This is a genomic window from Maribacter orientalis, assembly GCF_900109345.1.
GTDB classification, from domain to species: domain Bacteria; phylum Bacteroidota; class Bacteroidia; order Flavobacteriales; family Flavobacteriaceae; genus Maribacter; species Maribacter orientalis.
In genome coordinates, this window is record NZ_FNZN01000007.1 from 66,601 (window position 1) to 179,815 (window position 113,215).

At 33.8% G+C, this 113,215-nt stretch carries 110 protein-coding genes and 2 tRNA genes (1 of these 112 cut by a window edge); 64 read left to right on the forward strand and 48 right to left on the reverse strand.

Annotated features, from left to right (window positions below):
- The 18 genes from BMY56_RS14340 to BMY56_RS14425 form a co-directional block, all read right to left on the reverse strand.
- Window positions 1-392 carry the 5' portion of a DinB family protein gene (locus BMY56_RS14340; protein ID WP_091625677.1) on the reverse strand. The gene continues 127 nt to the left of window position 1, outside the view, so the window shows 392 of its 519 coding nt (coding positions 1-392); the start codon lies at window positions 390-392; its stop codon lies off the left edge, out of view.
- Window positions 385-1,113 carry a 1-(5-phosphoribosyl)-5-[(5-phosphoribosylamino)methylideneamino]imidazole-4-carboxamide isomerase gene (hisA, locus tag BMY56_RS14345; protein ID WP_091625680.1) on the reverse strand — a complete coding sequence of 243 codons (729 nt, stop codon included), beginning with the start codon at window positions 1,111-1,113 and terminating at the stop codon, window positions 385-387. The genes BMY56_RS14340 and hisA overlap by 8 nt, the downstream gene beginning before the upstream one ends.
- A 5-nt stretch (window positions 1,114-1,118) precedes the next feature.
- Entirely contained in the window at window positions 1,119-1,541 is a 423-nt protein-coding gene (locus tag BMY56_RS14350) for a GNAT family N-acetyltransferase (RefSeq protein WP_091625683.1), read from the reverse strand.
- Window positions 1,541-2,122, reverse strand: coding sequence for an imidazole glycerol phosphate synthase subunit HisH (gene hisH, locus BMY56_RS14355; RefSeq protein ID WP_091625686.1), 582 nt, complete (start codon window positions 2,120-2,122; stop codon window positions 1,541-1,543). The genes BMY56_RS14350 and hisH overlap by 1 nt, the downstream gene beginning before the upstream one ends.
- Window positions 2,123-2,142: 20 nt before the next feature.
- Window positions 2,143-3,285, reverse strand: coding sequence for a bifunctional histidinol-phosphatase/imidazoleglycerol-phosphate dehydratase HisB (gene hisB, locus BMY56_RS14360; protein WP_091625688.1), 1,143 nt, complete (start codon window positions 3,283-3,285; stop codon window positions 2,143-2,145).
- A 1-nt stretch (window position 3,286) separates the two neighbouring features.
- Entirely contained in the window at window positions 3,287-4,333 is a 1,047-nt protein-coding gene (hisC, locus tag BMY56_RS14365) for a histidinol-phosphate transaminase (protein ID WP_091625972.1), read from the reverse strand.
- A 43-nt stretch (window positions 4,334-4,376) separates the two neighbouring features.
- Window positions 4,377-5,663 carry a histidinol dehydrogenase gene (gene hisD, locus BMY56_RS14370; protein WP_091625691.1) on the reverse strand — a complete coding sequence of 429 codons (1,287 nt, stop codon included), beginning with the start codon at window positions 5,661-5,663 and terminating at the stop codon, window positions 4,377-4,379.
- A gap of 18 nt (window positions 5,664-5,681) precedes the next feature.
- Window positions 5,682-6,539 (reverse strand): ATP phosphoribosyltransferase, encoded by an 858-nt coding sequence (gene hisG, locus BMY56_RS14375; protein ID WP_091625694.1) that lies wholly within the window; start codon window positions 6,537-6,539, stop codon window positions 5,682-5,684.
- Between the two features lie 233 nt (window positions 6,540-6,772).
- Window positions 6,773-7,585, reverse strand: a complete 813-nt coding sequence (locus BMY56_RS14380; RefSeq protein ID WP_091625696.1) for a prohibitin family protein — start codon at window positions 7,583-7,585, stop codon at window positions 6,773-6,775.
- A gap of 10 nt (window positions 7,586-7,595) precedes the next feature.
- Entirely contained in the window at window positions 7,596-9,623 is a 2,028-nt protein-coding gene (locus BMY56_RS14385; RefSeq protein ID WP_091625699.1) for a hypothetical protein, read from the reverse strand.
- A gap of 68 nt (window positions 9,624-9,691) precedes the next feature.
- The gene (fabG, locus tag BMY56_RS14390; RefSeq protein ID WP_091625702.1) at window positions 9,692-10,441 is read right to left on the reverse strand and encodes a 3-oxoacyl-[acyl-carrier-protein] reductase; all 750 of its coding nucleotides are present in this window, start codon (window positions 10,439-10,441) and stop codon (window positions 9,692-9,694) included.
- Between the two features lie 107 nt (window positions 10,442-10,548).
- Window positions 10,549-11,421 (reverse strand): succinate--CoA ligase subunit alpha, encoded by an 873-nt coding sequence (gene sucD / locus BMY56_RS14395; protein WP_091625704.1) that lies wholly within the window; start codon window positions 11,419-11,421, stop codon window positions 10,549-10,551.
- A 71-nt stretch (window positions 11,422-11,492) separates the two neighbouring features.
- Window positions 11,493-12,428, reverse strand: a complete 936-nt coding sequence (locus BMY56_RS14400; RefSeq protein ID WP_091625707.1) for a UDP-3-O-(3-hydroxymyristoyl)glucosamine N-acyltransferase — start codon at window positions 12,426-12,428, stop codon at window positions 11,493-11,495.
- Window positions 12,429-12,464: 36 nt separating this feature from the next.
- On the reverse strand, window positions 12,465-13,031 hold the full coding sequence (gene efp, locus BMY56_RS14405; RefSeq protein ID WP_091625710.1) for an elongation factor P: 567 nt from the start codon (window positions 13,029-13,031) through the stop codon (window positions 12,465-12,467).
- 48 nt (window positions 13,032-13,079) lie between these two features.
- Complete coding sequence (gene lpxA, locus BMY56_RS14410) at window positions 13,080-13,865, reverse strand: acyl-ACP--UDP-N-acetylglucosamine O-acyltransferase (protein ID WP_091625714.1); 786 nt, start codon at window positions 13,863-13,865, stop codon at window positions 13,080-13,082.
- A gap of 1 nt (window position 13,866) precedes the next feature.
- Complete coding sequence (locus BMY56_RS14415; RefSeq protein ID WP_091625716.1) at window positions 13,867-15,267, reverse strand: bifunctional UDP-3-O-[3-hydroxymyristoyl] N-acetylglucosamine deacetylase/3-hydroxyacyl-ACP dehydratase; 1,401 nt, start codon at window positions 15,265-15,267, stop codon at window positions 13,867-13,869.
- Window positions 15,268-15,269: 2 nt separating this feature from the next.
- Window positions 15,270-16,286: a UDP-3-O-(3-hydroxymyristoyl)glucosamine N-acyltransferase gene (gene lpxD / locus BMY56_RS14420; RefSeq protein ID WP_091625719.1), complete on the reverse strand. Its 1,017-nt coding sequence runs from the start codon at window positions 16,284-16,286 to the stop codon at window positions 15,270-15,272.
- Between the two features lie 23 nt (window positions 16,287-16,309).
- On the reverse strand, window positions 16,310-17,539 hold the full coding sequence (locus tag BMY56_RS14425; RefSeq protein ID WP_091625722.1) for an HD domain-containing protein: 1,230 nt from the start codon (window positions 17,537-17,539) through the stop codon (window positions 16,310-16,312).
- Between the two features lie 86 nt (window positions 17,540-17,625).
- Between BMY56_RS14425 and porX the strand changes: the two genes are divergently transcribed.
- The 6 genes from porX to BMY56_RS14450 all read left to right on the forward strand — a co-directional run bounded on the left by porX (window position 17,626) and on the right by BMY56_RS14450 (window position 22,468).
- A complete protein-coding gene (gene porX / locus BMY56_RS14430; protein ID WP_091625725.1) occupies window positions 17,626-19,170 on the forward strand; it encodes a T9SS response regulator signal transducer PorX in 1,545 nt (514 codons plus the stop codon).
- Window positions 19,171-19,180: 10 nt separating this feature from the next.
- Window positions 19,181-19,600, forward strand: coding sequence for a tRNA (adenosine(37)-N6)-threonylcarbamoyltransferase complex ATPase subunit type 1 TsaE (gene tsaE, locus BMY56_RS14435; protein ID WP_091625728.1), 420 nt, complete (start codon window positions 19,181-19,183; stop codon window positions 19,598-19,600).
- Between the two features lie 218 nt (window positions 19,601-19,818).
- Window positions 19,819-19,950 carry a hypothetical protein gene (locus tag BMY56_RS19005; RefSeq protein ID WP_262493794.1) on the forward strand — a complete coding sequence of 44 codons (132 nt, stop codon included), beginning with the start codon at window positions 19,819-19,821 and terminating at the stop codon, window positions 19,948-19,950.
- A gap of 96 nt (window positions 19,951-20,046) precedes the next feature.
- Window positions 20,047-20,706: a hypothetical protein gene (locus tag BMY56_RS14440; RefSeq protein WP_091625731.1), complete on the forward strand. Its 660-nt coding sequence runs from the start codon at window positions 20,047-20,049 to the stop codon at window positions 20,704-20,706.
- Window positions 20,707-20,805: 99 nt separating this feature from the next.
- The gene (locus BMY56_RS14445) at window positions 20,806-22,005 is read left to right on the forward strand and encodes an alanine dehydrogenase (protein WP_091625734.1); all 1,200 of its coding nucleotides are present in this window, start codon (window positions 20,806-20,808) and stop codon (window positions 22,003-22,005) included.
- Window positions 22,006-22,084: 79 nt separating this feature from the next.
- Window positions 22,085-22,468 (forward strand): DUF4258 domain-containing protein, encoded by a 384-nt coding sequence (locus BMY56_RS14450; protein WP_091625736.1) that lies wholly within the window; start codon window positions 22,085-22,087, stop codon window positions 22,466-22,468.
- 7 nt (window positions 22,469-22,475) lie between these two features.
- Here the strand turns inward: BMY56_RS14450 and BMY56_RS14455 are convergent, their stop codons facing one another.
- Window positions 22,476-23,642: a proline dehydrogenase family protein gene (locus BMY56_RS14455; protein ID WP_091625740.1), complete on the reverse strand. Its 1,167-nt coding sequence runs from the start codon at window positions 23,640-23,642 to the stop codon at window positions 22,476-22,478.
- A 112-nt stretch (window positions 23,643-23,754) separates the two neighbouring features.
- On the opposite strand from BMY56_RS14455, the gene aroB reads away from it, so the two are divergent.
- Both aroB and BMY56_RS14465 read left to right on the forward strand, forming a co-directional pair.
- The gene (gene aroB, locus BMY56_RS14460) at window positions 23,755-24,816 is read left to right on the forward strand and encodes a 3-dehydroquinate synthase (protein WP_091625743.1); all 1,062 of its coding nucleotides are present in this window, start codon (window positions 23,755-23,757) and stop codon (window positions 24,814-24,816) included.
- 109 nt (window positions 24,817-24,925) lie between these two features.
- Window positions 24,926-25,255, forward strand: a complete 330-nt coding sequence (locus BMY56_RS14465) for a hypothetical protein (RefSeq protein ID WP_091625746.1) — start codon at window positions 24,926-24,928, stop codon at window positions 25,253-25,255.
- Between the two features lie 2 nt (window positions 25,256-25,257).
- On the opposite strand, the gene BMY56_RS14470 is transcribed toward BMY56_RS14465, so the two are convergent.
- The 3 genes from BMY56_RS14470 to BMY56_RS14480 all read right to left on the reverse strand — a co-directional run bounded on the left by BMY56_RS14470 (window position 25,258) and on the right by BMY56_RS14480 (window position 27,489).
- A complete protein-coding gene (locus BMY56_RS14470) occupies window positions 25,258-25,776 on the reverse strand; it encodes a DinB family protein (RefSeq protein ID WP_091625749.1) in 519 nt (172 codons plus the stop codon).
- 88 nt (window positions 25,777-25,864) lie between these two features.
- Window positions 25,865-26,344 (reverse strand): Lrp/AsnC family transcriptional regulator, encoded by a 480-nt coding sequence (locus tag BMY56_RS14475; RefSeq protein ID WP_027066901.1) that lies wholly within the window; start codon window positions 26,342-26,344, stop codon window positions 25,865-25,867.
- A 116-nt stretch (window positions 26,345-26,460) separates the two neighbouring features.
- Window positions 26,461-27,489, reverse strand: a complete 1,029-nt coding sequence (locus BMY56_RS14480; RefSeq protein WP_245737235.1) for a M14 family metallopeptidase — start codon at window positions 27,487-27,489, stop codon at window positions 26,461-26,463.
- Window positions 27,490-27,817: 328 nt separating this feature from the next.
- Here BMY56_RS14480 and BMY56_RS14485 point away from each other — a divergent pair, with 328 nt between their 5' ends.
- The 4 genes from BMY56_RS14485 (at window position 27,818) to BMY56_RS14500 (ending at window position 31,023) form a co-directional block, all read left to right on the forward strand.
- Window positions 27,818-28,180 carry a helix-turn-helix domain-containing protein gene (locus tag BMY56_RS14485; protein ID WP_091625754.1) on the forward strand — a complete coding sequence of 121 codons (363 nt, stop codon included), beginning with the start codon at window positions 27,818-27,820 and terminating at the stop codon, window positions 28,178-28,180.
- Window positions 28,181-28,251: 71 nt separating this feature from the next.
- Complete coding sequence (locus BMY56_RS14490) at window positions 28,252-28,629, forward strand: hypothetical protein (RefSeq protein WP_091625757.1); 378 nt, start codon at window positions 28,252-28,254, stop codon at window positions 28,627-28,629.
- Window positions 28,630-28,631: 2 nt separating this feature from the next.
- Complete coding sequence (locus tag BMY56_RS14495; protein WP_091625759.1) at window positions 28,632-29,441, forward strand: TerC family protein; 810 nt, start codon at window positions 28,632-28,634, stop codon at window positions 29,439-29,441.
- 112 nt (window positions 29,442-29,553) lie between these two features.
- Entirely contained in the window at window positions 29,554-31,023 is a 1,470-nt protein-coding gene (locus BMY56_RS14500; protein ID WP_091625762.1) for a Gfo/Idh/MocA family protein, read from the forward strand.
- A 74-nt stretch (window positions 31,024-31,097) separates the two neighbouring features.
- Here the strand turns inward: BMY56_RS14500 and BMY56_RS14505 are convergent, their stop codons facing one another.
- The 4 genes from BMY56_RS14505 to BMY56_RS14520 all read right to left on the reverse strand — a co-directional run bounded on the left by BMY56_RS14505 (window position 31,098) and on the right by BMY56_RS14520 (window position 37,151).
- Complete coding sequence (locus BMY56_RS14505) at window positions 31,098-32,054, reverse strand: sterol desaturase family protein (RefSeq protein WP_091625765.1); 957 nt, start codon at window positions 32,052-32,054, stop codon at window positions 31,098-31,100.
- Between the two features lie 108 nt (window positions 32,055-32,162).
- A complete protein-coding gene (mscL, locus tag BMY56_RS14510) occupies window positions 32,163-32,591 on the reverse strand; it encodes a large-conductance mechanosensitive channel protein MscL (protein WP_091625767.1) in 429 nt (142 codons plus the stop codon).
- A gap of 8 nt (window positions 32,592-32,599) precedes the next feature.
- Window positions 32,600-35,263, reverse strand: coding sequence for a DNA gyrase/topoisomerase IV subunit A (locus BMY56_RS14515; protein WP_091625770.1), 2,664 nt, complete (start codon window positions 35,261-35,263; stop codon window positions 32,600-32,602).
- A 25-nt stretch (window positions 35,264-35,288) separates the two neighbouring features.
- Complete coding sequence (locus BMY56_RS14520) at window positions 35,289-37,151, reverse strand: DNA topoisomerase IV subunit B (RefSeq protein WP_091625772.1); 1,863 nt, start codon at window positions 37,149-37,151, stop codon at window positions 35,289-35,291.
- Window positions 37,152-37,390: 239 nt separating this feature from the next.
- Between BMY56_RS14520 and BMY56_RS14525 the strand changes: the two genes are divergently transcribed.
- Window positions 37,391-38,287, forward strand: a complete 897-nt coding sequence (locus BMY56_RS14525; protein WP_091625774.1) for a DnaJ C-terminal domain-containing protein — start codon at window positions 37,391-37,393, stop codon at window positions 38,285-38,287.
- A 2-nt stretch (window positions 38,288-38,289) separates the two neighbouring features.
- Window positions 38,290-38,583 (forward strand): chaperone modulator CbpM, encoded by a 294-nt coding sequence (locus tag BMY56_RS14530; RefSeq protein ID WP_091625777.1) that lies wholly within the window; start codon window positions 38,290-38,292, stop codon window positions 38,581-38,583.
- Here BMY56_RS14530 and ychF read toward each other — a convergent pair.
- The gene (gene ychF, locus BMY56_RS14535) at window positions 38,580-39,674 is read right to left on the reverse strand and encodes a redox-regulated ATPase YchF (RefSeq protein WP_091625778.1); all 1,095 of its coding nucleotides are present in this window, start codon (window positions 39,672-39,674) and stop codon (window positions 38,580-38,582) included. The two genes, BMY56_RS14530 and ychF, sit on opposite strands and share 4 nt — an antisense overlap.
- A gap of 200 nt (window positions 39,675-39,874) precedes the next feature.
- Between ychF and BMY56_RS14540 the strand changes: the two genes are divergently transcribed.
- From BMY56_RS14540 to BMY56_RS14555, 4 genes are read left to right on the forward strand one after another with little or no spacing between them, the layout of a single operon-like run.
- Entirely contained in the window at window positions 39,875-40,453 is a 579-nt protein-coding gene (locus BMY56_RS14540) for an RNA polymerase sigma factor (protein WP_091625781.1), read from the forward strand.
- Between the two features lie 57 nt (window positions 40,454-40,510).
- Window positions 40,511-41,524, forward strand: a complete 1,014-nt coding sequence (locus BMY56_RS14545) for a FecR family protein (protein WP_091625784.1) — start codon at window positions 40,511-40,513, stop codon at window positions 41,522-41,524.
- Between the two features lie 15 nt (window positions 41,525-41,539).
- On the forward strand, window positions 41,540-44,641 hold the full coding sequence (locus BMY56_RS14550; protein WP_262493795.1) for a TonB-dependent receptor: 3,102 nt from the start codon (window positions 41,540-41,542) through the stop codon (window positions 44,639-44,641).
- Window positions 44,642-44,699: 58 nt separating this feature from the next.
- Window positions 44,700-45,443: a class I SAM-dependent DNA methyltransferase gene (locus BMY56_RS14555; RefSeq protein WP_091625787.1), complete on the forward strand. Its 744-nt coding sequence runs from the start codon at window positions 44,700-44,702 to the stop codon at window positions 45,441-45,443.
- 14 nt (window positions 45,444-45,457) lie between these two features.
- On the opposite strand, the gene BMY56_RS14560 is transcribed toward BMY56_RS14555, so the two are convergent.
- On the reverse strand, window positions 45,458-45,808 hold the full coding sequence (locus BMY56_RS14560; protein ID WP_091625790.1) for a 4Fe-4S dicluster domain-containing protein: 351 nt from the start codon (window positions 45,806-45,808) through the stop codon (window positions 45,458-45,460).
- A gap of 89 nt (window positions 45,809-45,897) precedes the next feature.
- On the opposite strand from BMY56_RS14560, the gene BMY56_RS14565 reads away from it, so the two are divergent.
- The 8 genes from BMY56_RS14565 to BMY56_RS14600 all read left to right on the forward strand — a co-directional run bounded on the left by BMY56_RS14565 (window position 45,898) and on the right by BMY56_RS14600 (window position 53,384).
- Complete coding sequence (locus BMY56_RS14565) at window positions 45,898-46,962, forward strand: acyl-CoA reductase (RefSeq protein ID WP_091625792.1); 1,065 nt, start codon at window positions 45,898-45,900, stop codon at window positions 46,960-46,962.
- 71 nt (window positions 46,963-47,033) lie between these two features.
- On the forward strand, window positions 47,034-48,098 hold the full coding sequence (serC, locus tag BMY56_RS14570) for a 3-phosphoserine/phosphohydroxythreonine transaminase (RefSeq protein ID WP_091625795.1): 1,065 nt from the start codon (window positions 47,034-47,036) through the stop codon (window positions 48,096-48,098).
- Window positions 48,099-48,160: 62 nt separating this feature from the next.
- Window positions 48,161-49,111 carry a D-2-hydroxyacid dehydrogenase gene (locus BMY56_RS14575; RefSeq protein WP_091625798.1) on the forward strand — a complete coding sequence of 317 codons (951 nt, stop codon included), beginning with the start codon at window positions 48,161-48,163 and terminating at the stop codon, window positions 49,109-49,111.
- A gap of 68 nt (window positions 49,112-49,179) precedes the next feature.
- Window positions 49,180-49,812 (forward strand): DUF937 domain-containing protein, encoded by a 633-nt coding sequence (locus BMY56_RS14580; protein ID WP_091625801.1) that lies wholly within the window; start codon window positions 49,180-49,182, stop codon window positions 49,810-49,812.
- 66 nt (window positions 49,813-49,878) lie between these two features.
- The gene (locus BMY56_RS14585) at window positions 49,879-50,349 is read left to right on the forward strand and encodes a DUF6146 family protein (protein WP_091625803.1); all 471 of its coding nucleotides are present in this window, start codon (window positions 49,879-49,881) and stop codon (window positions 50,347-50,349) included.
- Window positions 50,350-50,379: 30 nt separating this feature from the next.
- Window positions 50,380-50,697, forward strand: a complete 318-nt coding sequence (locus BMY56_RS14590) for a DUF6787 family protein (protein ID WP_091625806.1) — start codon at window positions 50,380-50,382, stop codon at window positions 50,695-50,697.
- 53 nt (window positions 50,698-50,750) lie between these two features.
- Window positions 50,751-51,077: a hypothetical protein gene (locus BMY56_RS14595; RefSeq protein WP_091625809.1), complete on the forward strand. Its 327-nt coding sequence runs from the start codon at window positions 50,751-50,753 to the stop codon at window positions 51,075-51,077.
- 45 nt (window positions 51,078-51,122) lie between these two features.
- On the forward strand, window positions 51,123-53,384 hold the full coding sequence (locus BMY56_RS14600; RefSeq protein ID WP_091625812.1) for a TonB-dependent receptor: 2,262 nt from the start codon (window positions 51,123-51,125) through the stop codon (window positions 53,382-53,384).
- 68 nt (window positions 53,385-53,452) lie between these two features.
- Here BMY56_RS14600 and BMY56_RS14605 read toward each other — a convergent pair whose 3' ends face one another.
- The 4 genes from BMY56_RS14605 to folE all read right to left on the reverse strand — a co-directional run bounded on the left by BMY56_RS14605 (window position 53,453) and on the right by folE (window position 56,159).
- Entirely contained in the window at window positions 53,453-53,902 is a 450-nt protein-coding gene (locus BMY56_RS14605; RefSeq protein ID WP_091625815.1) for a hypothetical protein, read from the reverse strand.
- Window positions 53,902-55,122 carry a sulfite oxidase gene (locus tag BMY56_RS14610; RefSeq protein WP_091625817.1) on the reverse strand — a complete coding sequence of 407 codons (1,221 nt, stop codon included), beginning with the start codon at window positions 55,120-55,122 and terminating at the stop codon, window positions 53,902-53,904. Before BMY56_RS14610 ends, BMY56_RS14605 begins: the two co-directional genes overlap by 1 nt.
- A 54-nt stretch (window positions 55,123-55,176) precedes the next feature.
- Window positions 55,177-55,464: a hypothetical protein gene (locus BMY56_RS14615; protein ID WP_245737236.1), complete on the reverse strand. Its 288-nt coding sequence runs from the start codon at window positions 55,462-55,464 to the stop codon at window positions 55,177-55,179.
- A gap of 95 nt (window positions 55,465-55,559) precedes the next feature.
- On the reverse strand, window positions 55,560-56,159 hold the full coding sequence (folE, locus tag BMY56_RS14620; RefSeq protein ID WP_091625976.1) for a GTP cyclohydrolase I FolE: 600 nt from the start codon (window positions 56,157-56,159) through the stop codon (window positions 55,560-55,562).
- A 233-nt stretch (window positions 56,160-56,392) separates the two neighbouring features.
- On the opposite strand from folE, the gene BMY56_RS14625 reads away from it, so the two are divergent.
- Genes BMY56_RS14625 through BMY56_RS14635 form a run of 3 tightly spaced genes read left to right on the forward strand, consistent with a single transcriptional unit; the run spans window position 56,393 to window position 58,402 of the window.
- The gene (locus BMY56_RS14625; RefSeq protein ID WP_091625822.1) at window positions 56,393-57,073 is read left to right on the forward strand and encodes an ABC transporter ATP-binding protein; all 681 of its coding nucleotides are present in this window, start codon (window positions 56,393-56,395) and stop codon (window positions 57,071-57,073) included.
- Window positions 57,074-57,083: 10 nt separating this feature from the next.
- A complete protein-coding gene (locus BMY56_RS14630; protein ID WP_091625825.1) occupies window positions 57,084-57,641 on the forward strand; it encodes a CPBP family intramembrane glutamic endopeptidase in 558 nt (185 codons plus the stop codon).
- Window positions 57,638-58,402, forward strand: coding sequence for a TIGR02757 family protein (locus tag BMY56_RS14635; protein ID WP_091625829.1), 765 nt, complete (start codon window positions 57,638-57,640; stop codon window positions 58,400-58,402). The genes BMY56_RS14630 and BMY56_RS14635 overlap by 4 nt, the downstream gene beginning before the upstream one ends.
- On the opposite strand, the gene BMY56_RS14640 is transcribed toward BMY56_RS14635, so the two are convergent.
- Window positions 58,399-60,216, reverse strand: coding sequence for a cytochrome-c peroxidase (locus BMY56_RS14640; RefSeq protein WP_091625832.1), 1,818 nt, complete (start codon window positions 60,214-60,216; stop codon window positions 58,399-58,401). The genes BMY56_RS14635 and BMY56_RS14640 overlap by 4 nt on opposite strands.
- A 72-nt stretch (window positions 60,217-60,288) precedes the next feature.
- On the reverse strand, window positions 60,289-61,866 hold the full coding sequence (locus BMY56_RS14645; RefSeq protein ID WP_091625835.1) for a PhoX family protein: 1,578 nt from the start codon (window positions 61,864-61,866) through the stop codon (window positions 60,289-60,291).
- Window positions 61,867-62,319: 453 nt separating this feature from the next.
- On the opposite strand from BMY56_RS14645, the gene BMY56_RS14650 reads away from it, so the two are divergent.
- Window positions 62,320-63,804 carry a S10 family peptidase gene (locus BMY56_RS14650; RefSeq protein WP_091625838.1) on the forward strand — a complete coding sequence of 495 codons (1,485 nt, stop codon included), beginning with the start codon at window positions 62,320-62,322 and terminating at the stop codon, window positions 63,802-63,804.
- A gap of 9 nt (window positions 63,805-63,813) precedes the next feature.
- On the opposite strand, the gene BMY56_RS14655 is transcribed toward BMY56_RS14650, so the two are convergent.
- Entirely contained in the window at window positions 63,814-64,269 is a 456-nt protein-coding gene (locus BMY56_RS14655; RefSeq protein ID WP_177170981.1) for a hypothetical protein, read from the reverse strand.
- A gap of 149 nt (window positions 64,270-64,418) precedes the next feature.
- Between BMY56_RS14655 and BMY56_RS14660 the strand changes: the two genes are divergently transcribed.
- From BMY56_RS14660 to BMY56_RS14675, 4 genes are all read left to right on the forward strand, one after another.
- Window positions 64,419-64,841 carry a hypothetical protein gene (locus tag BMY56_RS14660; protein WP_143057828.1) on the forward strand — a complete coding sequence of 141 codons (423 nt, stop codon included), beginning with the start codon at window positions 64,419-64,421 and terminating at the stop codon, window positions 64,839-64,841.
- Between the two features lie 13 nt (window positions 64,842-64,854).
- Complete coding sequence (locus BMY56_RS14665; RefSeq protein ID WP_091625845.1) at window positions 64,855-65,541, forward strand: SGNH/GDSL hydrolase family protein; 687 nt, start codon at window positions 64,855-64,857, stop codon at window positions 65,539-65,541.
- 141 nt (window positions 65,542-65,682) lie between these two features.
- Window positions 65,683-66,120, forward strand: a complete 438-nt coding sequence (locus BMY56_RS14670; protein WP_091625848.1) for a YybH family protein — start codon at window positions 65,683-65,685, stop codon at window positions 66,118-66,120.
- Between the two features lie 56 nt (window positions 66,121-66,176).
- The gene (locus tag BMY56_RS14675; RefSeq protein ID WP_091625851.1) at window positions 66,177-67,742 is read left to right on the forward strand and encodes a M28 family peptidase; all 1,566 of its coding nucleotides are present in this window, start codon (window positions 66,177-66,179) and stop codon (window positions 67,740-67,742) included.
- A gap of 131 nt (window positions 67,743-67,873) precedes the next feature.
- Here BMY56_RS14675 and BMY56_RS14680 read toward each other — a convergent pair.
- Window positions 67,874-67,949, reverse strand: a tRNA-His gene (locus BMY56_RS14680).
- Window positions 67,950-68,103: 154 nt separating this feature from the next.
- Here BMY56_RS14680 and BMY56_RS14685 point away from each other — a divergent pair.
- Window positions 68,104-70,146: a tetratricopeptide repeat-containing sensor histidine kinase gene (locus BMY56_RS14685; RefSeq protein WP_218144571.1), complete on the forward strand. Its 2,043-nt coding sequence runs from the start codon at window positions 68,104-68,106 to the stop codon at window positions 70,144-70,146.
- A 255-nt stretch (window positions 70,147-70,401) separates the two neighbouring features.
- Window positions 70,402-72,492 (forward strand): tetratricopeptide repeat-containing sensor histidine kinase, encoded by a 2,091-nt coding sequence (locus tag BMY56_RS14690; RefSeq protein WP_091625857.1) that lies wholly within the window; start codon window positions 70,402-70,404, stop codon window positions 72,490-72,492.
- Here BMY56_RS14690 and bshB1 read toward each other — a convergent pair.
- Window positions 72,489-73,205 (reverse strand): bacillithiol biosynthesis deacetylase BshB1, encoded by a 717-nt coding sequence (bshB1, locus tag BMY56_RS14695; protein WP_091625859.1) that lies wholly within the window; start codon window positions 73,203-73,205, stop codon window positions 72,489-72,491. The two genes, BMY56_RS14690 and bshB1, sit on opposite strands and share 4 nt — an antisense overlap.
- 26 nt (window positions 73,206-73,231) lie before the next feature.
- Window positions 73,232-74,392 (reverse strand): trans-sulfuration enzyme family protein, encoded by a 1,161-nt coding sequence (locus BMY56_RS14700; RefSeq protein ID WP_091625862.1) that lies wholly within the window; start codon window positions 74,390-74,392, stop codon window positions 73,232-73,234.
- A 146-nt stretch (window positions 74,393-74,538) separates the two neighbouring features.
- On the opposite strand from BMY56_RS14700, the gene BMY56_RS14705 reads away from it, so the two are divergent.
- Window positions 74,539-75,804 (forward strand): M14 family metallopeptidase, encoded by a 1,266-nt coding sequence (locus tag BMY56_RS14705; RefSeq protein ID WP_091625864.1) that lies wholly within the window; start codon window positions 74,539-74,541, stop codon window positions 75,802-75,804.
- Between the two features lies 1 nt (window position 75,805).
- On the opposite strand, the gene ccsA is transcribed toward BMY56_RS14705, so the two are convergent.
- Window positions 75,806-78,991: a cytochrome c biogenesis protein gene (gene ccsA, locus BMY56_RS14710; protein WP_091625867.1), complete on the reverse strand. Its 3,186-nt coding sequence runs from the start codon at window positions 78,989-78,991 to the stop codon at window positions 75,806-75,808.
- A gap of 138 nt (window positions 78,992-79,129) precedes the next feature.
- Between ccsA and BMY56_RS14715 the strand changes: the two genes are divergently transcribed.
- The 8 genes from BMY56_RS14715 to galK all read left to right on the forward strand — a co-directional run bounded on the left by BMY56_RS14715 (window position 79,130) and on the right by galK (window position 88,203).
- Window positions 79,130-79,894 (forward strand): Rossmann-like and DUF2520 domain-containing protein, encoded by a 765-nt coding sequence (locus BMY56_RS14715; protein WP_091625869.1) that lies wholly within the window; start codon window positions 79,130-79,132, stop codon window positions 79,892-79,894.
- Window positions 79,878-80,405, forward strand: coding sequence for a KdsC family phosphatase (locus BMY56_RS14720; protein WP_091625871.1), 528 nt, complete (start codon window positions 79,878-79,880; stop codon window positions 80,403-80,405). The genes BMY56_RS14715 and BMY56_RS14720 overlap by 17 nt, the downstream gene beginning before the upstream one ends.
- A gap of 2 nt (window positions 80,406-80,407) precedes the next feature.
- Window positions 80,408-80,995 (forward strand): Maf family nucleotide pyrophosphatase, encoded by a 588-nt coding sequence (locus BMY56_RS14725; RefSeq protein WP_091625874.1) that lies wholly within the window; start codon window positions 80,408-80,410, stop codon window positions 80,993-80,995.
- Between the two features lie 31 nt (window positions 80,996-81,026).
- Window positions 81,027-81,974 carry a septum formation inhibitor Maf gene (locus BMY56_RS14730; protein WP_091625877.1) on the forward strand — a complete coding sequence of 316 codons (948 nt, stop codon included), beginning with the start codon at window positions 81,027-81,029 and terminating at the stop codon, window positions 81,972-81,974.
- A gap of 4 nt (window positions 81,975-81,978) precedes the next feature.
- Entirely contained in the window at window positions 81,979-82,557 is a 579-nt protein-coding gene (locus tag BMY56_RS14735) for a mechanosensitive ion channel domain-containing protein (protein WP_091625880.1), read from the forward strand.
- An 80-nt stretch (window positions 82,558-82,637) separates the two neighbouring features.
- Window positions 82,638-85,169: a PIG-L family deacetylase gene (locus tag BMY56_RS14740; protein WP_091625883.1), complete on the forward strand. Its 2,532-nt coding sequence runs from the start codon at window positions 82,638-82,640 to the stop codon at window positions 85,167-85,169.
- Window positions 85,170-85,280: 111 nt separating this feature from the next.
- Entirely contained in the window at window positions 85,281-87,014 is a 1,734-nt protein-coding gene (locus BMY56_RS14745) for a sodium:solute symporter family protein (protein ID WP_091625886.1), read from the forward strand.
- 31 nt (window positions 87,015-87,045) lie between these two features.
- Complete coding sequence (gene galK / locus BMY56_RS14750) at window positions 87,046-88,203, forward strand: galactokinase (protein ID WP_091625889.1); 1,158 nt, start codon at window positions 87,046-87,048, stop codon at window positions 88,201-88,203.
- Between the two features lie 72 nt (window positions 88,204-88,275).
- Here galK and BMY56_RS14755 read toward each other — a convergent pair whose 3' ends face one another.
- On the reverse strand, window positions 88,276-89,121 hold the full coding sequence (locus BMY56_RS14755) for a DUF2911 domain-containing protein (RefSeq protein WP_091625891.1): 846 nt from the start codon (window positions 89,119-89,121) through the stop codon (window positions 88,276-88,278).
- Between the two features lie 87 nt (window positions 89,122-89,208).
- The gene (locus BMY56_RS14760; RefSeq protein ID WP_091625894.1) at window positions 89,209-90,390 is read right to left on the reverse strand and encodes a hypothetical protein; all 1,182 of its coding nucleotides are present in this window, start codon (window positions 90,388-90,390) and stop codon (window positions 89,209-89,211) included.
- A gap of 174 nt (window positions 90,391-90,564) precedes the next feature.
- Between BMY56_RS14760 and BMY56_RS14765 the strand changes: the two genes are divergently transcribed.
- From BMY56_RS14765 to BMY56_RS14775, 3 genes are read left to right on the forward strand one after another with little or no spacing between them, the layout of a single operon-like run.
- Entirely contained in the window at window positions 90,565-91,062 is a 498-nt protein-coding gene (locus BMY56_RS14765) for an SRPBCC family protein (protein ID WP_091625897.1), read from the forward strand.
- Window positions 91,063-91,752, forward strand: a complete 690-nt coding sequence (locus BMY56_RS14770) for an SDR family NAD(P)-dependent oxidoreductase (protein ID WP_091625899.1) — start codon at window positions 91,063-91,065, stop codon at window positions 91,750-91,752.
- Entirely contained in the window at window positions 91,753-93,066 is a 1,314-nt protein-coding gene (locus BMY56_RS14775; protein WP_091625902.1) for a cryptochrome/photolyase family protein, read from the forward strand.
- 3 nt (window positions 93,067-93,069) lie between these two features.
- Here BMY56_RS14775 and BMY56_RS14780 read toward each other — a convergent pair whose 3' ends face one another.
- Window positions 93,070-94,119: a DUF6340 family protein gene (locus BMY56_RS14780; RefSeq protein WP_091625905.1), complete on the reverse strand. Its 1,050-nt coding sequence runs from the start codon at window positions 94,117-94,119 to the stop codon at window positions 93,070-93,072.
- Between the two features lie 262 nt (window positions 94,120-94,381).
- On the opposite strand from BMY56_RS14780, the gene BMY56_RS14785 reads away from it, so the two are divergent.
- The 3 genes from BMY56_RS14785 (at window position 94,382) to BMY56_RS14795 (ending at window position 97,367) form a co-directional block, all read left to right on the forward strand.
- Entirely contained in the window at window positions 94,382-95,809 is a 1,428-nt protein-coding gene (locus tag BMY56_RS14785) for an amidohydrolase (protein WP_091625907.1), read from the forward strand.
- An 85-nt stretch (window positions 95,810-95,894) separates the two neighbouring features.
- The gene (locus tag BMY56_RS14790; RefSeq protein WP_091625909.1) at window positions 95,895-96,338 is read left to right on the forward strand and encodes a VOC family protein; all 444 of its coding nucleotides are present in this window, start codon (window positions 95,895-95,897) and stop codon (window positions 96,336-96,338) included.
- Window positions 96,339-96,368: 30 nt separating this feature from the next.
- The gene (locus BMY56_RS14795) at window positions 96,369-97,367 is read left to right on the forward strand and encodes a pirin family protein (protein ID WP_091625912.1); all 999 of its coding nucleotides are present in this window, start codon (window positions 96,369-96,371) and stop codon (window positions 97,365-97,367) included.
- 403 nt (window positions 97,368-97,770) lie between these two features.
- Here BMY56_RS14795 and murA read toward each other — a convergent pair whose 3' ends face one another.
- The 3 genes from murA to BMY56_RS14815 all read right to left on the reverse strand — a co-directional run bounded on the left by murA (window position 97,771) and on the right by BMY56_RS14815 (window position 100,124).
- Window positions 97,771-99,078, reverse strand: coding sequence for a UDP-N-acetylglucosamine 1-carboxyvinyltransferase (gene murA, locus BMY56_RS14805; RefSeq protein ID WP_091625917.1), 1,308 nt, complete (start codon window positions 99,076-99,078; stop codon window positions 97,771-97,773).
- A 16-nt stretch (window positions 99,079-99,094) separates the two neighbouring features.
- Window positions 99,095-99,754 (reverse strand): DUF4290 domain-containing protein, encoded by a 660-nt coding sequence (locus BMY56_RS14810; RefSeq protein WP_091625920.1) that lies wholly within the window; start codon window positions 99,752-99,754, stop codon window positions 99,095-99,097.
- A gap of 82 nt (window positions 99,755-99,836) precedes the next feature.
- Complete coding sequence (locus tag BMY56_RS14815) at window positions 99,837-100,124, reverse strand: DUF493 family protein (RefSeq protein ID WP_091625923.1); 288 nt, start codon at window positions 100,122-100,124, stop codon at window positions 99,837-99,839.
- Between the two features lie 87 nt (window positions 100,125-100,211).
- Here BMY56_RS14815 and BMY56_RS14820 point away from each other — a divergent pair, with 87 nt between their 5' ends.
- From BMY56_RS14820 to BMY56_RS14840, 5 genes are all read left to right on the forward strand, one after another.
- Window positions 100,212-100,781: an AAA family ATPase gene (locus tag BMY56_RS14820; RefSeq protein WP_091625977.1), complete on the forward strand. Its 570-nt coding sequence runs from the start codon at window positions 100,212-100,214 to the stop codon at window positions 100,779-100,781.
- 16 nt (window positions 100,782-100,797) lie between these two features.
- Complete coding sequence (locus tag BMY56_RS14825; protein WP_245737237.1) at window positions 100,798-102,669, forward strand: RecQ family ATP-dependent DNA helicase; 1,872 nt, start codon at window positions 100,798-100,800, stop codon at window positions 102,667-102,669.
- A gap of 1 nt (window position 102,670) precedes the next feature.
- Complete coding sequence (gene fmt / locus BMY56_RS14830) at window positions 102,671-103,618, forward strand: methionyl-tRNA formyltransferase (protein ID WP_091625928.1); 948 nt, start codon at window positions 102,671-102,673, stop codon at window positions 103,616-103,618.
- A gap of 174 nt (window positions 103,619-103,792) precedes the next feature.
- Window positions 103,793-104,065: an HU family DNA-binding protein gene (locus BMY56_RS14835; RefSeq protein ID WP_058102542.1), complete on the forward strand. Its 273-nt coding sequence runs from the start codon at window positions 103,793-103,795 to the stop codon at window positions 104,063-104,065.
- 110 nt (window positions 104,066-104,175) lie between these two features.
- Complete coding sequence (locus BMY56_RS14840; protein WP_091625931.1) at window positions 104,176-104,736, forward strand: YqgE/AlgH family protein; 561 nt, start codon at window positions 104,176-104,178, stop codon at window positions 104,734-104,736.
- Here BMY56_RS14840 and BMY56_RS14845 read toward each other — a convergent pair.
- Entirely contained in the window at window positions 104,733-105,590 is an 858-nt protein-coding gene (locus BMY56_RS14845; RefSeq protein WP_091625933.1) for an aminotransferase class IV, read from the reverse strand. The two genes, BMY56_RS14840 and BMY56_RS14845, sit on opposite strands and share 4 nt — an antisense overlap.
- A gap of 52 nt (window positions 105,591-105,642) precedes the next feature.
- On the reverse strand, window positions 105,643-106,026 hold the full coding sequence (locus tag BMY56_RS14850; protein WP_091625936.1) for an START-like domain-containing protein: 384 nt from the start codon (window positions 106,024-106,026) through the stop codon (window positions 105,643-105,645).
- Window positions 106,027-106,164: 138 nt separating this feature from the next.
- Between BMY56_RS14850 and BMY56_RS14855 the strand changes: the two genes are divergently transcribed.
- The 4 genes from BMY56_RS14855 (at window position 106,165) to BMY56_RS14870 (ending at window position 108,809) form a co-directional block, all read left to right on the forward strand.
- Window positions 106,165-106,238 (forward strand) — tRNA-Met (locus BMY56_RS14855).
- A 54-nt stretch (window positions 106,239-106,292) separates the two neighbouring features.
- Entirely contained in the window at window positions 106,293-107,612 is a 1,320-nt protein-coding gene (locus tag BMY56_RS14860; protein WP_091625938.1) for a tyrosine-type recombinase/integrase, read from the forward strand.
- Window positions 107,605-108,336 carry a hypothetical protein gene (locus BMY56_RS14865; RefSeq protein ID WP_091625943.1) on the forward strand — a complete coding sequence of 244 codons (732 nt, stop codon included), beginning with the start codon at window positions 107,605-107,607 and terminating at the stop codon, window positions 108,334-108,336. Before BMY56_RS14860 ends, BMY56_RS14865 begins: the two co-directional genes overlap by 8 nt.
- Before the next feature lie 50 nt (window positions 108,337-108,386).
- Window positions 108,387-108,809: a hypothetical protein gene (locus BMY56_RS14870; protein ID WP_091625946.1), complete on the forward strand. Its 423-nt coding sequence runs from the start codon at window positions 108,387-108,389 to the stop codon at window positions 108,807-108,809.
- A gap of 71 nt (window positions 108,810-108,880) precedes the next feature.
- Here the strand turns inward: BMY56_RS14870 and BMY56_RS14875 are convergent, their stop codons facing one another.
- A complete protein-coding gene (locus tag BMY56_RS14875; protein WP_091625949.1) occupies window positions 108,881-109,279 on the reverse strand; it encodes a hypothetical protein in 399 nt (132 codons plus the stop codon).
- 172 nt (window positions 109,280-109,451) lie between these two features.
- Here BMY56_RS14875 and BMY56_RS14880 point away from each other — a divergent pair, with 172 nt between their 5' ends.
- The 4 genes from BMY56_RS14880 to BMY56_RS14895 form a co-directional block, all read left to right on the forward strand.
- Window positions 109,452-110,525 (forward strand): tyrosine-type recombinase/integrase, encoded by a 1,074-nt coding sequence (locus BMY56_RS14880; RefSeq protein WP_091625980.1) that lies wholly within the window; start codon window positions 109,452-109,454, stop codon window positions 110,523-110,525.
- Window positions 110,526-110,607: 82 nt separating this feature from the next.
- A complete protein-coding gene (locus BMY56_RS14885) occupies window positions 110,608-111,090 on the forward strand; it encodes a hypothetical protein (RefSeq protein ID WP_091625951.1) in 483 nt (160 codons plus the stop codon).
- Window positions 111,091-111,286: 196 nt separating this feature from the next.
- Window positions 111,287-112,273 carry a hypothetical protein gene (locus BMY56_RS14890; protein WP_091625954.1) on the forward strand — a complete coding sequence of 329 codons (987 nt, stop codon included), beginning with the start codon at window positions 111,287-111,289 and terminating at the stop codon, window positions 112,271-112,273.
- A 679-nt stretch (window positions 112,274-112,952) separates the two neighbouring features.
- The coding region (locus BMY56_RS14895; RefSeq protein WP_143057829.1) for a helix-turn-helix domain-containing protein at window positions 112,953-113,215 on the forward strand (263 nt) is incomplete at its 3' end.

Consider the following 113,215-nt stretch of genomic DNA (forward strand, 5'->3'; position numbering starts at 1 on the left):
ACTCCAACCCCTGAAAAAGAAAACCCTTGTACTGAACGTACTTTTACCAATTGATCAGGCTTAGCATCGAAAATAACCCGTTTCGCCGTATCGACAATATCTTCTAATTTTTTGAGCAATTCTGCTTTGGTAAGTCCGTCAGTTACTGAAAATTCAGTATCTCGCTTCCTTTTATCTTCTGTTTCACCTAAAGATGAAATAACGTATTGTGAAATATTTCCACACAAGTGGAGCATTAAATTGGCAATACTGTTTAAAGAAGGATTCGGTTTTTGCCACACTTCGTCTTCTGAAATATCAGAAAGACTTTTCTTGATCATACGTGTACTTTCATCCATACGATAGAGGGCATTCTTTACCAGCTCTTCAATTAATTGAGACTCCTTATCCATTACTTAAAATATATGTTTCTAACTGCTTTAAACTAATTCTATTCTCATAGATAGCCTTACCGATGATAGTGCCTTCGCAACCCATTTCTGCCAATTTGGGCAACTCATCAAAAGTAGAAATACCTCCAGATGCAATTAATTTAAGTTCATTAGTTTGGGACAAAATCCGAGAATAGAGTTCAAACGACGGACCTTCTAACATGCCATCTTTACTGATATCAGTACAAATAACATACTGAATTCCTTTGTTTTGATACGATTTTATAAATGGAATCAATTCTTCCTTGGACTCTTCTAACCAGCCAGAAACCGCTACTTTTTCATCCATAGCATCAGCTCCTAGAATTATTTTACTGGCACCATGTTTCTCTATCCAGCCAAGAAAAGTATCGGAATCTTTTACGGCAATACTACCGCCCGTAATTTGTTTAGCCCCACTTTCAAAAGCTATACGAAGATCATCGTCCGTTTTTAATCCACCACCAAAATCTATTTGTAAACTGGTTTGGGAAGCAATTTGTTCTAAAACTTTATGGTTTACAATGTGTTTTGATTTTGCGCCGTCTAAATCTACCAAATGTAAAAATCGAATACCGTGCGCCTCAAAGTCTTTTGCAACCTCTAAGGGATTCTCATTATATATTTTTTTGGTATCGTAATCACCTTTGGAAAGACGAACACATTTACCATCAATAATATCAATTGCGGGAATAATTCTCATTTTATTTACGCTAGTATTTGTTTATCAACGGACATCCATAATAGTGAATCTCCTATTTTTTTAAATCCGTATCGCTCATAAAGTTGGTGAGCATCCTTTGTTTTTAAAGCTAATGTTTTAAGGTTCTTTATCTTTGGGTCAGCAAGTATATGCTCTACCAGTATTTTTCCAAAACCCTGACCTTGAAACTTATCAAGGATAATCACATCCATAAAATATCCAAAATAAATATAATCGGTAACTACTCTGGCAAAACCAATTTGTTCTTTATCCAAAGTATAAATTCCAAAGCAATACGAATTTTCAATTGTCGTCTTCACTTCTTCTAAAGAACGGCCATTTCCCCAATAAGAATTGGCAATAAACTGCTGAATAGCTTTGCTATCAAGTAAATTTTTATCGGTTGAAATAAAATAATTCTGTTCCATTACATATTCAAAAAATTATCAAGAATTTTCTCCCCAACATCACTACTTTTTTCGGGATGAAATTGGGTCCCATAAAAATTATCTTTTTGTAGCGCTGCACTATAATCAACTCCGTATGAGCATTCAGCTATTGTTTCGGTACACAACGGTGCATAAAAACTATGAACTAAATAAATGTGTTCTTTTTCTTTAATACCTGTAAATAAAGGTGACTTTAAATTTGTAATCTGGTTCCAACCTATTTGTGGAACTTTTACAGAAGCATCAAACTTCACCACATCAACATCAAAAATTCCGAGTCCGGCAGTATTACCTTCTTCAGATGAGCGGCACATTAGCTGCATACCTAAACAAATACCTAAAACGGGCTGCTTTAAGTTTGGAATTATTTTATCAAGACCACTATCGCGAAGTTTTCTCATGGCACTACTAGCTTCTCCCACTCCAGGAAAAATAACCTTATCAGCATTTTGAATTTCTGCAACATCATTACTCAAAATCGCATCATAACCTAAGCGCTTTATGGCAAATTTAATGCTCTGAATATTTCCTGCTCCGTAATTAATGATGACTATTTTCATTGACTTGTTATTCTTTATTACTAAAGCATTCCTTTCGTACTAGGCAATACCATTTTTTCTACATCTCTTTTAACAGCCATTTTTATACTTTTTGCAAAGGCTTTAAAAATAGCTTCGATCTTATGGTGTTCGTTGGTGCCTTCTGCTTTAATATTCAAATTAGCTTTGGCGCCATCAGTGAACGATTTAAAAAAGTGATGAAACATTTCGGTTGGCATATCCCCTACTTTTTCACGTTTAAAATCGGCCTCCCAAACCAGCCAGTTACGACCACCAAAATCAATTGCTACCTGGGCAAGACAATCATCCATTGGTAAACAAAAGCCGTAACGTTCAATTCCTAATTTATTACCAAGTGCACTATTAAATACTTCACCTAGCGCAATGCCTGTATCTTCTATTGTATGGTGTTCATCTACTTCTAAATCTCCATTTACTTTAATGGTTAAATCCATTTGGCCATGACGTGCCAATTGATCTAGCATGTGGTCAAAAAATGCTAATCCGGTTTTGATATCGCTTTTACCTGTACCATCAAGGTTCAGTTTTATAGCTATATCGGTTTCATTCGTTTTTCTATGAATTTCTGCAGTTCTGTTTTTCAATTTTAAAAATTCATAAATCTTCTCCCAGTCATTGTCCTCTAAAGCTATATAAGCATCTAAAGCATCTCGTTTTACAGTAATTTCACTTGTGCCTAAGTTGGTATCATCGTTTATAAAAATACCTTTAGCACCAAGGTTTTTAGCCAATTCCATATCAGTTAATCGGTCACCGATAACAAAAGAATTTACTAAATCGTAAGCTTCAGAAAAATATTCAGTCAACAAGCCTGTTCCCGGTTTTCTTGTGTTTGCATTTTCATGTGGAAAAGTACGGTCTAAAAACACCTTATCAAAAACGACTCCTTCATTCTCAAAAGATTTCATAATAAAATTATGTACCGGCCAAAATGTATCTTCTGGGAAAATATCGGTACCCAAACCATCTTGATTAGTGATCATAACCAATTCATAATCTAGCTCTTTGGCAATTTTACCAAGGAACGTAAATGCCTTTGGATAAAATATCATTTTTTCAAAGGCATCTATCTGCTCATCAATAGTTTCTTTGATAATAGTGCCATCACGGTCTATAAATAAAACACGTTTTTTGTTTTCCATATTAGTTTGATAGTTCTTTTAAAGCGGTAATTACAATATTATTTTCTTCGGAGGTACCCACGGTAAACCTAAGTGTATTTTCACATAAAAGTTGCGTAGTTCGATTTCGAACTACAATACCTTTTTTCAATAATTGATTATAACGAAGAGTGGCATCATCTACTTTTACCAAAATAAAATTAGCGTCCGTTGGATATATTTTAGAAACAAACGAAACTGTTTGTAATGTATTAATCAATTTTTCACGCTCCTCTAAAATAGTTGCGATTTCTGTTTGTACCGATTTTTTATCAGACACTCTTTGTATCGCTCGCTCTTGTGTTAATTGATTTACGTTGTAGGGCGGTTTTATTTTATTGATAACGGCAATGATTTCAGGAGAAGCAATGCAAATACCCAATCGTATACCTGCCATACCATAAGCTTTTGATAGGGTCTGTGTAATTATTAGGTTTGGATAATCCGCAAGTTTTGATGTCCAACTCTCTTCTTGTGAAAAATCGATATACGCCTCATCAATAACCACAAGTCCGTTAAACGAATTCAATAACTCCTCAATACTTTTAGTAGAAAAACTATTCCCTGAAGGGTTGTTTGGTGAGCAAATGAATAATAGTTTGGTATTAGCATCTATTTTATCTTTAATCGCAGAAACATCCGGTTGAAAAGCATCGGTCAATAAGACTTCCCTATTTTCGACCATATTAATACCAGACAAGACTTTATACATACCATACGTAGGTGGTAATGTGATAATATTATCTTCTTTGGGCTCACAAAAGGCTCTGAACAATAAATCTAATACTTCATCACTACCATTGCCCAAAAGAATATTTTCTTCTTTAATACCCTTTTGTTTGGCTAATATAGCTTTTAGACTACGTTGTTGTGGATCGGGATAGCGATTGACACCATTGTCAAATGGATTCTCATTCGCATCTAGAAAAACCATGGTAGAACCATCGGAAACATATTCATCTCGTGCAGATGAATATGGACTTAAGCCCTTCACGTTTTCTCTTGTTATGTTATCTAAATTGAAATTCATTACTTCATAATTAGGTCTCGGCTGTGCTTGATCGAACAATACTCTATTTTTTAAGGCTATTTAATCTTAGGGTTACCGCATTTTTATGTGCTTGTAAACCTTCAGCTTCAGCCATTAATTCAATGGCATTACCAATATTTTGAATTCCTACCTTAGTAATCTTCTGGAACGTCATACTTTTCATGAAACTATCTAAATTCACTCCACTATACTGCTTTGCATATCCGTTAGTTGGTAACGTATGATTGGTACCCGAAGCATAATCACCAGCGCTCTCGGGCGTATAATTCCCAATAAAAACAGAGCCAGCATTTTGAGTGTTATCAATATAAAAATCTTCATTATCTACACAAACTATATAGTGTTCAGGACCATATTCATTGATTAAGTCAATCGCCATGCGGTCATCTTTAACGTAGATAAGTTTGCTATTTGAAATTGCCTGCCTCGCAATTTCTTTTCGTGGCAGTTCTTCTAATTGCAACGCTACCTCTTTCTCTACTTCTTCAATCATATTTTTTGAGGTCGACACTAAAATCACCTGACTATCAATACCATGCTCTGCCTGGCTCAATAAATCGGATGCTACAAAGGCAGCATTAGCAGTATTATCTGCTACAACCAATAGTTCTGAAGGACCTGCAGGCATATCAATGGCTACACCATGTTTTGTTGCAATTTGTTTAGCAACGGTTACGTATTGATTACCAGGTCCAAATATTTTAAAAACCTGTGGAATGGTTTCTGTACCAAATGTCATACCTGCAATAGCTTGTATCCCTCCAACCTTTATAATTTTGGTAACTCCGCATAAACTAGCAGTATATAAAATTGCAGGGTTCAATTTCCCTTCCTTATCAGGTGGAGAACAAAGCACTATTTCTGAGCATCCAGCAATAGTCGCAGGTACCGCCAACATTAAAATGGTTGAAAATAATGGTGCTGTTCCACCAGGAATATAAAGTCCTACTTTTTGAATAGGTCTTTTTTCTTGCCAACAAGAGACTCCAGGTGCCGTTTCTATTTCAATTCGACCTGTTTTCTGAGCAAAATGAAACACTTCAATATTTACCTTAGCCAATTGAATAGCTGCTTTAAGCTCATCTGAAACTAGAGTCTTAGCCTCTTCAATTTCAACCTCTGAAACCAACATATTCTCTAAGGCTACTTTGTCAAATTGTTGAGTATACTTTTTTAATATACTATCACCACTTGTTTTAACTTCCTCGAAAATACTATTGACCAACCCTTCAATATCGGCTACTGTCTGTGTAGGACGCTTTAAAACATCCTTCCAATCTGCTCTCTTAGGATTATATATTTTATTCATTCTTCCTTGTACTTACTACTATAATACCATCTTTTCAATTGGGCAAACTAAAATACCTTCAGCACCAGCTTTCTTTAACTCGTCTATTACTTCCCAGAATTTATCTTTGTTGATTACGGTATGAACAGAGCTCCAACCTTCATCGGCCAAAGGAAGTACCGTAGGACTGCGCATTCCAGGAAGTAATTTTAAAATTCCATCCAATTTATCATTTGGTGCGTTAAGCAATACATATTTAGAACCCCTAGCTCGTAATACCGATTGAATACGAAATTGTAACTTTTCTAATAACTCTCTTCTTTCTTCTGAAATCTTTGGTGAAACTGCCAAAACAGCTTCACTTGTAAGCATTACTTCAACCTCCTTTAGATTATTTTTAAACAACGTACTACCACTGGAAACAATATCACAAATGGCATCTGCCAAACCAATATTCGGTGCAATTTCTACCGAACCACTAATGATGTGTAAATCAGCAGTAATACCTTTATCCTTTAGGTAATTTAAAACTGTGTTTGGATAGGAAGTAGCTATACGCTTTCCTTCAAAATCCTTTATTGAATTAAACTTAAATGATTTTGGCACCGCTAGGGAAACTTTACATTTTGAAAATCCAAGTTTCTCAGCAATAGAAATATCCTCACCCTTTTCTACCAAGACATTTTCACCAATAATGGCGATATCTACTACGCCATCTCTAAGGTATTGAGGTATATCACCATTTCTAAGATAGAAAACCTCCATTGGGAAATTTCTTGAAGAAGCTTTTAATTGATCCTTTCCATTATCGATGGAAATTCCACAATCTTTTAAAATTTGAAGGGATTCCTCATTAAGTCTTCCCGATTTCTGAATAGCAATTCTAATTTTAGTCATTTGTTTGTTTTATGCTTGGCAAGCAAAACAGAGTTAAATACAAAACCCGTTTGATTGCTCAAACGGGTTTTTAAATATGTTGTACTACTACAATACATTCCTACCTCGCCAGAGCGTGAGTATGAATATGATGATGTGTAGTTCTGTTTTTCATTATAATGTAAAAGTAAAAGGTATTTTCCATTTCACAAAACAAAAGTTTAAAATGAAACAAAAATAATTAACTCCGTGTTTTAGTTATTACCCAAAATTAAGGGAAGACCATCGCTACCACCTACAATGACAACTTTTGAATTAGGTGACTCTGCTAATTTTAGTGTAGCATCGATTCCTTTATCCTTTAAAATTTGGTCATTTAAAGACGCACTTAAAATACGGTTAGCATCTGCTTTACCTTGAGCTTCAATCGTTACTTTTTCAGCCTCCTTTTTAGCAGTAACCAAACGGAACTCATACTCTAAAGATTCTTGCTCTTGCTTTAATTTTCTTTCGATAGCGTCCTTAATGGTTGGTGGTAATGTTACATCTCTTACCAATATTTCATTCAATTGAATATACTGACCTGAAACTATTTTTTGAGTCTCATCAAAAATTTCTTGTTGAATCGCATCCCTTTTACTTGAATACAGTTGCTCTGGTGTATAACGGCCAACTACAGAACGGGCAGCAGATCGTATCGTTGGCAACAATACACGTTGAATATACTCTGTTCCCTTCTCTTGGTGCAATTTTCCTAAATCACTACGAATAGGTTCGAACCAAGCTGATGCTTCCAATTTAATATCCAAACCATTACTTGACAATACATTCATACTTTCAAGTACTTCTTGTTGTCGTACTTCATAAACAGTCACTCTATTCCAAGGTGCTACTAAATGAAATCCTTCACCCATTGGTGGCTGGTCCGTAACCACACCCCCACCAAACGTTTTATACAATACGCCTGCCTGACCTGAGTCAATGGTGACGGTAGATTTTGAAATTCCTATAATCAAAACAATAAAAATAAATATTGCGGGTAATGCAATCTTTGGTAACTTATCCATTCGTGTAAATTTAAATTAATCCGTTATATTTTCTGATAAACCATTCTACCGTGAAGGCCAAAATTATTAAAGCCAGTAGAATTCTAAACTCAATCAAAGGTACGATATTTATAGAGCTTTTCTCGGTTGGAACATAGTTATCATTCTCTATTAGATCTTTCTTAATAGCATCGATTTGAGATGAATAATAATGTTTACCTCCAGAGTTGGCAGCCAATTTCGCCATTTTTGAATCATCACTAGAGACAAATCGATTTTCCATATCAAATTCTGAGATTACAAACGAACCCGTTTCTGATTTAGATTCGTTATCAACCGATAATTTAAAGTCATATTCACCAGCTAAAAGATTAGAAAGGTCGGCTTCAAAATATCCATTTTTTAATACCATAGGATTATCTTGACTAGACTTCGTTTTCTTATTGGTAACCCTAATTTTCATCTTTGCATTAGGGTCAAACAAAAAGGCCTCGTCAAAATAGGTTGCTGTTATAATTGCATTTGAGCTGCCTTCATAAACTTTTTCATATTCAACATTAAGGCGCGATTTATTCTTGGTACTGGTTAAATAGCGAATTAAATTACCCATGAATTCATCAAAATTGATGAATTCACCTGTATTTCTAAATGTCTGCATGCGCCATTTCCAAAGATTTTCGCCAACTAGTAAAGCCTGTTTTTTAGAATTGTCCTCTATTACGGATAATAACGGCTGTTGTACATTCAATCCTTTAATTTGAGTACCAAGTAGTGCCTCATAAGGTTTTTGAAAAATAATAGGTCCTGCGTCACTTAACAATGGGGGGAAATTGGTTAAATCGAATTTAGAAATATCATACCTTGAAAATGCATTATTCAACAATGCGAAAACCTCTTGTTGAGGATAACCACTTTCAATTTCAAAACCAAGACTCGCTTCATTCAAAAATGAATAATCTGCATGAGAACCTGTAATTATAAAGGTATTTGCATTTTTACTTTTTGCATAATCCAGTGATGCTTTAAAACGAACAGTTGGCTGATAAAAAATGAATAAATCAATTTCATCTAATATACTATTAGCAACATTTGGCTTTAAAATGGATACTTCTCTTTGCTTATTACTTTCTATAGCTTTCTTAAGAGTTCCCAAATCAGGATGCAAAATATCGGCAATCAATCCAATTTTAGTCTTCTCATCAATTATCTCTATACTAGTAGACCTTCTATTGTTAGCTATATTTCGTTCTGCAGGTAATTGAGAGATTTCTACAATTAAATTTTTAATTCCGACAGTATTAGCATCTATTTCTATCGAGATGGCTTTAAAATTAGATTCATTATTTAAATTTAAATTTTCGCGATGTACTATTCTATCATTCATCTTAACAGATACAGTAGCTGAAACAGCTGTGTTACCTTGATAAGAAATATAGGTTTCTAATGGGAATTTATTTTTTAAGAATGCATACTTATTAGTTAAAATAGGCCCGACAGATAAGTCCTTATACTTCGTGGTATCACCTAAGACTACAGTATAAAGAGTACTATTTTCGTCAGTTTTAAAATAACTATAATCTTGCCCAATAGTCTGGTTACCGTCAGATAATAATAGAGTTACCGTCTGTTCACGACCAAAAATATCTTTTAAAGCAGAAAGAGATTTATATATATTGGTAATCTTGTCTTCAAATGTTAAACTATCTAATACACCTAATTCACTACCAAATCGGTAATCACTTATTTTAAATCTACTTGAAATTTCGTCTGAAGATTTTAATTGAGAAATAATATCTTTAATTTCAACTCCACTTTCAGCTAAAGAACTTGAATTATCAGCTAAAATCACCAAATTTGGCTTTTCTAAACTATAGGATTTCTGTGAAAATTGAGGGTTTATAAGTAAAACGAGTAGACCAAATATTCCTATAAATCGCAAAAAGGCTAAGAGCAAATATACATTGCTTTTAGCCTTTTGTTTATATACATATTGAAGCACAACTATACCTAGAGCAACGATAGCAGCAAGAACAATATACAATACTGTTGTGGTTTCCATGGATCTAGAAAATATTGTGCGCAATAGCAACAGACAAATTATCTGTTACCGAATTATTCGTTTTCGGCTTAAGTTAACATACCACCATCTACATTCAATACCTGTCCGGTTACATAACTCGAAAGGTCTGATGCAAAATAAAGACATGCATTGGCAATATCCTCTGGAGATCCGCCTCTTTTTAAAGGAATACCATCTCTCCAACCTTGAACAGTTTTCTCATCAAGCTTTTCTGTCATTTCAGTTTCAATGAAACCTGGCGCAATTGCATTACATCTTATATTTCGTGAGCCTAATTCAAGTGCCACAGACTTTGTAAATCCAATCATACCTGCTTTTGAGGCGGCATAATTTGTCTGACCCGCATTACCTTTAACCCCAACTACACTACTCATATTTATAATAGAGCCGCTTCGTTGTTTTAGTAAAGTTCGTTGAACCGCTTTGGTCATGTTAAAGACCGACTTTAAGTTGATATCGATTACCGTATCAAAATCTGCTTCAGACATACGCATAAGAAGATTATCTTTCGTAATACCGGCATTATTGATTAAAACATCAATTCTACCACCAAAATCTTCTAAAACTTTAGCTACCAATTCTTCAGCTTCTTGAAAGTTAGCTGCATTACTTTTATAAGCCTTGGCATTAACGCCTTTAGCCTTCAATTCTTTTTCTAATTCTAAAGCTGGAGCTTCACTCGAGCTATAGGTAAAAGCAACATTGGCCCCATGGTCAGCAAATACTTGGGCAATGCCCATACCTATTCCTCTACTTGCTCCAGTAATAATTACATTTTTATCTTCTAATAATTTCATAAGTCAATCATTTACTTAAGGTAGTTTACCAAATATACCTTTTGTTTGAATTATAGGCTAAAAAAAATCCCGCTACAAACGGGATTTTATATGAATTATATGAGTTCTTAACCCATTACTTCTTTTACTTTCAAACCAATTTCAGCTGGAGAATCAACCACGTGAATTCCACATTCTCTCATAATTCGTTTTTTAGCTTGTGCCGTATCATCACTACCACCTACAATTGCACCGGCATGACCCATTGTTCTACCAGCAGGAGCAGTTTCACCAGCGATAAAACCGACAACTGGTTTTTTACTTCCACTAGCTTTGTACCATTGTGCCGCATCAGCTTCTAATTGACCACCAATTTCACCGATCATTACTACACATTTAGTCTCAGGATCATTGATCAATAACTCAACCGCTTCTTTTGTAGTGGTTCCAATAATTGGATCACCACCAATACCGATAGCAGTTGTAATACCTAAACCTTGACGAACCACTTGATCAGCAGCCTCATATGTCAAAGTACCTGATTTAGATACAATACCTACATTTCCTTTCTTAAATACAAAACCTGGCATAATACCAACTTTTGCCTCACCCGGAGTAATAACACCCGGACAGTTAGGTCCAATTAAACGACAATCTCTGCTTTTTATATAATTGGCAACCATTACCATATCAGCAACTGGTATACCTTCTGTAATTGTAATAATAACTTTAATACCTGCATCTGCAGCTTCCATTATTGCATCAGCAGCAAATGCTGGTGGAACGAAAATAATAGTCGTATCAGCACCTACTTTTTCAACAGCTTCAGAAACCGTATTAAAAACTGGTTTCCCTAAATGCTCTTGTCCTCCTTTGCCTGGTGTAACACCACCCACAATATTAGTACCGTACTCAATCATTTGCTCGGCATGAAAAGTACCTTCACTACCGGTGAAACCTTGTACGATTATTTTGGAATCCTTATTTACTAATACGCTCATACTACTGTAGTTTTTATTTTTAAAAGAACAAAAATATAGGTTTGTTAATGAATTTTAAAGCATTAACATGCTTATTTCTTGTCCAATTTTTTAATTATTTCTGGAATCTTCTTTATATAGGCTAATTGTTTCAATTTTTCACGGGATTCTTCTATTGGCGTACCGAAATAACTCTTGCCACCAGCTACCGATTTAGTAACTCCGGTTTGCCCCATTATAACCGCGTTCTTACCTATTGTAATACCACTATTTGTACCTACTTGCCCCCATAAGGTTACTTCATCTTCTATAATAACACAGCCTGCGATACCCGTTTGCGATGCGATTAAACACTTCTCTCCAATTACCGTATCGTGCCCAACATGAACTTGATTATCGAGCTTTGAACCGAAACCGATGGTAGTATCTCCTGTCACACCTCGATCAATAGTACAAAGTGCCCCAATGTCAACATTGTTTTTCAAAACAACTCTTCCACCAGAAATTAATTTATCGAAACCATCAGGTCGTTTTTTGTAGTAAAAAGCATCAGCACCTAAAACACTACCCGCATGAATGGTTACATTGTCGCCAATAACACAATTATCATAAATGGAAACGTTAGAATGTATTAAGCAATTATCCCCTATAGTTACATTGTTACCTATAAAAGCATTTGGTTGTATTACCGTATTTTTTCCGATTTTTGCCGTTGCTGAAATAGAACGATTATTTGGTACAAAAGGTTGAAAAAATGTAGTCAGTTTATTAAAATCCCTGAACGGATCATCTGAAATCAGCAATGCCTTTCCTTCTGGACAATCAACATTTTTATTTATTAGGATAATCGTAGCCTTAGATTTTAAGGCTTTATCATAGTATTTAGGATGATCAACAAATACAATATCACCAGGCTCTACAACATGAATTTCGTTCATTCCCAAAACCGGAAAATCATCAATGCCCACATACGTACTCGAAATGATATCGGCAATTTGCTTTAATGAAAATATAGTAGGAAACTTCAATTTCTAAATTTGATTAGTATATAATACCACGTATAATTACTCCTTCACACGCTCCATATATGAGCAGCTAGAAGTGTCAATCTTAATTTTATCTCCTTCATTAATAAATAAAGGTACGTTTACCTCTGCACCGGTTTCTACTTTTGCCGGTTTAGTCGCATTAGTTGCTGTATTTCCTTTTACGCCAGGTTCTGTATAGGTAACTTCTAAAACTACACTTGCAGGCATGTCAACAGATAATGGCATATTATCTTCTGTATTAAACAAAATAGTAACAACTTCACCCTCTTTTAACAATCCTGGTGCATCTAAAGAACTTTCTTGTAAAGTGATTTGATTATAATCATCCGTATTCATAAAATGATACGTATCTCCTTCAGGATATAAATATTGATAAGAACGGGTTTCAACTCTTACATCTTCAATTTTATGACCCGCTGAGAAGGTATTATCCAATACTTTACCAGAAGTAACACTTTTTAATTTTGTACGCACAAAAGCAGGTCCTTTACCTGGCTTAACATGTAAAAATTCTATTATTTTATAAATATCATTATTGTATCGAATACATAGTCCTTTTCGAATATCTGATGTAGATGCCATTAGTATATTTTATTAATATTGTTACTTAATTTATAAACAAAGTATGTCTTAGTTATTGCTAAAATAACCTTTCATAATTCCACGTTGCGAATCTCGAATGAATTGTAGTATTTCGTCACGTTCAGGAGTTGCTTCCATTTCTGCTTCAATAATTTGTACGGCTTGTGAATTATTGTAGTTTTTTTGGTAAAGAATTCTGTAAATATTCTGAATCTCTCTAATCTTATCAGACACAAAACCCCTTCTTCTTAAACCAACAGAATTAATACCTACATAAGATAATGGCTCTCTAGCGGCTTTAACATATGGTGGCACATCTTTTCTAACTAAAGAACCGCCTGTAACAAAGGCATGTTGTCCTACAGATACGAATTGATGTACTGCAACCAAACCTGCAAGAATAACATTGTCACCAATAGTAACGTGACCTGCTAATGTTGAATTATTAGAGAAAATACAATTATCACCCACCAAACAATCGTGAGCAACATGACAGTACGCCATTATCAGGCAATTTTTGCCGATAACAGTTTTCATACGGTCAGATGTTCCTTTATGAATTGTGGCACACTCTCGAATAGTGGTGTTATCACCAATAACGACAGTTGTTTCCTCTCCATCATACTTTAAATCTTGTGGAGATGCAGAAATTACAGCACCCGGAAAAATGTTACAGTTTTTCCCGATACGAGCACCTTCCATAATGGTGACATTAGAACCTATCCATGTACCATCACCAATTGTTACATTGTTGTGAATAGTAGTAAAAGGTTCAACTACGACATTTTTAGATATTTTAGCGCCTGGATGTATATAAGCTAAAGGTTGATTCATTCTAAGTTCTTTTAACTATTTGCGCCATTAACTCTGCTTCACTTACCAATTTGTCATTTGCGTATGCATATGCTTGCATATGACAAATACCTCTTCTAATCGGTGTAATTAAACTACAGTGAAATATTAATGTATCGCCTGGTAATACTTGCCTTTTAAATTTTACTTTATCTATTTTCATAAACAAAGTCAAATAATTTTCTGGATCAGGTACGGTACTTAAAACCAAAATACCACCTGTTTGTGCCATAGCTTCTACTTGAAGTACACCTGGCATTACTGGAGCCCCTGGAAAATGTCCGACGAAGAATGGTTCGTTCATTGTCACATTCTTCATACCTACTACATGCTCTTCTGATAGCTCGATAATACGGTCTATTAATAAGAATGGAGGTCTATGTGGTAACATATCCATAATCTTATGAATATCCATTAACGGTGGCAAGCTTAAATCATACTTCGGAACTTTATTCCGTTTTTCTAATTTGATAATTTGTGAAAGCTTCTTCGCGAATTGGTTATTTACATAATGACCAGGCTTATTAGCTATTACCTTACCTCGTATACGTGTACCAATTAAAGCCAAATCTCCAATTACATCTAAAAGCTTATGTCTTGCTGCTTCATTTGGTTGGTGTAATGTTAGATTATCTAAAATTCCATTAGCTTTTACAGACAGTTTCTTTTTATTAAAGGCCTTCTCTAACTTCGCCATCGTGTCTTGAGATATCTCTTTATCCACATATACGATAGCGTTGTTTAAATCCCCTCCTTTTATTAGTCCGTTTTCCAAAAGCATTTCTAACTCGTGAAGGAAACTAAAGGTACGAGCATTTGAAATTTCAGATTTAAAATCAGAAATTTTATCTAAAGTTGCATTTTGAGTCCCTAAAACTTTGGTTCCAAAATCTACCATCGTCATCACTTGATATTCGTCTGAAGGAATAATTGTTATTTCACTACCTGTATTTTCATCTTTAAAAGAAATAACTTCTTTAACAATATATTCTTCACGAACCGCATCTTGCTCAACTATTCCGGCTTTCTCTAATACTTCTACAAAAAACTTAGAGGAACCATCCATAATTGGAGGTTCTGCGGCATTCAGCTCTATTAATACATTATCAATTTCAAGACCAACTAAAGCCGCCAAAACGTGTTCTGAAGTTTGAATCTTGACGCCATTTTTCTCTAAATTGGTACCTCTTTGTGTGTTCACAACAAGATTTGCGTCAGCAGGAATAATAGGCTCACCTTCTAAATCTACCCTTTTAAATGCATAACCATGGTTTTCACTTGCCGGTAAAAATTTAATGGTAACATTGCTACCAGTATGCAAACCTACTCCCGTTAGACTTACCTCTTTACCAATTGTCCTTTGTTTTTTTTTTGTTGTACTCATCGTCAGTCCTTCTTTTCTAAAGTGTCGATTCTACTAATTATTTTTGATAAGTTCTTAAAATGAACATATGATTTGTTATAATCACCATAATTTAAAGCTGGTGAACCTTGTAAAACCTCTCGGTCTTTTACATTTCTACCGATACCAGATTGTGCTTGTATTTTCACATAATCACCGATCATGATATGACCTACAATACCAACTTGACCACCGATCATACAATGCTTACCGATTTTGGTAGAACCTGCAATTCCTGTTTGAGCGGCAATTACGGTATGTTCACCAATCTCAACATTATGGGCAATTTGAATTTGATTATCTAGCTTCACTCCTTTTCTCAAGATAGTAGACCCTAAGGTTGCACGGTCAATAGTGGTACCTGCCCCTACATCTACATTATCTTCCAAGATAACATTACCTGTTTGTGGTACTTTAATGAATTCGCCATTTTCATTTGGCGTAAACCCAAATCCATCTGCACCTAATACCACTCCACTGTGAACTACACAATTATCGCCAATAATTGTTTCTGAATAAATTTTCGCGCCTGCAAATATGGTAACATTATTACCAACCAATACATTATCACCAATATATACATTCGGATATACCTTTACATTATCACCAAGCGTTACATTATTTCCCAAATAAGCAAATGCACCAAGATAAACATCAGTACCATAGGTTGCAGTATCCGATTTAAAAATAGGCTCCTCTATCCCTAATTTATTATTTTTAACTTGGTTATAATACTCCAATAATTTGGAGAACGATTTATAAGCATCTTCAACCTTGATTAAGGTGGTATTTAATTTATGTTCAGGAATAAAACTTTTGTTCACTATAGTAATAGAAGCCTTGGTTTTATAAATGAACGAAGTATATTTCGGATTTGCCAAAAAAGTAAGAGAGCCTTCTTCGCCTTCTTCTATTTTAGCAAGTTTATGCACGGCTATATCTGGATTCCCATGTACTTCTCCTTCTAAAATACCTGCAATCTGACCTGCTGTAAATTTCATGGGCGTAAAAGTAAGAAAAATAGTTAAACTGCTTCTTTTGGGTAACACATATAATATTTGGTCACCGTTTTCGAAAGTGCATTCAAATTAAGGTGATCCGATAATTTAGCAACATCAGTTATTTTTCCGTTTTTCCTCAAGATATTAATATTCTGATTCTCTCTATCATAGGCCTTATTCTTTAACTCACCGGTAAAAACAAAATAAGAGGTTTCTTCATCCGTAAGTTTGTAAAGCTTCTTTATTTTATTAAACTTACTATTAAACTTGGTTTCGTTTATTCGCTCTTTCTTAAGTTTAATATGCAAAAGCTTTCTGTTCAATATCATTTCACAAAGTGTAGAAAGCACAAAATCGTCAGCGTATTGCCATTCTTTTAATGCAGCTAAAATATCTACATCATCTAATTTAGCAAACTTTGCCAAGGTGATCCTATCAAAATTACTTTTATCGAAATGTTGCGATAAGAAATAAAGTAATGCTTTACTACAATTTAGAGATGTTCCATTTTTAATTAAAAAACGTGCTCTTTTCAAAATACTGATAAGCAATTGCTCGGCGACAACTCCTGTCTTATGTAAATACACTTGCCAATACATAAAACGCCTTGCCATTAAAAATTTCTCGACCGAGTAAATTCCTTTTTCTTCGATCACTAGATTACCATCAACAACATTCAACATCGTAATTAAACGCTCTGCATTTGTATTTCCTTCAGCAACGCCTGTATAAAAGCTATCTCTTTTTAAATAGTCTAATCGGTCCATGTCTAACTGACTTGAAACCAATTGATTTAAGAACTTTTTAGGGTGCTTACCAGTGAATATTGAGATGGCTTCCGTTAAACTTCCGTTAAATCGTTCATTGAGTTCTTCCATAAACTGAAGTGAAATGAACTCATGACTTACGCCTTCAACGATACTATGCTCCATCGCGTGTGAAAAAGGACCATGTCCAATATCATGCAAAAGAATGGCCCCAAGCAGTCCATCAGATTCAGACTCCGTTATTTCAACTCCCTTGAAACGAATTACTTGCACCGCTTTCTGCATTAAATACATACAACCGAGTGCATGATGAAAACGAGTATGATGTGCACCAGGATATACCAAATACGATAACCCCATTTGTGATATTCTACGCAACCTTTGAAAGTAAGGGTCAGCAATCAGGTCAAATACAAGGGTATTAGGGATTCTAATAAATCCGTAAATTGGATCATTAAAGATTTTCAATTTGTTTGATGTCTTCAAGATAGATTTGTCTTTTCTGAAATTAACATTTCAAAGTTATACAAAAGCATCAGCATAGAATTTGATTATCGTCAAATAATAATACAATGAACAAGATAAAAATATTATGGGTAGATGATGAAATCGATTTACTCAAACCTCATATCATTTTTTTAGAAGCAAGAAATTATGAAGTAATTACCTGCCAAAGCGGTCAAGAGGCATTAGAAGAATTAATGCAAACGCGAGTAGACATTGTTTTTCTTGACGAAAATATGCCAGGCATTTCTGGTTTAGAAACCCTTTCAGAAATAAAAATAATTGACAGTTCTATACCTGTAGTGATGATCACTAAAAGTGAAGAAGAATTTATTATGGAAGAAGCTATTGGTTCAAAAATAGCTGATTACCTAATTAAGCCTGTAAACCCTAATCAGATATTACTTTCCCTTAAAAAGAATCTAGACCATTCTAGATTAATTTCTGAAAAAACAACCAGTAACTATCAACAAGAATTTAGAAAGATTGCCATGGATCTTTCTATGGTGAATAGCTACCAAGAATGGGCAGATTTATATAGAAAATTGATTTACTGGGAATTGCAATTAGAGCAGATTGAGGACAGTGGAATGTTCGAAATACTTGAATCTCAAAAAATTGAAGCAAATCAACAATTCGGAAAATTTGTTGAACGTAATTACCCCGATTGGTTTACTGATGTAGATGCCCCTGTAATGTCTCACACACTTTTTAAGGAATGGATTGCACCAGAGATAAAAGACCAAAAAACATTACTGATTGTTGTAGATAACTTGCGTTATGACCAGTGGTATGCCTTTGAGGATACCGTTAACTCATTTTACAAAAAGAAAAAAGAAGACTCTTATTATAGCATTTTACCAACTGCAACACAATATGCTCGTAATGCCATATTCTCAGGATTAACACCGCTTGATATGGAGAAAAAATATCCGAATTGGTGGAAAAATGATACTGAGGAAGGAGGCAAAAACTTATTCGAAGACAAATTTTTAGGAGAACAACTTAAAAGACTTGGACTTGATTTAAAGTGGGAGTATCATAAAATCAGTAGTTTAAAACAAGGCAAACATTTAAGCCAAAATTTTAAGACTCAAAAAGATAACGACCTTACGGTAATTGTATACAATTTTGTTGACATGCTATCCCACTCCAAGACTGAAATGGAAGTGATAAAAGAATTAGCCTCTAACGACAAGTCTTATCGATCTTTGACCACAAGTTGGTTTAAGAACTCACCTATGCTGGAAATTATTCAGCAAGCGCAGACATTAGGAATGAAGTTGATTATTACCACTGACCATGGTACTATAAATGTAAAGTCTCCTTCAAAAGTAGTCGGAGATCGCGAAACAAGCTTGAACCTTAGATACAAAACAGGAAGAAGTCTTACCTACGAAAAGAATGAAGTGCTAGCAGCCAAAGATCCTAAATCAATTTATTTGCCGAGTATAAATATGAGTAGCTCTTATATTTTCGCGAAAAATGATTTTTTCTTTGCATACCCTAATAACTATAATCATTATGTAAGTTATTATAGAAATACCTATCAACATGGCGGCGTTTCATTAGAGGAAATGATTATACCTTTTGTAGTTTTGGAGCCTAAATAAATTAAAGATTATGGAATTCATTTATGGTGAAAATGAGCTGAAGAAGATTGCGAATGAAATAATTCATAATTCAAAAAGCAAAATTCTCGCATTTTATGCACCAATGGGTGCAGGAAAAACAACACTGATAAAGGCATTGGTAAAAGCATTAGGCGGCAAGGATAATGTAAGTAGCCCAACTTTTGGACTTGTAAATGAATACGAAAATTTAAACGGAGAGCTTCTAGGTTACCATTTCGATTTTTATAGGCTAGAAGATGAAAACGAAGCCATGGATATGGGTTTGGAAGATTATCTGAGTACAAATGGGTGGATTTTTATGGAATGGCCTGAAAAAATACCTAATCTAGTTCCTATTAATGCTCAGATAATTAAAATTGAAATATTAAGTGAGAATATTAGAAAATTAGTACTAATTGATAATATTTAAAACTTCTGATTTTCAAGGAATAGCGTTTTTATAAATTTTCAGTATCGTTTCAACCACGTTTTTATTGTAATTTTTCGATGAAATACCAGCAAATCGATGAAATGTTCATAAAATCAGTTGAAATGCGTAATTTTAACGTTTAACAGCATTTTGTTTGTGCATTATTTCTTACGTTTGCAATGAGAACTAATTCTTGTTTAACCAAAAACCCCTTGAAAATGAAAAACAAAAGAACTTTTCTTGCCTCATTGGCATTAGGTGTATTTCTTTTAGCAATGGCTGCTCCGATTATTGATATCGATAATCAGGAACTAGGAATTGACAAAAGAAAATTGACACAAAAAATATAAGCTTTTAGCTTTAATTTATAAAGGGTGTATGCAAATACACCCTTTTTTTATACTATTTCCCCAATGTGTTCGTTAAAACCTTATACATTATAGTTAATGAATATTAAGGTTAAAAACAAAAAGGCACAAAGAAAGATTTTTTTAGAATCGATAATGGTATTTTTTATAGCAGTATCTCCTTTTTTATATAAGTTGTACGACTATATTCCAAATGCCTCAGAAAATTCTGTGTCCTTTTTAGGAATTACAATTGGAAGCCATGGGTTTGCCGATGTATCTACATTTATTTGGTTTCTGATGAGTAAAATAGTACCCCTTTATTTATTGATCTTTTGGTTTTTAACTGTAAAAAATTGGTGGTATCATATTATACTAATACCAATTGCAATGTATGCTTTTCAAATATTTGAAGTTTTATATTCTAACGATAATGACATCGACACTGAAAATTTACTTTGGCTTTTACCAATTTGTATTGTTATAATTCCATTTGTATACTTTCTAAGAATTAAACTTTATGATAAACACGTTTTAGGTATCGACTTAGATGCCATGGATAAAGAACTTAAGGAGTTAAAGAATAAAGATTTCACTTCTGATGGCTTTACTCCTTTTGAATCACGGGATACCGATGAGGAATCTGAAATATCTTCTATGTCAGATGAACTTAATACAAAATTATCGACAGGTAACCTTGAGCATACATTAAAAGGCTTCCAAGAACGTATTCAGACCTGGCTAAACTTCAAGTTTTAAATTCTTACAGCTACACTTATTATTGTTAATTATTCATTTCTTTAAAAATTGTACATTTGAGTTTCAAATAGTTGATTTGAAAAACGTACATTTTCAGTTATGAGCCAAGCCACTTCGCCATTTAGTAAACACCAATTACTTCCACAAGAAGAAACGTTAGAAGTTTTTAGACAAAAAGGTGAATTGTTTATTGGCATTCCTAAAGAAAATCAATATCAAGAAAAACGTATCTGTCTTACTCCGGATGCTGTAAATGCAATCACTTCAAATGGGCATCGTGTACTTATTGAATCAGGTGCTGGCGAGGGTGCACATTATACCGATTTAGACTTTACCCAAGCAGGTGGTGAGATAACCAAGGATACTAAAAAAGTATTTGCATGTCCGCTAATTTTAAAAGTGGAACCCCCTACCCTAACCGAAATAGGATTTATAAATCCACAGACCGTCATTATTTCAGCACTTCAAATTAAAACTCAATATAAAGAGTATTTTGAAGAATTAGCAAGAAAGCGAATTACGGCGATTGCTTTTGAATATATTAGAGATGATGAAGGCAAATACCCTGCAGTACGTTCTCTAAGTGAAATTGCAGGTATTTCATCTGTTCTAATAGCAGCAGAATTAATGGCCGCAAATAATAATGGTAACGGACTAATGTTCGGAAACATTAGTGGCGTACCTCCTGTAGAGGTTGTAATAATTGGAGCAGGTACCGTAGGTGAATTTGCAGCAAGATCAGCAATTGGTATTGGCGCGAATGTAAAAGTTTTTGACAACTCGATAACTAAACTTAGAAATATACAGACCAACTTAAAACAAACCGTTTATACATCAACCATACAGCCTAAGAACCTCTTAAAAGCTCTTAAACGTTGTGATGTTGCCATTGGGGCCACTAGAGGAAAAGATAGGTCGCCAGTAGTTGTATCCAGTACTATGGTAGAACATATGAAAAAAGGTGCTGTAATTATAGATGTAAGTATTGATACCGGTGGTTGTTTTGAAACTAGTGAAATAACCAGTCATAATAAACCTACTAGAAAAAAGTTTGATGTCATACATTACGGCGTTCCGAATATACCTTCTAGGTATCCAAAAACTGCTTCAGTTTCAATTAGTAATATTTTCACCCCTTATCTTTTAAAAATTGGTGAGGATGGCGGACTGGAAAATTCACTTCGATTTGATAAAGGCTTAAGAAACGGACTCTACATGTACCATGGAATTCTTACTAATAAATCTGTTGGTGAATGGTTTGATTTACAATACAGTGATATAAATTTTTTGATTTTTTAGAATACTAGCCATTTTCCTTTTCCTATCCTTTTAAAAAGGTATAATTTCGCGTTCTTAAATAATTCAATAAAGAACAAAAATGGATTTTCTAAAAAGGTTAGGTTTTTTCTTGGTAGGCTTATCTATCGGCATTGTTTTTCTAACTATGTTCTTAAAAAAGAAATCAGAAGAAACTGGCGTATACTTTTGTTATCTTCCAAATTGTCGAACCCTAAAAGATATTCGTTCCAAACCAATGTATTATAGCGATGAGGCTAAACTAAAATTAGTTGAATATCAATTAGATTCTCTTGATGTAAAGTATATATTGACTGAAGGTGATGTAGATTTTAGTAGTAGTGACACCAAATCAGTCCCTTGCAAAACCTACATCGTAGAATCTGAATTAAAGGAACGTGAATGGAAATTCACTGTTCAAAATTGCAGAAATAAAGCAACTCTTCAACAAATAGAAATGCAATAGCATATTCTTAAATTTTTCTGCGCTTTCTTTCTTTTTTAAGTAATGTTAATTCCCTACTGGTTTGTCCAGCTACCGATGTATTTTCATCCGCTCTTCTAATAAGGTATGGCATAACATCTCTAACAGGTCCAAATGGTAAATATTTAGCAACATTATATCCATTCGCAGCTAAATTGAAAGAAATATGATCGCTCATACCATATAATTGGCCGAACCAAACATGCTCGTTATTTCTAGCAATGCCTTTATTGTTCATCAACTCCATTAAACGATAACAACTATCTTCATTATGTGTACCTGCAAATATTGATAGCGTATCAAGATTTTCAATCATATATTCAATAGTAGCATTGAAATTTTCATCCGTCTCTGCTTTAGTTTTACAGATAGGCGAGGTATATCCTTTTTCTATCGCTCTGTCGTTTTCCTTTTCCATATATGCCCCACGAACTACTTTCATTCCTATTTTAAATCCATCTGTCTTGGCTCGTTCATGTAAAGATTTTAGATAAGATAAACGATCCCATCTATAAGTTTGCAGCGTATTAAATACAATTCTTTTCTTTTTATTGTATTTACGCATCATGTCTTCCGCTAAATCATCAGCTGCATCTTGCATCCAGCTTTCCTCACCATCAATTAATAATGATACTTCAAGATCATGAGCTTTCTTACATACTTTATCGAACCTATTTATAACACGTTGCCATTCGGCTTCTTCATCTTTTGTAAGTTCTTTTTTCTCAGTTATTTTCTGATATAGTGCAAATCGACCAAACCCTGTTGGTTTAAAAACCGCATATGGAATAGCTTCTTTTTCTTTTACGAAATCTAGTATGGTCAATATAATTTCAGTAGCAGTATCAAAGGGATCTTCTTCTTCTTTACCTTCTACAGAATAATCTAAAACCGAACACACCCCTTTCTCCCACATTCTATCTACCACAGGCAGACAATCCCTTTCGTTAATACCACCACAAAAATGGTCAAAAACCGTTGCTCTAATTAAACCTTCTACTGGCAAATGTGCTTTAAAAGCAAAATTTGTTATTACCGAACCCATTTTCACTAATGGTTCATTTGAAATCATTTTAAAGAGAAAATAAGCTCTTTCTAATTCCGAATCTGATTTTAAAGCAAATGCCGTTGCGGTATTTTCAAATATTTGGTCCATTTTTTGTTATTTCTATAGCTGGTAAATATAATCACAGATTTTATAATCCTAAGACTAAAAATAACCTTTATTTTGTGTTCAATTAGAAACCAATACTTAGTCAGACCATATTATGGAATCTATAATTTCAGACTCTTACGCAGTACATTTTAATGAAAATGCTTTTAATTCACTTAATGCCCATTTAGCGAAAAAAGCATACTCGATTATTTTTATTTTAGTTGATGAAAATACACATGAACTTTGTTTGCCTCAGTTTATGGCAGAAATAAATGGAGACTATCAATTTGAAATCATTGAAATAGAATCTGGTGAGGTTAATAAAAATATAGACACATGTGTTGGTGTTTGGGAAGCCCTATCTGAACTTGGTGCTGATAGAAAAAGTATTTTACTTAATCTAGGCGGTGGAGTTTTAACCGATTTAGGTGGTTTTGTAGCTTCTACATTTAAAAGAGGAATAGACTTCATTAATGTGCCAACAACTCTATTATCGATGGTAGATGCCTCTGTTGGCGGTAAAACAGGTGTAGATTTAGGTTCCTTAAAAAATCAAATAGGCGTAATAAACCAGCCAATTATGGTACTTGTAGTACCAGATTTTCTAAACACTTTAGATAATAGACAAGTTAGAAGCGGATTTGCTGAAATGCTTAAACACGGACTTATTCAAGATAAATTGTACTGGGAAGCGCTAAAGCAAGCAGAAAGTTTAGAGGATATGAAAAAACATATTCTTTCATCAATTCAGATAAAGAACAAGGTTGTTTTACAAGACCCGAGTGAGCAGAATATTAGAAAAATATTAAACTACGGGCACACTTTAGGTCATGCCATAGAATCCTATTTTTTAGAAAATGATTCTAAAGAAATGCTTCTTCATGGTGAGGCCATTGCCATTGGAATGATTTTGGAAGGCTATTTATCCAATAAATTAACAAATCTTCCTTTAGCTGATTTAGAGGATATCAAAACTACTTTTTTGAGTAGATATGAGAAAGTAGAATTCTTAGAAGAGGATTTAGAAAATATACTTAAGCTCATGAAGTACGACAAGAAAAATTCGCACGGAAAAGTGAATTTTGTTCTATTGAAAGAAGTAGGTAATCCTGTTTTTGACATTGAAATTCCAGTAGAACTTTTTACGGAAGCATTCGCTTACTACAAAGTTTAAAAATTTCATATACCGAAAACACCACTTTCACAACTATACAAATTTAGTTGACTGTATAATTACTAGTTTAGGTTAAGAAATTAAATAACCTTCTTAAACCAAATTAGTTATGACTAGAAGACTTATCGATTATCGTAAACTAGATCACCAATTAGCTGCACTTTTAATTGAAACATACCCATATGGTTATGGTGATGAAGATATTATATCCTTTAAAAATATTCAAGGTGATTATGTTGAAGCTGTTCAAATAAAAACCGCCGACACACTTTATCTCGTAAAAATCAGTAAAAGCCTGTCGAACTTTATTGCCAATTTTGAAGAAAATGTGGATAAAGAGCTTGAGCCTAAAACACCTGAAGAAGTTATGCGATCAGAAGAAATGACCAATGCCTTATATCTAAACTTCGAAAATGAAGTGGAACCTGATCTAGACTAAATTTACAAATAACGTTCTTTTAATATAATTTCATGATGTCTTTGATGACCACTTATGGCAAGTCCTAAAGCGGCAACTGACCATGGTAAACCACTAGCCGTACCCATTCTCCTTAATTCAACTTCCGATAAATTCTTGAATAAATTAATTGTCGCATTTCTAACTGAAAGATATTCTTCTAATATATCTTCTTTTGTACGTTGATTACAATTACTCTCTAAAATATAATCATCTTGCTCAAAACCTGGCAAAGGCGTTTTATCATTTCTAGATATTCTAAAAGCACGATACTGAAAAATTCGTTCGGTATCAATTAAGTGAACAAGAACTTCTGCAATAGTCCATTTACCTTCTCCATAACTAAAGGCTAATTGCTCAGCAGTCAATTCAGAAATAAAATTCTTAAACCATTCTTTACCTGTCAATAAAGCTGACTTTAAATCTTCTTGATTTTCAAGTTTTCTTAAGTAAGTGGCATAGAAGAAATCAAATTCCTCTTTATGCAAATCTGTAATTGTCATAATAAAGTTTATTTCTTAGTTAATTGGAAATCAAAAAAGCCCAATCATAAATATAACTGGGCCTTTTAAGTTAGTTGAAGTTAAAAAATTATAACTCGTTAAATATGGTATGCATTAATCGTTTCTTATCATTAAAACTCTCCTCTAAAGAAATCATTGTTTCAGTTCTGCTAATTCCATCAATATCATCTATTTTAAAAATGATGTTTTTAGCATGAGTAGTATCCTTCGCTCTAATTTTACAAAATATATTGAATTTACCAGTAGTAATATGTGCTATTGTAACGTTTGGAATTTGGTTCAAACGCTCTAACACAAATTTTGTCTGATGGGTTTTTTCTAAGAAAATACCAACATATGCAATAAATGCATAACCTAATTTCACATAATCTAAAGTAAGTGAAGAACCTTTTATAATTCCGGCTTCCTCCATTTTCTTTACTCTTACATGAACAGTACCTGCTGATATAAGAAGCTTTTTTGCAATATCGGTAAAAGGGGTTCTGGTGTTGTCAATCAACATATCCAGAATTTGGTGGTCTATTTCGTCTAATTTGACTTTGCCCATAGTTGTAAAATTTTTGCCAAAAATAAAAAATTATCGCATTAAATTCATTGAATATCAACTTTTTTTAATGAAAATGTAAACATTTTTAAGTTTTAAAAGAAATAAGGCAATGAAAATCAATCTAGTAGTTTTAATATTTTATTGTTTTCAAGCCACTCTATATCTTCTTTTACCTCTAAATTTAATATTTTATGACCAAAAATTTCCAAAGGAGTTGTTTCAAAAATATGCTTTGTAGGGCTAAAAACAATCTTACCATCCTTGAGAACTTCTTTATATTGAACTGATGATGTGCTTTTTAGGACTTCATTTGTATCCATGGGATTTTTTATCAAAATATCTACAAACTGTTTTCCATTTTCCGGAATAGCTAAATATTGCTCTATTGTATAATTTTCAATTTCATTTAATATAATCGTATTTATGCCTTTTAGTAAAGCATGAAAAATAAACTCTCTTGTCTTCTCCCTCTCATAATCTTCATGGTAATGTCCTGCTTCGAATAAAATAGTAGGAGTTTCTCTCATTTGAAATGCATCACCAACACAATTAGCATTAAAACCATCATCATATCTACCGACCTGACCAGGTATTAACTCTTTCAACTTAGAGTTCATAGCAGCAATTAGCTGCATACTTAATTTACGTGAAGGGGAATTATTTCTTTCAACATCAAAGGCAGGCGCTAAAAAAGAAACCGTCGCCGGTTTATTGGTTTTACCAACATTGAAAATTGTACGTTGGTCATGCAGGTTAAAACAAAAATCTGGATGAAAAGAATCATACTCTTTCTTTAGTATTCGACTTTCTGGTTGCGTTAATTCCTGAGCATCTCTATTTAAATCTATCCCCTTTGCATTTACCCTGGTATAATCTCGCGCTCCATCTGGATTAAGAATTGGGATAATTTTTAAAGTACATTCTTTTGCAATTTCTAAAGCATTAACGGTTTCATGCTGTAAATAATTCAATAAATCAATTACTGCTTTCGTGGTCGTTGATTCATTACCATGCATTTGAGACCACATTAAAATACGTGTAGGACCATTACCAAAAGTGATACTCTTTATAGATTCATTGCGCACAGATTTCCCAATAGTAATGACCTTAAAACTTTTAGAAAGACCTGAAATAAATTTGTTCAAATGGTCATAAGTAATATATCTACCCTGAATACTTGATACATAAATTTGACTATAATCAATTGCCTTCATATTCCTCGTTAAACTATTAATTACAAAAATAACACAGCTATAGTTTACATTTGTAAATAGTTGTATTTATGATTTGAAGACAAAATAAGCTTGAAATATTTACAATATTAAATTTTAATTTTATTAAAACATAAAATATTATTTATCAGTATTTTAAATAAAAAAATATAAACTATAACTTTAAAAAATTTTACACCCTTTATATGATTTACTATACCTCTAGTAATAAACATTATAAGAAAACATTAGTTTTGTAAACATGTTAGATACTACTTCATTTATAGCAAGGCTGAAAACTATTTTAAACCATCATGAACTTTCTTCAGCTTCTTTTGCTGATTTAATTCACGTGCAACGCTCTAGTATTTCCCACTTATTAAATGGTAGAAATAAACCAAGTTTAGAATTTATAATGAAAATAAATGATGCTTTTAAGGAAGTGGATTTACAATGGCTTTTGTATGGTGAAGGAGAGTATCCGAATAAAAATTTAGACAATAACAAAAAATCGGACGAGCGTTCAAACACAAATGCAGTTACAAAGCCAATTCAAAAAAAGAATGTTGAGCGTATTGTAATCTTCTATACCGATGGTTCATTTAGAAAATATGAAGAGCAATAAGAACATGTTTCAATACAAACTATTATTGTCTTTTTCAATCAACTTCCCTTCTATTTTCTTTATTTTGCAGCATGGTAAAAAAAATATCTATTCTTATAATTACATGCCTACTTTTTAGTTCATGTTACCAACCAGAACGTGATTGCGAAAAGTACAAAACAGGCTCTTTTAAGTTTACTTATGAACTAGGAGAGATTGTTAAAGAAGGTAAATTCACGAGAGATGAAAAGTATAGTGTCGATTATTATGAAAACAAAATTGATAGCGCCACTGTTCGTTGGTTTAATGACTGTGAGTTTGTTTTACAAGATATTCATAGTAAAACAGCCATTCATTATAAAATAATTAGCACTACAGATTCATCTTACACCTTTCAATACAAGAGTGCCGTAAAAGACCCAAACAAGGAACTGATCGTAAAAACAGGAACCGCTTTTAAAATTAAATAATCATGTTCGATATTTTCGCCAGCGCCGATGCATGGGTAGCTTTACTCACCCTTACATTTCTTGAAATTGTTTTAGGAATAGATAATATTATATTCATATCAATTGCTGCCGGAAAACTGGAACCTAGTCATCGAAAAAAGGCCACGAATTTAGGCTTAGTATTAGCAATGGTAATGCGTATTTTGCTGCTTTTTGGAATATCGCTACTTACCTCTATGAAAAAACCTTTCTGGGTATTCGATAGTGATTGGATTACAGGGGGTATTAGTGGTCAAGGAATTATTTTATTCCTAGGCGGTTTGTTTCTGCTCTACAAAAGCACAAAAGAAATTCATGAAAAGGTTGAAGATAAAGGTCATGACGAACGCGAAGTAAAGAAAGCAAGATCCACATCATTAATGAACGCTATTCTTCAAATAACGGTTATTAATATCGTTTTCTCCTTTGACTCGATTCTTACCGCGATAGGAATGACCAACGGCATTTCGCCTAACCCAAACGATGCGCTTGTACTAATGATTGTAGCAGTTGTCATCTCAGTAGTAATTATGATGCTTTTTGCAAATCCTGTTGGAGAGTTTGTCAACAGACACCCATCCATACAAATTTTAGGATTATCCTTCTTAATTTTAATTGGATTTATGCTTATTGCAGAATCTGCTCATTTAAGTCATCTTATTGTATTTGGTAACGAGGTAGGTGTAATACCTAAAGGTTATCTCTACTTCTCTATTGCATTCTCTCTTATGGTTGAATTTTTCGATCTGCGTATGAAAAAAAACAAAGACGATATTGTTGATATAGAAGAATAGCGCATAATAACATTCAGCACATAGACCCTTGTATCTCAATTGTTTTGCAATTGTTTTATAGAGGTCTTTTCATTACCTTGGTTTACCAATCAAACTTAAATCAAGTGCAATTATGAAAAAATCCAACGAAAACAAATCCACCAATCTTAATCGGCGTGATTTTGTTAAAAAGACTGCATTAGCTTCATCTGTATTTATTATTCCTAGACATGTTTTGGGCGGCACGGGCTTTATTGCTCCTAGCGACCGGCTCAACATTGCAGCAATTGGCGCTGGCGGTAAAGGTATAAGCGATATTAAAAACGCCTCAGTAATGGGAAGAGAACGTGTAGCGGCTTTATGTGATGTCGATTTTACCGGTACTGCAGCAAAAAGTGTTGAGAATTTCCCTAAAGCCAAGCTTTACGATGACTTTAGAGTCATGCTAGATAAAAAGAAGAATATTGACGCTGTTACCATATCAACCCCAGACCATGTTCACGGGCCCGCAGCTAAATGGGCAATGGAAAGAGGAATTCATGTGTATGTACAAAAACCCATGACACATAACATTAAAGAAGCTCGGACTTTAACCCAAATGGCACGTACCAACAAGATTGTAAGTCAAATGGGAAACCAGGGCGGCTCTAACCCCCTTTTAGGTATGGTACAACGTTGGATAGATGAAGATAAGATTGGAGCGATATCTAAAGTTCAAGTATGGACGAATAGACCCGTATGGCCACAAGGAATTGAAATGCCTAAGCCAGATGCTAGCTTAAAACCAGCTGGTTTAAATTGGGATTTATGGCTAGGACCAGCAACAGAGCGGGAGTTTGTTCCTAATCTTCATCCATTTAATTGGAGAGGTTGGTGGGATTATGGAACAGGTGCCTTAGGGGATGTAGGATGTCATTTAATAGACATCCCTTTCAGAACATTAAATTTAAAATACCCTATAGATGCAGAATGTAGCGTTGCATCGGTATTTTCCAAAATGTGGACTCCTGATTATTATCCAGAAGGCTGTCCTCCATCCTCATTTATAACCTTACACTTTGATGCTACTGACAAATCAAAATCACCTATAGAAATGACTTGGAGCGATGGTGGTATTCGACCATCACACCCAGATATTATTCCTGCAAACGACGATATAGGTGGCAAGAACAGCGCAAACGGTGTTTTAATCATAGGTGAGAAAGGAATTATCTCAACCAATATCAATGATAGTTCACCGTTGATGCCAAAATTATACTTAAACGATGGCACTACAGAGTTCGGACCAGAAGTTGAGGAAAATTTAGAACCAGAATATGGTCACCAACGTAAATGGGTAGATGCTTGTAAAGCTGGTTTTGGTAGTCCTGAGCATTTAGGGCTTACGTCCTCCTTCGATTATGCCGGACCTATGACAGAAACTGTTCTAATGGGTAATTTAGCTATTAGAAGCTATATGCTTCAAAGAGAAAATACTGAAGGCGCAATGGAATTCTTTGCTCGTAAAAAATTATTGTGGGATGGAGAAAATATGAGAATCACCAATATGGAGGAAGCCAACCAATTTGTTGGCAGAACATATAGAAAGGGATGGGAGGTATAACACCTTTCCTTGTTGGAATATAGTACAAAAAAAAGTGGAGGTTTTAAACCTCCACTTTTTTTTATTATCATGCTTTAATTCGGCCTATTGAAAGCGACCTTAGGATTTTCCTGTTTTTGCTCTTCAAATAAACGTTGTTGCTGCTTAACGGTCATGGTGCTACCATCATGACTCCAACCTGGAGGTCCAAAAACATACATTAGTTTGTGACTAAATTTCTTAGACTTCTTCATATCCGCCCAAATATCGGTGAATTCGTGAGTTAAAATTACAATAGGGTTATTAGAATTAGGTGCGTGTATAACACCGAATTTTACGTCAATTTCTTCATCATATTCTTTCCAAGTGCCAAATATCTTATCAAAGAAATTCAAAAATCCACCATGGTTCTTATCTAAGTATTCCACATTTTGTGCATGATGCACTTGATGCATAGTATGTGTATTGAATATTTTTTCAATAAATCCCATTTTAGGAACATATTGAGAATGTAATTGAAATTGCCAAAATGATTCAATAGCCAAGCACACCACAACCATTTCTACAGGAAAGCCAATAATTGGCATCCAGACGTAGAAAAAAGGCTTATAAAGCAGCGTAAACCACCCATTTCGAATAGCAGTTCCCAGATTAAAATTATCAGATGAATGATGTACTATGTGTGCCGCCCAAAGGATACGAATTTCGTGATTAGCTCTATGAAACCAGTAATACGTAAAGTCATCTGCCAATTGACAAAGCAACCAAACATACCAGGCATAACCAAATGACTTATACCCCATTATATTAGTTCTTACACCATCGACCATTGGATTAAAAAACTCATAAGCATATTCGAAAAGCACAACCAACAATATCACCTTAAGTAAAGGTCCGATTATAGCTGAGCCTATACCCATAACACTACTTGCCGCAAAATCTTTCCAATCATAAAGATCATCATCTCCATGAGTTTTACTGTAGGTTAATTCTAATAAAATAAAGGCTATAAAAGCTGGCGCACCGTATACCAAAGGGTTGGTAAAATCCATTATTTAAAAATTTTTGTAAATGTAGTTATAAAAACATCTATTTTTTAAGTTGTCTAATCTTAACTTTCTATTTTGGAATAAGACAATACAATCATTAAACAGATTTTATTATCGCTTACTTCTAAGAATTTCATTCTGCTCTTTCAATAAACTCTCAACACTTGCAAGCAATGCAATGTTTTTTGGCGTTTCAACTTCTTTATTTGCTGGGTCTTCAGATTTTTCTTTGAATCGATTTATAAACTTAACCATAACAAAAATGGTAAAAGCGATAATACAAAAATCAACCAATGACTCTATTAATTCTCCATAACCAATAGCAACTTCTTCCATCTTTTCACCAGCCTCCCTAAGCACCCATTTTTTATTGGACAAATTCACATCATCCGTCATTAATGAAAGTGGAGGCATTATTACTTTAGATACCAAAGCACTTACGACCTTATTGAAAGCTGTTCCAATTATTATACCAATAGCTAAATCAATCATATTGCCTTTAATGGCAAAATTCTTAAACTCTTTAAAGAATTTTTTCATATCAATTATTAATCAAACAATGTTTTAGGTTCATCTGATGGCAGTCCACCATCTAATTCTTCACCGTCATTTTCATCATTAGATTCAACAGCCTCTTCATCCACTACTTCAATATCCTCTGGCTTTTCAGGAACCGCAGGCTCAAAAGGTAATGGATCTAATAAATTAATATTTTTAACCTTCTCAGTTATCAATTGATTACCTAAAGCTTTAATTCCTTTTATCGATATAAAATTCTCTATATCAATAGATTCATTATCTTTCGCTTCCTTACCTCTAGGTTTTGGGAATTCTATCTCCACCAATGGTCGCCAGTCGGTCGAAACTAATTCTAAATATGATTTAGGGTGGTCAGAAATAAACAATTCGTCTTTATTCTCGTTCTCAATAAAAAACCTTTTAACATAAAAGCGCTCTTTTTCACCCTCCCAATAAATAGCTGAAATTGGCTTCTCTGGAATCCATTTTTCAAGCACAATCATATCGTCATCGAAGTGAGATGTCAACACTGGCAAAAATGTTTTAGCAACACCTTTTTGATTGATCACCAACAACAAGTCATCACCTTTAAATTCACCAAGAAGTTCTCCCCTGCCATCTACATTTAATCTTCTAACTACATCATCGAACCAAATTTTTCTAGGCTTTAAAGTTGATACGCCCTTCTCTTTTAACTCTATTCGTTTTACCGAGTACTTTGTGACTATATTTCCTTTTGATGCTCTACCCTTGATTATTACATCAGAAAAATCAATATCCCATTTCAACTTCTTAATACTGCCTACCTGGCGTAACAACACTGTAATTACTTCAGCCTCACCATTTGGGTTAGCAGAAAAATACAATACTTGAGAACCAGATTTACCCGTCGTTAAGTCATAAATTCTGTCCCTAGTGATACTTGTAACATTAAAACGCTTGATATATGTAGGGCCACCTTTACCGTCTTTATAGACCAAATTATAAGTTGTTCGCTTATCCTTTTTCTTAAAAACAGCAACGTGAATAATACCTTTACCAACAAAAATTTTGGAATCTACTTTAGACACCATCATTTTTCCTTCATTGGTTATCACTATAATATCGTCAATGTCACTGCAATCAGTAACATATTCATCTTTTTTGAGTGAGGTTCCGACAAAACCTTCATCCCTATTTACATATAGCTTCGTATTTCTAATAGCCACCTTTGTAGCTTCAATATCGTCAAATACTCTAATTTCAGTTAAACGCCCCCTATCCTTACCGTAAGTTTCCTTTAGATTCTTAAAATAATTTATCGCGAACTCAATTAAATTAGCAAGATGATTTTTCACTTCTGCAATACGCTCTTGCAGAGTCTCCAGATATTGCTGAGCTTTATCTAAATCAAATTTTGAAATTCTTTTAATACGAATTTCCGTAAGCCTGGTAATATCATCTTCAGTTACTGCGCGTTTTAAATGCTTGGTAAATGGAGCCAATCCTTTATCGATAGCACTAATTACACCTTCCCAAGTTTCTTCATCCTCAATATCACGGTATATTCGATTCTCAATAAATATTCTTTCTAATGAAGCAAAATGCCACTGTTCTTCTAATTCGCTCAATTGAAGCTCAAGCTCCATTTTCAAAAGCTCTACAGTTGAATCGGTAGACCTTTTAAGCATTTCAGTTACACCGATAAACAAAGGCTTGTTATCCTCGATTATGCAACCTAGTGGCGATATGGAGGATTCACAAGCCGTAAAGGCATAAAGTGCATCAATGGTTTTATCTGGCGATATCCCAGACGGAAGATGAATTAAAATTTCAACATCAGCAGCTGTATTATCTTCAATTTTTTTAACTTTAATTTTGCCTTTATCATTAGCTTTTAAAATCGAATCTATTAAACTCCCTGTATTAGTACCATACGGTATCTCATTGATTACCAATGTATTCTTATCAATCTGAGCTATCTTAGCACGAACCCTAATTTTCCCTCCTCGTAAGCCATCATTATAATTTGAGACATCAATAATACCAGCCGTTGGAAAGTCAGGATATATTTTAAATCGTTGCCCTTTTAAATGTTTTATAGAAGCATCAATAAGTTCAATAAAATTATGCGATAAGACTTTCGTTGAGAGTCCAACAGCAATACCTTCGGCTCCTTGAGCTAATAATAACGGGAACTTCACCGGTAAATTTACAGGCTCTTTCTTTCTACCATCGTAGGAAGATTGCCATTCAGTGATTTTTGGGCTAAAAACAACTTCAAGCGCAAATTTAGAGAGCCTTGCTTCGATATATCTGGATGCAGCAGCCCTATCGCCTGTCAATATATTACCCCAGTTACCTTGGGTATCTATCAGTAAATCTTTCTGTCCAATCTGTACCATGGCATCTGCTATACTAGCATCACCATGTGGATGATACTGCATGGTATGCCCTACAACATTAGCAACCTTGTTATACCGGCCATCATCTAACTCTTTTAAAGAATGCATAATTCTACGCTGCACTGGCTTAAAACCATCTTCAATTGCAGGTACCGCTCGTTCTAAAATTACATATGAGGCATAATCCAAAAACCAATCTTTATACATACCACTGACCCTAGTCAAGGCATCAGAAGAATCTGAATTAGTAGTATTCTCTTCGGAAAGGTTTTCGTTAATATCTTCGTTCAAATCGTCATTTTCTTCCATTCAGAAGCAATCGTATTTATTTAGTTTATACTACTTTATCCTTAATCAAATCAACTTCAACTTTAAGATTATTGATAATGAATTTTTGTCTATCAGGAGTGTTTTTCCCCATATAAAAACTTAATAATTCTTCAATAGACATTGCCTTATCTAACATTATAGGTTCCAATCGAATATCATCACCAATGAAGTGCCTAAATTCATCTGGCGATATTTCTCCTAAACCTTTAAATCTGGTGATTTCTGGTTTACCTGACAGCTTATTTATGGCATGTTGTCGCTCTTCATCACTATAGCAATAAATGGTTTCCTTTTTATTACGCACCCTAAATAGAGGTGTCTGCAAAATATATAGGTGATTTTCTTTTATCAATTCTGGAAAAAATTGTAAAAAGAACGTAATCAGCAACAATCTAATATGCATACCATCTACATCGGCATCGGTAGCTATAATAATATTATTATACCGTAAATCTTCAATAGTCTCTTCAATATTCAATGCAGCCTGCAACAGGTTGAATTCCTCATTTTCGTAGACAATTTTCTTAGACATGCCATATGAATTCAAAGGTTTTCCTTTTAAACTAAAAACAGCTTGCGTGTTAACATCTCTCGATTTAGTAATAGAACCCGATGCGGAATCACCTTCGGTAATGAACAAAGAACTTTCTAGTCTACGATCATTTTTCATATCACTTAGATGAACTCTACAATCTCGCAGTTTCTTATTATGCAAGCTTGACTTCTTTGCTCTGTCACGCGCCAACTTACGAATACCCGAAAGTTCCTTTCGCTCCTTTTCAGCCATCATGATTTTTCGCTGAAGCTTATCTGCAGTATCTGGATTTTTATGAAGGTAATTATCTAAATATTTACCAATGAAATCGTTGATATAGGTACGTACGGTAGGAAATTCTCCACCCATATCGGTAGAACCTAATTTCGTTTTAGTCTGACTTTCAAAAACTGGCTCTGTAACTTTTAATGCAATAGCGGAAATTATAGACTTTCGAATATCGGATGCATCGTAATCCTTCTTATAAAATTCTCTTATAGTTTTAACTATAGCTTCTCTAAATGCAGCTTGGTGCGTACCACCTTGTGTAGTATGCTGTCCGTTAACAAAAGAATGATACTCTTCACTATATTGTGTTTTGCTATGTGTCATGGCAACTTCAATATCCTCTCCTTTTAAATGTATAACAGGATAAAGCATGTCTTCCATATTATTATTATCCTCTAGAAGATCTTTTAATCCGTTTTCAGAGTAGAATTTCTCACCATTAAATACAATAGTAAGACCTGGATTTAGATACACATAGTTTTTCAGCATGCGTTCTACATACTCATTTCTATACTTATAATGTTTAAAAATCGCCTCATCAGGAATAAAAGTAACCTTGGTACCTTTTCTTTTGGTCGTTTCTTCCGGACCAACTTCATTTTCTAAATTACCTGAACTGAACTGAGCCGTCTTTAATTGATTTTCTCGTGAAGATTGAACTTCAAAAAAACTAGATAAAGCGTTTACCGCTTTAGTACCTACACCATTAAGACCTACCGATTTTTTAAATGCCCTACTATCATATTTACCACCAGTGTTCATTTTAGAAACTACATCTACAACTTTCCCTAGCGGTATACCACGACCATAGTCACGCACCTTAACAACCTTATCTTTTATTGTGATTTCAATGGTCTTACCTGCACCCATTACAAATTCATCGATACAGTTATCGATAACTTCTTTCAATAAAATATAGATTCCATCATCTGCCGATGAACCATCTCCCAATTTACCAATATACATACCAGGCCTTAATCGGATATGTTCTTTCCAATCAAGCGAGCGTATGTTATCTTCAGTATATTGTGTGTCTTGGGACATTAAATAAATTTTTTGAAAGTGCTGCTAAAGATAGCACCACTCGACAAAAGATAAAACCCCTAAACATTAAAGTAATTAACAATGAATTCCACGTTTTTGTTGATAGCAGTCACAAAAAAGAATAAACACTAACAAATCAATCATTGTGAAACCTACTTTAAATTACCAAATATTTGGTGATATCTATCATAGGAAACACTTCAATGTTTTCATATCTTTAGTTTAGATTTTTAAGAACTATGGAATTTATTGATTATTATAAAATTCTTGAAATAGACAAGAAAGCTTCTCAAGCAGACATTAAAAAAGCCTATAGAAAATTGGCCCGAAAACTGCATCCAGATTTAAACCCCAATGATAAAAGCGCACAACAAAAGTTTCAGCAGGTAAATGAGGCAAATGAAGTTCTAAGTGATCCTGAAAAAAGGAAGAAATACGACCAATACGGCAAAGATTGGGAGCATGCTGATGCTTTTGAAGAGGCAAAAAGAAATCAACGTAGTTCATCGGGAGGCCGCAGAAAAACATATAGTACATCAGGCGGAGGCAATGAGGATTTTTCTGATTTCTTCGAGTCCATGTTTGGTGGAGCAGGTTTCAGCGGTAGAGGAAGAAGATCTACTCAGTTTAAAGGTCAAGATTTGAATGCTACTTTAAAGTTGAATATGCTTGACATCTTAACAGACCAAAAGCAAACATTAGACCTAGGGGCTAAGAAAATAAGAATCACAATACCCGCAGGGGTTGAAGATGGCCAAACGATTAAAATCTCAGGTTACGGAGGAGAGGGTGTAAATGGAGGTCCCAAAGGAGATTTATACTTAACATTTGAGATTAACAACAATACACCTTTTAAAAGAGTCGGCAATGATTTGTATAAAAATCATATCATCAATTTATATGATGCCATACTAGGTGGTGAAATTGAAGTAGAAACGTTAACAGGCAAAGTAAAATTAAAGGTTAAACCAGAAACTCAAACCGACACAAAGGTTAAGCTAAAAGGAAAAGGTATGCCGATATACAAGAAAAAAGGCGCTCATGGAGATTTATACATAACCTATAAAGTATCCATGCCAACTAACCTTTCAACGAAGGAAAAAGAATTATTCAAACAACTTTCAGAATTACAATAAATATGGATTCAGAAAATTTTATTCTAATAGAACACTACTGTGAACAGACACAAACCCCAATAGATTTTATTGAAGATCTATTGGAATATGGTATGATTGAGGTTCAATTAATTGAGAACAAAACTTATGTTAAATCTCATTATATAATGGAAATTGAAAGAATTTATAGATTACGCCAAGATTTAGGTATTAATATGGAAGGTATAGATTCTCTCAACCATATGCTAGAAAAAATCAATCGATTAGAACGAGAACTAAAGTTGTTGAGAAACCGCTTAACTATTTATGAGCATTAAACATTAAACCTGAAATGCATTACATCTCCATCTTTAACAATGTATTCCTTGCCTTCTACTCTCATTTTACCAGCTTCTTTTACTTTTGATTCACTACCAAAAGCAACATAATCATTATAGGCTATTACTTCTGCCCTAATAAAACCTTTTTCGAAATCGGTATGTATAACACCTGCCGCTTGAGGGGCTGTCGCGCCAACTGGAATTGTCCATGCACGAACTTCTTTAACACCAGCAGTGAAATACGTTTCAAGATTTAATAATTTATAAGCGCCACGAATCAATTTTGCAGAACCCGGCTCATCTAAACCTAAATCCTCCAAAAACATCTTTCGTTCTTCATAAGTCTCTAATTCAGTAATATCAGCTTCAGTACCTACTGCGAGAAAAATAACTTCAGCATTTTCGCTAGCAACCATTTCTTTCACCTTCTCCACATAAGCATTCCCTTTTACAGCTGCATCCTCATCTACATTACAAACATACATAACCGGCTTATCTGTTATAAACTGTAGTGGTTTTACAAATTCAAGTCTAGACTCTTCATCAATTTTAATTGCCCTTACAGACACCCCTGCTTCAAGTCCACCTTTTATAGCCAATAAAGCAGCCTCTTCTTTTTGAGCTTCTTTATTACCTGTTCTTGCCGCTCTTTTTACTTTTTCAAGTTTTTTATCTACGGTCTCCAAATCTTTTAATTGAAGTTCCATGTCTATAGTCTCCTTATCCCTTATCGGATCTACACTACCATCTACGTGTACTATATTGTCATTATCAAAACAACGTAGAACATGTAAAATGGCATCCGTTTCACGAATATTACCAAGAAACTGGTTTCCTAAACCTTCACCTTTACTTGCTCCTTTTACCAATCCTGCAATATCAACTATTTCAACAGTTGCAGGCAATACCCTTTCAGGATTTACTAATTCTTCTAATTTTTCTAATCTAGCATCGGGCACATTAACCACACCAATATTTGGCTCAATAGTACAAAATGGGAAATTCGCACTTTGCGCCTTAGCATTGGACAAACAATTAAAAAGTGTTGATTTACCCACATTTGGTAATCCTACTATACCTGCTTTCATAATAAAGAATATTTAAAGGGTGCAAATATAGTTTTTACTTGAACATTCTACATTCAATTTCTACTCTTATGTTTAATTAAAACACCTAGTGAATTTTTATATTAATATCAAACTTTTTAGACTAATGATGACAATTGTTTGATTTTTTAACACTTTTTAAGAAAAATTTTAATACTTTACGCCAAGAACTTTAAGAATTAATGGAACTTCACTCTGATGAGACGCTTTGGTATTTTTTTAAAAAGGGAGAGGTCCATGCTTTTTCACTTCTTTTTAAAAAGTATTACCCCCAATTATATGTCTATGGTATAAAATTGAGCAATGCTCCTGCCCTCACCGAAGATTGCCTTCAAAACTTTTTTATTCAACTTTATGAAGAAAGGGAGAAAAAAGGAACTATAAAAAATCTTAAAGCATACTTATTTGTTTCTTTTAAAAGAAGACTGATAAAACAACTTCAAAAAAATCAGAATAACATTCCAATTTCAGAAGCTCAATTATTTAAATCAAACTTCACATTTTCTGCAGAAGAAATTTCCATACATCAAGAAATTCAATTTCTATGCACAACGACATTGTCTCAATTAATCAATCAACTTTCTCCAAGACAAAAAGAAGTTATCTATTTAAAGTATTACAGTAATATGTGTAGCACCGATATCGCTGAAGTAATGGATATGAATTACCAAAGCGTTTTAAATGTACTCCAAAAAGCACTTTCCAAATTAAGATTAGCGTCTCAAAATCAACAAATTAAATCTGTTTTGAAAAAAAATTGAAAATACTAGGGTATATTTTATAAAATTAAACCTCTTATAAATGGAACGCCTTACTAAATGAATAATTCAAACAAATTCGATTTACAGTATTTCTTAACAGATTCGTCATTTAAGAATTGGGCTAAAGGCTTAAATAAAAATGATATCGATTACTGGAATAATTGGCTACAAAATAATCCTCAGCATATTGAAACTGTTGAAAATGCCAAATCTATTGTTGTTGGCATAAAATTTAAGCCGCAATTTCCAAATAATGAGAAGGTTGACCAAGAGCTTTCCAAAATTCTACCTAAAATAGGATTAAAAAATTCCACAAAAAATCCTTTTACTAAAATACAATCATTAAACAAGGCTATATATTTTTCAGCCGCAGCAGTAGTTCTTATTTTATTAAGCTGGACAAGTTTGTCTCTTTTAAATGTTCACAACACAACCACACATCAAACAAATTTTGGTGAAATCATAGACCTAAAATTACCTGACGGAACTTCTGTGGTATTAAATGGTAACTCAGAAATATCTTATGAAAAAGATAATCCACGATTTATAAATCTTAAAGGTGAGGCATATTTTAGGGTTAAATCTATACCGAGTACCAATGCGAAATTCTGGGTGATTACCAATGATCTTAAAGTAGAGGTTCTTGGAACTCAGTTTCATGTAAATACTAGAGAACAAAAAACGAATGTTGTTTTAGATGAAGGATCCATTCATTTAGAATTTAAAAACGGTGATGTCACTAAAATGATTCCTGGTGAAATGGTTTCATTTTCAAATAAAAGCAATGAGCTTATTCATAAAAAGGTCACTGTCGAAACACCATATGCTCTTTGGCGTGGTGGAACCTATTCTTTTAATGAAATACCGCTTAAAGAGGTAATGTTCAATTTAGAACTTACTTATGGCCTTGAAGTTAGATATTCATCTAATCATTTAAAAGATATACCCATATCAGGAGGTATCCCCAATCAAAATTTAAAAATATGTATTGCAGCCATTGAAAAGGCGACTGGAACTAGAATCATTAACAAAGGGAATATTTTACAAGTACAAGAGAACCCAATTTATTAACTAAACTATTTATTTATGAAAACGAACAAACTAATGAGATTGCTGCTTGCAGTAATGCTTTTTTCGAGCATCACCAGTAACATGGCAGCTAATGAACTAAAAAAAGAGGTGACTCTAAGTGAGTTTCTAAATGAAATCAGTGCAAAGCACGAAGTGTTTTTCACCTATAATCCAAATCTCGTTGCTACTACTAGTCTAAACCCTGCGGAATATGAATTCCCTGTTTTGGATAAGATTATCAACGAATTGGAACGTAAAACTAGTTTTGATTTTGAATATTTAGGTAACAAATATTATGTGGTTTACCATAAGAAGGCTGAACGAGCGAAAGTTTTAAAAGTAAATTCTGCTAATAATGGTATTACCGCCTTAACCCTAAACGAGGTAATTCAAAATAGTATTTCTGGTAAGGTTACAGACGACTCTGGAATGCCTTTAGCAGGAGTAAATATTATTGAAAAAGGAACAACCAATGGTACTACTTCAGATTTTGATGGTAATTATTCAATAGATGTTACCGATGACACAAAATTAGTGTTTAGCTATATTGGTTTCGCTACTCAAGAAGTATCTACTTCTGGCAAGAACGTTATAAATGTTCAGTTATCTGAAGGCATGCAATTAGACGAGTTTATTGTTGTTGGTTCTCGTACAGCACCAAGAAGTAATGCTGACACACCATTACCTGTTGATGTTATTGGTGCTAAAGACCTTACTTCTACAGGTCAGGTTACTTTTGATAAAGCCTTACAATATAGAATTCCTTCATTTAACACGGTTCAAACTCCAGTAAACGATGCGACCTCTTTATTAGATCCGTATGAAATTAGAAACATGGGACCTAGTAGGACGTTAATTTTGATTAACGGAAAACGTAAAAACTTAAGTGCTTTATTATATACTCAAACATCACCAGGACGTGGTGAAACTGGTGCAGATATTTCTGCAATACCAACAGATGCAATTAAAAGAGTTGAAATTCTTAGAGATGGAGCATCTGCCCAATATGGTTCTGATGCCATAGCAGGGGTAATGAACATTATTCTTAAGGATTCGCCGAATGAAGGTTCAGCAACAGTTAGAACTGGTATCACCTCAGAAGGTGATGGCGAAATGTTTGGTGTCGCTTTAAATAATGGATCTTCTATTGGTGAAGACAAAGGTTTTGTTAATTATACCGTAGACCTTTCAAAAGTAAATCAATCTAATAGACCAGGTACGGTGAATGCAGCGGGTGAAGCCGCAGATTTTGGTGCTGATATTGCAGATGTACAAGAGTTTTTATCTAGAAAACCGGATGCAGGAAACATAAATGGATCCCCTGAAACTGCAGCAGCTAAATTTTCTGTTAATTTAGGTTATGATTTAAGTGAAAATACTTCTATGTACGCAAATGCAGCCTATGTATACAAATCGGTAAATAGTTTTGCTAACTACAGAACTCCTTACTGGAGAACAGTAGATGACTTTCCATATTTAGCTGATTTTTTCCCTGGAGAAAACCCTAATACTGCTGGTGGTTACGATGGTTACGTTCCTACCTTTGAAGGTGAGTTAAGTGATTATAATGGTACAGTAGGTTTTAAATCAACGATTAACGATTGGAATATTGATGCTAGTTTTACAACTGGTGGAAACACTCAGACGTACAAAGTAAATCAAACGCATAACAGAAACATTGTTTACACTCCGTCTACCTTTATAGATGCAAATGGTAACGGTTCTGTTGATGATGGTGAAATTTCTGAAGGTTCTGAACTATATAGAGAAAATAGTCAGCAATCATTTGATCCAGGGGGAACTAAGTTTACGCACAATGTAGGTAATATTGATATCTCTAGAATACTTTCTGATAAGGTTAGTATTGGTGTGGGTGCAGAGTTTAGAACAGAAACTTTTGAAGTTATTGAAGGTGAACTAGCTTCTTATGACGGTGGTGGCGCAGATTCATTTGCAGGTGCTTCTCCTCAAAATTCAGGTAAATTCAACCGATATAATATTGGAGGTTACTTTAGTTTAGATTATGATGTATCAGACGCATTCTTATTGAGCGGAACCGTAAGAACAGAAAACTACTCTGATTTTGGTAATGCTTTTGTTTACAAATTTAGTTCACGCTATAAAGTTAGTGACGAATTTACTTTAAGAGGTTCTATTTCTTCAGGCTTTAGAGCTCCTACCCTGCACCAAATTTATACACAAAAAGCTCAATATAGCTTTATACCAGGTCAAGGTATTCAAGTAGGTGGTTTAATTAACAATGTTTCAACGCAAGCGAAATTATTAGGTATTGATCCTTTAGATGCTGAAACCTCTACTAACTTTACCGTTGGTTTTGGCGGTAAAATTGCAAACCAATTCAGCTATACTTTCGATTATTACAATATTGCTGTTAAGGATCGTATTGTATTAGGAACAGAAATTGGTCCAAGTGGCGACCCTACAAATCCGTTAGATATCCTTTTAGCAAATAACAACCTAAGCGATGTAAGTTTCTTTTCGAATGCTATCGACACGAAAACATCTGGTATTGATGTGGTTCTTGCCTATAGAGGTATTTTGCTTGGTCAAGGTAACCTTGATTTAAATTTATCTGGAAACTATACCATTCAAAACGAACGTGATGGTGCCGTTAAGAATACAGCCCTTATAGAGCAAGCTGGGCAGTCTGTAGTTAATGATACTCAAGAAGCTTTGTTTTTTACTTCACGTCCTAAAACAAAATGGATTTTAGGGGCGAACTACGACATCAAAAAGTTCGGTTTTTCATTGAATAATACCTATTTCGGAAAAACAACATTCCAACAACAAGGTTTGGATAACAATTTATTTACAGAGTTTACTCCAAAAATTGTTACAGACTTAGGTGTTAACTTTAGTGCGACAGATAAGTTAACATTAGCATTAAACATCAATAATATATTGAATGTTTTACCTGAATGGAGTTTCCAATCTAAAAATGCAGCAGGTGACGCTATATTGGCCGATGCAGCACAGACACAAAACCAGTCTAACTTAATTACTTTCAACCAACGTTATTCTCAAATGACGTATGATGGTTATCATTTTAGCCAATTAGGTACTATGTTCAACTTATCGTTGAACTATAAGTTCTAATTTAAAATCATTTTAATAGTTAAAAGCTACCTATATTTAGGTAGCTTTTTTTTGTGATATGGGCGAGTTATATAATGAAAACCTAGCACGGGTTTACGATGAAATTTATCAAGGTTTTATTGATTATCGTGCTGAATACGAATTTTATAAGAATTTGTGTCTTGACTATAATTCTAACCGAATATTAGAAATTGCGTGTGGCACAGGTAATTTAGCAAAATCATTTACTTCAGATTTTAGCACGTATGTTGGCTTAGATTTTAGTGAATCGATGCTCAAAATTGCAAAGAAAAAATTTCCTGAAGGATATTTTATCCAAGGCGATATGCGGCATCTAAATTTTGTCAAACACTTTGACACTATACTTATTACAGGCAGATCTACAAGCTATTTACTTGATAATATAGATTTAATACAAACTTTTAAATCTGTACACACTGCACTTGAAGATAAAGGCCTTTTCATTTTTGATTGTATCAATGCCGAGTTATTTATAACATATATTCTAAAGAATAGCAGTGTAGTACATAAATCAACCTATAATAATAAACAATTTGAAAGAGATTCTTATTGGGTTAAAAATAAAAACAATAATTATCATTTAATTGACTGGAAATCTAGCTATTACCAATTAAAAGATATCAAAAGAATGGAATTGGGCGAAGACTCAACTCTATTTAGAGTTTTCACCATAAAAGAAGTTACCGAAGCATTACAGCATTCCGGATTTAAAATTTTAGAAATTATCGATAGAGAAACTTATGCTTTTGATACGAATTTATATGTCTGCCAAAAAATATAGAAATCAAATACTCCTTATTCAGGATGCATAAAGCGTTGCTTAGCTAAAAGCACTTCCTCCGATTCTACATGATCATCATCAGGCACACAACAGTCAACCGGGCATACAGCAGCACATTGCGGCTCTTCATGAAAACCCACGCACTCTGTACATTTATCTGGGGCTATATAGTAAACTTCATCACTAATTGGCACCTGAACTTCATCTGCATTTACTTCTTTACCGCTAGGCAAAACAACTTTACCTGTTAATGATGTGCCATCGCTGTAACGCCATTCATCTGCACCTTCGTAAATTGCTGTATTCGGACATTCTGGCTCACAGGCCCCACAATTGATACATTCATCAGTTATTATAATTGCCATAATTTCTTCTTCATTAAAATGCCCAAAAAAGAACGGGCATGCTTATTTTTGCACAAAGGTAATCCCTACTAATTGAGTATACAAATATAATGACCCATCACAACCTTACTATAGAAGCTTTTGTTAAACTTGGAGATTTTCTAAGATCATTTTGTGAATTTATTACATCAGATAACAATTCCGAACATTTAAATGATGAATGGACTGATTCATTTAAGACTGAAATTGAAATGGCCCAACATTATAATGGGTGGTTCTCAGAAGAGAATTGCATTCATGCATTTCAAGAATGGGGAAATTTATTGACTAGAAAAAATCTCGAAGCTTGGTTAAAAAATTATGAATTAACCAGTAATAAAGAAAAGGTAGTTGCCCTAATTATGGCAGGCAACATTCCACTAGTTGGGTTTCATGATTTATTATGCGTGTTAATTACGGGTAATAAAGCATTGGTAAAACTATCAAGTAATGATCAAAAATTAATTCCCCTAATAATTGATTATCTCAAAAGCATAGAGCCATTTTTTGAAGAAAGGGTGATGTTCACAAAAGAAAAGCTTGAACATTATGACGCTGTTATTGCCACAGGTAGTAATAATACAGCAAGGTATTTTGAATACTATTTTGGCGAAAAACCGCATATTATTAGAAAAAATAGAAATTCTGTTGCAGTGTTGAATGGAAATGAATCGAAAGAAGAGCTAACCGCTTTAGGTGAAGATATTTTTAGATATTTCGGCTTAGGCTGCAGAAGTGTCTCTAAAATATTCATTCCCACCAATTATGACATTGATACTTTTTTCAAGGCAATGTTTCCGTATAACCACATTATAAATCATAATAAATATGCTAACAATTATGATTACAATAAGGCTGTTTATCTCATGAGCGAATTTAAAATATTGGATAATGGCTTTCTTATTTTAAAGGAAGAAAATAGCTACGGCTCCCCTATCGCATCACTTTTCTATGAGTTTTATAACAATTCTGAAGAATTAAAAACAAAATTAAAGCTAGAAGAAGATAAAATTCAATGTATTGTTTCTTCAGGTTTTATAGCTGACGAAATTTCATTTGGACAAACACAAAAACCATCTTTAGGTGATTATGCTGATGGAATTGATACAGTTAATTTCCTTTTAGGAACATCATAGAATTAAATACCTTTCAGTATCGTAAATTCTTCAAAAAATCCTGACATTTGCATCCTTAAATTACAATCAAAATGAAAAAGCATAATTTTAGCGCAGGCCCTTGTATATTACCGAAAGAAGTATTGTTAAAGGCTTCTGAAGCTGTTATTGACTTCAATGGCTCTGGACTTTCACTTATCGAAATTTCACACAGAAGTAAAGATTTTGTAGCTGTAATGGAAAATGCTAGGTCATTAGCCTTAGAATTACTTGATTTAACCGACAAAGGTTATAAAGCCCTTTTTTTACATGGTGGCGCCAGTCTTGAATTTTTAATGGTAGCTTATAATCTTTTAGAAAAAAAGGCAGGTTATTTAAATACAGGTACTTGGAGTGACAAGGCAATTAAAGAAGCTAAATTATTTGGTGAGGTTGTTGAGGTTGGTTCATCTAAAGATGAAGATTTTAATTATATTCCAAAGGGGTATTCAGTACCTACCGGACTTGATTATTTACATATTACGTCGAATAATACCATTTATGGAACTCAATTCAAGAAATTTCCAAAAACTGACGCCCCATTAGTGTGCGACATGAGTTCAGATATATTTTCTAGAAGTTTAGATTTCTCTCAATTCGATTTAATATATGCTGGCGCTCAAAAGAATATGGGGCCTGCAGGCGCAACTTTAGTTGTAATAAAAGAAGATATCTTAGGAAAAGTATCAAGAAAAATTCCTTCGATGTTAGATTATCAAGTACATATCAGCAAAGACAGTATGTTTAATACGCCTCCTGTTTTCCCTGTTTACACTTCAATGTTAACATTAGAATGGCTTAAGAATCTTGGTGGTATTGCTGCAATTGAGGAAATTAATGAAAAGAAAGCCAGATTATTATATTCAGAAATAGATTTAAATCCTGTTTTTGAAGGATATGCCAATATTGAAGATCGTTCACTAATGAACGCGACTTTTAACTTAACTGATGAAAGCTTAAAATCCACTTTTGAAAACATGTTAAAGGAAGCAGGTATTATTGGACTAAACGGTCACCGTTCGGTTGGTGGGTATAGAGCTAGCATGTACAATGCTCTTTCTTTAGAAAGCGTAGGTGCATTGGTAGACGTAATGAGTGAAATGGAAAGAAAAGGATAATTAACAAAAGTGTTATTCAACGTAATAAGCATTTCATTCAATCATTAAACAAGAAGTATACTATGAAGATTTTAGCTAATGATGGTATTTCTATAAATGGCATTGCCAAAATGGAAAAAGCCGGATTTGAGGTATTAACAACTACTGTAGCACAAGAACAATTAGCCAATTATATAAATGAGCATAAAATAGATGCTTTATTAGTTCGTAGCGCAACTAAAGTTAGAAAAGAATTAATTGACGCTTGTTCTACATTAAAACTTATTGGCCGTGGTGGTGTTGGTATGGATAACATAGATGTTGCCTATGCAAAGTCTAAGAATATTCATGTTATCAATACTCCTGCAGCATCATCAGAGTCAGTTGCCGAATTAGTATTCGCTCATCTTTTCGGAGGTGTTCGTTTTTTATATGATGCCAATAGAAATATGCCATTAGAAGGTGACAGTAATTTTAAAGAATTAAAAAAGTCCTATTCAAAAGGTACCGAACTAAGAGGCAAAACTCTTGGTATTTTTGGTTTTGGAAATATAGGTCAAGCTACTGCAAAACTTGCCATAGGTGTAGGTATGAATGTTGTCTATTGTGACCCTGAGGTAGAGAATGCAACTATTGAACTAACATTTTTTGATGGACAAAAAGTAACCTTCGCACTGAAGAGTACTAAAAAGTCTGAATTGATAAAAAATTCTGATTATATTTCATTACACATACCTGATCAGCAAAGCTATGTTATTGGCAAAGAAGAATTATCACAAATGAAAAAAGGCGTGGGCATTGTAAATGCTGCTCGTGGTGGTGTAATCGATGAAGTTGCGTTAGTAGAAGCACTTGAAAATGGTACGGTGTCTTTTGCCGGCCTTGATGTCTATGAGTCAGAACCAAGACCTGAAATGAAAATTCTCATGCATCCTAGCATTTCACTTTCTCCTCATATTGGTGCTGCCACATTAGAGGCACAAGAGAGAATTGGGTCTGAATTGGCCAATCAAATAATAACATTATTAAAATAATTACTTAAAAACTTATTTTAGTAACTCTTTTTGTATTTTTCGGCATAAACATTAAATTAACTATTATAATGGCAGGATTATTAGATTTATTGAATAGCCCAATGGGGCAACAATTAATTAGCGGAGTAGCAGGACAGACAAATCAACCTGAAGATAAAACCGCAAATGTACTTAGTATGGCTATGCCACTAATATTGGGTGCAATGAAAAAAAACGTTTCTACCCCCGAGGGTGCTCAAGGACTAATGAGCGCATTATCAAACAATCATAGTGGAGGAATTTTAGACAACATAGGCGGTCTTTTCGGCGGTGGTGTTGATGACAGTGTAATATCTGATGGCGCTGGCATTTTAGGTCACGTTTTTGGCAACAAACAACCTCAAGTAGAAAATGCATTAAGTCAAAAATCAGGCTTAGATGCTGGTACTGTAGCTCAAATATTGAAAATCGCTGCTCCTATTGTAATGGGGTACCTTGGTAAACAAACAGCTCAGAGCAATGTAAGTGACGGATCTGGCATGAATGCTTTATTAGGAAGCATGTTAGGTGGTCAACCACAAGAAAACCAAAACTTAATCACTACACTATTAGATGCTGATGGCGATGGTAGTATTTTAGATGATGTTGCTGGTATGGTAATGGGATCAAACAAAAAATCAGGTGGTTTAGGAGGCTTATTAGGAGGTCTATTCGGTAAATAAATCGATTTTTACAATTTAACATAAGCCGTTTGCTACCGCAAGCGGCTTTTTTGTATCTTATATTTCATGAAAAAAAGAAAGAATAAATCTGCCCTACTTAATTTCATTATCATCCTTATTTTTGCCATAATCTTAATAAACTGTGGGTCATCAAAGGAATCATTATCAATTTCAAATGCTGAAAAAAAAGCTTTTGAACAAGTTAAAGGTGATACTATAACTATTTCGAGTGACAAAACTGAATATGAAATTATCATCATTGAACCAGGGTTTTATACTTGGCTCAACTCTATAGCCAAACCTGAAGGTTATTATTCTCAAAGTTTTCTCGAAAATCGAAATTATTTAATGGTATTAGAATGGAACCAAAGAGTTTTACAACCTATGCGGTATAACCCGAATTTATATGAGCTTCAGATTGACTATTCGCAAAATATAGATTACGGCTATGAAGTAAATTATAAACTCTATAATTACTTCATCTATTTTCAAAGAAAGTACAATCAACGATTAGGTCCTTTTATACCACGCATATAAAAAGTATATTTACGCGCTTTAATAGTTATTATGCAAAGATTAAAAGAACGCTGGGGTGTTTCCAGCAATTTTCAATTAATAATCATTTTCTTCGTTTTTTCGATAACTGGTTCTTCCTCTGTTTTTGCTGCAAAACCATTTTTAACCTTTATAGGATTACAACAAGCAAATTTTCCTGAAACTTGGTGGGGTGGTACTTTGTATTGGCTTTTAAGAATTCTATTGATTTTTCCAATTTACCAAATTCTACTGGTTATGTATGGTTGGCTATTTGGTCAATTTAAATTCTTTTGGGGCTTTGAAAAAAAGATGCTCAAGAGAATTGGCCTTGGGTTTTTTCTTAGTTAATTTAATACTTCTTTAACAGTTTATACCTACTTGCATTCGTTAGATTTGTAAGTATGAGTTTTGTGAAAGACAAAATAGTATATCCGATAGTTGCCGTAATTTTAATGGCAAGTCTATTGGGGCCTTATTTTGTGAAAATATCACATGCTTTAAACGAACATAAAGAGTTTCACTGCATTTCTAAAGAATTACATGTTCATGCTGTTGAATTCGATTGTGATTTTGAGCACTATCATTTATCTTCTTTTTATTATCCAGAATTCGATTACCCGCAGTTTATTGAATTAGCTCCTATTACTGAAGCTATTATAAACAACTACTACTTTTTAAGTAAGTATCAACAACTTCATTTTGTATTAAGAGGACCTCCTTCTTGTTAATTATTTATTACAAGCTAAAGTCTAAAAATCTTAATACAATTTTATATGAAAAATATTTATATAACAATGCTATTGGCATTGTTCGTACAGTTTACATTTGCCCAAAACACATTAAAAGGTAACATCACAAATAAAGAGGACCAAACTCCTTTAGAACAAGTATCCATATATTTTCCTCAATTAGAAAAAGGTACAGTTACCAATGCTGATGGATTCTTTGAAATTAACAATTTACCGTCTGGAAAGTTTAAAATCGTTATTTCATATATAGGTTTTCAAACCTATTCACAAACTGTTGATCTTTTAGAGCCTACCACCCAATTATCACTTGATCTTATGCCTAGTGCCATTGAAATGGAAGAGGTTATTGTTTCTACTCCCTTTCACAAATTACAACGAGAGAATGTTATGAAAGTAGAAAGGACTAGTATAAAGGATTTAAAATCTGCAGGAGCTGTAAATTTATCTGAAGGTATTACCAATATTCCTGGTGTAGAAAGTGTTTCTACCGGAGTCGGAATAGGAAAACCTGTTATACGTGGCCTAAGCTCTAATAGAGTTTTGACCTACACTCAAGGCATACGCTTAGAAAACCAACAATTTGGTGATGAACACGGATTAGGAATTAGTGATGCAGGTATAGAAAGTGTTGAAGTTATAAAAGGGCCAGCATCTTTGTTATATGGTTCTGATGCCCTTGGTGGTGTACTATATTTAAACCCTGAAAAATTTGCCAACTCCAATGAAGTAGAGGGTGATATAAACTTAAATTATTTCACCAATACCGAAGGCTTAAATGGAAATGGTGGATTCAAAGCGTCTTCTGAAAAATTAAAATTCTTAGTTCGCTTAGGTGGAAGTTCACATGTAGATTATAAAACTGGAAATAATGAACGAGTAACAAATTCTAGATTTAGCGAAAAAGATTTAAAAACCGGATTAGTATATCAACTCACTAATTTTAAAACTGAGTTACGCTACAATTATAATAATTCTGAATTGGGTATACCCGAAGAAATAGGAGATCAATCAACCGAGCGCTCTGCCATAGAACCCTTTCAAGATATTACTAGTCATATCTTAAGTTCGAAATCAAATATCTATTTTAACAATTCTAGCCTTCAAGCTATTATTGGCTTTACTAGAAATGATAGAAAAGAATTTGAAGACCATGAACATGGTGCGGAAGTGATTTTGGAAGAAGAGGAACATGAAGAAGGAGAACCGCCCGCTTTAGACATGAAACTAGAAACTTTTAGTTACAACCTTCAATACAATTTGGCTAAAATAGGAGCTGTTGAGACAATTATCGGATTACAGGGAATGAACCAAAACAACAGTAACTTTGGTGAAGAGATTTTAATACCTGATGCTACAACCAACGATATCGGGCTTTTAGTTACATCACATATTCATTTGAACAAAAGTGATGTACAACTTGGAGTACGCTATGATAAAAGAACTATTGATTCAGATGAAAATGGCCTTGTTGGTGATCAAAACTATATTGAAGCTATAGATAGAAATTTCAATAGTTTTAATATCGCTGCAGGTTATAAGGTAGATGTTTCTGAAAATCTTATAACCCGTTTAAATATCGCCTCAGGATTTAGAGCACCTAACTTGGCCGAGTTAACTTCAAATGGTGCACATGAAGGAACAAATAGATATGAAATTGGAAATGCCGATTTAAATAATGAAAGAAATGTACAAACAGATTTATCATTAGAATTTAAGAATGAGCATTTTGAATTTTATGTAAATGGGTTCTATAATTCCATTTCAGATTATATTTATTTAGAACCAAATGGTACTGCTATAGATGGTAATGCCGTATATCTTTACCAACAACAAGATGCGAATTTGTTTGGTGGCGAAGCTGGTCTACATTATCATCCACACCCATTAGATTGGCTGCATATGGAAAGTAATTTTTCTACCGTAACCGGTCAGTTGAAGAACGATGGTAATTTACCTTTAATACCAGCAAACAATTGGGCTAATACCTTAAGATTTGAATTTAGTAAGATAAATAAAGACTTTGCTAACGGCTATGGTTTTCTGACTTTGAAATCGTATTTCGCCCAAAATAAAGTAAGTAATTTTGAAACTACTACAAATGGGTATTCGCTATTAAATTTAGGATTGGGGGCTACTGTTACAATTTCCAATCAACCAATTGATTTTAAATTAAGTGCCAATAATGTTTTAGACAAAGAATATATTTCACACTTGTCGAGACTAAAGAGTGATGGCATTTCAAATATTGGAAGAAATATTAATCTTGGAGTTAGCATACCTCTATAATAGTAAGGTATGATGTTAACAGCCCCATATATTTTAAAAAATATATGGGGCTGTTTTTAATATATAAATCAATTACCCTCTAATGGATACCAGTCAATATCAGTCAACGGAGGCCTTCTTCCTTTTTCTAACACAGGATAATTTTTCGTCAAATAATCTACAATCACTTTTTGGTTTTCACCTAATGGCCATAATCCCTGAGTTTTCTGCATCCATCGTATGGTTGCATCCCATTGCTCCTCTCCCATTCTATTTTGAATAATCAGCTTAGATGAATGACACGTAGTACAATTCGTTATCACTGTTTGTAATCCGTCAGCTTCAACCAAACCAGTTCGAATATGAATACCATTTTCAATTAATTCTGAATCTTCTTCGCCTAGTTCAACTTCAGATTGTCTTGGTCCAAAGAAAACAATAGCTAAAGCCCCAAATATGATGAAGCTTGTGAAAATCAATAACACGACCTTAAATATGGGCTTAAAAACGATACCATCGTTATTTTCCTTCTCTTGCATTACACGACTTTTATAGCAATTCTATGACAGGCATTATTCAAATAACCTTTAGGATTCCACCCTGGTAAAACCATTGGTTGCTTATTACCGTTAGAATCAGTGGCTCTAGCCCAAATCTCATAATAGCCTTTTTTTGGGAAAGATACTGTTGCATTAAAATGTTGCCAAGCCAATCTATTCTTAGCCTTTTCTATTGCGGCAGATTTCCAAGAAGTTCCATAATCAATAGAGTACTCCATCATTTTTATCTCTAATTCACCCGCCCATGCGTGCCCGTTTATTTTCACTGTTTTTCCTTCATTAATTATTGCTCCCGATTTTGGATATGTAATTAATGATTTTACAGGCATAGATTCAATGATACACATATCTTCATCTGCAACAGTTTCCCCAGGCGCTACAGTTTCACAAGGTACGCGGTAAGAACTTCCTTGCATTTTTTCACCATCATGCACCTTATTTCTAATACTAATAGTGTGTAACCATTTACCCGAAGTTGAAGCTGGCCAACCGCCACAAACTAATCGTAATGGAAAACCGTGCACTAAGGGTATAGCTTCACCATTCATAGAGAAGGCCAGTAATGTTTCATCTTGTAATCCCTTAGAAATAGGTACTCCTCTTGAAATAGGTTCTTTAGTAGGATTTCTACTCAAATGCATATCTGCAGCGTGATATCCAATGTAAACTGCATCATCCTTAAATCCAGCATCAGCTAAAACATCCTTAAGTCGAACCCCTGTCCATTCAGCACTTGAGACTGCACCAATGGTCCATTGATTACCTTTCGCTGGCGGATTGAATTCACTTCTTCCGTTACCACCGCATTCTAAGGTAAGCTGGTAGGTATACTGTTTAAACTTGGTTTTTAAATCAGAAAGCGAATAGGTTTTTGGTGAAACTACCGACTCACCTTCAATATTAAGTTTCCAATTCTTCTCATCAATGTTTTCGGGTAGTAGTCCATTATTACGAATGAACATGAATTTATTTGGGGTAACACGATCATTTAATAGATGTGCTTGTGCCTCCATATTCCAAGGTTTATCGTTTAAAACGACCATTGCTTCATCTTTTTTAAATAAGGCAAATGGGTCTATTTCCTGTAGTGCTACCGGAGTATACCCCTTGGGCATCAACTCTTTATAAACAATATCAACGCCAAGTAAAGTGGCTAGTGTACTTAAACCAGATTTTGTAACAAAACTTCTTCTCTTCAAAACGTACTAGATTTGAGATAAAGTTAAGTTATTTGGTAAGAAAATCTGGGTTATTTAAACTTCAATGGTCTGCTCTTTTTTGGCCACTTTAAAAACATAGGTATATAACCACATTAAGGTAAAAGACGGTATAATGTCAAAACCTGGAATGATTTCTTCTACGAACGTAAATATACCAGCAGCCTTCCCTACTTTGCCTTTATACATTCTGGTCATTAGCCAACCAGAAAGTGGTGCCCAAACAATGTCTGAAAATTCACCTACAAATGGTATAACAAATGATAACATACCTATCCCATCAAAAAGCAACCCCATTAAAAGTTGCTTATATTTTTTATTCATTAAAATTGACATACTTAAAAATTAGTAATTCTTTAATTGGAATACAACAAAGATGCCAAAATTTTAAAATAAATAATTACTAAATATGGTCTGTTTTAAGAAAGTTTGGAACTAATTAATTTAAGAAATTCATTTCTTGTCTCAATTTTCTCGAACTGACCCCTAAAACCAGAAGTAGTAGTTACGGAGTTTTGTTTTTGAACCCCACGCATCATCATACACATGTGCGAAGCTTCAATGACAACTGCAACACCCTTGGGTTTTAATGTATTATTAATACATTCTAAAATATCATGGGTTAATCGTTCTTGCACCTGTAGTCTTCTTGCAAAAACATCAACCACACGTGGTATTTTACTAAGACCAACGATATGACCATTAGGAATGTAAGCAATATGTGCTTTACCGAAAAAAGGAAGCATGTGATGTTCGCATAAAGAATAAAGTTCAATGTCCTTTATAATAACCATCTCATCATAAGACTCTTTGAACATTGCCCCTTTTAATATCTCAACGGCGTCTTGTTGGTACCCTTGGGTTAAAAAAAGCATTGCTTTGGCTGCTCGTTCTGGTGTTTTCACTAATCCCTCTCTACCAACATCTTCGCCAATCTCAGCAATAATTGAAGAATATCTACTTTTAACTTCATCGGTAATCTCAAGATTGTATTCTTCTAAATTTCTATACGGGGACATACTCTTTATTTTATGTTTAATATATTCATAATTATCTTCAACAAAATTAATGTTTTCTTTTATCAACAACATTAAAATTATCATAAATACGAAAAGCAAAACTACTTAATTTGAATTTTACATGCATTTTAAAATTCCATCTATAAAGTAAAACCTGAATACTATTTTTACCATGCTCCTTTTTCATTAATTTTGAAGATATCAATAAATTAAAATAACACAATCCATTTCAAATGATAAAAGCTTCTAACATTCATAAGTATTACGGCAAGTTAGAAGTATTAAAGGGCGTAGACCTTCATATTAAAAAGGGAGAAATCGTTTCTATTGTTGGGGCTTCTGGAGCAGGCAAAACTACTTTATTACAAATTCTTGGCACCTTGGATGTTCAATCAAATAAAAGTGATAGTACATTATTAATTAATAATATTGAAACCACTAACCTTAGTGATAAAGATTTAGCCAAGTTTAGAAATGAACACATTGGTTTTATATTTCAATTTCATCAATTACTTCCAGAATTTACAGCAATAGAAAATGTTTGCTTACCTGCATTCATTAAAAAAACACCTAAATCTGACGCTGAAAAAAAAGCTAAAGAACTTTTAGATTTTTTGGGGTTATCTCACCGATATAATCATAAGCCCTCAGAATTATCAGGAGGAGAACAACAACGTGTAGCTGTTGCTCGTGCATTAATAAACAACCCTTCTATAATTTTTGCAGATGAACCAAGCGGTAATCTAGATTCTGAAAGTGCAGATAATCTTCATAAATTATTTTTTGATTTAAGAGAAAAATTCGGACAGACTTTTGTTATTGTTACCCATAATGAAGAACTAGCTGAAATGGCAGATCGTAAATTAACCATGGTAGATGGCAAAATTGTAGATAAAGCAATAATAGAAGCATAACGAAAATTGTATGCTTGAAGAACTTATAGCATTCGCTAAGAAACCTATTTATGAGCAAGATGTGAATTCCAATGCCTCAGATAAATTGAGGTTATTTACTAAACTATTAGTTTTGGCACTTGGCTCAAGTATTCTTTTGCTAATTATAGCGAGTGTAATTCAAAACATATTTAATATTGAGGTAGGTAAGCATGCCATTGATGATTTATTCGATAATAATTCAGAAATTAAAATCTTTGTCTTAGTTGTTATACTTGCTCCTTTTCTTGAAGAATTAATTTTTAGAGGTCCTTTACTATTCTTTAAAAATTCTGAGTATTTTCCTATTGTTTTATACATATTTACAATTGCCTTTGGTCTGGTACATATTAGCAATTTTGAATTGACCACTCAGGTATTATTACTTTCTCCTTTACTGGTTGCGCCACAGATTAGTGTAGGTTTCATACTAGGATATATTCGTGTGAAATTTGGATTAATTTGGTCAATGGCACTTCATGCCTGTTACAACATGGCACTAATAATCCCTTTATTACTGGTAAAGCTATTAGATATTCCAATAGAATGACAAAACTTGAATTAAAAGTATTTCTAGATGAAAAGGTTATTCAATACAATAACCCTCAATTTTTAGAGACAGACCCCATTCAAATACCACACCTATTTATTAAAAAAGAGGATATAGAAATTAGTGCCTTTTTAACTGCCACTATAGCTTGGGGAAATAGAAAAAGTATCATCAATAATGCTCACAAATTAATGGAATTAATGGGGCATAGTCCTCATGAATTTATTATAAATTATACCGATGATGATTTAGATAACTTGGAAAATTTTGTTCACAGAACTTTCAATGGCATAGACTTAAAATATTTTATTCAAAGCCTGAATAACATTTACACTCAACATGATGGACTTGAAGGTATTTTTACAAAATTTCAAGGTAAAGCCACCTTACAGCCCACTATATCTAAGTTTAAAGAATTGTTTTTTGAATTACCTTTTGAACAGCGAACTACCAAACATGTTTCTGACCCTTTAAAAGGTTCTGCCGCAAAAAGAATAAATATGTTTTTACGTTGGATGGTAAGAGATGCCAAGACCAATGTAGATTTTGGCCTATGGAAAAATATTGTTCCTTCAAAATTATCATGCCCATTAGATGTACATTCAGGAAATGTAGCCCGAAAATTAGGCCTTTTAAAACGAAAGCAAAATGATGCCAAAGCATTAGCCGAACTGGATAAAAACTTAAGAAAACTGGACCCAATGGATCCAGTTAAATATGATTTTGCATTATTTGGTCTTGGTGTATTCGAAAAATTTTAATCAATTAACCCAGTCGGTACGTCCGTTAGGGTTTTCATAAAGGCAATTAACGCATTCTCTTCATTCAAAGAAAGTTCTAGCTTATCAAACGGTAATGTTTGATGTGGTAAATCAAAACCTAAACCTGCCCCACCCCCTAGATTATAAAAATTCACAACCTCTTCAAGAGTTTTATAAATTCCATTATGCATATATGGCGCAGTAACTGCTACATTACGAACTGTCGGAGTTTTAAACATCCCTTTTTGCAAATCTTTTTTAGATATTTGAAAAAAGCCTTCGTCATCATCCAACTTTAGATTTTTGTTATTTGCTGGTACGCCAATCACCTCCTTCTCATGTTCCGCAAAAAATGGCGGTACAGTACCGTTAGTTAAGGGCATAAAATGACATGTAGCACAAAGAGCTTTTCCCATAAATAAATTAAATCCTAATTCTTCTTGCTCTGTATACGAATCTACTTCTCCCCTAATATTCTTATCAAATTTTGAATCGAAACCATTTAGTGTGGCTATATATGAAGAAATTGCTTTTATAATTTCAGTATTCTTTGCAGAAACACCTCCATAAGCTTCATTAAATAATTGATTGTAGGTTGAATCAATTAGAATATCTGAAGAAAATTGATGTACAGAGCTATTAAATTCTTTATCATTATTAAATACAGAAGATATTTGAGAAATTAAATCTGGTGATCTACCATCCCAAAATTGACTCTTTTGAAAGGTCGCATTAATCAATGTAGGTGTGTTTCGTTCCAAATGATTTCCCTCGTTATCTATATTTAATGACAAACCATCTGCCCAGCCTTTATTTGGGTTATGACATGTAACACAAGCCATAGTGCCATTCTTTGATAAATTTTTATCAAAAAACAATTTCTTACCTAAGGTAATTTGTTTTTCGGATGGATTTCTATTGTTTGCTGGTACAAAGTAGTTGGTGTTAAACGAATTCGATTCAAAGAAGGTAGGAGCATCAAAATTAAAAGGATAATTATCTACCGGCTTCCATAAATCGGATGCTTTTCTAATAGCTACCCAATTACGCGTTATCGGGTTTAAATAATCCTTAATGAAAACAAAGCGATTAAACGTTTCAAAGTTTGGCTGCTCTCCAATAAAATCGACGGCCAATTTAATATGTTGCCTAAACTCCTTATCCAATTGAGGGTTTGCTACGGTAATCAATTTTTTAATACTCATATCATACACCTCCAATAAACTAAACAGAGACGTTTTAGTTTCTACTAATCCGAGTTCACTAACAGGAGTATCAAAACCAGATATACCTAAACTTAGTATTCGCATTAGTTGTTGGTGAGTAGCAATAAAAAATCGTTGCGGAGTAATAGGGCGCTGTGGTATGTATTCTCTTAAAACGACTAACAAACCTTTTGTTAATTCTAGTTCGCGCGCATAGGCTTCTTCACTTTCAATACCATCATAAATACTTTCCTCAATTTTTTGAAAACCAATTGGGGCCAATATTTTTTGAGTGTCTTCTGTCAAAATTGGTAATGCCGGGCCGTTAGCTCTATGGCCTACCTCTGGCTTTAAATAGGAAGCATATGGTTCTGCTTTTTTAAACGCTTTTCTCGCAAGTTTAAAGTACGTTTTTGCTTTCGGGTCATGTACATCAACCATAGCTAAAGAATCTAAATACTTCACAGCCAAAGCCATATTACTACCGTAATATGCTTGTGCCTCGGTAAAAATATCTACTTTTTTTTCTGCTGATTTTTCTTTTGTTTTGGGTTTACAACAAAACATGATCAATCCACCTAGAACTATATAAATTACCTTTTTTATCATGCTAATTATTTAAAATATAGAAAAGGACCTTCAACCATTTATGAAGGTCCTTTCAAAAAATTGATAGCTAAACTATCTCGGTAAGCCTTTTAAAATAACGATTTGCCCACCTTGATTATCTTCGTAATCTGTATTGACATGACCATCGCGCCCTTTAAAAGAATCGTTTTTCCAGTAGTGAGGTTGAAGGTTTAATATGAAGGTACCTGGTACACCAACCTTATCAGAAATATCTATAAGTGCGCCAAATTCACCACCATCGCCGTCGCCAACATTTAATGAACCATCTGTAGTAAGGTCTGATCTTAAAACTAATTCTAAAACAGGACGAATACTGTTACCATTTAAATCGGATTGATAGATATATGCAGCATGACCTCTATCAAATGAATTAGGATCTTCTTGAAAATAAACAAAGTTTTCAGTAACACAGATATTATCTGGACTCTGAAGCATGCTAAGATTACCATCTGCATTGTTTGTATCGGTATTTCCGCTCACAATTTGAGTTAACTTTCCAGATAAAGGTGCATCGGCATCCAATTCTAATTTATAAACTGTACCCCAATCATTATATGTGCCAGCGCCTGGTCCTCTACCAGTTACCGCAAAAAATACATTTCTTCCCATTTCATCAGTACCTTTCTGGTAATCAACATCTTCAACTCTCATAAAGGCAGAAGCAAAAACATTTACAGATGCATCTTCCATTTCATTTTTAGTCATATCAGCACCATCTACAATTTCAACAAATTCAACATCATAAGAAGTTTGAAAATCTAAGTTCGATTCATTGTAAATAGTTGAAGCGGTAACATTCATAACACCTCCAAGTCCGTCAGAAATTTGTTTGAAACGCAGAACATATATTTTACCACCAGTTAAATCAGCATCACCGGTTTCAGAATAATATAAAGAAACTTGACCTTCAGAACCACTTGAGTCATCATCACCACCTATAATTACGGTTTTACCTGGGTATGCATTTTTTGGTAATGGAACTGCATTTTCCCAAGAGAATTCACCTAAGGCATCTAAACCAAAATCAGCAGTCGGTGTCGGAGTAACAATGTATGGGTCAATCGCCTTTACATCATAATTAATACTTTCTGAAGCAGACAGAAATATGTCAGAAGCACCGCCATGAATTTCAGCCTCCCACATGGTTGCTGAACATTGACGTGCAAAATCTGCAACACCAGAATTCAACAACCAATCACCACTTATCGGATTTAAATTAGCATCCAGTTTTATTCTTGAAACTGCATAAGCATCTTCAGAGTTAACTACATAAATATATCCATCACTTTCTGGGTCTTTTAAAAAGCCTGCCCCATCTTGAGCTCCAACCAATTTAAAGTCATTGCTAAGAGTATCCGAAGAACTTATTAATGAATATGCTTCAACATAATTAAACTGAGGCATCATAGCGACTAATGGTGCCAAATTAGACTTGTTCTCGAACATTATTTCTGAAGCGATTAAATCTTCTCCGTCCTCACCATTTACTCCGTCTGCACCATTTGAGCCATCAACGCCATCAATACCGTCGCGACCATCAATACCATCTTCAGGATCACAACCAATAATAGCAACGCCTATACAGGTAAGCAAAAGGGTTTTAAAAAGTAAGTTTTTTGATTTTTTCATTTTCAATTTAGTTTTAAGGTTATGTATTCGGCAAAACTAGATTGAGTTGTTTGTTTTAAAGTTCAATTAAAATTAGCATTGCTTTACGCTTAGCTTAACTAAATGTTAAGATGTAAATTTTAGGAACCTATAAAATCATTTAATCTTAAAGAAATTGTAATGCAATAAACAATGTGTCTTTACTACTTAAAAATCAATTAGTTAAAATACCATCCTAAGGGCAGTAATTACAAAAACTGGTTTTAAACTATTCTATTCTAAACAAAACATGTGTCAATAGTTTTATATCGAATCGGCATATTTTCACTTAATAACTTTAATTATAATCGTATGCATTGGCGATATATAATAGAATTTCTATGTTTTTTAATTAGCATAAATTCATTCTGTCACTAAAGGAAATAATTCTTTTAATATTCTTATTTTCGTTTAAAAACAGAACCTTAGAAAACCATGAAAAAAATTTTACAATTATCTATTTGTTTGATAACTACCATCGGCTTGGCACAGTCTAGGACATTGCCAATTGACACCGTTATTACTACACAGCATAATGCTACTATTAATGGCGCAACTTTTTCTTATACAGCACAAACAGGAACTCAACCTGTGTGGGATGAAAATGCAAAACCTATTGCTTCATTACATTACACCTATTACACAAGAAATAACATTAAAGATCGCGCTGCTAGACCACTATTAATTTCTTTTAATGGCGGACCAGGTTCTGGGTCTGTTTGGATGCACCTTGCATACACAGGTCCAAGAATATTAAAAATCGATGATGAAGGCTATCCAGTTCAGCCATACGGAGTTAATGAAAATCCGTTTTCAGTTCTTGATATTGCGGATATTGTCTATGTGAATCCTGCAAATACTGGTTATTCTAGAACAATTCCTGAATCTGGGGATGAAGTAGATCGTAAAAAATTCTTCGGTATCAACGCGGATATTACTTATTTGGCAGAATGGCTGAATACATTTGTAACCCGTAACAACCGATGGAGTTCGCCCAAATATTTAATTGGCGAAAGTTATGGTGGCCCAAGGGTTATGGGTCTTTCATTAGAACTGCAGAATAAGCAATGGATGTACCTAAACGGTGTAATTCTAGTATCTCCTGCCGATTATAAAATTTTACGAAACGAAGGCCCAGTAGCAGAAGCTATAAATCTTCCCTATTTTACGGCTGCGGCTTGGCATCACAAAGCATTACCAGCTGAATTACAAGGGAAAGACCTTTTGGATATTCTCCCAGAATCCGAAGATTATACAATTAATACCTTAATTCCCGCATTGGCAAAAGGAGGATTTATATCTGATCAAGAAAAAACAACCATTGCTAAAAAGATGTCTTATTACTCCGGCTTGGAAACGAAAGATATAATAGACCAAAACCTATCTGTACCTACCTCCTTTTTCTGGAAGAATTTATTAAAGGAAAAAGGCGGTTATACCGTTGGAAGATTGGATTCAAGATATTTAGGCATGGATAAGCAGCTTTTGGGCATGCGACCTGATTACAATTCTGAGTTGACCTCTTGGCTGCATAGTTTTACCCCAGCAATAAACTATTACTTGCAAGAAGAACTGAAATTTAAGACCGATGTAAAATATAATATGTTCGGTCCTGTGCATCCTTGGGACAACTCTGACGAGAATACTCGTGAAAGCCTAAGACAGGCCATGGCACAAAATCCATATTTAAACGTAATGGTACAATCAGGTTACTATGATGGCGCAACGACTTATTTTAACGCTAAATACCTAATGTGGCAAGTAGATCCAAGCGGAAGAATGAAAGATAGGTTTAGCTTTAAAGGTTATCGTTCTGGTCACATGATGTATTTAAGAAGAGAAGATCTTAAAACTGCAAATGATGATATACGTGATTTTATCGAAAAAACTATGACAAATGGTAAGAGTGCAAAATACTAACGTATAAGTTTACCTTTCCATTACGGCTTTAGACATTCCTAATAAAGACAAAGAATTAATTTCAGCGTTTTCTATTAGGAATGTTTTTTTTATTTCTAATTCAGAATAGCTGACAGCGTCTTTAAAAAGCTTATCTCGTTTGCGCTGCTTTCTTTTTTTAAAAATATCGATGGTAACACCCACTGTTGCACCACCCAATACAGTAGCCAACAAATCGGCATTGTCCCAACCACCATATTGCTTTTGGTCAATACTTTCTTTTGCCAAGCCAATAAGTAAACTACCTCCTATAGCCCCAATAAACGTCCAAGTTCTATCACCATCTGAAATTTGACTAGCTACTCCTGCACCTACTAAACCATACAAATTTCCTCCAAGAAAGTGAAGCACCTTATCTTGCTCTACTTGACTATATGTGCTGTGTAGCGATATTAGAATAAAAAGGAAAGCAAATATTTTTTTCATAGTGCGCAAAGATAGAAATTCTAAGATATTGGTCGACTTAAAAAAGGGTTATGATTACTAAACTAAATCGGTACTAATTTTAATTTATAGTATCTTAGAATTTTAAAAACTATATGGAATTAAAGAACTTTATTAAAAGTCTAAAAATAATGCACCTATTTTTAGTTGCTGGTCTAAGTATTTTCACCATTTGGGTCATACTTCAAATTAACAGCTTTAACACCAGTACAAATGGTGATAATGTATATTTATATCTAGTCCCTGTTCTTGCTTTATTAGGCTATTTTGGAAGTCAAATGATTTTTAAAAAAATGACAGCGAGTATAAAGTTAGAAAGTCAATTAACAGATAAATTGAAGAAATATCAATCTGCATTGCACCTTAAATACGCTCTTATTGAAATTCCTGCTTTTCTAGGCCTTTTTGTCTATTTTAATACTGGCAATGCCTTACCCGTTGTAATCTCTATCTGTTTATTGGCTTATTTATTCGTACAAAAACCAAATAAAGAAAACATAGTCAATAGCTTACCATTAACTTCAGAAGAAAAAACCCTAGTTCAAAACTCATAACCCAATCCAAAAAATGAAAAATTTAAATAAATTAATATTAGCCTGTATGTTATCTCTTTTTGGACTAGCTGATTTACAATCACAAGATTGGGCCGACTTAAATCGATTTAAAGAGGAAAACACAAAACTACCAAGTGTTCAAGAAAATGAAAATCGCATTTTATTTATGGGGAATTCCATTACTATTGGCTGGTTAAATCTTAGACCAGAATTCTTTGCAAATAAACCTTATGTTAACCGCGGCATAAGTGGACAAACTACACCACAAATGTTGGTTAGATTTAGACAAGATGTAATTGATTTACATCCTAAGGTCGTAATCCTTTTAGCTGGCACTAATGATATTGCTGGTAATACAGGACCTTCGACATTAAAAATGATAATGGACAATATTAAAGGTATGTCCGAAATAGCCCAAGCCAATGGTATTAAAGTAATTCTATCCTCTACCTTACCTGCCTACGATTATCCATGGAAACCAGGATTAGAACCTTCAGGAAAAATAATTGAATTAAATAAAATGATTAAGGAGTATGCGGAATTAAAAGATCATATTTATTTAGATTATTTCTCTGCCATGGTTGATGAACGTAACGGATTACCTAAAAAATATGCTGAGGATGAAGTACACCCAACCATTGAAGGCTATAAGGTAATGGAACCTCTAGTAGAAGCTGCTATTAAAGAGGCATTGAATTAATGGTTGAATTACCTTAAAAAAAAACGACCGTACTCGACTTAAATGTTACATTGATTATGTTCTGCGTTAAAATAGTAGTTTACTTATTTCATATGTTCATCAGTCTTTTGATATAAAAATCTTTTTATGCGATAACTACTTATGAAAACCAAAGCCATATTTTTTTTTATAACTGTAGTCCTTATAGCTTCATGCTCTTCTAAGAGTACAACAGAACAAGATCATAAAAAGATTGTGGCCATCTTAAATCAACAAGAAATCGACTGGAACAATCATGATTTAGAAGGTTTTATGGATGGGTATTGGAAATCAGATTCACTGTATTTTTATAGTGGTAAAAAGCTGAAATCTGGTTGGGAAAACACATTATATAGTTATTTAAAAAGTTATCCTGACAAGTCTTATTCAGGCACCTTAAAGTTTACTATAGCAAAGATTTCTGCTATAACTTCTGATTCTTACTTTGTAATGGGAGAATACAACTTAACACGCGAAGTTGGCAATGCAACAGGAACATTCATGATTATTTTTAAAAGAATAAATGGCGAATGGAAGATCATTGCCGATTCTTCTTGTTGACCTCTTATAGTAGTTATCTTTTGATTATTTTTGGGAAATTTTGATTAAAAAATAATATGAAAAAAACATTAACATTATTGGTCACTTTGGCCCTATCATGTAACTCCTCTCAAAAAACGGTTAAAGAAGCGACTGCTGAAACTGTTTCAGATGAGGCATCAGAAATTAGTTTTGCAGAATCCATTACCGAAAATGAATTAAAAGAACATTTATTCACCTATGCTTCAGATGAATATGAAGGAAGAGAAACTGGTGAACCTGGTCAAAAAATGGCGATAGCTTATATTAAGGCTGAATATGAAAAATTAAAAATTCCTGCTGCGAAAGCCGACGGCGACTATTTTCAAGAGGTTCCTTTAGAAATAAGTAAACTACCTATAGGTAAATTAAATATAGAAGGTAAAGACTTTCCTATTGGCGAGCATGTTTTAACTTTTTCAGCAGCCAACACTTCTACTAATGAAATTGTATATGCGGGTTATGGAATAGAAGAACCAAATTACTCTAACTACAAAGACATTAATGTAGAAGGAAAGATTGTATTACTTAAAGCAGGAGAACCTAAAAACTCTGACGGCACATATACAATTTCAGGAACTAGGGAAGCTTCTATATGGAGTAACATGTCTGAATCACTAACTAAAAGAATTCAAATAGCAGCTGATAAAGGCGCTACAGGAATTCTTTACTACGATACCGAAAACTTTAACAGATTTAAACGAAGGTTCGAGGCTATGAAATCGAACAACAATGACCGAATGGAACTTGTTGATAATGGCGCAACAGAGTTTTATAGCCTATTCATAGATCAGGTGTTAGCTAAAGACATATTATCATCAATTGATACTGATGACACATCTAAAGTACTTAACAAAGCATTACAATTAAGTTTTGAAAGTTCTAACGATAAAATTACCTCAGAAAATGTAGCCGCACTTATTAAAGGAACAGAAAAACCAAATGAATATTTAGTAATATCCTCACACTTGGATCATATAGGCATTTCGCCAAATGGCGATATAAACAATGGAGCCGATGATGATGGCTCTGGAACCGTTGCTTTATTGGAAATTGCAGAAGCATTTAAATTAGCAGCTGATGCTGGTAAAGGACCTAAAAGATCAATACTGTTTTTACATGTTACTGGTGAGGAAAAAGGACTCCTAGGTTCTCAATATTATACAGATATAGAGCCAATTGTTCCCTTAGCCAATACAGTAGCAAACTTAAATATTGACATGATTGGTAGAATAGATCCAAATCGTGAAGGTGAACGAAACTATATTTATCTTATTGGATCAGACAAATTGAGCTCAGAGCTTCATAATCTTTCAGAAAGTGTAAATAAAAACTTCGCAAATATTGAATTGGATTATACCTATAATGATGAAAATGATCCTAATCGTTTTTATTATAGAAGTGACCATTATAACTTCGCAAAAAACAATATTCCAATTATTTTTTATTTTAATGGCACTCACGACGACTATCATCGACCAAGTGACACACCAGATAAAATAAATTATGACTTATTACAAAACAGGGCACGACTTATCTTTTATACTGCTTGGGACATTGCAAATAGAGAACAACGAATTGTAGTGGACAAACCAGTAAACTAATTTTACTGTAAAATTAAAAAAGCCTGTTAACTTACTAATTAACAGGCTTTTCTCATTTAAACATATCATGTTCATAAATAATATTAAAACAAAAAAGCCTTGGAAAAAATCCAAGGCTTTTAGTTTGCTTAGGGTGGAAGACCGGGTTCGAACCGGCGACCCTCGGTACCACAAACCGATGCTCTAACCAGCTGAGCTACAACCACCATTTGTAAGCGAGTGCAAATGTAAATTTTTTAAATAGTACTCACAAATAATAAATGATATTTGAATAAAAATTTCAATTTTTCCCATGCTTAATATTTTTCTAATTAAATTGTTAAACAATTATGGAAGATTACTTTTTATATTTTTAAAATTAATGCAATATAAAATTACAGTTAAGCACATATTTTTTCTTTTCGCGGTTGTATGTATTAATACGACAATTGCGCAAGTAGATAGTATTCAGTATTACAAAGAAAAAATAAAGACATTCTCTCAAAGTTCAACGTATTCTGAAAATAGTACTACCTACATTGACCTCATTAATAATTTATCATATCAACTAAGATATTCTGGCTTAGATACCATGAACATTATTACAGAAAGAGCTATGGAACTAAGTAAGCTACTTAAGTATAAAAAAGGTGAACTAGAAGCTTTAACAAATTTTTCTGCATTTTATCTATATCGAGGAGGCACTGAAAATTCTATTAAATACTGTCAAAAAGTTTTAAGCGATAACGAGTTGATTGATTATCCTAGATTGGAAATGAAAGTTTATAATCATTTAGGGCAAGCATATTACATTAAACAAGAATACCCTTTAAGCTACACCTATTTTTTGCAAGGATTGGCACTTGGTGAAAAGCATAAAAATAAGTTTTATGTCTTTTTAATGAACATGAATTTAGGTACCATGTTTAATCTTTTAGAAGACTATGATGAAGCCAAGTTATTTTACACCTCTGCTTTTGAGTTATCAAAAAAAACTAAAGATGCGAATATGGATGCTATGTTGTCTAGTAATTTAGCATTTCTGCATATTCAAACAGGAGATTTTGATAAAGCGAAAAACTACTTAAATAAAAGTATTGTTCATTTTGAGTATTCCAAAAACAAAGAATGGTTAGCTTTTTCTCTATCTACTTTAGCCCAGTTATACTTGAAATCAAAAAAATATAATGAGGCTATAATTAACTACCAAAAAGCATTAAGTGTTCACGGTTCTGATAATGACATAAAAGGTAGAGCAGATATTTATTATGGCTTGGCTAAGTCTTATTATGAGATTCAGGACATTACCAAGGCTGAAGAATATATAAATGAAAGTCTTAGCCTTTATTCATCATTTAATCTTAATACAGGTTTAGAAAAATGTTATAGAATTTTATATCAAATTAAAAAAGAACAAAATCAAATATCAAAATCTTTAGAATACTTAGAATTAACTGAAAAATTGGCGAATGATATTTTTATAGAAAAAAATAAAAGAAATTTAAACATGCTTAATACAAAGTTGAATTTCGAAAAAGAAAAAGATGACCTGAAAGCAAAAAATGAACTAGCTATCGACCAGCAAAGAAAATATGTAAAATGGTCATTGGCAGCCTTGCTAACATCATTTATAATAGTTTTAATAATTTTAAATTCTGTTAAAAGAGAAAAATTATTAAACAAGAAACTTGAGAATCAAGCAATTGTTTTAAAGGATAATCAAAAAACCCTTTCAAAAATTAATCAAAATCAAGATCGGCTTTTTTCTATAGTAGGTCATGACTTGCGTGGGCCTATAATTTCGTTAAAAGAATTACTTGATTTATACATTGAAGATCCAGAAGGCAAAAAGTATTTTGAGAAATTTGCTCCTCAATTAAGGGATGATTTAGAACAAGTTCAGTTTACCATGGACAACCTTCTACATTGGGGCAAAAATCAAATGAAGGGAAGTTCAATTAAATTAGAAAGAATTTCTGTCAGCAATGAAATTGAGAATATTTTACATTTCTTTAATAAAGAAATTAAAAAGAAATACATTAAAATCGACAACCAAATAATCAATAACCATTACGCTTTTGCAGACCTAGACCAATTTAATGTGATTTTCAGAAATTTGATAAGTAATGCAATAAAATTCACCCCAAACGAAGGTAAAATAACCCTTACCTCTAAAATAAAGAACGCTAATTTATTAATTGAAATATATGATACTGGTGTGGGAATGAGTGAGTTGACCTTAAGTAAATTATTTAAAGACACCGAACATATATCGACTTCAGGCACCAATTTAGAAAAAGGCACAGGCCTTGGATTACGACTGGCAAAAGAAATGATTGTTAAAAATAACGGAGAAATATTTGTTCAAAGTAAAATTAATGAAGGAAGTCATTTTATTGTAGAATTACCTTTACCAACTATTTAGTATTAGTCAAGAATATTTGAAGAATAATTTTAATTGTTTTCTATTCTCTTCGTATTGTAAGCATCTTAATATTTAGCCTTTTATCATATCTTCAAGAGAAACAATTTTGCTGATAATCAGGAGTTGAAATCTATTTTCATCGATGAAATGCACTTTTAAATCGTTAAAACACACAATAATTGGTGTTTCACAACAATTATTGCTAATACCTTAAATTCTACTCTAAATTTAGGAATTCAATTGTAGAGTCTATTTATGTTTAGTAATATCTTAAGAACACTTTTATTCTTCAACCCTCTTAGGGGCTGCCTTCTTGTGTTATTACTTTGCAGCTTATCTTCAAGTACCCTAACAGCTCAAGTTTCTAAAAGAGATAGTTTATTAAAGCTTGTAAAGCAAGGTAAAGTTTTACAACATAAAAATTCGAAGGATACCCTTTACATAAACAACCTTATAAAACTTGCTGCTGAATATCGTTTTCATAATTTAGATAGCCTATTATCCTTAAGTAATGAAGGTATAGCTTTAAGTAAAAAAGCAGATTATAAAAACGGTATAATTCGTTCGTATGTTAATATGGGCGGGTACTATTCAGACAAAGGCAAATTAGATGAAGCGATTTCAAATTTTAAAAAAGCTTACGAGCTTTCATGCCAAGAGAATAATTTTTATCTAAAAGTCAGCACTTTAAATGACTTAGCTAAAGAATACATGTTTAAAGGTGATTATTCACTTTCTTTAAAAAGATATTTAGAAGCTATTGAGATTGCAGAAGAATTAGATTTTAAAAAATTATTATCAATTATAAATGAAAACATTGCTCACTTATACCTTGAGCAAAAAGACTTTGAACTAGCTATGGTTTTCTTTAAAAAAGCGAAAGCATTCAATAAAGAAATCGGTGACCCCATTATCATGGCAGAAACCATGAGTAATATAGCTTCCACCTATGCTGAAATGAATGAACTTGAGTATGCTATTTTCAATGTAAATAGTAGTATAGCTATTTTTGAAAAAGAAAGGATACTTGATTGGTTGGCATACTGTTATGAGGTTAAAGGCAAAATTTATTTAAAAAAAGGAAAAAATACTTGGGCTCTTTATTGGTACAAACAAAGTGAATTACTGCATAAAGAGATAGAAGATGACAGAGGTAAAATTGGTTTGTTAAATGGTATGACCGAAGCCTTTTTAAACCTTAAAAAAGATAGTGTTGCAGAAGAATATGCTTTAAATGCCTTTGAATTATCTAAGAAAATAGGCCTACGCACAGGTATTAAGGATTGTACCTATCAATTATTCAAAATTTATAAAAACAAAAAAGAATTCAAAAAGTCTTTATGGTATCATGAAATCTATCAAGTAACATCTGAATCTTTAACCAAAACAAGTAATGAGAAAGCTTTGAACATGTTGAAGGCGAAAATGGAATATGACCAACAAAAGCAGCAGCTAATAATAGAAAATGAAAAAGAATTAGCTAAACAAAAAATTTACATTTACATATTTATTATTATTCTAATAATTCTTTCTATCATAGTGTTCATAATACACAGAAATGAACAAATACATAAAAAATTAAATTTTGAACTACGTTCTAATAAATCTGACCTAGAGGAAAAACAAGCGTATCTCAATGAATTAAACCAAACTAAGAATAAATTATTTTCTATTATTGGTCATGATTTAAGGGGCCCAATTGGTGCCTTTCAAGGACTTCTAAAGTTATTTAAGGAAGGTGAAATGACGAAAGATGAATTCTTAAATTTCGTGCCAAAACTTAAAGTAGATATTGATTCTATATCTTTCACATTAAATAACTTATTATCATGGGGGCAAACCCAAATGAACGGTTCAACTACTAGACCATCGTCTACAAACTTAGATGATATTGTTGAGGAAAATATGTCACTTTTATCTGAAATCGCAGAATCCAAATCTATTCAACTTATTAATAGAATTGAAGCAAATTGTCAAATTTGGTCAGACCCAAATCAAGTTGATATCATCATTAGAAACTTATTAAGCAATGCCTTAAAATTCACACCTAATAACGGGCAAATTATTATTGGGGCTATTCAAAAACTAAAAACTTGCGAAATTTACGTAAAGGATAATGGCATGGGTATGACCGAAGAAACTATAGGTAAAATTTTCCAAAAAGATTCTACCCATACCACTTATGGTACAAACGACGAAAAAGGAACAGGTTTAGGCTTATCTTTATGTAAAGAAATGGTTGAGAAAAATAATGGAAAAATATGGGTGCATAGTGCTTTAGGAAAAGGTTCTAGTTTCTATTTCACGATTCCAAGAGTTATACAACCTGTTAAAAAATCTGCTTAAATTAAATGTTCTAACGAGTCTACAGCTATTAATCTTTCAACTGTAAAACCTTCACCATAATCTACACCTACTAAACGACCTAAATCTTTAGCTCTATAATGTACACTCTCGATAAAAGTTTTACTACTTATAGGTGTCTCTGGCTCGTTACTATTAGGATCATGAAATTGAGACGTGTAGGCTAATATGGCATTTGTCTTAAATTCAATAAAATCACTTATATCAACCACAAAATCTGGAGTCAAATTTTTCCATTGTATATAATGATAAACTAGTTTAGGCCTCCATTCTACTTGATTCTCCCCTCCTATTTTAGTTTCAATACGCCTTAATCCGCTTAAAAAGCATGCATCACTTACTAATTTGCTTCCCTTACCGTGATCAATATGTCTATCAACAATTGCATTACATAAAACAGTATCAGGCTGATATTTACGTATCATTTTGATAATTTCCAATTGATGGGTTTCATCATTAACAAAAAAACCATCTCTAAACTTTAGGTTCTCACGTACGGCTACACCTAAAACTTTAGCCGCAGCAGCAGATTCCTTATCCCTAATTTCCGCTGATCCTCTTGTGCCCAATTCTCCACGAGTTAAATCAACAATTCCGACTTTTTTACCTAAGGCTATCTCTTTGGCAATTGTACCACCCGCTCCAAGTTCTGCATCATCGGGATGCGCTCCAAAAACTAATATATCCAACTTCATGCTTTCCTATTTGTATCTAATGATGCTTATGCTTTATTTTTAATAGCTTCTAGTGCCTGTAAAATATCTTGTATCAAATCTTCAGGTTCTTCAATCCCAACAGAAAAGCGAATCAACCCATCAGCTATACCTTGTTCTGCACGTACTTCGGCACTCATTAAAGCATGAGAAGTTTTAGTTGGTGATAATACTGTACTTTCAACACCAGCTAAACTCATCGAAGATTTTATCAATTTTAATGATTTTTGAAATAGAGACGCATCTAAACTTGAATTCAACTCAAACGATAACATTCCTCCAAATCCTTTCATTTGTTTCTTTGCAATTTCATGATCTTCATGCGTAGGCAAACCAGGATAATAAACCCTTTCGATGTCTTTATTTTCTTGTAGAAAATTGGCCATAGCAAGCGCATTCTCATTTTGGGCTCTTACCCGTATACCCATAGTCTTCATACTTCTTTCTAATAGCCAAACGGTATAATCACTTAAACTACCTCCTAAATTTTTTGCCAGATGAAAAATGCGCTCCATATTCTCAGCAGTGGAAGCAACAGCACCTGCGCAAATATCTGAATGACCACCCATGTATTTAGTAGCACTATGAATCACTATATCAATTCCAAAGTCAATAGGATTTTGATTCACAGGGCTCGCAAAGGTATTATCGATCATGGTTATTAATCCGTGTTTCTTAGCTATTGTTGCAACCGCTTTCAAATCAGTAATAGTCAACAACGGATTTGAAGGTGTCTCAATATAAATAACTTTAGTATTCCCTTTAATTTTCTCCTCAAAAGCTTCAGCCTTCCAACCTTCTGTAAAGGAGTACTCTATTCCGTATTTACTAAATTCTTCATTCACCAAGTTATATGTACCACCATATAAAGTCTGCTGCAATACAACATGATCCCCAGCCTTCAAAAATGCAAGTAATGCAGTACTGACCGCTGCCATGCCACTACCGAAGATAAGAGCAGCTTCTGCATGCTCTAATGCCGCAATTTTCTTGCAAAGCCCTTCTTGATTTGGTGTATTAAAATATCTAGGATAACGCTTAACATCTACATCCTCATATGCATAAGAGGTACTCATATAAAGTGGAGATATCGCTCCACGATGTTGTTTATCTTCTAATTCACCTATATGAGTACATATGGTGTTCAAACCTTTATTTTGTGCTTTCATTTCAAAAAATAATAAAGATTAAAGGTAAGAAAATAGTATGTAAAGAAGTTCATTTCAATATTTGTTAATAGATTTACTTGTATCGGTTTTGAGCACGCTTTATTATCCATTATCGTGCATTATTCACCTAATGAATATTTCTGAATATGAGAAAACTAGTTTTTATCACTATCCTAATTACAATTTTTACAGCATGTAAAAACCAAAAAACTATAGCTACAGGGTATCAAGGTCAAGGAAAGAGCGCCGTTGTGTCTACTTTGTCTAAACCAGTACAAAAACAATGGAAAGGTATTTGGTCTTTTGAAGATGACAACCTATTTTTTAGCAATGATTTTGAGAGTGGTCGTTTAAATGGGGTTACTGCTGATGGCGACAATCATTATACTGCGTTGATTACAGCAGAGAATACGCCTGTTAATGTGAGCCCATGGTATGCATTTAAGGTTTGGTCTAACACCCCTAAAATGATTACCATAAAAATGACCTATCAAGATTCGAGAAGTAGGTATTATCCTAAAATCAGCACTGACGGAGAGAACTTCACTCCCCTTGACAGTGTCAATTTTACAGTGTTAAATAAAGGCACGGGAACATTCGGTATCAATGCCGCCCCAGAGTTTGTAGAATTAAAAATTAATGTTGGGGAAAAACCAACCTATATTACTGCTCAAGAACTATATGGCTCAACCAGAGTAAAAAAATGGATAGATTCCTTGTCCACAAAAAACTATATCTCCAATTATGAGATTGGCGAGAGTAGAGAGAAAAGAGCGATGAATTTAATGGAGGTCAGTAATGGAACATATAAAAAAGCTGTACTGGTAATTTCAAGACAGCATCCACCTGAAGTTACTGGATTTTTAGCCATGAAATCTTTTATTGAAACCCTTACAGGTGATTCGCCAAAAGCTGAGAAATTTAGAGATAATTATGATTTATTTGTTGTCCCTTTAATGAATCCTGATGGAGTAGATAATGGTAATTGGCGCCACAATATGGGTGGTATTGACCTTAATAGAGATTGGCAAGATTTTAATCAGCCAGAAACTAGAAGTGTTAGAGATTTTCTTGTGAAAAAAGAAAACGAAGGATACGAGTTTGTTTTTGGAGCCGATTTTCATTCTACTTGGGATGATATTTATTACCCTATAGATTCTACCATAATTGGAAAAAAAGGAGATATTGTTTTTAACTGGATTGAAAACATAACCAAACGATTACCACAAAAACATACGAACATAAAACCTTCTACGGAAATAACACCTACAATGGTATCGCGTAATTACTTTTACGTTAACCATGGTATGCCTGCTATTGTTTTTGAATTAGGCGATAATACCCCAAGAGACTTTCTAAAATTAAAAGGTAAAGTAGCCGCAGAAGAATTAATGGATTTGTTATTAGAGTAAATTACTCCCTAAAATTTACTTTGTATCTCCAGTAACTTATTCCACCTAATGCCAAAACACCAGCCACTAAGTAATAGATGAACATAGGCGTAATTACCTGTGCGCCACTAGCGTAACTATGTAAACCTGCCAAGTAAAAGTTAACACCGAAATAGGTCATCATTATACTGCCAAAGGCCACAACACTCATAAAATTAAAGGTCCATTTTCCTCTTAAACCAGGTACTAAACGGGTGTGTATAACAAAGGCGTATATCATAATAGAAATAAGAGCCCAAGTTTCTTTAGGATCCCAACCCCAATAACGACCCCAACTTTCATTTGCCCATTGCCCTCCTAAAAAGTTACCAATGGTCAGCATAACAAGCCCAGTGGTAATAGCCAATTCAGTTATAATGGTCAATTCTTTAATATTGATTGCCATACGTTCCTTATTCTTTTTCGTAGTCAATATCATTAGAATTAGCGAAACTAGCCCCAATATCATACCAACGGTTAAAGGACCATAACTACCCACAATTACAGCAACGTGAATCATTAGCCAGTAACTATCTAAAACAGGTTGTAAATTAGCAATTGATGGATCTATCCAACTTTGGTGTGCAATCCATAATAACATCGCAGTAACAAAGGCCGTAGCAGCAAAGGTCATATCACTCTTACGCCCTAAAGCCAAACCGATACCCATAGTAGACCAAGCAACATATAAAATGCTTTCATAAGCATCACTCCAAGGTGCATGGCCAGAAATATACCAACGCAAAGCTAAACCAGCTGTATGCCATAAAAAGAACATGATTATCGTTCCTTTAAAGAAATAAATGGCCACTCGCCATATAGAGCGATCTTTAAATATTTGAAAAATAAGTGTAAAAAACATTAATAAGCCTACCAAAGCATAGCACTTATACAACCTATTAAAAATATCTAATCGATTATAAATTACCTCTGTATTCACTTTGTTTTGTGATGGTAATACTTCACTACCATGATTCAACTGGTTTTGTTGAAACGCTGCCAATAATTTATCCGCTTGTTCATAATCACCAGTCTCTTGCGCTTTACCCAAAGTCATTAGATAATAAGGCATGGCATTTTTTACGAAATTGGCATAGAGAGAATCCCTTATCTCATACTGCCCTCCCCTATATTCTATGGCCGAAATCCATTTGTTGTTCTCATCATCCAATAATGGAAATATTTTAACAATATCTTGACCTAATGCTTGGTTCAATAAACTCAATCGAATATTGGCATCTTTAAAATCTTGTTGAAATTTATTCGGATTGGTTGTAGACGTTGCCTCAACTAAGTAAGGCTCTAACTTATACTGCCCTTTTTCATCAAAAAAATCGGTTGCTTTCACATATTTCTGTCCAGATGGAATTCCGATTATTTTCCTGATACTATCATTCTGAGCTTTTTTATCCAAAGCGATAAACTCTGTATTATACCACACAGCAGGATTCATCATCATCGATAGTAAGATCTGGTCAGAATTATAATCCAAATACGTATCCTTAAGACTTAATTTTCGAAGTAGTTCTGATGAAAAGGTATTAATAGGCTTCATTCGCCCTCCATCATCTTGTATGACTAATTTCCCGAATTTGTCAGCATGCTCTTTACCCACCATGCTTACTTTCAGTAAAGAATCGATTTGCATTTTACTAGGCGTAGGCTGATGACCATGACCGTCATCAACAGAATGTTGTTCTTGAGCATAAGTAGAAAAAGAGAATGCCATTAAAAGTAAGATAGCTCCAAACATCTTTTTCTTCTTTACTTTAATCTTATCTAAAGATTCAGCTAAATCTCTAAAACGCGTTTTACCAAAAAACATAATACCCATTAAACCTATATACAATAGAAAATAACCAATGTAGGTAATCCATGTACCCCAGAAATCATGGTTTACAGATAACGTTGTTCCTTTTTCATCAGGATCAAAACCTGATTGAAAAAAACGATACCCTTCATGGTCTAAAACATGATTCATGAAAATATCATAATCGAACGGACGTTCATCAGCAATAGTTACCCTACTCATAAATGAAGCATAGCCTTTTTCCGTACCAGGATATTTTTCAGCAATAAAGTCATTCAATTTAATACCGAAAGGCAATTCATAAATTTTAGAACCATAACGAACTGAAAAATCTAGCCCACCTACTTTTATTTTTTCACTAAAATCTGACGGTCCCTTACCTCCTAACACTTTTACTTGTTTGCTTTCTCCATTTGCAGAAACATTCAGTATCATTGCATCTTGGTCAAATTTAGTTTTCTCTGCATTAGGAATTTCAACGATACCATACGAACCTCGAGTTAAAGAATCTGGCATTACAAATTGCATACCAGCAGTATTATAGAGCGAGCGTAATTGCAAGGGCTGTAAACTATCTTTTACCAAAGTACCTTGGAATTGGTCTGCCATTCTCATAAAATTACCCTCGAACGGAGCGAATATCTGATAAATAGAATCGGTAGTTTTTATATTTATAGCACCTTCCGTATTATTGTTCAAAGCAAATAACACATTGTGTATACTAGCTACTTTACCATCTTCTAGATAATGCTCATGACGTTGACCGTCACCAGCTTCTACAATTTTCAGGTAGTTATTACCTGATGGGTCTGGCAAAAGGCCTTCTTTAGCACCAGAAATAAAATCAACATAAGAAACTTTAAAATCTTCTCCATTAAAGTCTTCCTTCCATGGTAAGTTAGATTTTATAGCCTCAGGAGTAACAATCAAATCATCTTCCAATACCTTTCTACGCGGTTCTCCTTCAATATCACCATCAACATATACCGTTAAATAAGTTTTATCGGAATAAAAAACCTTTTCTGTTTTTCCTTCACGAATCGGCATCATACCTTCAAAACTTATATATCTGGTTACAAAAGCCCCAATAATAATTAACACCCAAGAAAGGTGAAGAACAAGAACTGGCCATTTTTCTAATCGTAGCAAACGATATCTAGAAATGTTTCCTAGAAAATTAATCACGAAGAATACCATTATGACTTCGAACCATAAGGCATTATAAATCCAAATACGAGCAGTTTCTGTGCTATACCAACTTTCTATGAAAGTACCGAATGCCATTGCAGTTGCAAAAACAATAAACAGAATAGACATTAAACGAGTAGAAAAAAATATTTTTTTGAACATTTCCGTCATTGAGAAGAGGCATTGATTTTCAAGATGCAAAAATAAGGTCTTTTCATCATTTATGCGTGCCTTTTGTTGCTTTTAAACAACCTAGAGACTGTTAATATTAATACAACACTACTTCAATAAACTTTGTATTTTTGCGGCATGATATCGGTAGTTATAGTAGGAACAGGCAATGTCGCTCAAAATCTTTTTCAAGCTTTTGACAAAGTTGTCGGTGTGGAGATAAAACAGGTACTAGGAAGAAATGAAAATCATTTGACCTTTGCCAAGGATAAAGCATCTATTAACACCGATTTTACTCAGTTACCTTCAGCAGACATCTATATTTTAGCTATATCAGATGATTCAATTGGTTTAGTAGCTGAAAAATTTAAAGATATAGATGGCTTGATTGTTCATACGTCGGGTGCAACATCTTTAGAGATTTTAAGTAAATGTAAACGAACTGGAATTTTTTATCCCCTTCAAACATTTACAAAAGGTAAAATTATTTCATTCGAAAGTATACCCATATGTATTGAGGCGAACAATAAAAAAGACCTTGAACTTTTGCAAAATTTGGGAAAAACCCTAAGCGATACTGTTATAAAAGTAAATTCTGAAAAACGTAAAATTTTACATGTGGCAGCAGTATTTGTAAATAATTTCACCAATTACATGTATACTATTGGTGCAGAAATTTGCAAAGAAAACAATATCGATTTTAAACTTTTACAACCCTTAATTGAAGAAACTGCAGCTAAACTAGATGATTTAACCCCTTACGAATCACAAACAGGGCCAGCAAAACGTGGCGACCAAAAAACATTACACAAACACTTACAATTAATTAAAAAAACACATCAAAGGGAGCTTTATACCCTATTAAGTAACGCAATTAAAGAGAAACATGGAAAAGAGCTATAAGGAGTATTTAAAAGACATTACGACATTCGTTTTTGATGTAGACGGGGTATTCACAGATGGAAGTCTTTTAATTACTACCGATGGTGAAATGCTTCGTAAAATGAGTGTTAAAGATGGTTATGCCTTAAAAGTTGCACTTAATAAAGGATATAATGTGTGTATTATAACTGGTGGTACCAATGAAGGTGTTCGTAGCAGATTAAAAGCACTTGGCGTAACTGATATCTATATGGGTGCCCACCATAAAATTGATGCTCTCGAAGAGTATATGGATATCTATCATATTGAAGCAGAAAACATTTTATATATGGGTGATGACATACCTGATATTCCACCTATGAAAGTGGTAGCCTTGGCTACTTGTCCTCAAAACGCGGTTGCCGAAGTAAAAAACATAAGTAATTACATATCACATATTAATGGCGGTCATGGTTGTGTTCGAGACGTTATTGAACAAGTTTTAAAAGTACGTGGCGATTGGATGAGTCATTTTAGCGCTGCAAACGATTAATTATGCTGAAGGAAAAACTTAGAAATCATAATGTAATTTTAGCTTCAGGGTCCCCCAGAAGACAACAGTTTTTCAAAGAAATGGAACTGGATTTTGAGGTACGGCTAAAATCGGTAGAAGAGGTTTATCCTTCTAAATTAAAAGCGGCTGAGATATCAGATTATTTAGCTAAATTAAAGGCTAGTGCTTTTAAAAATGAGTTAGAAACTAAAGATATATTAATTACGTCAGACACAGTGGTTTGGCATAATAATGAATCATTGGCAAAAGCAGCAAATAATACTGAAGCTGAAGTAATGCTTAAAAAATTATCTGGAGAATGGCATCAGGTAATCACTTCTGTTTGTTTTACTACAAGCGAACGACAAATTGTACTTAACTCAATAACTGAAGTTAAATTTAAGGATTTAACCGATGAAGAAATTCGGTTTTATATTGAAAAATTCACTCCTTTTGATAAAGCAGGTGCATACGGAATTCAAGAATGGATTGGGTTAATTGGCATAGAAGAAATAAAAGGCTCATATACAAATGTTGTTGGACTACCAACTCAATTAGTTTATGATACATTAACTAAAATGGTAGAGTAAAATAAGATTAATACTTTAAAACATAGAAATAATGAATAATCTAAAACACAATTCGATACTTAACATTATTTTCGGAATAGTATTATTACTAGCCTCATGTAGAGAAAAATCTTTAGAAAAGAGCGATTCGTCGGCCGAAGGTACCATGGAAAAAGAAAACGAAGCACCTAAAAAACAGCTTTCACAAGAATTCAAAGATTATTGGTACAAGGGCACAGCAGAAATAACCTCTTATTCATTACAACAAGCTAGGTATGGCGAAATAAGAGAAGGAAATGCTGTAATGATATTCGTTACCGAACCATTTTTACCTGGTCTACAAGTAAAAGCTGATACAAATGACAGTAATAATATTCCCGTACTCAAACTTAATGCTACTAAAAATTATATTACAGGAATTTACCCTTATTCCATTATGACAAGTAGTTTTTATCCTGTTCATGATAACCAACATGCGCTGAAACTTTCGTTTTCTTCTCAAGAATGGTGTGGTCATGTTTATGCCCAACTAAATAACCGGGGTAATTTTGAAATTATGTCACACTCCTATTTTGGCTCTGAAGCAGATCAAGATTATCATTTAGATAAAGCTAATCTTGAAAATGAAATTTGGAACAAAATCAGAATCAATCCTGCAAATTTACCTATTGGTGAATTGACAATGATTCCTTCCTTAGAATTTGTAAGGTTAACACATAAAGAACTTAAGGCATACAACGCAATCACCAACTTAACAGAAGCTGATAGTATAAATACATACGAAATTAGCTATCCAGATTTAGAACGTACTTTAAAAATTAATTTTCGGAGTGAATTTCCTTACACTATTGAAAGCTGGACGGATACTTACAAAGATGGTTTTGGAGAAAAAGCTAAAGTTTTAACCTCTACAGCAACAATAATTAACAGGATTACAACACCCTATTGGCAGCAAAATTCGAATAAGGATTTATCTTTGCGCGACAGTTTAGGATTATAACTTTATGAAAAACTTTATTGCCAATCATCACAATGAGCTTATCTATAGCCTTGTTGTTTTTATCGTTATTCTTATATTAAAATTTCTTTTTTCCGCTGCGGTAAGAAAAGTTAGCAAAATCAGTGATTTCAATCCTGTTCGTACCAATTTAATCCTCAAATTCATTAATATTGGGTTAACCATTATTGCTGTTGTCGCACTCACTTTAGTGTGGAGTGTAAATTATAAGGATTTAGGCGTTTTGTTATCCTCAGTATTTGCTGTTATAGGTGTTGCATTATTTGCCCAATGGTCAATACTTAGTAATATCACTGCAGGCGTTATCATCTTTTTCTCCTTTCCATTTAAAATAGGAAACACCATCCGTATTTTAGACAAAGAGTTAACCGACCCAAATTCGACGGAGCTAGATTCTTTTGTAATTGAAGATATTAGGGCTTTTCACCTTCATTTAAGAAGAAATAATGGGGAGATTCTTACCTATCCCAATAACTTAGTTCTTCAGAAAGGTGTTATTCTAATTTCCACCTATCAACAAGGTGAATTTTTAAATACCGATGAAGATGAAGAACAAACGATTTGATTCTGTTAAAGAAGTCGTAAAAAAGCCCTGTTAGGTACGAATCTTATTATATTTGGATTTACTACCAAAACCATCCAAAAATGCGCCGAATATTATGGTTTATAACCTGTTTCCTAATTGTATTAAATACTCTTTCCGCTCAGGCACCAAGAAATAGCTCACCTGCAGATATTTATCATTCCATTCAAAAATTGAACTTTTTAGGTTCTGCATTATATATTGCTGCTCACCCAGATGATGAGAACACTCGTTTAATTTCCTTTTTATCAAATAATAACAAGGCAAGAACAGGGTATCTTTCGTTAACCAGAGGTGATGGAGGTCAAAATTTAATTGGGCCTGAATTACGTGAACTATTAGGTGTATTACGAACGCAAGAATTGCTTGCGGCAAGACGAGTAGACGGCGGTGAACAATTCTTTACCCGTGCAAATGATTTTGGATATTCGAAACAACCTAGTGAAACTCTCGAAATATGGAATAAAGAAGCCATTTTAGGAGATGTGGTAAAAGCAATTCGAAAATTCAGACCCGATGTTATCATTAATAGGTTTGATCATAGAACACCAGGTAGCACTCATGGTCATCATACTTCTTCAGCTATGTTAAGCTTTGAAGCCTTTGACCTTGCAAATGATGCAAGTGCATATCCCAATCAACTAAAGACTACGAGTACTTGGCAACCAAAACGTTTGTTTTTCAATACTTCGTGGTGGTTTTATGGTAGTGAAGAGAATTTTGAGAAGGCCGACAAATCTAAAATGCTAAATATGGATGTTGGTGTTTATTATCCTATGTTGGGTATGTCGAATAACGAAATAGCTTCCATAGCAAGTAGCCAACATTTATGTCAAGGTTTTGGAAGATTAACTTCAAGAGGCTCTGAAAATGAATATATAGAATTATTAAAAGGTGATTTGCCAGAGGATAAAAACAATATTTTCGATGGCATAGACACTAGCTGGTCAAGAATTGAAGGCGGTAAAGCCATTGGGGAAATTCTATATGGCATTCAAAACAATTTCAATTTTAAAAACCCAACAACTCATTTACCTGCCTTATTAAAAGCTTACCAATTACTTCAGAAAACCACTGACGAACATTGGAAGGAGCTTAAAAACAAGGAATTAACAAATATAATAACAGCCATTTCTGGATTATACTTAGAAGCTTTTACAGAAACACCATATGCAAACCCTGGTGAAACCGTTGATGTACAATTGCAATCTTTAAATCGAAGTACTGCTAATGTAAAAATTAATTCTGTTTTCATTAATAATCAAGATATGGCTATTAATGATGTTGTTTTAAAGAATAATGAACCTTTTAAAGAAAAAGTAATTCTAAAAATACCTACATCTACAGAATTTACTAGCCCCTATTGGTTAATGGAAAAAGGTACACTCGGTACTTATACCGTAAACAATAGTGACTTAATAGGAAAGCCAGAAACACCTAGAGCTTTTATAACAACATTTAATCTAGATTTTAATGGCATTATTATTCCTATAACCAAAGCGGTTATATTTAAATATGCTAAGCCAGAAAAAGGAGAAATATATCAGCCTTTTGAAATAATACCCGAGGCTACAGCTAGTTTTGCTGATAAGGTTTTAATTTTCGCTGACGCGTCTTCAAAAAGAATTCCTGTTATCGTTAAAGCACACCATGACAGCATCTCTGGTACTATTGAATTAAAGTATGGGGCAGATTGGCAAATAGATAAAAAATCCCAATCTTTTTTCATTGCAAAAAAAGGAGATGAAAAAACAGTTTATTTTAATTTGAGTCCACCCTCCTTAGAAAATGAAAGCACTATCTCCCCTATCATAAAATTAAATGGTAAAGAGATGACAAAGGAGTTAGTAACTATTGATTATGACCATGTACCTACCCAAACAGTACTTTTACCTTCGGAAGCAAAAGTAGTTCGCTTGAACATACAGAAGGCAGGGGATAATATAGGTTATATTATGGGTGCTGGCGACGAAGTACCTACTAGTTTAGAACAAATTGGCTATAATGTTCAGATAATTGACCCAACTACAATTACTACAGAATCATTAGCAAAATATGATGCTGTAGTGTTAGGCATACGCGCCTATAACGTTGTTGACGAATTAAAATTCAAACAGCGCTTTATACTCGATTATGCTAAAAACGGTGGTACCGTTATTGTGCAATATAATACTGCAAGTAGATGGGGTAGCCAATTTGAAAATATAGCTCCGTATGAACTAGAAATTTCTAGAGATCGTGTTACAAATGAAAATTCTGATGTCGAAATAATTGCAAAAGAAAATTCGTTAGTAAATTTCCCTAATAAAATCAATCAAGATGATTTTAAAGGATGGGTTCAAGAAAGAGGTTTATATTTCCCAAATAAATGGAGTTCAGAATTCACTCCTATTTTAAGTATGCATGATAAAGACGAAGAAATAACAAAAGGAAGCTTATTAATTGCCCCTTACGGAAAGGGAAACTATATTTATACCGGACTTAGTTTTTTTAGGGAATTGCCAGTTGGTGTACCTGGAGCTTATAAATTATTCTCAAATATGCTCTCTGTAGGCAAGAATAAAGTTGAGGTTAAAGAGAATATAAAGGGATGAAAACAGAACGAGACGAAAATGCAACTTGGAAAAAAGAGTATACCATACTTCTGGTGCTCAATTTAATATATATCCTTATTTTCTATTACATTATGACTTCATTCAACTAATATGAAAGAATTAGATTGGATTATTTTGGCCAGCACCTTGCTCTTTATCGTTATATACGGAGTTTGGAAAACTAAAGGAAGCAAAAACGTCGACGATTACGTACGTGGTGGCAACGACTCTAAATGGTGGACCATTGGTTTATCTGTAATGGCCACACAAGCAAGTGCAATCACTTTTTTATCGACACCGGGTCAAGCATTTCATGATGGAATGGGCTTTGTACAATTTTACTTTGGCCTTCCTTTTGCCATGATTATTATATGCTTGGTATTCATTCCGTTGTACCATAAAATGAAGGTTTACACGGCATACGAATTTCTTGAAAATAGATTTGATATTAAAACTAGATCTTTAACTGCTGTTTTATTTTTAATTCAAAGAGGTCTTGCCGCCGGTATCACCATTTTCGCTCCTTCTATAATTCTCTCTGCCGTATTAGGTTGGGATTTGCGTACCCTGAATGTTATTATAGGAACCCTAGTAATCATATATACTGTTTCAGGAGGAACAAAAGCTGTTAGCGTTACACAAAAGCAACAGATGTTCATCATTATGACAGGTATGTTCATCACCTTCTTTTTCATTTTAGGTTATCTACCATCAGACATTACCTTCAGTAAAGCGATGAAAATCGCAGGTGCCAGTAATAAACTTGAAATTTTGAATTTCGATTTAGATACTTCTAGCCGATATACATTCTGGAGTGGTATTACAGGTGGGTTGTTTTTATTTCTAGCATACTTTGGCACGGACCAAAGTCAGGTACAGCGTTATTTAACGGGTAAATCAGTAAGAGAGAGTCAATTAGGACTTGTTTTTAATGCAATTTTTAAAATACCTATGCAGTTTTTCATTCTGTTGGTAGGGGTTATGGTTTTTGTTTTCTATCAATATAATCCATCCCCATTGAACTTTAATCCATCTGCAACCCAAGCAGTCATGAATTCACCATATGCCAATGATTATAAAATTTTACAAGAAGGTCAAATTGCATTAGAGGCCGAGAAAAGAATCGCACAGAACAAATTTTCATCGGCTCTTGAAATAAAAGAATATACTGCAGTTGAAGAAGCCAAAAATCAAATTATCCGTATCAATCAAAAAGATAGCACCAATCGTATAGCTGCAAAATCACTGATAAGCCAAGCAAATGATGTGGTAGAAACAAATGATAAGGATTATGTTTTCATCCATTTTATACTAAATAATTTACCGACCGGTTTGGTGGGGTTATTATTGGCAGTAATTCTTTCTGCTGCCATGTCGTCCACAGCCTCTGAACTAAATGCGCTCGGCACTGTTACAGCTTTAGATTTATATAAGCGTAATATGTCACGTAATTTTACGGAAGCACATTATGTTAAGGCTTCAAAATACTTTACGCTATTATGGGGTATAGTGGCAATTTCCATAGCTAGTGTTGCCAATCTTTTTGATAATTTAATTCAATTAGTTAATATAATAGGTAGTATCTTTTATGGTAATGTTTTAGGTATCTTTCTTATTGCCTTCTTTATCAAATTTATTAAGGGAAACGCCGTATTTTTTGCTGCCATAGTAACACAAATCATAATCTGCATCATTTATTATTACTTAATACACATATATCCTTCGGGTCAGGAAAAATTAGGTTATTTATGGCTTAACTTTTTCGGTGCCGCTATTGTAATACTTATTTCATTTGTGTTTGAAGCGTTTGATAGAATGTTAAAAAAACCACTTCCTTCAATTTAACAAACCCCATATATTTTACATAACCCCGTAAATGGTAGATAAAACTATTATATCTTTTTTTAAAGAAAATTATAACGAAAATCCGCTTATTATCAAAGCTCCAGGGCGAATAAATCTAATAGGTGAACATACCGATTACAATGAAGGTTTAGTGTTACCTGCCTCAATAGAAAAAGGTATTTATTTTGCGGTTTCAGCTAATAATATAGAAGCAATTAAAATTGAAGCATTTTTATCCCAGCCTGAAAAAATTGAGTTTGCTCTAAATGGCACTCATAAAAAATTCAAATCATTTTGGGGAAATTATTTTAAGGCCATCATGGAAATTCTTATTTCTGAAAATTACCCTTTAAAAGGGATGGATTGTGTTTTTGGTGGTGATATTCCTATAGGATCTGGACTTTCATCATCTGCTGCACTTTGTTGTGGTTTTATATATGCTATAACCAAAATTTCAGGAAAGGAGCTTTCAAGAGAAGAAATTGCTTTGATTGCTCAAAAAGCAGAACATAAAATAGGACTGAATTGTGGTTTAATGGATCAATATGCTGTTCTCTTCGGAAAAAAAGGAAATGCATTTTTCTTAGACTGCAAAGACCTAACCCATAGCTATATACCTATTAATTTAAATGGCTACAGTTGGGTATTGGTCAATTCTAACATTAAGCACAACCTTGCCGTCGATTCAGAATATAACAAAAGACGCATTTCTTGCGAGAATATTGTTAAGCAAGTGAAACTCAAGAATCCTGATGTTAGTTCGCTACGGGATGTTACTTTAGAAGACTTAAATGATATATCCGATAAAGTTGATGCCATTGACAAGAAGAGGGCAAAATATATTATTGAAGAAAATGGGCGCGTTCGTCGAATGATGAAAGCCTTAACAGAAGGAGACGCACTACAGGTAGGGGAAATTTTAAAAGAAGGGCATTGGGCGATGTCTACCCAATATGAAATAACAACATCAGAATTAGATGCCCTTGTGAAGATTGGTGAACATTTAGAAGGTGTTCTTGGTTCAAGAATGATGGGTGGTGGTTTTGGAGGATGCACCATTAACCTCATTCAGACCTCTAAATTAGAATCAAGTATAACTTCAATGCTTGAAGCTTATAAGTGTCAAACAAATATAGATGCCGAATATTACCATTTAGCCATTGATGATGGTGTTAAGGTATACTCTTAAAATTATGGATATTTTAAAAATAAAAAGTCCGTGTATATACACGGACTTTTTTACCTCTTTTAAGGATACTAATTACTTAGACCCCCACTCTTTTAATGAATCATTGTTCATTTTAATGTAATCATCATTACCAGCTTCAATAGCACCTGCTAATGATTTTTTAGCAGCTTCAATTGCTCCTTTTTTATCACCTGCTTTTGATAGAATTAAAGATTGTTGTCTAAGCTGCCAAAATGCTGGTTTTTCAGTCATTGACATTGCTTTATTCATCCATTCTTTTGCCTTGTTTATATCTTTCCCTTCGCTCGAGTAGTAAACTGCTGCAGCATAATAATCATCTGCAGTTGGTCCATTCAACGCTTTATCGATACTTTTCATAACAGTAGCATCAGTAGGAACAGTAAATGGCACAGCTACATATGTATTCGCCCAAATAATTCCAATATTAGCTCCATTACTCATAACATCATCAATGGTAATAGTAAAAGTTTCGACTGGCATATCCAATTTTTGGACAGGAACAGTTAACTGTGCAACTACTTTACTTTCTTCCCATTTACTTGGTGTACCACCACCTACGATATCAGTATAGAAGAACACTTCCCAAGTAGAAGCACCTGGCTTTGTGAAAATAGAATAGGTACCTGCTTTCACTTCTTTACCACCAATTGTTACGTCGGTGTCGAAAGTGATTTTAGTATAGGAATTAGCACCGGTACGCCATAATTTGTCAAAAGGAACAAGATTACCATATACTTCTCTTCCTCTCATATTCGGGCGAGAGTAATCAATCATAACTTCTGTCAAACCTACCGTTTGCATCAGTTTAGCTGATGGACTTGGGGCAGGTGTATTTATTTGCGCTTCAACAGTTAATGAAGCCACAATTGCCATTAAAAAAAGTACTACTTTGTTCATAATTTTATTGATTAGTTTATAATAGCAAAACTAATTATAAACAAATTGGAGAAATGTTAATAAATTCCTAAATACCATAAGGTCTTACTATTGATAAACCGCGAAAGATTTAGCAATTATTCCATCCTCAAGATATAAGGTCAAATAATAGATTGACGATTCTAAATGTTGAGATATAGTCCCTTTCTTTTCAATATTTCCAGAATTTTGCCAAACCTGTCTACCCGAAACATCAAAAATAATTTGACCGAAAATTTCCTTATTAGTTGAAATAGAATAGTGATATTGGTTTGTAGAGTTATCCTTAAAGATAACCAACTTGTCATTTTCTTCTGGGTTATCAGGTTCAGGGTTCTCAGGTTCTACTGGAGTCTCTGGGTTTTCTGGAATTTCAGGAACATCTACCAAAATCTGAAAAGAAAACAATCTAGATGTTGATTCAATTGTTGGACTTTGTCGAGAATAATACTCAGAAGTAAAAAAGTAATTGGTTGAATTGATTTGAGTTATTCCTTCAGCCTGAACAAAATTTAAACCTAGATTTTGTGGTGCATATCCGGCAAAAGGAGATTCTAAATTTAAATCATCGACAATGCCAATAAAAGGACTCAAAATAGATGAATACCCAATAAGCACCAACCTATTAGTTGCAACATCATAAGTTACATCAGTAACAAGGCCAACATCTTCAATGGCTCCTGCCCTATTTGCCACATGTACTCCCGGCGTTATCGGTAGTGTATATGCAACAGAACCAAAAGATTTCCATTGTTTAGTTAAAACTACAAACTGATTGTTTACTATAAAAAAAGCTTCAGCATCCCAGTCACTATTACCCGTATTGGTAAAGTCTTTTTGATCTTCATAAGAGAAGCTTATTGTGGTGGCTTCTACAGTATCAGAAGATTTGAAATCTTCCTTAGAAATTCGATGTATCGCTAGATCTACACGCGTACCAATATTATTACCAAAATCACCTATATATATAAATTCTTCATCCTGTGTAATTGCTTCCCAATCAATATTATCGATATTAGAAATAGTAATCCTTCGTTTAATAGATAAGTTTAGGGTATCTAACTCATATAATATTGGTTCATTACCTGAATCATTAAGCGTAACTAGACTCTCATTAAAATAAATCAATCCCGAAGTTTCAAAGACTTCATCAGGTAACTGCCCACGGGTTTGCAGATTTTCTTGTGCCTGCACACCAACCGTTAAAAAGAACAGCATAGCAAAACTTAGCTTTTGAATATAATTTTTCATAACATCCAAATAAACTACAAAAAAGATAGATACGTATACATATGCGACCTAAATTTATTTTATTCGTTAAAGTCTATTATTAAACCATCATCAAAAGCTTAATTTAATTATTGTTTAACTATTTTTATTTTTTGTTAGACAATATATGGTTCTATATTTGTTTAAATTTCCAATATGAAACTATATCAATTACATTCCAAACAAGCCTTACCCATATCTAAAAAAGAAGCTTGGGATTTTTTATCTAATCCTGAGAATTTAAAAGTAATAACACCTGAGCATATGGGGTTTCATATTTTATCTGGAACAGATAGATTAATGTTTTCAGGGCAAATCATACAATATAAAGTTTCACCTTTTCCTGGTTATACTACAAAATGGGTAACTGAAATTACACATGTTAATGAAGGTAATTACTTTGTAGACGAGCAACGATTCGGCCCTTACGCTCTTTGGCATCATAAACACTTTATTAAAGAAATTGATGGAGGCGTAGAAATGGAAGACATTATTGATTATAAAATTCCTTTTGGCATTTTAGGGCAATTAGCACATCCACTAATTGTAAAAAAACAGCTAATCGAAATTTTTAAACATCGCGAACAAAAGCTTATCGAAATTTTTGGAACTATAAAAAATGTTCCAAATGAACTAACCTTAAAATCATTTTAAATGAAAAACATACTTCTTATTGGCGGATCACATGGTATTGGTCTTTCTATCGTAAAAGAGCTTCAAGAAACACATAAAATATATGTTGCTTCTCGTACAGATGAGGCATTGTCCCATACTAACATTGTACACATTGAATTTGATGCAACCAAAGACGAATTAGATGTAACTAAACTTCCAGAAAAGATAGATGGATTTGTGTATTGCCCTGGGAGTATTAATCTAAAACCATTTAAAATGATGGGATTGGAGACTTTTAAAGAAGATATGGAACTCAATTTCTTTTCATTGGTAAAAGTGGTGAAAGCTATAATATCTAAAATGAATGAAGGTTCTAGTATGGTGCTCTTCAGTACCATTGCTGTCGGTACAGGCATGCCATTTCATACAAGTGTAGCTGCAGCAAAGGGTGCCATTGAAGGTTTTGCAAAGTCTATGGCAGCCGAATATGCGCCAAAAATAAGAGTTAACGTAATTGCTCCTTCATTGGTTGATACTCCTTTAGCCAAGAGATTATTAAACAATGATAAGAAAAGAGAAATGATGAGTGAACGTCATCCGTTAAAAAGGGTAGGTAATTCAGAAGATATCGCAAATAGTGCAGTATTTTTATTGAGTGATAAAAGCACGTGGATCACAGGACAAATTATCGGTGTCGATGGTGGTCTTTCTACATTAAACATAAACTAAATGTCAAAAAAAGAGATATCGATTTTCTGGTTTAGAAGAGATCTTAGGTTAGATGATAATGTAGGGTTTTTAGAAGCATTAAAAAGTGACTTTCCAGTACTTCCTATTTTTATTTTTGATAAAGAAATAATATCCAAACTACCAAAAAATGACGCTCGTGTAACTTTTCTTTATAAAACGTTACAGGCAATGCGCAAAAAACTACAAGAGGAAAACGACAGTTCTTTAGCGATATACTATGGCAAACCATTTGATATTTTTAAAAGTATTACTGAAGATTATTCGGTAAAAAATATTTTTACAAATAGAGATTATGAACCTTATGCAAAAGAAAGAGATACGCAAATAGCATCATTTTCTCTTGAAAGGAATATTATATTTAAAACGTTCAAAGACCAAGTGATTTTTGAAAAATTGGATATCGTTAAAGGTGATGGTGATCCTTATGTTGTCTATACTCCATATAAAAATAAATGGAAAGAGAATTTTGATGCTGACAATGATTTAAAGATTCATTATACAAGTCAATATCTGTCAAATTTAATTGAAAATACTCGCCTTCCAAACTTGTCTTTAAGCGACCTTGGATTTACAAAATCTGATATTGAAGTACCTGAATATGATGTAACACCAACCCTAATAGACAATTATGAGGACACCCGTAATTATCCTGCAATAAAAAATGGAACTTCTCGCTTAGGTCCCCATTTACGTTTCGGTACGGTTTCTGTCCGAAAAATGATGAAAAAGGCTATTGCAGAAGAAAACGAAGTATTCTGGAGTGAGTTAATTTGGAGGGAATTCTTTATGTCAATTTTATGGCATTTTCCACATACGGCGGATAATGCTTTTAGACCTAAATATGACCGTATTGATTGGAGAAATAATGAGATAGAGTTTGAAAAATGGAAAAGTGGGCAAACAGGATATTTATTGGTAGATGCAGGAATGCGAGAATTGAATGCAACAGGATACATGCATAATAGAGTGCGTATGTTGGTAGCAAGTTTTCTTTGCAAACATTTGTTAATTGACTGGCGGTGGGGAGAAACTTTTTTTGCTGAAAAACTTTTGGATTACGAAATGAGTTCAAATGTGGGAAATTGGCAATGGGCTGCCGGTAGTGGTGTTGACGCGGCTCCTTATTTTAGAATTTTCAACCCAATGACTCAAGTCGATAAATTTGATAAGAATAAAGAATATATTAAAAAGTGGATACCTGAATATAATACAGATGAATATCCAGATAAAATGGTAGACCATAAAATGGCCAGGGAACGTTGTTTAGAAACCTACAAGCAGGCTTTAAATTAAACTTTATTTTGCCAGCTGTCTTTCCAGTTCTTGTTGGTTCACTACCCTTCTTTTAAGCATATTTACATAACGTAAGCCTTCTTTATTACCGTAATCGGCATAGGCTTTTGATGCAAATTCAATAGCTTTATCAAGGTTTCCATTAATTTCATTACTTATGGCCATATTGTAATAGGCTCTACCTGCTACCTTTAAATTAGAATTGTTCAATTCTGCATTCCATAATTCTGCAGCACCATCCCAATTTCCAGTTTGTGCTCGCCTTTTTGCAATTTTAAAATTAGAGCTTCCTCTTACGAAGTAATCTCTTGCGATTCGAATACGTTCAGGTTTAGTATATGATGCATAGTTAGAACCCAAATTGGTACTTACATCCAATACGGTCTCTTTTCGACCCATTACGGCATCAAAAGCCTTTATAGGGTTTATTCCCTCACCTTTAGAATAGACTTGATCATTTGAAATATATTCATCAACAATAATTCTACTAGTAGGATCATACACACGCCATCCATTTTTTATAACGGTATTTAATTTGATTCTGTGTCCAGGTACTTCTGCTACTATTCCTAAATTATTTGGCACCCTTACCATAGTCATTTCATAATCTACTGCGGTATCTGTATCATAAAATTCAAGAGAAAACAAAATATCAACCCCATTTTCCTTACAAATTTGATCCACAATTTCCCAAGAAAGCGCTGAAGGAAAAACGCCTAAACCTTTTTCAAAATCTTTTTGACCTTCTAAAATTTTTACTGTCTCAAAACGGTTTCCACGTTCTAACTCATAAGTAAGTCCTAGAATTGCATTTTGTGCTCCTTCCTTATCCAAATTAAGTCCTTCCAACGATAAAACCTTATCTATCTTATCGATTATTTTATTTTTTTCAGATGCCGTACTCCTATTTATTATACCAATACTGGCAACGTCTGATGGTATTGATACCTGAGCTGGTTGGGTTATGCCCATCGTTAGCCTATTTGTTGAACTACAGGCAATAATTGAAAAAGATGTGAAAATTAAGAGCAGTTTGAACACTAGATTTTTCATAATTCAAAAAATTTAAAACATAACGATTTGATTATAAACGAAAAATGAGCCCTAAAATTATATAATTGGTAAGTTTTCATTCAACTCATAGTTAAATCAATATTTTATATTCCTTATTTCCTTCAGCTGTTGATAACACAAGTATTTGTACAAACCTGTAACTTCAAATAAACAGTGTAAATTGGTATATTTACTTTGATAAATCTAAAATCCTCCTCTTCCCTATAGAATTGAAGGAAATTAATAACCAACATTACCTAAAATGAAAAAAATATTTCTAATAGCGCTCTGTTTGTGCATGAGTGGTTCCGTTTTTTCTCAGAAAATGAGCAAGGACAAAAATTTATTAATTTCTTCTATTGAAAAACATAAAGAAGAACTTATCAAAATCAGTGATTCTATTTGGGCATTGGCCGAAACTGCTTTCGACGAATCAGAGTCTTCTCGAATTTTAGCCGATTATGCGGAAAAGAACGGCCTGACCGTTACTAGAGGTGTTGCTGATATTCCAACCGCATTTACTGCTACTTATGGTTCTGGAAGTCCAGTGATTAGTATTCTTGGTGAATTTGATGCATTACCCGGTATTTCTCAAAAAACGTCTCCAGTAAAAGAACCACTTAAAGAAGGTGCAGCTGGTCATGGCTGTGGCCATAATATGTTCGGTACTGCAAGTCTTGGTTCAGCAATTGCCATTAAAGAATTAATGGATGCTGGAAAGATTACCGGTACTATAAAATTCTTAGGAACACCGGCAGAAGAAAAATACTTTGCAAAAGTATGGATGGTAAAAGCAGGATTGTGGGATGATGTAGATGTAAATGTAAGTTGGCATCCATCTGCTGGTATTGAGGCAGATGTTCAAAGCGGATTATCTTTAATTGACTTTATCGTTGAATTTTATGGCCAGTCTGCACATGCCTCCATGGATCCATGGAATGGGCGTAGCGCTTCAGATGCGTTAGAGTTATACACGACAGGAATAAATTATTACAGAGAACATATTTTACCAACTTCTCGTATTCATTACCATATACAAGATGCCGGACAGGTAGTAAATGTGGTGCCAGATTATGCTAAACTTTGGGTGCGTGTAAGAGACCCAAAGAGATCAAAAATGTTACCGACATACGAACGCGTAAAAGCTATGGCTGAGGGTGCCGCCATTATGGCCAATGTAGATTATAAAATATCATTGGTTTCAGGAATCTATGAAACTTTGGTAAACCGTTCTGGTGGAGAAATAATGCAGAATAACCTAGAACTCTTAGGACCAATTACATACACTGAAGAAGAAACAGTATTTGGTAAAGCGATACAAAAAGCAACAGGTAAACCTGAAGTTGGTATGGATGGTACCGTACACCCGCTAAAGGAAACTGAAGAAAACCCAGGTGGTGGTTCTACCGATGTTGGTGATGTAAGTTGGAACGTTCCAAATATTAATTTAGGCGTTTCTGTTGCGCCAACAGGAACCCCTTGGCATTCATGGGCAGTCGTTGCTTGTGGTGGTATGTCCATTGGGCATAAAGGAATGATACATGCATCGAAAGCAATGGCCATGACTATGTTAGATCTTTTCCAAAATCCAAAATTAGTCACTAAAGTGAAAGAGGAATTCAAAACACGTAAAGGTGACGAAGTTTATGAACCGATGATCGAAGGCCCACCACCATTAAATGAAAAATAATAAAGTTACTAAAAAGAAGCTATCTTAATCGATAGCTTCTTTCATTTTTGAGTAACTTCAATGTTCAAAAAATCACACTTTTAAAATGAAAAAAATAGTACTACTTCTTATTTTTATTTCAGGTTCATTCGCATCTGCACAGTCTTTTGATTTTCAATATGACCATTATTCATTTATTGTAAAAGATTTAGATAAGGTAGGTTCTTTTTATAAAAATGTATTGAATCTAAAGGAAATTCCACACCCCTCTGATACCACAAATTTTAAATGGTTTATTGTCAATGGAAATTCGCAACTGCATTTGATCAGAAAAGATAGTGTTGCTATGGAGCATAGTAAAAGTGTTCATCTATGTTTAGCAACTCAGAAATTAGAGGAGCTAATTACGTATCTTGAAGAGAATAATGTAACCTATTGGGATTGGCCAGGTAAAGAGAATTCAGTAACCTTAAGAGCAGATGGTGTTCGTCAGATCTACCTTAAAGACCCAGAGAATAATTGGGTAGAAATTAATAATGCAGTACATTAATTATCTGCACATTTTAAATTTTAGTGCATAATGAAAAATGAAATTAAAAAAATATTCAAGTTAGATTTCCCTTGGCAAACCCAAGATCCATTTCTGTTCTGTGTGTATCATTTAGACCACTACCCAAAAGGTAATGGAGAACTTGGCCCTGCTGATTCTTTACAAGGTAGAAATCTCGGAAATGATTTTACAATAAAAGATGGCTGGCGAATGTATCATGGAACAACTATTCCTGGTTTTCCTGCACATCCACATCGAGGTTTCGAAACCATTACCATAGCAAATAAAGGTTTCTGTGACCACTCAGATTCTCTAGGTGCGGCTGGCCGTTTTGGTGAAGGAGATGTTCAATGGATGACTGCTGGTAGTGGTGTTCAACATTCAGAAATGTTCCCATTACTACATACAGATAAGGAAAACACCTTAGAACTTTTTCAGATTTGGTTAAACTTACCTCAAAAAAGCAAGTTTGTTGACCCACATTTTAAAATGCTTTGGCACGAAGATATTCCTGTATTAGAATTAGAAGAGAGTATCGTAAAAGTTATCGCCGGTAATTTTAATAACCACAGTGCTCCAAATCCAGCACCAGATTCATGGGCGTCAGAAAACGAAAATGAAGTTGCCGTTTGGCTTATTCATATATATGCGAATGGGTCTATTACATTGCCAAAAGCAGAGAAAGACACTATTCGAACGATTTACTTTTACGAAGGTAGTACCATCGAAATATCAGGGGAAAGCATTCAGCTAAATCACGGAATAGAAGTAGAAGTATCTAAAGAGATAAAGCTAAACGCTGGTAACAAAGACGCTAAGGTATTAATTCTTCAAGGTAAACCAATAAAGGAACCAGTTGCCAAATATGGACCATTTGTTATGAATTCCGATGAAGAGTTACAAAATGCAATGGATGAATTTAGACTAACACAATTCGGAGGCTGGCCATGGAGATATCCTGATAACGTTCATGAAACAAACCGTGGTAGATTCGCAAAATATCCTGACGGTACTTTAGTAGAAAAATAAATGATCGATATAATTCGTCTAATTTGTGATACTGGTTTATTAATTCTTATATGGATTGTTCAGCTAATCATATATCCCAGTTTCTCTTATTACAAACATGAAGACCTTTTTAAATGGCACGAAACCTATACCAAAAGAATCGCCGTTATCGTAATTCCGTTAATGTTCGGACAAGTGATCACAAGTAGTATACAAGTTTATACTAACCTTGATTTTTACACCATTACGAGTAGTTTATTGGTAATTGGTGTATGGCTTTCCACATTCTTAATATTTGTTCCCTTAGACACCAATTTATCAAAAAGAGAAGAAGTAGAATTATCTATAAAAAAACTAAAACTCTATAATTGGCTACGAACCGTATTATGGAGTTTAATTTGTATAATAACGTGCTACTTTAAATTTAAGACCTTGTAATTTTAGCTCCTATAGCACGTAATCTTTCATCTATATTTTCATATCCACGATCAATTTGCTCGATGTTATGAATAGTTGAAGTTCCTTTTGCCGATAATGCAGCGATTAGTAAGGAAACACCTGCTCTTATATCTGGCGAAGTCATAGTAGTTGCCTTCAGAGTAGATTTGAAATCATGACCGATTACTGTTGCCCTATGTGGATCACAAAGTATCACCTTAGCACCCATATCTAATAATTTATCCACGAAAAACAAACGACTTTCGAACATTTTTTGATGAATAAGTACTTCACCTCTTGCCTGTGTCGCAACCACCAACATAATACTTAATATATCTGGTGTTAAGCCTGGCCAAGGTGCATCGGCAATGGTTAAAATAGACCCATCTATATAATTTTGAATTTCGTATCCATCTTTATGAATAGGAATAAAAATATCCTCTCCCCTTCGTTCTACCGTTATACCTAATTTTCTAAATACGGTAGGTATTTGGCCTAAATCGTCCCAACTTACATCTTTAATAGTCAGTTCACTTTTGGTCATGGCTGCTAATCCGATCCAACTACCAATTTCAATCATATCAGGTAGCATTCTATGTTCAGTTCCACCCAATTTATCGACTCCGTCAATAACCAACAGATTAGAACCAACGCCAGAAATCTTGGCCCCCATTCTATTCAGCATTTTACATAATTGCTGTAAATAGGGCTCACATGCGGCATTATAAATTGTTGTTTGACCTTCAGCTAAAACGGCTGCCATAACTATATTGGCAGTACCGGTTACTGAAGCCTCATCAAGCAACATATAAGTTCCGATCAATTTTTTAGCTTCTACACCGTAAAAATATTCTTCCTTATTATAACGAAATTTAGCGCCAAGTTTTATAAACCCTTCGAAGTGAGTATCTAAACGTCTTCTTCCAATTTTATCACCGCCAGGCTTAGGTATGTACCCTTTACCAAAGCGTGCTAATAAAGGTCCAACGAGCATTATAGAACCTCTAAGACCTCTACCGTCTTCCTTAAATTGATCAGACTGCAAATAATCCATATTAACATCGTCTGCCTTAAAAGTGTAGGAGCCTTTGCCTTTCTTTTGGATTTTTACGCCTAAATCCTCTAAAAGAGATATAAGCTTATTTACATCAACAATATCTGGAATGTTGTTGATGGTTACTTTTTCATCTGTAAGTAGTACGGCGCAAAGTATTTGAAGTGCTTCATTCTTTGCTCCTTGAGGCGTTATTTCACCAGATAATTGGTGACCTCCTTCAATTTTGAATGTTCCCATCTAGAGAAGTGGAAATTTAATAGCGTTTCTTACCGCGGTTATTATTATTTCTTTGATTTTTCTTTCCCGTACTGGCAGATCTAGGTGTTTTGGCCACACGGTTTTTAAGAAACTGACCACTGTCAGTTAAACTTTCGCCCTCTGCAGCTAAGTCTATACGACCATCACTTAAATCGTATAAATGCTTGAAAATTGCCTTATCATCAACCACATCTTTATTCCAATTCAAATAACACTTTTTCATGTGATTGGCAATAGCATACTCCAAACCAGATCGCTTATCACCTTTCTCCCATTCAACTGCAACATCAACCATGCGTTTAATGTTATTACCGTAAAATCGATATTTTGGAAAATTCTGAGGGTATTCTAACGGCTCAGGTCTTTGTCTTAAAATCTCTTTTGAGGTTATTGGAAATGGCGATTCAACATCTAATTTAAAATCAGACATAATGAATAATTGATCCCAAAGTTTATGTTGAAAATCGGGTACATCACGCAAGTGAGGCTGTAAATTACCCATTACGCTAATAATGGCCTGAGCCACTTTATTACGTTCAACCGGGTCTTCGATAGATACAGCGTGATCTACCATTTTTTGGAAATGACGTCCATACTCAGGTATAATTAAATGCGAACGTTCTGTATTATATTCTAGGTTTTCTACTAATTGCAAATTGAAATTTTTAACTTAATGTTTTTGAAGAAGTATTCTTATAACGATGCCAATTTAATAAAATTATAGATGAAATGCTATTTTACAAGGAGATTACACCTTCTATTTCACCTACTTCCTTATATTTTATAATAACATCATCTGGACTGTTCAAATATACAGTTATAGAAACACTAGTATATTTTCCGTTTTTCGATTTTTTTGAGTTGATCACAGCTCCTATATTATCGAATATTTTATGAATTTTATCAACCTTATCCGTATCGCTCTTTACTATAAATTTATATAGATAATTTGATGGCCATTTCGAGGTTGCTTCTAATTGTTCCTTTAGTTTTATATAAAACTCTACTGGGTTATTTTCATCCATGACTTTTATTTTATACAAAGATAAGTGTAATGTGCCAATTTTTTAATACTCAAGGTTTATGTACTTTTGCTAATAGATATGATGAGTTTGGGCAATAAAAGAATTGTAATTACAGGCGGACCAGGAACGGGTAAAACTGTACTGATTTCATCACTTGAAGAAAATGGATTTTACTGTTTTCATGAAGTGATTAGGACAATGACATTAGATGCATTAAACGGCAAACAAGTAGATGAGTTATTGGTAAATCCTATAGATTTTGTCGACGACGCAAAAAGTTTTAATGATGAACTAATCAATGCGCGTTTAAAACATTTCAACAACGGTAAAAACATCGATAAAAAGCATTTATTTTATGACCGAGGTTTACCAGATGTTATTGCCTATATGAATTACTTTAAACAACCAATAGAGGAACGATATAATGATTTGTGTTTAAAAAATCGTTATGACGAAGTTCTAATATTACCACCTTGGAAAGATATATACGTTCAAGACAATGAGCGTATGGAAAATTTTGAACAAGCTTGTGGTATTCATCAATATCTTGAAAAGACATATATTGATTTAGGTTACAAACCCATTGAAGTTCCATTCGGCACGATAGAAAATCGTTTGCAATTTGTAGTTGACCTCATAGAAAAATTCGGTGAATAATACACCAAAAGACATCTTGTCAAAATTTTGGGGCTTTGATAGTTTTAGAGGCTCACAAGAAGAAATTATTAACGCTGTTGCTAATAACCAAGATGTATTGGGGTTATTACCCACAGGTGGCGGAAAGTCTCTTTGCTTTCAAATACCTGCCTTAATGAAAGATGGTATTTGCATTGTTATTTCACCATTAATGGCATTAATTGAAAATCAAGTAGATAACCTACAAAAACGTGGAATAAAAGCTCTAGGATTAAAAGGTGGACTAAAATTCAGTGAAGTCGATAAATTGCTTGATAATTGTATGTATGGCAATTACAAGTTTTTATACTTATCTCCAGAACGTCTTCAACAAGAGCTTGTACAAGAACGAATTAAAGGAATGAATGTTTCTTTATTCGTTATCGATGAAGCACATTGTATTTCTCAATGGGGTCATGATTTTAGACCAGCTTATTTAACATGTTCTATATTACGAGATTTACACCCGAAAGCACCTATGATAGCGCTTACCGCTACAGCGACCAAAAGAGTGAGTGAAGACATAATTACCTCACTTAAACTTCATGAGCCTTTGGTGAAAAAAGATTCATTTTATAGAAAAAATATAGGCTTCGGGGTTATTATGACCGAGGATAAAAACAATCAGCTTAAGCAGTATTGTCGAAAAGTCAAGAACAGCGCAATTGTATATGTTAGAAGCAGGAGAAAATCTGAAGAATTATATAAATTCCTTTTAAAGAATGGTCTAAAAGCTACTTTTTATCATGGTGGAATAGACCCGAAAGCTAAATCTGAACGACTAAATTTATGGCTGGAAGATAAAGTGAACATAATGGTGGCCACAAATGCTTTTGGTATGGGAATAGACAAGCCAGATGTTGAGCTTGTAATTCATTATCAAATACCTGACAGTGTAGAGAATTATTTTCAAGAAGCAGGCCGAGTAGGCAGGAATGGTGCTTCTTCGAAAGCAATTCTATTGACAAATACTACGGATAAATTATTAGTTAAAAAGCAGTTTTTAGAAGTTCTACCAGATGTTTCTTATGTAAAAAAGATATATCTAAAATTGAATAATTATTTTCAAATTGGATATGGAGAATTTACCGAAACAAAATTTCAATTAAATTTTAATGAATTCTGCTCAGTTTATAAATTGAATACCTTCTTAACCTATAATGCCCTATTGATTTTAGACCGTAATTCAGTTATTTCTTTATCTGAGAATTTCTCTAAAAAACAAACTATTAAGTTTAAAACTGGCAAAGAAACACTTTATAGATACATTGCCGAAAATCCTAAATTAGCAGATTTCATAAAAGTAGTACTTAGAACCTATGGTGGTCTTTTTGAATTTGAAACTCAAATAAACACCTATCTATTAGGTAAAAAGACACAATTATCTGAGTCACTCATACACCTGAATTTCGAGCAATTAGCTACAGATAATATTATTGATTATACACGTACTACTAGCGATTTAGAGCTATTGTTTCTAGTACATAGAGATGATGACCGAACCATAAATCGATTTGCGAAAATAATCGAGGATCAGAATCAACTTAAAGTTGAGAATGTTTCTAAAATGCTTGCTTACATAGAAAATGATACAATATGTAGAAGTGTTCAGTTATTGCAATATTTTGGAGAAATTCAAAAAAGAGTTTGTGGTATATGTGATGTTTGTATTAAAAATACACTAGATAATCGTGATGTTATCAATACAAAATTGAAAATAATCGAATATTTAAGAATTAATAAAGCGAACTCTAGAGAGCTTCAACAAAGATTAAATATAAATCAGGAAATAGTAATTACCGCCTTACGAGAATTATTAGAAGAAAATCAGATAACATTAAATTCTATTAACCAATACCAACTTATATAACATGGAAGCATTAAGAATTATATTTATGGGTACCCCAGATTTTGCCGTAGGCATTTTGGATATGCTTGTTAAAAATGAATATAACATAGTCGGTGTAATTACAGCACCTGATAAACCAGCAGGTAGAGGCCGAAAACTAAATGAATCTGCAGTAAAAAAATATGCGTTAGAGAATAATATTAATGTATTACAGCCCACCAACCTTAAGAATGAAGACTTTTTAAAAACCTTAAAATCTTTAAATGCCAACTTACAAATTGTTGTAGCTTTTCGAATGTTACCTAAAGTGGTATGGAATATGCCGAAATATGGCACATTTAATCTTCATGCTTCTCTTTTACCTCAGTATCGTGGTGCAGCACCTATTAACTGGGCTATTATTAATGGTGAAACTAAAACAGGTGTTACAACTTTCTTCATTGATGATAAGATAGATACAGGCGCCATTATATTACAGGATGAAACTTCAATAGAAAAAACAGATAATGCAGAAGATTTACATGATCGGTTAATGAGTTTGGGTGCGAAAACAGTTTTAAAAACGGTAGAGCGCATTCAGAATGGTAATTTTAAAACAACAGAGCAACCTAATCTCGACGATTTAAAGCTTGCTTATAAGATACATAGAGAGACTTGTGAAATTGATTGGAACAAGTCTATTGAAGATATCTATAACTTTATTCGTGGTCTTAGCCCCTATCCTGCAGCATGGACTACCTTAGAAAACTCTGATTCAAAAATTATAACTAAAATATATAAAGCCAACATGCAACTTGAGCAACATGACTTAGAGAATGGAACGTTAATTTTCAATAAAAAAGAGATGAAGGTTGCCGTTAAAGAAGGGTACTTGAATTTAGAGGAAATACAGCTTCAAGGAAAAAAAAGAATGCACATTAAGGATGTACTAAATGGCTTAAATCTTGAAGAAAACGCTAAAATGAGGTAAAGCCCCGTTGTCATTGGGCTGCGAGAATTGTAAAAAAACCCCTACTTTATCAACAAACACGCTGAGTTATCAACAAAATAGGGGATTTCCCCTTGTTTTACTTGTGTTCGTCATAAATCCATATAAATTTGTTATTAGGTATAAATTTTTTAATCACAATTAATTAATCACATTATGAACAAAACAGAATTGATCGATGCAATGGCAGCTGATGCTGGCATCACAAAAGCTGCGGCTAAAAAGTCATTGGAATCTTTCTTGGGAAATGTTGAAAATTCCTTAAAAAAAGGAGATAGAGTTTCTTTGGTAGGTTTCGGTTCTTGGTCCGTATCTAAAAGAAATGCAAGAGAAGGTAGAAACCCATCAACTGGAAAAACTATCCAAATTGCTGCTAAAAATGTAGTGAAGTTTAAAGCAGGTGCTGATTTAGGCAAAGCTGTAAACTAATTTTACATAGATAAAATTTTTAAAAGCGCCTTTTTAGGCGCTTTTTTGTTTCTATATTTTTGCATTTAAGAGGATTTGTCTTACTTTAGAAATATAATCATCTAGAAGTAATGATCATATTAAAACCAACTAAGGGCAAATTGCTTATTGCTGAACCCTCACTGACGGGTGATGTTTCTTTTAATAGATCCGTCGTTTTGTTAGCTGAGCATAACAATGAAGGTTCCGTAGGTTTTATATTGAACAAGCCATTAGAGTATCAAATAAATGATTTAGTAACTGAAATTGAATTTCCATTTCAGGTTTACAATGGTGGCCCCGTTGAACAAGACAATCTTTACTTCATTCATAAAGTGCCGCACTTAATTGATAACAGCGTAGAAATTTCTGACGGAATTTATTGGGGAGGAGACTTTGAAACCACAGTTGAGCTTATCAATAAAGAAATTATTTCAGAGGATGATATTCGCTTTTTCTTGGGTTATTCGGGCTGGTCTTCACTACAACTTGATGATGAGCTATCCTCAAAATCTTGGATAGTAATTGAAAACGAACATGAAAGTAGGATTATACAAAAGGCAGCAAATGCATTTTGGAAAGAAAACATGATACAATTAGGTGGAGATTATTTGCTTTGGTCTAATGCTCCAGAAAATCCTAGTTTAAACTAAACAGCCTTACTTACGGACATTCTTGCAGCCGCATTTAATTTGCCTATTAAGTTTTTCGCAACATAATTTGAGTACAACTTTTTCCGATATTTCGTAATTGAAATTATACCGTCTATAGCATTTATTACAAATAATTCATCCGCCTTTTGAAGTTCAAATGGTGAAATGCTAAGTTCTTGTAATTCATAATCTTCTAGTTTTGAGATAATTTCAATCAATTTTTTTCTTAGAATTCCATTTAAGCAACCGTCGGTTAACGGTGGCGTTTTTATAATATTCTTTTGAATTAAAAAGATATTACCGTTTAAAGACTCTATAACTTGTTTCTGCTCGTTTAACACCAAACAGTCATGGTAATCATTCTCTTGAGCATAGATTCTACCAACAACATTCAGAATTTTATTGGTAGTATCAAGATTAGAAAGCATGCTAGCATTCTTATAAAAATCTTTATAAAGCTCTACTTCATATTCATTCTCTTCTAAAACATAAAAATGATTTGGCAATATGGAAGTTGTTACTATGTATGAAATACTATTATTAGCCAAGGCATTATCGTTTTCATTTTTTCTGAATACAGTAAACTTAATATGCTTTGTCTGCTTTAAATCTTCATTTGAGATAGTTTTAAGCATTTCTTCTTCCATAAACTCCATTGTAAAATTCATAGGAATTTCCATCCGAAGAATACGCATCGAAGACATTAGTCTTAAATAATGTTCTTCTAGAAAGATAACTTCACCAGAAACAACACGTAGCTCCTCATAAACACCATCACCAAATTGCAAACCCCTATTTTTTGCATCTAGAATTTTATCTTCCTCATTAATAAGTTTACCATTAAAATTGAACATAAAAAAAGCCTTAAAAAATTAAGGCTCAAAGATACTGTAAATAAGAATATTTCTAAGAAGAACCCAATACCTGCTTTAAATCAGATACTTGATTGGTCCAAAGCATCTTAGACTCCTCAACTTCATCATCTTCGGCGAAATCTGTTATAAACAAAGAAACATCTTTGGTGATTTCGTCAACGATTATTTTCATTTCAAAATAACTATCATCCTCTGCTTCTTCCCAAGCAAAGCGAACGAATTCGTCGGTTTTTCTTTTTAATAATTTAGCTTCTTCTTCAGATCCGTCCCATATAAAGGTAAATTTCTCGCCTCTAGAATTAACATTATCTGCAAACCATTCTGATAAGCCCGAAGGTGTTGCCAAATATTGATATAACATTTGTGGTGAAGACTGAATTACAAATTCTATTTCAAATTTTATTTTATCGCTCATTTTCCTACTACTTTATGCCGAGCAATATATATATTTCTAAATGATTAAAAAATATTTGTGCACTATAAATTTTTTAGTCTGCATTAGTTGAAGAACAAATAATTTACCACTATATTTGCAGCCGTTTAAAAATACTATGGCGAGGTAGCTCAGTTGGTTAGAGCGTCGGATTCATAACCCGGAGGTCGGGGGATCGTGCCCCCCTCTCGCTACTAAGATTAAAATCTTTAAAAACAGCGGTTTAGTTTTCACTAAACCGTTTTTTTATGCCTAATTTTAAGGAGTTAATTACCTTCGAATACGAAAATGAATACGAAAGTGCATACGATTTGTCTCTAAAACGAAATTTTTCCATCCCTAAAATATACTCCGCCAAAGGCGATTTGACTAAACGTTGGTATATTTATTTTTCTTTTCGGGACCCTGAAAATGGAAAATTGAAACGTCAAACTCCTTTTTATGGAGATACCAATAAATATAGGACCAAGGAAGATAGAATGTCGGTATTGGTTATCTATAGAAAAGTATTATTGCGGTTATTGAAAAAAGGTTATAATCCGTATTCCGATAATTTAGATCTACATAATAATTTACAAACTAAAAATAAGGCAACCGCAACTTCAGATTTGTCCGATAAGTTCAATAATCGATCCGAAACCATTTTGGAAAAGCCAAATATGACCGTTCAAGAAGCATTTGAATTCGGAATTAAGCTAAAAGAAAAGGTAATAAGCCAAACTACCAAAAGAGATTATCAAAGTAAAATAAAAAATCTTCAAGAATGGCTTGCGACAAATCAACCGGAAATAAAATATATTACTGAACTTAATAAGAAAGTTGTCACCTCATTTCTAAACTATGTTCTGGATAAAAACAGTGCACGTACTAGAAACAATTATAAAAGTGATCTGAGCAGTATTATTCAGGTATTGGTAGACAATGAAATTATAAATAATAATTTTATAAAGAAAATACCTAAATTAAAGTCTAGCCCTGAACGGAACAAAACATATTCCCAGAATATTCAAGAAGAGATTTTTGAATATTTAGAAGTTCAAGACCCGATTTTATTACTCTACATAAAATTTATCTCTTATAACTTTTTACGCCCAATAGAAGTCTGTCGACTTAAAGTAAAAGATATTGATATAAAAAATAGACGAATACAATTTAAAGCGAAGAACAGTCCATTAAAAACCAAAATAATACCAGAGTTATTGTGGAGGGATTTGCCGGACCTTACGAAAGTGGATAAAGATGCCATCCTATTTACACCGGAGAAAATCGGTGACCAATGGGACACCGAAATTCGAAATAGAAGAGACTATTTCAGCAAACGTTTTAAAAAAGTGGTCAAGGACCATTTCAAATTAGGAATAGATTATGGGCTATATAGCTTTAGGCACACTTACATAACAAAAGTTTATAGAGCTTTAATGAAGGACGCCTCCCCCTTTGAGGCCAAGAGTAAGTTGATGCTGATTACAGGCCATTCTTCCATGACCGCCCTAGAAAAATATTTAAGGGATATAGATGCAGAACTACCCGAAGACTACTCTACAATGTTAAAAAATGTACATGAATAATACCTCTTTGGAAATATTGTACAAGCACCTGATCTCAAGTCTGTGGGAAGAGCTATTATTTTTTATCCCTGACAATAAAGTTTCAAATGAATTCTTGGACAACCATAGAGAAATAGAATTGGAAAAACTTCAAAATAAGGTAATGGTCATAGATTATCATATGGGACCTATATTGTACGGAACAAGCAGGGATAATAACCTGATAATATTTAAAGGGAGCACATTAAAAAAAAGTACCCGGCAATTATTAAATGCAAAAGCAAGTTCCGATGAAATGGAATTTAATTACATTCTAGAATTATACTATGAGCAGGTTGAGTGCTTATATTTTATTACTAATTGGCTGAATGAAAATATAAAGCAGGTACTTCCTCAAGAGGACTCCATTAAAGGTTTGTTTAAACTCCAATATAATTTCCACAAGACACATTTTGAAACAATTTTAAAACAGTTTTATCCCGATATGCAATCTTTGCCCAAAGGCAATTTTAATATCGGTAAATCGTTAGAGACATCTTTCCCCCATTTATCCAATCTTTTTTATACTAGGGATAAACAAAATTTAGTACCAGGAGTTTCCGATTTACAAGAAAATATTCTTGAGATCTTACCCACTTCTACAAATCAGAAAACACTGATCAGAAAAAGTAAAGAACAGCCTATTATCTCAGATTCCGAAGCTGAGATAATTCTTTTGAAGCGTATTTTCAAGATTGGCAGTTAAAAGATTTCAATAAATTATGCGTAAATTAAACGTTTAATTTACGCATAATAATGAAAAAAACTGAAATTTGCATGTATTGTGGTGGTGACTATGTTCCAAAAAGAAGAGGGGCACAAAAGTTCTGTAGTAACTCTTGCCGAAGTCTAAACTGGAAAAACAACCAACAGATTAAAGGATCGAAGGTGCCTGATGTTGTTTCTATCGATGAAAAACCTATGATACCAGAAAAGCCAAGCTTACAGGAAAAAATGTCTTTAGCAGGAATTGGAAATGCTGCCGCAGGGATAGCTGTTGTAGAAATAGTTAAGAATATTGCAACTCCAAATGCCAGCAAACCAGCTACTAAAAAAGATATTGAAGATTTAAAAATGTTCATTAAATCCCGTTATTTTTTAGTAAGGAACATAGGAAGGGATATTCATGGAAAACCTGCATATTATGACATAATAACAGGTAATATAATTCATATGTAAAATTCGGTCAACAGAAAATAATTTGCAATCTCATTACATCTTCGAAAAAAGTAAATCAAGCAGCCTTTCGACTAGATTTTTAGATTTGAATTCTTTGCCATATAGTCCTGCCAAGTGACCAGTACATATTTTTCCTTCCCGTTCTCCGTTTTTTTAAGAAATCCGTATTCATATACAAAAAGATACACCTCCCCTTTTTGGTTTTTCCAGTAGTGGGTAAAAAAATTCGGGTCAAACCCCAGCTCCAATAGAACATTGCTCCGTATCGTTACCTTTCCCCCCTTGTTATGTTCCTTTAAGATCTTCCGGTTCAGTTTCAACTGGTTGTCCACTTTATTATAGAAACGTTCCGGTCGTTCCTTTTCCTTTTGGTATTGGTAGGCACTCTTGCAGTGTAGGTTGCAATATTTCTTATCCGTTCTACCGGTAAGTTGCTTTTTACAATAAAGACATTCATGCTGTAATCTCATTTCTATAAACTTAAGTGAATCCCTATGCGAACAATATTCGCTTAAGGTACGATTAAATCATTTCTATCCTATAAATTGCTCTTTTATCCATTAATCCAATAGTATGGCTTCCTCTAATACATCACATTTAAAATCCATAACCCTATATCATCTGATGATCAAGGGCCAAAAGATGATAGGCATAAAATTTTCTCCGGACAGACTTATACAGGGTCTGATTAAAGGCCTGCCCGACCCTAAATGGAGCTCTGGGCACCAAATGGCGTATATACCTCATACTAAAGAAAACCTAGGCATAATCTTCAACACCTTCAAGGGCGTTGTTTGGATCAATTATAACCGTTTTCTTTCAAACAGGCCTTTAAACAAAAGTGATGAACCGGTAGATGTTTCTTGGTTCAGAAAACGAAAACCCATACCTGGATACCGCCTTTGCCCTGAAGAATACCTTTTAAAACTTGAACTGAAACGATATGCCAACGCTACCGTAAAAACCTATGTCAACTTCTTTGAAATATTCATCAATCATTACAAGGACAGGGAATTGGCAACCCTTGATGAAAGTGATATCAGGGCCTTTCTTCAATTTTTGATTCATAAAAATGTATCGAACTCCTATTTGAACCAAGTGATCAACGCTATAAAATTCTACTACGAAGTGGTCTTAGGGATGCCGAACAGATTTTATGAGATCGAGCGTCCTAGAAAATCATCGAAACTGCCCACTGTAATTTCAAAGCAAGAAATTCTTTCCGTTATCGATAACACCAACAATATAAAGCACAGGTGTATAATAGAACTGTTGTACGGTTCTGGATTAAGGCGCAGTGAACTGTTGAACCTAAAAATAAACGACGTGGACAGTAAACGCATGCTGATCTTGGTGAAGGATTCAAAAGGAAACAAAGACCGGAATACCCTATTGTCAAAGACTGCACTGGAACATCTACGCATTTACTATAAACAATATAAACCCACCACATTTCTTTTTGAAGGCGGGCAGGGAAAACAATACAGTGCGGAAAGCGTACTCAAGATCGTAAAAACGGCGTCGGTAAAAGCACGAATAAGAACCAGGGTAACACCCCATGTTTTAAGGCATAGTTTTGCCACTCATTTATTAGAATCGGGTGTTGATCTGCGTCAAATTCAAGTATTACTAGGCCATGGATCAAGCAAGACGACAGAAATCTACACCCATGTAGCGGTAAATACTTTTGAATCAATTAAAAATCCTTTAGATTAGTACGGACAAAAAAGAAATATACGTACCAGTACGCATATACAATTGTTGTAGTGCATTTAAAAAAATCAATTGAACCAAATAAATGAACGAATTCTTAGAACCGATTTTACTAAAAGAAGAATTCATTTTTAATGGAACTATCGACGAATTGAATGAAAGGATTCGATTAAATAATGACAAGAATTTTAGAACGAAATGGTCAGAATACAATCGCTTTGAGTTCTTCGCAAAATGGTCGTTAGGTACATTGATGTTTAGAGGATTTCCAACTGCTGTGGATGGAATAAAAGGGTTTGCGGAGTTGACACGTAAAGGGGAAAATAAAACTCACGTGCTGTTGAAAACTAAGGTGCGGATTGAATTGTATTTTTTTCTAATAATTCTGACTATAATATGTGTTGCTGGACTTGCCACTCAGACGGACTTCCCTATTTGGCTTTTGTTGCTGATTCCATTTGGACTTTTATGGTTCTGGTTTGTTTACCGAATTCAGGAGAAAATGTTATTTAAAAAATTACGCCTTTACTTAGCAGACGGAAAAAAAACGCACTACAACAATGCCTAAACGTAATGCGGACTTTTGGGCTAAATCATAAGGTCTGTGTATATTTATAATGTCGCTAAATCTTTGGGATTTAGCTTTGGACAAAAAAGAAAAAGCAAAATCAAAAGCTATAGCTTCGGCGAAGACGGAAACAAAAAGTTTCCTTGCCTCCGCACTACGCTTAGCTTAAACGTTGCAAACAAGCTAAAGAAACTTTATGGGATTAACAGGATTTAGAGAAAGAATATTGAAATTAAGAGCTGAACAAGCTAAATCTATTCCATCCAGAGTATTTTTCAATCATTTTTTTTCGATTATTTATTGTATTGATTGTAACGAAGAAAAGTATGACTTAAAAAAAATCCCTTTTTACAACGGAATTAAAATTAAGAATGAGAAATTTAACATTGAAGAAGTACGAAAACTTCTTTGGAATTCTTGGAGTACGGAATATGCATATAGAATTGGCGAAAAAATAGACAATGACGACTATTATAAATTTTCACTTCATTGGAATTTCCCACAAGCTTACTATTCTGTTTATTTATCAATGACTGCTTTCCACGAAACTCAAGGAATTGCTAATGAACAACACGAAAAATCTATTAAACTATTTGGAAATTCAGTAAAAGACAAGCATTACCCATCTGCAATAAGTTTTTACACCTCTGGACTTAAAGATGAGTTCGAATATTCTGGACTTCCAAACTTTAAAGGCTTCCCTAAAGAAAATAGTGTTTTAAGCAAAATTGAGTGTTTAGAAGATGCCGAATTGCAATTAGCTACATTTTTAAAAACTACAAGAAAGAAAAATGCGGAGGATAAAAGAAGTCGACTACAAAAACAAAATCACAGAGATTTTAGAAACGCAAAAGGAGAATTTAGAAAGTCATTTAAAAAAGAACATTGGGATATTATTTTCAAAACAATTCCGATAACTTCTGTTTTTAACTTATTATATAGATTGAGAATAAAAGCCAACTATCGAGACATTGAAAGTTTTGTAAATGCAGATATTGATTTTAAAAGTTTCCATTCAAGTTTAGGACAATTAATTTACTACTTGAATTTTATTCACGAAGCTTACATTGTAAAAGCAATTGGAATAGCTGAATATGAAAAAATATTAAAGGCATTTCCAAACCACTTGAATGAAGAAACAGCATTGAAAAGATTTGAAGAAAATATTAAACCATTAGAATAAAGCCAGTTTACAACACCGTATATAATTTATTGCTAGTTCTAGCCTACTTACGAAAATCCTTGCGGATTTTCTATTCGGTTTTTATTTGCTAAATGTCTTGCTAAACCACGCAACAAACCATATACAAACACGTTGCCACAAATATTGAGCAGGTGTAACATAAAGTGAAAAATCGCTCAATAAACTCTTAAAATCAGTACGTAATCGGATTCTAAATAGATGGACCGAATTCATACTCGGTCGCGGTCTTTACGCAAAAAAGCTTTCCAATCTGTACGGAACGGTTACGCAAGCAGTACGCCAGCTTCCCCCTCCCGGGGTGGCAATTCGCAAGCAACACTTCAAGTACGCAAGCAAAACGCAAGCAACGCAGCATAGGAAATACTTGTGGCAACAAAACCTAAGTGTAATGCGGTGGTAAAGTTTTTAATCGCAACGTTTGTGTATATTTATAAAGGCGCAAAATCATTCGGATTTTGCTTCCGATAGTAAAAAATAAACCAAAACAAAATGCTTTCGCTTCGGGACGTGGCGCAAAGGGAATCGCTTCCTTAAAACCGCACTACTCTTAGCTCAGGCGTTACAGCACATATGGTACGATATACAAACATCCTTTACAAAGTTATAGAAACATCGTTTACACTTTTTAAGTTGCATTTGGAACCAACATTCAGATGCTATGCCTTGGAAAGAACATACGATTATGGAACAAAAAATTGAATTTATCTGTGAATGGCGAACTGGAAAATACACCATCACGGAGCTTTGTAGAGTCTTTGAAATCTCAAGACCGACGGCTTACAAAATCATTGCCCGGTTTGAAAATGAAGGCTACGAAGGTCTTAGGGAGCTGTCCAGAAAACCACGTAGCCCGCACCCGAACGCGACCAACGAAAAAGTGTTGGACCGTATATTGAAATTGAAGGAAAAACACAAGGCATG

Bases quoted from the DNA above. Each gene is read 5' to 3' on its own strand.
- hisA (WP_091625680.1), bottom strand. From the start codon at position 1,113: ATGAGAATTATTCCCGCAATTGATATTATTGATGGTAAATGTGTTCGT.
- BMY56_RS14350 (WP_091625683.1), bottom strand. From the start codon at position 1,541: ATGGAACAGAATTATTTTATTTCAACCGATAAAAATTTACTTGATAGC.
- hisH (WP_091625686.1), bottom strand. From the start codon at position 2,122: ATGAAAATAGTCATCATTAATTACGGAGCAGGAAATATTCAGAGCATT.
- hisB (WP_091625688.1), bottom strand. From the start codon at position 3,285: ATGGAAAACAAAAAACGTGTTTTATTTATAGACCGTGATGGCACTATT.
- hisC (WP_091625972.1), bottom strand. From the start codon at position 4,333: ATGAATTTCAATTTAGATAACATAACAAGAGAAAACGTGAAGGGCTTA.
- hisD (WP_091625691.1), bottom strand. From the start codon at position 5,663: ATGAATAAAATATATAATCCTAAGAGAGCAGATTGGAAGGATGTTTTA.
- hisG (WP_091625694.1), bottom strand. From the start codon at position 6,539: ATGACTAAAATTAGAATTGCTATTCAGAAATCGGGAAGACTTAATGAG.
- BMY56_RS14380 (WP_091625696.1), bottom strand. From the start codon at position 7,585: ATGGATAAGTTACCAAAGATTGCATTACCCGCAATATTTATTTTTATT.
- BMY56_RS14385 (WP_091625699.1), bottom strand. From the start codon at position 9,623: ATGGAAACCACAACAGTATTGTATATTGTTCTTGCTGCTATCGTTGCT.
- fabG (WP_091625702.1), bottom strand. From the start codon at position 10,441: ATGAAATTATTAGAAGATAAAAATGTAATTATTACTGGAGCAAGTAGA.
- sucD (WP_091625704.1), bottom strand. From the start codon at position 11,421: ATGAGCGTATTAGTAAATAAGGATTCCAAAATAATCGTACAAGGTTTC.
- efp (WP_091625710.1), bottom strand. From the start codon at position 13,031: ATGGCATCTACATCAGATATTCGAAAAGGACTATGTATTCGATACAAT.
- lpxA (WP_091625714.1), bottom strand. From the start codon at position 13,865: ATGAATCAACCTTTAGCTTATATACATCCAGGCGCTAAAATATCTAAA.
- BMY56_RS14415 (WP_091625716.1), bottom strand. From the start codon at position 15,267: ATGAGTACAACAAAAAAAAAACAAAGGACAATTGGTAAAGAGGTAAGT.
- lpxD (WP_091625719.1), bottom strand. From the start codon at position 16,286: ATGAAATTTACAGCAGGTCAGATTGCAGGTATTTTAGAAGGAGAAGTA.
- porX (WP_091625725.1), top strand. From the start codon at position 17,626: ATGAACAAGATAAAAATATTATGGGTAGATGATGAAATCGATTTACTC.
- tsaE (WP_091625728.1), top strand. From the start codon at position 19,181: ATGGAATTCATTTATGGTGAAAATGAGCTGAAGAAGATTGCGAATGAA.
- BMY56_RS19005 (WP_262493794.1), top strand. From the start codon at position 19,819: ATGAAAAACAAAAGAACTTTTCTTGCCTCATTGGCATTAGGTGTATTT.
- BMY56_RS14440 (WP_091625731.1), top strand. From the start codon at position 20,047: ATGAATATTAAGGTTAAAAACAAAAAGGCACAAAGAAAGATTTTTTTA.
- BMY56_RS14445 (WP_091625734.1), top strand. From the start codon at position 20,806: ATGAGCCAAGCCACTTCGCCATTTAGTAAACACCAATTACTTCCACAA.
- BMY56_RS14450 (WP_091625736.1), top strand. From the start codon at position 22,085: ATGGATTTTCTAAAAAGGTTAGGTTTTTTCTTGGTAGGCTTATCTATC.
- BMY56_RS14455 (WP_091625740.1), bottom strand. From the start codon at position 23,642: ATGGACCAAATATTTGAAAATACCGCAACGGCATTTGCTTTAAAATCA.
- aroB (WP_091625743.1), top strand. From the start codon at position 23,755: ATGGAATCTATAATTTCAGACTCTTACGCAGTACATTTTAATGAAAAT.
- BMY56_RS14465 (WP_091625746.1), top strand. From the start codon at position 24,926: ATGACTAGAAGACTTATCGATTATCGTAAACTAGATCACCAATTAGCT.
- BMY56_RS14470 (WP_091625749.1), bottom strand. From the start codon at position 25,776: ATGACAATTACAGATTTGCATAAAGAGGAATTTGATTTCTTCTATGCC.
- BMY56_RS14475 (WP_027066901.1), bottom strand. From the start codon at position 26,344: ATGGGCAAAGTCAAATTAGACGAAATAGACCACCAAATTCTGGATATG.
- BMY56_RS14485 (WP_091625754.1), top strand. From the start codon at position 27,818: ATGTTAGATACTACTTCATTTATAGCAAGGCTGAAAACTATTTTAAAC.
- BMY56_RS14490 (WP_091625757.1), top strand. From the start codon at position 28,252: ATGGTAAAAAAAATATCTATTCTTATAATTACATGCCTACTTTTTAGT.
- BMY56_RS14495 (WP_091625759.1), top strand. From the start codon at position 28,632: ATGTTCGATATTTTCGCCAGCGCCGATGCATGGGTAGCTTTACTCACC.
- BMY56_RS14500 (WP_091625762.1), top strand. From the start codon at position 29,554: ATGAAAAAATCCAACGAAAACAAATCCACCAATCTTAATCGGCGTGAT.
- BMY56_RS14505 (WP_091625765.1), bottom strand. From the start codon at position 32,054: ATGGATTTTACCAACCCTTTGGTATACGGTGCGCCAGCTTTTATAGCC.
- mscL (WP_091625767.1), bottom strand. From the start codon at position 32,591: ATGAAAAAATTCTTTAAAGAGTTTAAGAATTTTGCCATTAAAGGCAAT.
- BMY56_RS14515 (WP_091625770.1), bottom strand. From the start codon at position 35,263: ATGGAAGAAAATGACGATTTGAACGAAGATATTAACGAAAACCTTTCC.
- BMY56_RS14520 (WP_091625772.1), bottom strand. From the start codon at position 37,151: ATGTCCCAAGACACACAATATACTGAAGATAACATACGCTCGCTTGAT.
- BMY56_RS14525 (WP_091625774.1), top strand. From the start codon at position 37,391: ATGGAATTTATTGATTATTATAAAATTCTTGAAATAGACAAGAAAGCT.
- BMY56_RS14530 (WP_091625777.1), top strand. From the start codon at position 38,290: ATGGATTCAGAAAATTTTATTCTAATAGAACACTACTGTGAACAGACA.
- ychF (WP_091625778.1), bottom strand. From the start codon at position 39,674: ATGAAAGCAGGTATAGTAGGATTACCAAATGTGGGTAAATCAACACTT.
- BMY56_RS14540 (WP_091625781.1), top strand. From the start codon at position 39,875: ATGGAACTTCACTCTGATGAGACGCTTTGGTATTTTTTTAAAAAGGGA.
- BMY56_RS14545 (WP_091625784.1), top strand. From the start codon at position 40,511: ATGAATAATTCAAACAAATTCGATTTACAGTATTTCTTAACAGATTCG.
- BMY56_RS14550 (WP_262493795.1), top strand. From the start codon at position 41,540: ATGAAAACGAACAAACTAATGAGATTGCTGCTTGCAGTAATGCTTTTT.
- BMY56_RS14555 (WP_091625787.1), top strand. From the start codon at position 44,700: ATGGGCGAGTTATATAATGAAAACCTAGCACGGGTTTACGATGAAATT.
- BMY56_RS14560 (WP_091625790.1), bottom strand. From the start codon at position 45,808: ATGGCAATTATAATAACTGATGAATGTATCAATTGTGGGGCCTGTGAG.
- BMY56_RS14565 (WP_091625792.1), top strand. From the start codon at position 45,898: ATGACCCATCACAACCTTACTATAGAAGCTTTTGTTAAACTTGGAGAT.
- serC (WP_091625795.1), top strand. From the start codon at position 47,034: ATGAAAAAGCATAATTTTAGCGCAGGCCCTTGTATATTACCGAAAGAA.
- BMY56_RS14575 (WP_091625798.1), top strand. From the start codon at position 48,161: ATGAAGATTTTAGCTAATGATGGTATTTCTATAAATGGCATTGCCAAA.
- BMY56_RS14580 (WP_091625801.1), top strand. From the start codon at position 49,180: ATGGCAGGATTATTAGATTTATTGAATAGCCCAATGGGGCAACAATTA.
- BMY56_RS14585 (WP_091625803.1), top strand. From the start codon at position 49,879: ATGAAAAAAAGAAAGAATAAATCTGCCCTACTTAATTTCATTATCATC.
- BMY56_RS14590 (WP_091625806.1), top strand. From the start codon at position 50,380: ATGCAAAGATTAAAAGAACGCTGGGGTGTTTCCAGCAATTTTCAATTA.
- BMY56_RS14595 (WP_091625809.1), top strand. From the start codon at position 50,751: ATGAGTTTTGTGAAAGACAAAATAGTATATCCGATAGTTGCCGTAATT.
- BMY56_RS14600 (WP_091625812.1), top strand. From the start codon at position 51,123: ATGAAAAATATTTATATAACAATGCTATTGGCATTGTTCGTACAGTTT.
- BMY56_RS14605 (WP_091625815.1), bottom strand. From the start codon at position 53,902: ATGCAAGAGAAGGAAAATAACGATGGTATCGTTTTTAAGCCCATATTT.
- BMY56_RS14615 (WP_245737236.1), bottom strand. From the start codon at position 55,464: ATGAATAAAAAATATAAGCAACTTTTAATGGGGTTGCTTTTTGATGGG.
- folE (WP_091625976.1), bottom strand. From the start codon at position 56,159: ATGTCCCCGTATAGAAATTTAGAAGAATACAATCTTGAGATTACCGAT.
- BMY56_RS14625 (WP_091625822.1), top strand. From the start codon at position 56,393: ATGATAAAAGCTTCTAACATTCATAAGTATTACGGCAAGTTAGAAGTA.
- BMY56_RS14630 (WP_091625825.1), top strand. From the start codon at position 57,084: ATGCTTGAAGAACTTATAGCATTCGCTAAGAAACCTATTTATGAGCAA.
- BMY56_RS14635 (WP_091625829.1), top strand. From the start codon at position 57,638: ATGACAAAACTTGAATTAAAAGTATTTCTAGATGAAAAGGTTATTCAA.
- BMY56_RS14640 (WP_091625832.1), bottom strand. From the start codon at position 60,216: ATGATAAAAAAGGTAATTTATATAGTTCTAGGTGGATTGATCATGTTT.
- BMY56_RS14645 (WP_091625835.1), bottom strand. From the start codon at position 61,866: ATGAAAAAATCAAAAAACTTACTTTTTAAAACCCTTTTGCTTACCTGT.
- BMY56_RS14650 (WP_091625838.1), top strand. From the start codon at position 62,320: ATGAAAAAAATTTTACAATTATCTATTTGTTTGATAACTACCATCGGC.
- BMY56_RS14655 (WP_177170981.1), bottom strand. From the start codon at position 64,269: ATGAAAAAAATATTTGCTTTCCTTTTTATTCTAATATCGCTACACAGC.
- BMY56_RS14660 (WP_143057828.1), top strand. From the start codon at position 64,419: ATGCACCTATTTTTAGTTGCTGGTCTAAGTATTTTCACCATTTGGGTC.
- BMY56_RS14665 (WP_091625845.1), top strand. From the start codon at position 64,855: ATGAAAAATTTAAATAAATTAATATTAGCCTGTATGTTATCTCTTTTT.
- BMY56_RS14670 (WP_091625848.1), top strand. From the start codon at position 65,683: ATGAAAACCAAAGCCATATTTTTTTTTATAACTGTAGTCCTTATAGCT.
- BMY56_RS14675 (WP_091625851.1), top strand. From the start codon at position 66,177: ATGAAAAAAACATTAACATTATTGGTCACTTTGGCCCTATCATGTAAC.
- BMY56_RS14685 (WP_218144571.1), top strand. From the start codon at position 68,104: ATGCAATATAAAATTACAGTTAAGCACATATTTTTTCTTTTCGCGGTT.
- BMY56_RS14690 (WP_091625857.1), top strand. From the start codon at position 70,402: ATGTTTAGTAATATCTTAAGAACACTTTTATTCTTCAACCCTCTTAGG.
- bshB1 (WP_091625859.1), bottom strand. From the start codon at position 73,205: ATGAAGTTGGATATATTAGTTTTTGGAGCGCATCCCGATGATGCAGAA.
- BMY56_RS14700 (WP_091625862.1), bottom strand. From the start codon at position 74,392: ATGAAAGCACAAAATAAAGGTTTGAACACCATATGTACTCATATAGGT.
- BMY56_RS14705 (WP_091625864.1), top strand. From the start codon at position 74,539: ATGAGAAAACTAGTTTTTATCACTATCCTAATTACAATTTTTACAGCA.
- ccsA (WP_091625867.1), bottom strand. From the start codon at position 78,991: ATGACGGAAATGTTCAAAAAAATATTTTTTTCTACTCGTTTAATGTCT.
- BMY56_RS14715 (WP_091625869.1), top strand. From the start codon at position 79,130: ATGATATCGGTAGTTATAGTAGGAACAGGCAATGTCGCTCAAAATCTT.
- BMY56_RS14720 (WP_091625871.1), top strand. From the start codon at position 79,878: ATGGAAAAGAGCTATAAGGAGTATTTAAAAGACATTACGACATTCGTT.
- BMY56_RS14725 (WP_091625874.1), top strand. From the start codon at position 80,408: ATGCTGAAGGAAAAACTTAGAAATCATAATGTAATTTTAGCTTCAGGG.
- BMY56_RS14730 (WP_091625877.1), top strand. From the start codon at position 81,027: ATGAATAATCTAAAACACAATTCGATACTTAACATTATTTTCGGAATA.
- BMY56_RS14735 (WP_091625880.1), top strand. From the start codon at position 81,979: ATGAAAAACTTTATTGCCAATCATCACAATGAGCTTATCTATAGCCTT.
- BMY56_RS14740 (WP_091625883.1), top strand. From the start codon at position 82,638: ATGCGCCGAATATTATGGTTTATAACCTGTTTCCTAATTGTATTAAAT.
- BMY56_RS14745 (WP_091625886.1), top strand. From the start codon at position 85,281: ATGAAAGAATTAGATTGGATTATTTTGGCCAGCACCTTGCTCTTTATC.
- galK (WP_091625889.1), top strand. From the start codon at position 87,046: ATGGTAGATAAAACTATTATATCTTTTTTTAAAGAAAATTATAACGAA.
- BMY56_RS14755 (WP_091625891.1), bottom strand. From the start codon at position 89,121: ATGAACAAAGTAGTACTTTTTTTAATGGCAATTGTGGCTTCATTAACT.
- BMY56_RS14760 (WP_091625894.1), bottom strand. From the start codon at position 90,390: ATGAAAAATTATATTCAAAAGCTAAGTTTTGCTATGCTGTTCTTTTTA.
- BMY56_RS14765 (WP_091625897.1), top strand. From the start codon at position 90,565: ATGAAACTATATCAATTACATTCCAAACAAGCCTTACCCATATCTAAA.
- BMY56_RS14770 (WP_091625899.1), top strand. From the start codon at position 91,063: ATGAAAAACATACTTCTTATTGGCGGATCACATGGTATTGGTCTTTCT.
- BMY56_RS14775 (WP_091625902.1), top strand. From the start codon at position 91,753: ATGTCAAAAAAAGAGATATCGATTTTCTGGTTTAGAAGAGATCTTAGG.
- BMY56_RS14780 (WP_091625905.1), bottom strand. From the start codon at position 94,119: ATGAAAAATCTAGTGTTCAAACTGCTCTTAATTTTCACATCTTTTTCA.
- BMY56_RS14785 (WP_091625907.1), top strand. From the start codon at position 94,382: ATGAAAAAAATATTTCTAATAGCGCTCTGTTTGTGCATGAGTGGTTCC.
- BMY56_RS14790 (WP_091625909.1), top strand. From the start codon at position 95,895: ATGAAAAAAATAGTACTACTTCTTATTTTTATTTCAGGTTCATTCGCA.
- BMY56_RS14795 (WP_091625912.1), top strand. From the start codon at position 96,369: ATGAAAAATGAAATTAAAAAAATATTCAAGTTAGATTTCCCTTGGCAA.
- murA (WP_091625917.1), bottom strand. From the start codon at position 99,078: ATGGGAACATTCAAAATTGAAGGAGGTCACCAATTATCTGGTGAAATA.
- BMY56_RS14815 (WP_091625923.1), bottom strand. From the start codon at position 100,124: ATGGATGAAAATAACCCAGTAGAGTTTTATATAAAACTAAAGGAACAA.
- fmt (WP_091625928.1), top strand. From the start codon at position 102,671: ATGGAAGCATTAAGAATTATATTTATGGGTACCCCAGATTTTGCCGTA.
- BMY56_RS14835 (WP_058102542.1), top strand. From the start codon at position 103,793: ATGAACAAAACAGAATTGATCGATGCAATGGCAGCTGATGCTGGCATC.
- BMY56_RS14840 (WP_091625931.1), top strand. From the start codon at position 104,176: ATGATCATATTAAAACCAACTAAGGGCAAATTGCTTATTGCTGAACCC.
- BMY56_RS14845 (WP_091625933.1), bottom strand. From the start codon at position 105,590: ATGTTCAATTTTAATGGTAAACTTATTAATGAGGAAGATAAAATTCTA.
- BMY56_RS14850 (WP_091625936.1), bottom strand. From the start codon at position 106,026: ATGAGCGATAAAATAAAATTTGAAATAGAATTTGTAATTCAGTCTTCA.
- BMY56_RS14860 (WP_091625938.1), top strand. From the start codon at position 106,293: ATGCCTAATTTTAAGGAGTTAATTACCTTCGAATACGAAAATGAATAC.
- BMY56_RS14865 (WP_091625943.1), top strand. From the start codon at position 107,605: ATGAATAATACCTCTTTGGAAATATTGTACAAGCACCTGATCTCAAGT.
- BMY56_RS14870 (WP_091625946.1), top strand. From the start codon at position 108,387: ATGAAAAAAACTGAAATTTGCATGTATTGTGGTGGTGACTATGTTCCA.
- BMY56_RS14875 (WP_091625949.1), bottom strand. From the start codon at position 109,279: ATGAGATTACAGCATGAATGTCTTTATTGTAAAAAGCAACTTACCGGT.
- BMY56_RS14880 (WP_091625980.1), top strand. From the start codon at position 109,452: ATGATAGGCATAAAATTTTCTCCGGACAGACTTATACAGGGTCTGATT.
- BMY56_RS14885 (WP_091625951.1), top strand. From the start codon at position 110,608: ATGAACGAATTCTTAGAACCGATTTTACTAAAAGAAGAATTCATTTTT.
- BMY56_RS14890 (WP_091625954.1), top strand. From the start codon at position 111,287: ATGGGATTAACAGGATTTAGAGAAAGAATATTGAAATTAAGAGCTGAA.